The organism is Janthinobacterium sp. TND4EL3, from assembly GCF_900156175.1.
Lineage (GTDB): Bacteria > Pseudomonadota > Gammaproteobacteria > Burkholderiales > Burkholderiaceae_D > Janthinobacterium.
The window spans coordinates 626,613-739,693 of record NZ_FTMV01000001.1 but is presented as its reverse complement, the minus strand read 5'-3'; the positions used below and the strand labels follow the sequence as shown (position 1 = coordinate 739,693).

Annotated in this window: 103 protein-coding genes (2 of these 103 cut by a window edge); 32 read left to right on the top strand and 71 right to left on the bottom strand. The window is 64.4% G+C overall.

The window, feature by feature from the left end; all coding sequences use genetic code 11:
* The 5 genes in view from BXA07_RS03330 to BXA07_RS03310 are tightly spaced (at most 48 nt apart) and all read left to right on the top strand, a layout consistent with a single transcriptional unit that may run on beyond the window.
* A protein-coding gene (locus BXA07_RS03330) for a cytochrome P450 (protein WP_076565704.1) crosses the window boundary here: on the top strand, positions 1–573 show its end. The gene continues 861 nt to the left of window position 1, outside the view; the window shows 573 of its 1,434 coding nt (coding positions 862–1,434); its start codon lies beyond the left edge, outside the window; the stop codon is at positions 571–573.
* 4 nt (positions 574–577) lie between these two features.
* A complete protein-coding gene (locus BXA07_RS03325) occupies positions 578–1,072 on the top strand; it encodes a GNAT family N-acetyltransferase (RefSeq protein ID WP_244556155.1) in 495 nt (164 codons plus the stop codon).
* The gene (locus tag BXA07_RS03320; protein ID WP_076565505.1) at positions 1,069–1,428 is read left to right on the top strand and encodes a nucleotide pyrophosphohydrolase; all 360 of its coding nucleotides are present in this window, start codon (positions 1,069–1,071) and stop codon (positions 1,426–1,428) included. Before BXA07_RS03325 ends, BXA07_RS03320 begins: the two co-directional genes overlap by 4 nt.
* Positions 1,429–1,476: 48 nt before the next feature.
* Positions 1,477–2,277: a hypothetical protein gene (locus tag BXA07_RS03315; RefSeq protein WP_076565504.1), complete on the top strand. Its 801-nt coding sequence runs from the start codon at positions 1,477–1,479 to the stop codon at positions 2,275–2,277.
* Positions 2,274–2,582: a hypothetical protein gene (locus tag BXA07_RS03310; RefSeq protein ID WP_076565502.1), complete on the top strand. Its 309-nt coding sequence runs from the start codon at positions 2,274–2,276 to the stop codon at positions 2,580–2,582. Before BXA07_RS03315 ends, BXA07_RS03310 begins: the two co-directional genes overlap by 4 nt.
* Before the next feature lie 43 nt (positions 2,583–2,625).
* Here BXA07_RS03310 and BXA07_RS03305 read toward each other — a convergent pair whose 3' ends face one another.
* From BXA07_RS03305 to BXA07_RS03295, 3 genes are all read right to left on the bottom strand, one after another.
* Entirely contained in the window at positions 2,626–4,230 is a 1,605-nt protein-coding gene (locus tag BXA07_RS03305) for a methyl-accepting chemotaxis protein (protein WP_348532948.1), read from the bottom strand.
* Positions 4,231–4,723: 493 nt separating this feature from the next.
* Positions 4,724–6,859, bottom strand: a complete 2,136-nt coding sequence (locus BXA07_RS03300) for a DEAD/DEAH box helicase (RefSeq protein ID WP_076565702.1) — start codon at positions 6,857–6,859, stop codon at positions 4,724–4,726.
* A gap of 200 nt (positions 6,860–7,059) precedes the next feature.
* Complete coding sequence (locus BXA07_RS03295) at positions 7,060–7,941, bottom strand: alpha/beta fold hydrolase (RefSeq protein ID WP_076565499.1); 882 nt, start codon at positions 7,939–7,941, stop codon at positions 7,060–7,062.
* 134 nt (positions 7,942–8,075) lie between these two features.
* Between BXA07_RS03295 and BXA07_RS03290 the strand changes: the two genes are divergently transcribed.
* Positions 8,076–9,692 carry a M28 family peptidase gene (locus BXA07_RS03290; RefSeq protein WP_076565497.1) on the top strand — a complete coding sequence of 539 codons (1,617 nt, stop codon included), beginning with the start codon at positions 8,076–8,078 and terminating at the stop codon, positions 9,690–9,692.
* A 148-nt stretch (positions 9,693–9,840) separates the two neighbouring features.
* On the opposite strand, the gene BXA07_RS03285 is transcribed toward BXA07_RS03290, so the two are convergent.
* The 3 genes from BXA07_RS03285 to BXA07_RS03275 form a co-directional block, all read right to left on the bottom strand.
* Positions 9,841–10,257: an SRPBCC family protein gene (locus BXA07_RS03285; RefSeq protein WP_076565494.1), complete on the bottom strand. Its 417-nt coding sequence runs from the start codon at positions 10,255–10,257 to the stop codon at positions 9,841–9,843.
* A 140-nt stretch (positions 10,258–10,397) separates the two neighbouring features.
* Positions 10,398–11,096: a dienelactone hydrolase family protein gene (locus BXA07_RS03280; RefSeq protein ID WP_076565493.1), complete on the bottom strand. Its 699-nt coding sequence runs from the start codon at positions 11,094–11,096 to the stop codon at positions 10,398–10,400.
* 108 nt (positions 11,097–11,204) lie between these two features.
* The gene (locus BXA07_RS03275; protein WP_139335411.1) at positions 11,205–14,144 is read right to left on the bottom strand and encodes a polymer-forming cytoskeletal protein; all 2,940 of its coding nucleotides are present in this window, start codon (positions 14,142–14,144) and stop codon (positions 11,205–11,207) included.
* A gap of 115 nt (positions 14,145–14,259) precedes the next feature.
* On the opposite strand from BXA07_RS03275, the gene BXA07_RS03270 reads away from it, so the two are divergent.
* A complete protein-coding gene (locus BXA07_RS03270) occupies positions 14,260–15,264 on the top strand; it encodes a GlxA family transcriptional regulator (RefSeq protein ID WP_076565489.1) in 1,005 nt (334 codons plus the stop codon).
* A gap of 4 nt (positions 15,265–15,268) precedes the next feature.
* Here BXA07_RS03270 and BXA07_RS03265 read toward each other — a convergent pair whose 3' ends face one another.
* Both BXA07_RS03265 and BXA07_RS03260 read right to left on the bottom strand, forming a co-directional pair.
* On the bottom strand, positions 15,269–15,502 hold the full coding sequence (locus BXA07_RS03265; protein ID WP_076565488.1) for a hypothetical protein: 234 nt from the start codon (positions 15,500–15,502) through the stop codon (positions 15,269–15,271).
* A gap of 116 nt (positions 15,503–15,618) precedes the next feature.
* Positions 15,619–16,725 (bottom strand): S-(hydroxymethyl)glutathione dehydrogenase/class III alcohol dehydrogenase, encoded by a 1,107-nt coding sequence (locus BXA07_RS03260; RefSeq protein ID WP_076565486.1) that lies wholly within the window; start codon positions 16,723–16,725, stop codon positions 15,619–15,621.
* A 278-nt stretch (positions 16,726–17,003) separates the two neighbouring features.
* Here BXA07_RS03260 and BXA07_RS03255 point away from each other — a divergent pair, with 278 nt between their 5' ends.
* From BXA07_RS03255 to BXA07_RS03245, 3 genes are all read left to right on the top strand, one after another.
* The gene (locus BXA07_RS03255; protein WP_076565485.1) at positions 17,004–18,452 is read left to right on the top strand and encodes a PQQ-dependent sugar dehydrogenase; all 1,449 of its coding nucleotides are present in this window, start codon (positions 17,004–17,006) and stop codon (positions 18,450–18,452) included.
* Positions 18,453–18,580: 128 nt separating this feature from the next.
* Positions 18,581–19,024, top strand: a complete 444-nt coding sequence (locus BXA07_RS03250; RefSeq protein ID WP_076565483.1) for a thioesterase family protein — start codon at positions 18,581–18,583, stop codon at positions 19,022–19,024.
* 74 nt (positions 19,025–19,098) lie between these two features.
* Positions 19,099–19,887, top strand: coding sequence for a substrate-binding periplasmic protein (locus tag BXA07_RS03245; protein WP_083708006.1), 789 nt, complete (start codon positions 19,099–19,101; stop codon positions 19,885–19,887).
* Here the strand turns inward: BXA07_RS03245 and BXA07_RS03240 are convergent.
* Together BXA07_RS03240 and BXA07_RS03235 are read right to left on the bottom strand one after the other, a co-directional pair.
* On the bottom strand, positions 19,884–20,426 hold the full coding sequence (locus BXA07_RS03240; RefSeq protein WP_076565481.1) for a DUF3016 domain-containing protein: 543 nt from the start codon (positions 20,424–20,426) through the stop codon (positions 19,884–19,886). The two genes, BXA07_RS03245 and BXA07_RS03240, sit on opposite strands and share 4 nt — an antisense overlap.
* A gap of 182 nt (positions 20,427–20,608) precedes the next feature.
* On the bottom strand, positions 20,609–21,112 hold the full coding sequence (locus BXA07_RS03235; protein WP_076565480.1) for a DUF3016 domain-containing protein: 504 nt from the start codon (positions 21,110–21,112) through the stop codon (positions 20,609–20,611).
* A 436-nt stretch (positions 21,113–21,548) separates the two neighbouring features.
* Here BXA07_RS03235 and BXA07_RS03230 point away from each other — a divergent pair, with 436 nt between their 5' ends.
* Complete coding sequence (locus BXA07_RS03230) at positions 21,549–23,060, top strand: DUF3369 domain-containing protein (RefSeq protein WP_076565478.1); 1,512 nt, start codon at positions 21,549–21,551, stop codon at positions 23,058–23,060.
* Between the two features lie 245 nt (positions 23,061–23,305).
* On the opposite strand, the gene BXA07_RS03225 is transcribed toward BXA07_RS03230, so the two are convergent.
* A complete protein-coding gene (locus BXA07_RS03225) occupies positions 23,306–25,249 on the bottom strand; it encodes a GAF domain-containing sensor histidine kinase (protein WP_076565477.1) in 1,944 nt (647 codons plus the stop codon).
* Positions 25,250–25,434: 185 nt separating this feature from the next.
* On the opposite strand from BXA07_RS03225, the gene BXA07_RS03220 reads away from it, so the two are divergent.
* The 5 genes from BXA07_RS03220 to BXA07_RS03200 all read left to right on the top strand — a co-directional run bounded on the left by BXA07_RS03220 (position 25,435) and on the right by BXA07_RS03200 (position 33,137).
* Complete coding sequence (locus BXA07_RS03220; protein WP_076565475.1) at positions 25,435–27,006, top strand: C13 family peptidase; 1,572 nt, start codon at positions 25,435–25,437, stop codon at positions 27,004–27,006.
* Positions 27,007–27,014: 8 nt separating this feature from the next.
* A complete protein-coding gene (gene czcI, locus BXA07_RS03215) occupies positions 27,015–27,377 on the top strand; it encodes a cation efflux protein, CzcI family (protein ID WP_076565473.1) in 363 nt (120 codons plus the stop codon).
* 91 nt (positions 27,378–27,468) lie between these two features.
* On the top strand, positions 27,469–28,701 hold the full coding sequence (locus BXA07_RS03210; protein ID WP_076565472.1) for a TolC family protein: 1,233 nt from the start codon (positions 27,469–27,471) through the stop codon (positions 28,699–28,701).
* 10 nt (positions 28,702–28,711) lie between these two features.
* Positions 28,712–29,929, top strand: coding sequence for an efflux RND transporter periplasmic adaptor subunit (locus tag BXA07_RS03205; protein WP_076565470.1), 1,218 nt, complete (start codon positions 28,712–28,714; stop codon positions 29,927–29,929).
* A gap of 25 nt (positions 29,930–29,954) precedes the next feature.
* Positions 29,955–33,137 (top strand): efflux RND transporter permease subunit, encoded by a 3,183-nt coding sequence (locus BXA07_RS03200; RefSeq protein WP_076565468.1) that lies wholly within the window; start codon positions 29,955–29,957, stop codon positions 33,135–33,137.
* 38 nt (positions 33,138–33,175) lie between these two features.
* On the opposite strand, the gene BXA07_RS03195 is transcribed toward BXA07_RS03200, so the two are convergent.
* Both BXA07_RS03195 and BXA07_RS03190 read right to left on the bottom strand, forming a co-directional pair.
* Complete coding sequence (locus tag BXA07_RS03195) at positions 33,176–33,685, bottom strand: hypothetical protein (RefSeq protein WP_076565467.1); 510 nt, start codon at positions 33,683–33,685, stop codon at positions 33,176–33,178.
* A gap of 108 nt (positions 33,686–33,793) precedes the next feature.
* Positions 33,794–33,973 (bottom strand): hypothetical protein, encoded by a 180-nt coding sequence (locus BXA07_RS03190; protein WP_076565465.1) that lies wholly within the window; start codon positions 33,971–33,973, stop codon positions 33,794–33,796.
* Between the two features lie 268 nt (positions 33,974–34,241).
* Between BXA07_RS03190 and BXA07_RS03185 the strand changes: the two genes are divergently transcribed.
* A complete protein-coding gene (locus tag BXA07_RS03185) occupies positions 34,242–34,616 on the top strand; it encodes a hypothetical protein (protein ID WP_076565464.1) in 375 nt (124 codons plus the stop codon).
* Here the strand turns inward: BXA07_RS03185 and BXA07_RS03180 are convergent, their stop codons facing one another.
* The gene (locus BXA07_RS03180) at positions 34,617–37,661 is read right to left on the bottom strand and encodes a sensor domain-containing diguanylate cyclase (RefSeq protein ID WP_244556154.1); all 3,045 of its coding nucleotides are present in this window, start codon (positions 37,659–37,661) and stop codon (positions 34,617–34,619) included.
* Between the two features lie 242 nt (positions 37,662–37,903).
* On the opposite strand from BXA07_RS03180, the gene BXA07_RS03175 reads away from it, so the two are divergent.
* Entirely contained in the window at positions 37,904–38,587 is a 684-nt protein-coding gene (locus BXA07_RS03175; protein WP_076565462.1) for a helix-turn-helix domain-containing protein, read from the top strand.
* Positions 38,588–38,591: 4 nt separating this feature from the next.
* Here BXA07_RS03175 and BXA07_RS03170 read toward each other — a convergent pair whose 3' ends face one another.
* Positions 38,592–39,488 carry a sterol desaturase family protein gene (locus BXA07_RS03170; protein WP_076565461.1) on the bottom strand — a complete coding sequence of 299 codons (897 nt, stop codon included), beginning with the start codon at positions 39,486–39,488 and terminating at the stop codon, positions 38,592–38,594.
* A 79-nt stretch (positions 39,489–39,567) separates the two neighbouring features.
* Positions 39,568–40,281, bottom strand: coding sequence for a 7-cyano-7-deazaguanine synthase QueC (gene queC, locus BXA07_RS03165; protein WP_076565459.1), 714 nt, complete (start codon positions 40,279–40,281; stop codon positions 39,568–39,570).
* A gap of 223 nt (positions 40,282–40,504) precedes the next feature.
* On the opposite strand from queC, the gene BXA07_RS03160 reads away from it, so the two are divergent.
* Both BXA07_RS03160 and BXA07_RS03155 read left to right on the top strand, forming a co-directional pair.
* The gene (locus tag BXA07_RS03160) at positions 40,505–42,424 is read left to right on the top strand and encodes an autotransporter assembly complex protein TamA (protein ID WP_076565458.1); all 1,920 of its coding nucleotides are present in this window, start codon (positions 40,505–40,507) and stop codon (positions 42,422–42,424) included.
* Complete coding sequence (locus tag BXA07_RS03155; protein WP_076565456.1) at positions 42,424–46,848, top strand: translocation/assembly module TamB domain-containing protein; 4,425 nt, start codon at positions 42,424–42,426, stop codon at positions 46,846–46,848. Before BXA07_RS03160 ends, BXA07_RS03155 begins: the two co-directional genes overlap by 1 nt.
* A gap of 77 nt (positions 46,849–46,925) precedes the next feature.
* Here the strand turns inward: BXA07_RS03155 and BXA07_RS03150 are convergent, their stop codons facing one another.
* From BXA07_RS03150 to BXA07_RS03145, 3 genes are read right to left on the bottom strand one after another with little or no spacing between them, the layout of a single operon-like run.
* On the bottom strand, positions 46,926–47,165 hold the full coding sequence (locus tag BXA07_RS03150; RefSeq protein ID WP_076565454.1) for a hypothetical protein: 240 nt from the start codon (positions 47,163–47,165) through the stop codon (positions 46,926–46,928).
* Positions 47,162–47,338 carry a hypothetical protein gene (locus BXA07_RS30730; RefSeq protein WP_170909597.1) on the bottom strand — a complete coding sequence of 59 codons (177 nt, stop codon included), beginning with the start codon at positions 47,336–47,338 and terminating at the stop codon, positions 47,162–47,164. The genes BXA07_RS03150 and BXA07_RS30730 overlap by 4 nt, the downstream gene beginning before the upstream one ends.
* A 56-nt stretch (positions 47,339–47,394) precedes the next feature.
* Entirely contained in the window at positions 47,395–49,890 is a 2,496-nt protein-coding gene (locus BXA07_RS03145; RefSeq protein ID WP_076565453.1) for an alpha/beta hydrolase family protein, read from the bottom strand.
* A gap of 186 nt (positions 49,891–50,076) precedes the next feature.
* Between BXA07_RS03145 and BXA07_RS03140 the strand changes: the two genes are divergently transcribed.
* Positions 50,077–50,595 carry a CcdC protein domain-containing protein gene (locus tag BXA07_RS03140; protein ID WP_076565451.1) on the top strand — a complete coding sequence of 173 codons (519 nt, stop codon included), beginning with the start codon at positions 50,077–50,079 and terminating at the stop codon, positions 50,593–50,595.
* Positions 50,596–50,601: 6 nt separating this feature from the next.
* On the opposite strand, the gene BXA07_RS03135 is transcribed toward BXA07_RS03140, so the two are convergent.
* The 7 genes from BXA07_RS03135 to BXA07_RS03105 form a co-directional block, all read right to left on the bottom strand.
* Entirely contained in the window at positions 50,602–51,411 is an 810-nt protein-coding gene (locus tag BXA07_RS03135) for a hypothetical protein (protein ID WP_076565450.1), read from the bottom strand.
* A gap of 135 nt (positions 51,412–51,546) precedes the next feature.
* The gene (locus BXA07_RS03130) at positions 51,547–52,551 is read right to left on the bottom strand and encodes a DUF4424 family protein (RefSeq protein ID WP_076565448.1); all 1,005 of its coding nucleotides are present in this window, start codon (positions 52,549–52,551) and stop codon (positions 51,547–51,549) included.
* Positions 52,551–55,382, bottom strand: a complete 2,832-nt coding sequence (locus BXA07_RS03125; protein ID WP_076565447.1) for an ATP-binding protein — start codon at positions 55,380–55,382, stop codon at positions 52,551–52,553. Before BXA07_RS03125 ends, BXA07_RS03130 begins: the two co-directional genes overlap by 1 nt.
* An 8-nt stretch (positions 55,383–55,390) precedes the next feature.
* Positions 55,391–56,128, bottom strand: a complete 738-nt coding sequence (locus tag BXA07_RS03120; protein ID WP_076565445.1) for a hypothetical protein — start codon at positions 56,126–56,128, stop codon at positions 55,391–55,393.
* A complete protein-coding gene (locus BXA07_RS03115) occupies positions 56,121–57,491 on the bottom strand; it encodes a hypothetical protein (RefSeq protein ID WP_139335410.1) in 1,371 nt (456 codons plus the stop codon). The genes BXA07_RS03120 and BXA07_RS03115 overlap by 8 nt, the downstream gene beginning before the upstream one ends.
* Positions 57,492–57,715: 224 nt before the next feature.
* The gene (locus tag BXA07_RS03110) at positions 57,716–58,483 is read right to left on the bottom strand and encodes a DUF3108 domain-containing protein (RefSeq protein WP_076565442.1); all 768 of its coding nucleotides are present in this window, start codon (positions 58,481–58,483) and stop codon (positions 57,716–57,718) included.
* Positions 58,484–59,596: a DUF3108 domain-containing protein gene (locus BXA07_RS03105; protein WP_139335409.1), complete on the bottom strand. Its 1,113-nt coding sequence runs from the start codon at positions 59,594–59,596 to the stop codon at positions 58,484–58,486.
* A 149-nt stretch (positions 59,597–59,745) separates the two neighbouring features.
* Here BXA07_RS03105 and BXA07_RS03100 point away from each other — a divergent pair, with 149 nt between their 5' ends.
* The gene (locus tag BXA07_RS03100; RefSeq protein ID WP_076565440.1) at positions 59,746–60,450 is read left to right on the top strand and encodes a PhaM family polyhydroxyalkanoate granule multifunctional regulatory protein; all 705 of its coding nucleotides are present in this window, start codon (positions 59,746–59,748) and stop codon (positions 60,448–60,450) included.
* A 22-nt stretch (positions 60,451–60,472) separates the two neighbouring features.
* Here BXA07_RS03100 and BXA07_RS03095 read toward each other — a convergent pair whose 3' ends face one another.
* The 11 genes from BXA07_RS03095 to BXA07_RS03045 all read right to left on the bottom strand — a co-directional run bounded on the left by BXA07_RS03095 (position 60,473) and on the right by BXA07_RS03045 (position 71,858).
* Positions 60,473–60,688, bottom strand: coding sequence for a hypothetical protein (locus BXA07_RS03095; RefSeq protein ID WP_076565694.1), 216 nt, complete (start codon positions 60,686–60,688; stop codon positions 60,473–60,475).
* 64 nt (positions 60,689–60,752) lie between these two features.
* A complete protein-coding gene (locus BXA07_RS03090) occupies positions 60,753–62,480 on the bottom strand; it encodes a response regulator (RefSeq protein WP_076565439.1) in 1,728 nt (575 codons plus the stop codon).
* Positions 62,481–62,491: 11 nt separating this feature from the next.
* A complete protein-coding gene (locus BXA07_RS03085) occupies positions 62,492–63,211 on the bottom strand; it encodes a sensor histidine kinase (RefSeq protein ID WP_076565437.1) in 720 nt (239 codons plus the stop codon).
* A gap of 172 nt (positions 63,212–63,383) precedes the next feature.
* Positions 63,384–65,186 (bottom strand): family 2A encapsulin nanocompartment cargo protein cysteine desulfurase, encoded by a 1,803-nt coding sequence (locus BXA07_RS03080; RefSeq protein ID WP_076565436.1) that lies wholly within the window; start codon positions 65,184–65,186, stop codon positions 63,384–63,386.
* Positions 65,161–66,090, bottom strand: coding sequence for a family 2A encapsulin nanocompartment shell protein (locus BXA07_RS03075; RefSeq protein ID WP_076565434.1), 930 nt, complete (start codon positions 66,088–66,090; stop codon positions 65,161–65,163). The genes BXA07_RS03080 and BXA07_RS03075 overlap by 26 nt, the downstream gene beginning before the upstream one ends.
* A gap of 102 nt (positions 66,091–66,192) precedes the next feature.
* Positions 66,193–66,417, bottom strand: a complete 225-nt coding sequence (locus BXA07_RS03070; protein WP_051959649.1) for a helix-turn-helix domain-containing protein — start codon at positions 66,415–66,417, stop codon at positions 66,193–66,195.
* Positions 66,418–66,424: 7 nt separating this feature from the next.
* Entirely contained in the window at positions 66,425–67,411 is a 987-nt protein-coding gene (gene epsC, locus BXA07_RS03065; protein WP_076565433.1) for a serine O-acetyltransferase EpsC, read from the bottom strand.
* A 19-nt stretch (positions 67,412–67,430) separates the two neighbouring features.
* A complete protein-coding gene (locus BXA07_RS03060) occupies positions 67,431–67,928 on the bottom strand; it encodes a rhodanese-like domain-containing protein (protein WP_076565431.1) in 498 nt (165 codons plus the stop codon).
* Positions 67,929–68,131: 203 nt separating this feature from the next.
* On the bottom strand, positions 68,132–69,760 hold the full coding sequence (gene mnmC / locus BXA07_RS03055; protein ID WP_076565690.1) for an FAD-dependent 5-carboxymethylaminomethyl-2-thiouridine(34) oxidoreductase MnmC1: 1,629 nt from the start codon (positions 69,758–69,760) through the stop codon (positions 68,132–68,134).
* Positions 69,761–69,762: 2 nt separating this feature from the next.
* Positions 69,763–70,338 (bottom strand): DNA-3-methyladenine glycosylase I, encoded by a 576-nt coding sequence (locus BXA07_RS03050; protein ID WP_076565692.1) that lies wholly within the window; start codon positions 70,336–70,338, stop codon positions 69,763–69,765.
* Between the two features lie 38 nt (positions 70,339–70,376).
* Positions 70,377–71,858, bottom strand: a complete 1,482-nt coding sequence (locus BXA07_RS03045) for a MocR-like pyridoxine biosynthesis transcription factor PdxR (RefSeq protein WP_076565429.1) — start codon at positions 71,856–71,858, stop codon at positions 70,377–70,379.
* A 110-nt stretch (positions 71,859–71,968) separates the two neighbouring features.
* Here BXA07_RS03045 and BXA07_RS03040 point away from each other — a divergent pair, with 110 nt between their 5' ends.
* Both BXA07_RS03040 and BXA07_RS03035 read left to right on the top strand, forming a co-directional pair.
* Positions 71,969–72,430: an OsmC family protein gene (locus tag BXA07_RS03040; RefSeq protein WP_076565428.1), complete on the top strand. Its 462-nt coding sequence runs from the start codon at positions 71,969–71,971 to the stop codon at positions 72,428–72,430.
* A complete protein-coding gene (locus tag BXA07_RS03035) occupies positions 72,431–73,084 on the top strand; it encodes an FMN-binding negative transcriptional regulator (RefSeq protein ID WP_076565426.1) in 654 nt (217 codons plus the stop codon).
* Positions 73,085–73,199: 115 nt separating this feature from the next.
* Here the strand turns inward: BXA07_RS03035 and BXA07_RS03030 are convergent, their stop codons facing one another.
* Entirely contained in the window at positions 73,200–73,637 is a 438-nt protein-coding gene (locus BXA07_RS03030) for a CHRD domain-containing protein (protein WP_076565425.1), read from the bottom strand.
* Between the two features lie 166 nt (positions 73,638–73,803).
* Positions 73,804–74,361, bottom strand: coding sequence for a winged helix-turn-helix transcriptional regulator (locus BXA07_RS03025; RefSeq protein WP_076565423.1), 558 nt, complete (start codon positions 74,359–74,361; stop codon positions 73,804–73,806).
* A 274-nt stretch (positions 74,362–74,635) separates the two neighbouring features.
* Between BXA07_RS03025 and BXA07_RS03020 the strand changes: the two genes are divergently transcribed.
* Positions 74,636–74,839 carry a hypothetical protein gene (locus BXA07_RS03020; RefSeq protein ID WP_076565422.1) on the top strand — a complete coding sequence of 68 codons (204 nt, stop codon included), beginning with the start codon at positions 74,636–74,638 and terminating at the stop codon, positions 74,837–74,839.
* Here the strand turns inward: BXA07_RS03020 and BXA07_RS03015 are convergent.
* Genes BXA07_RS03015 through BXA07_RS03000 form a run of 4 tightly spaced genes read right to left on the bottom strand, consistent with a single transcriptional unit; the run spans position 74,836 to position 79,471 of the window.
* Positions 74,836–75,843: a Csu type fimbrial protein gene (locus tag BXA07_RS03015; RefSeq protein WP_076565420.1), complete on the bottom strand. Its 1,008-nt coding sequence runs from the start codon at positions 75,841–75,843 to the stop codon at positions 74,836–74,838. The genes BXA07_RS03020 and BXA07_RS03015 overlap by 4 nt on opposite strands.
* A complete protein-coding gene (locus BXA07_RS03010; protein WP_083708004.1) occupies positions 75,843–78,164 on the bottom strand; it encodes a fimbria/pilus outer membrane usher protein in 2,322 nt (773 codons plus the stop codon). Before BXA07_RS03010 ends, BXA07_RS03015 begins: the two co-directional genes overlap by 1 nt.
* Positions 78,165–78,200: 36 nt before the next feature.
* On the bottom strand, positions 78,201–78,929 hold the full coding sequence (locus BXA07_RS03005; RefSeq protein ID WP_244556153.1) for a fimbrial biogenesis chaperone: 729 nt from the start codon (positions 78,927–78,929) through the stop codon (positions 78,201–78,203).
* An 11-nt stretch (positions 78,930–78,940) separates the two neighbouring features.
* Entirely contained in the window at positions 78,941–79,471 is a 531-nt protein-coding gene (locus BXA07_RS03000; RefSeq protein ID WP_076565416.1) for a Csu type fimbrial protein, read from the bottom strand.
* Between the two features lie 208 nt (positions 79,472–79,679).
* On the opposite strand from BXA07_RS03000, the gene BXA07_RS31560 reads away from it, so the two are divergent.
* Positions 79,680–79,808 (top strand): hypothetical protein, encoded by a 129-nt coding sequence (locus tag BXA07_RS31560; RefSeq protein ID WP_264296508.1) that lies wholly within the window; start codon positions 79,680–79,682, stop codon positions 79,806–79,808.
* A 12-nt stretch (positions 79,809–79,820) separates the two neighbouring features.
* Positions 79,821–80,627 carry a response regulator transcription factor gene (locus BXA07_RS02995; protein WP_076565415.1) on the top strand — a complete coding sequence of 269 codons (807 nt, stop codon included), beginning with the start codon at positions 79,821–79,823 and terminating at the stop codon, positions 80,625–80,627.
* Between the two features lie 23 nt (positions 80,628–80,650).
* On the opposite strand, the gene BXA07_RS02990 is transcribed toward BXA07_RS02995, so the two are convergent.
* Entirely contained in the window at positions 80,651–83,209 is a 2,559-nt protein-coding gene (locus BXA07_RS02990) for a TonB-dependent receptor (RefSeq protein ID WP_076565413.1), read from the bottom strand.
* 332 nt (positions 83,210–83,541) lie between these two features.
* On the bottom strand, positions 83,542–84,153 hold the full coding sequence (pnuC, locus tag BXA07_RS02985; protein ID WP_076565412.1) for a nicotinamide riboside transporter PnuC: 612 nt from the start codon (positions 84,151–84,153) through the stop codon (positions 83,542–83,544).
* Positions 84,154–84,381: 228 nt separating this feature from the next.
* Here pnuC and BXA07_RS02980 point away from each other — a divergent pair, with 228 nt between their 5' ends.
* Complete coding sequence (locus tag BXA07_RS02980; RefSeq protein ID WP_076565410.1) at positions 84,382–85,143, top strand: substrate-binding periplasmic protein; 762 nt, start codon at positions 84,382–84,384, stop codon at positions 85,141–85,143.
* 6 nt (positions 85,144–85,149) lie between these two features.
* Here BXA07_RS02980 and BXA07_RS02975 read toward each other — a convergent pair whose 3' ends face one another.
* Both BXA07_RS02975 and BXA07_RS02970 read right to left on the bottom strand, forming a co-directional pair.
* Positions 85,150–85,851, bottom strand: a complete 702-nt coding sequence (locus BXA07_RS02975; protein ID WP_212592259.1) for an isochorismatase family protein — start codon at positions 85,849–85,851, stop codon at positions 85,150–85,152.
* Between the two features lie 57 nt (positions 85,852–85,908).
* Positions 85,909–86,775, bottom strand: a complete 867-nt coding sequence (locus BXA07_RS02970) for a pirin family protein (protein ID WP_076565409.1) — start codon at positions 86,773–86,775, stop codon at positions 85,909–85,911.
* A 119-nt stretch (positions 86,776–86,894) separates the two neighbouring features.
* Here BXA07_RS02970 and BXA07_RS02965 point away from each other — a divergent pair, with 119 nt between their 5' ends.
* Positions 86,895–87,800, top strand: coding sequence for a LysR family transcriptional regulator (locus BXA07_RS02965; protein ID WP_076565407.1), 906 nt, complete (start codon positions 86,895–86,897; stop codon positions 87,798–87,800).
* Positions 87,801–87,846: 46 nt separating this feature from the next.
* The gene (locus BXA07_RS02960) at positions 87,847–88,650 is read left to right on the top strand and encodes a metallophosphoesterase (protein WP_076565406.1); all 804 of its coding nucleotides are present in this window, start codon (positions 87,847–87,849) and stop codon (positions 88,648–88,650) included.
* Here BXA07_RS02960 and BXA07_RS30725 read toward each other — a convergent pair.
* The 3 genes from BXA07_RS30725 to bla all read right to left on the bottom strand — a co-directional run bounded on the left by BXA07_RS30725 (position 88,647) and on the right by bla (position 91,276).
* On the bottom strand, positions 88,647–88,820 hold the full coding sequence (locus BXA07_RS30725; protein ID WP_170909596.1) for a hypothetical protein: 174 nt from the start codon (positions 88,818–88,820) through the stop codon (positions 88,647–88,649). The genes BXA07_RS02960 and BXA07_RS30725 overlap by 4 nt on opposite strands.
* An 11-nt stretch (positions 88,821–88,831) precedes the next feature.
* On the bottom strand, positions 88,832–90,040 hold the full coding sequence (locus BXA07_RS02955) for an RtcB family protein (RefSeq protein ID WP_076565404.1): 1,209 nt from the start codon (positions 90,038–90,040) through the stop codon (positions 88,832–88,834).
* 279 nt (positions 90,041–90,319) lie between these two features.
* Positions 90,320–91,276: a subclass B3 metallo-beta-lactamase gene (gene bla, locus BXA07_RS02950; RefSeq protein ID WP_076565402.1), complete on the bottom strand. Its 957-nt coding sequence runs from the start codon at positions 91,274–91,276 to the stop codon at positions 90,320–90,322.
* A 130-nt stretch (positions 91,277–91,406) separates the two neighbouring features.
* Here bla and BXA07_RS02945 point away from each other — a divergent pair, with 130 nt between their 5' ends.
* Positions 91,407–92,210, top strand: a complete 804-nt coding sequence (locus tag BXA07_RS02945; RefSeq protein WP_076565399.1) for a metallophosphoesterase family protein — start codon at positions 91,407–91,409, stop codon at positions 92,208–92,210.
* Here the strand turns inward: BXA07_RS02945 and BXA07_RS02940 are convergent.
* Complete coding sequence (locus BXA07_RS02940) at positions 92,207–92,734, bottom strand: dihydrofolate reductase family protein (RefSeq protein ID WP_076565397.1); 528 nt, start codon at positions 92,732–92,734, stop codon at positions 92,207–92,209. The two genes, BXA07_RS02945 and BXA07_RS02940, sit on opposite strands and share 4 nt — an antisense overlap.
* Before the next feature lie 41 nt (positions 92,735–92,775).
* Between BXA07_RS02940 and BXA07_RS02935 the strand changes: the two genes are divergently transcribed.
* On the top strand, positions 92,776–93,363 hold the full coding sequence (locus tag BXA07_RS02935; protein WP_170909595.1) for a TetR/AcrR family transcriptional regulator: 588 nt from the start codon (positions 92,776–92,778) through the stop codon (positions 93,361–93,363).
* On the opposite strand, the gene BXA07_RS02930 is transcribed toward BXA07_RS02935, so the two are convergent.
* The 20 genes from BXA07_RS02930 to BXA07_RS02835 all read right to left on the bottom strand — a co-directional run.
* The gene (locus BXA07_RS02930; protein ID WP_076565394.1) at positions 93,360–94,139 is read right to left on the bottom strand and encodes an enoyl-CoA hydratase; all 780 of its coding nucleotides are present in this window, start codon (positions 94,137–94,139) and stop codon (positions 93,360–93,362) included. The genes BXA07_RS02935 and BXA07_RS02930 overlap by 4 nt on opposite strands.
* Before the next feature lie 73 nt (positions 94,140–94,212).
* Positions 94,213–95,409 carry an acetyl-CoA C-acyltransferase gene (locus BXA07_RS02925; protein ID WP_076565392.1) on the bottom strand — a complete coding sequence of 399 codons (1,197 nt, stop codon included), beginning with the start codon at positions 95,407–95,409 and terminating at the stop codon, positions 94,213–94,215.
* Positions 95,410–95,469: 60 nt separating this feature from the next.
* On the bottom strand, positions 95,470–95,967 hold the full coding sequence (locus BXA07_RS02920) for a PaaI family thioesterase (RefSeq protein ID WP_244556152.1): 498 nt from the start codon (positions 95,965–95,967) through the stop codon (positions 95,470–95,472).
* Between the two features lie 11 nt (positions 95,968–95,978).
* Positions 95,979–98,378 carry a 3-hydroxyacyl-CoA dehydrogenase/enoyl-CoA hydratase family protein gene (locus tag BXA07_RS02915; protein ID WP_076565389.1) on the bottom strand — a complete coding sequence of 800 codons (2,400 nt, stop codon included), beginning with the start codon at positions 98,376–98,378 and terminating at the stop codon, positions 95,979–95,981.
* 14 nt (positions 98,379–98,392) lie between these two features.
* Positions 98,393–100,183 carry an acyl-CoA dehydrogenase C-terminal domain-containing protein gene (locus BXA07_RS02910; protein ID WP_034753387.1) on the bottom strand — a complete coding sequence of 597 codons (1,791 nt, stop codon included), beginning with the start codon at positions 100,181–100,183 and terminating at the stop codon, positions 98,393–98,395.
* Positions 100,184–100,263: 80 nt separating this feature from the next.
* The gene (locus tag BXA07_RS02905) at positions 100,264–100,872 is read right to left on the bottom strand and encodes a TetR/AcrR family transcriptional regulator (protein WP_076565387.1); all 609 of its coding nucleotides are present in this window, start codon (positions 100,870–100,872) and stop codon (positions 100,264–100,266) included.
* A gap of 257 nt (positions 100,873–101,129) precedes the next feature.
* Entirely contained in the window at positions 101,130–101,519 is a 390-nt protein-coding gene (locus tag BXA07_RS02900; protein WP_076565385.1) for an RNA-binding S4 domain-containing protein, read from the bottom strand.
* Positions 101,516–102,679 carry a cardiolipin synthase ClsB gene (gene clsB / locus BXA07_RS02895; protein WP_076565384.1) on the bottom strand — a complete coding sequence of 388 codons (1,164 nt, stop codon included), beginning with the start codon at positions 102,677–102,679 and terminating at the stop codon, positions 101,516–101,518. Before clsB ends, BXA07_RS02900 begins: the two co-directional genes overlap by 4 nt.
* A gap of 9 nt (positions 102,680–102,688) precedes the next feature.
* A complete protein-coding gene (locus tag BXA07_RS02890) occupies positions 102,689–103,510 on the bottom strand; it encodes an endonuclease/exonuclease/phosphatase family protein (RefSeq protein WP_076565382.1) in 822 nt (273 codons plus the stop codon).
* Positions 103,511–103,583: 73 nt separating this feature from the next.
* The gene (locus BXA07_RS02885) at positions 103,584–103,877 is read right to left on the bottom strand and encodes a hypothetical protein (RefSeq protein WP_046682130.1); all 294 of its coding nucleotides are present in this window, start codon (positions 103,875–103,877) and stop codon (positions 103,584–103,586) included.
* A 19-nt stretch (positions 103,878–103,896) separates the two neighbouring features.
* Complete coding sequence (gene nudB, locus BXA07_RS02880; RefSeq protein ID WP_076565381.1) at positions 103,897–104,361, bottom strand: dihydroneopterin triphosphate diphosphatase; 465 nt, start codon at positions 104,359–104,361, stop codon at positions 103,897–103,899.
* Between the two features lie 86 nt (positions 104,362–104,447).
* The gene (aspS, locus tag BXA07_RS02875; RefSeq protein WP_076565379.1) at positions 104,448–106,244 is read right to left on the bottom strand and encodes an aspartate--tRNA ligase; all 1,797 of its coding nucleotides are present in this window, start codon (positions 106,242–106,244) and stop codon (positions 104,448–104,450) included.
* A gap of 69 nt (positions 106,245–106,313) precedes the next feature.
* Positions 106,314–106,955, bottom strand: a complete 642-nt coding sequence (locus BXA07_RS02870; protein ID WP_076565378.1) for a DUF502 domain-containing protein — start codon at positions 106,953–106,955, stop codon at positions 106,314–106,316.
* Positions 106,956–106,995: 40 nt separating this feature from the next.
* Positions 106,996–107,310 (bottom strand): FmdB family zinc ribbon protein, encoded by a 315-nt coding sequence (locus BXA07_RS02865; protein ID WP_076565376.1) that lies wholly within the window; start codon positions 107,308–107,310, stop codon positions 106,996–106,998.
* Positions 107,311–107,400: 90 nt separating this feature from the next.
* Positions 107,401–108,003, bottom strand: a complete 603-nt coding sequence (locus BXA07_RS02860; RefSeq protein ID WP_076565375.1) for a methyltransferase — start codon at positions 108,001–108,003, stop codon at positions 107,401–107,403.
* Between the two features lie 19 nt (positions 108,004–108,022).
* Entirely contained in the window at positions 108,023–109,594 is a 1,572-nt protein-coding gene (gene ubiB, locus BXA07_RS02855) for a ubiquinone biosynthesis regulatory protein kinase UbiB (protein WP_076565373.1), read from the bottom strand.
* The gene (locus BXA07_RS02850) at positions 109,591–110,229 is read right to left on the bottom strand and encodes a ubiquinone biosynthesis accessory factor UbiJ (RefSeq protein WP_076565685.1); all 639 of its coding nucleotides are present in this window, start codon (positions 110,227–110,229) and stop codon (positions 109,591–109,593) included. The genes ubiB and BXA07_RS02850 overlap by 4 nt, the downstream gene beginning before the upstream one ends.
* Before the next feature lie 149 nt (positions 110,230–110,378).
* Complete coding sequence (locus tag BXA07_RS02845; RefSeq protein WP_076565372.1) at positions 110,379–111,323, bottom strand: Tim44 domain-containing protein; 945 nt, start codon at positions 111,321–111,323, stop codon at positions 110,379–110,381.
* Positions 111,324–111,354: 31 nt separating this feature from the next.
* The gene (gene ubiE / locus BXA07_RS02840) at positions 111,355–112,089 is read right to left on the bottom strand and encodes a bifunctional demethylmenaquinone methyltransferase/2-methoxy-6-polyprenyl-1,4-benzoquinol methylase UbiE (RefSeq protein ID WP_034753359.1); all 735 of its coding nucleotides are present in this window, start codon (positions 112,087–112,089) and stop codon (positions 111,355–111,357) included.
* 29 nt (positions 112,090–112,118) lie between these two features.
* Positions 112,119–113,081: the 3' portion of an RNA polymerase sigma factor gene (locus BXA07_RS02835; RefSeq protein WP_076565370.1), read on the bottom strand. 279 nt of this gene lie beyond the right edge of the window; 963 of the gene's 1,242 nt are visible here — the last part of the coding sequence; the start codon falls outside the window, past its right edge; its stop codon occupies positions 112,119–112,121.

Sequence of the window (113,081 nt, the reverse complement as noted above, 5' to 3'; positions counted from 1 at the left end):
GACACGACGGCCAACACGATTTCCTGGATCATCTACCTGCTGCAGCGCCATCCGCACAGCCTGGCGAAGGCGCGCGAGGAAGTGCGGCGCCTGGCGCCCGACGTGGCGCAGTTCACCCTGGAGCAGATGGACAGCCTCGACTACCTGGGCGCCTGCGCCAGCGAAGCCATGCGCTTGAAACCGGTGGCGCCCTACCTCCCGCTCGAAGCGCTGCGCGACACGGTGGTGGGCGACGTGGCCGTGCCCGCCGGCAGCATGCTGTGGTGCGTGATGCGCCACGACAGCGTCTCCGACGCGCATTTTCCCGACGCGCAGGCGTTCCAGCCAGAGCGCTGGCTGGCCGAGAGCGGCGAGGCCAACGACAAGCGCGCTTCGATGCCGTTTGGCGCCGGCGTGCGCACGTGTCCGGGCCGCTACCTGGCCTTGTTGGAAATCAAGATCGCCATGGCCATGCTGCTGGGCAGCTTCGACATCGCCGGCGTCGATACGCCGGACGGCGGCGAGGCGCAGGAACTGATGGGTTTCGTGATGTCGCCCGTGGGCCTGAGCATGCGCCTGGCGCGGCCGCAGTGATACCATGGGGGCAATCTCAGTCAACGTGCTTTTCCCCATGCAAATTTTCCTGGAATCGCCGCAACAAGCGGACGTGCAAACCCTGATCGCCGAACTGGATGCATATCAACAAACGCTGTATCCGGCCGAGTGCGTCTACTCGCTGGACCTGGCCTCCGTGCCGCCCGACACGCTGCTGTTTGCCGTCGCCCGCGATGCGGCGGGCGCGGCGCGCGCCTGCGGCGCCATCGTCGTCACGCCCGATTTCGGCGAGGTCAAGCGCATGTACGTGCACCCGGACAGCCGCGGCCTGGGCCTGGCCAAGCGCCTGCTGGCCCTGCTGGAAGAACAGGCGCTGGCGCGCGGCTGCCGCCTGCTGACCCTGGAGACGGGCATCCACCAGCCGGAGGCCATCGCCCTGTACGCGCGCCACGGCTACCAGCGGCGCGGGCCGTACGGCGGCTATCGCGATGACCCGTTCAGTGTCTTCATGGAAAAACCGCTGCAGGCGGCCGCATGAGCGCCCCATCCGACAGCCTGCTCGACATCCGCGCGCGCCTGCGCGCCTTTGCCGACGAGCGCGACTGGGACCAGTTCCACACGCCGAAAAACCTGGCCATGGCCCTGTCCGTGGAAGTGGCGGAACTGGCCGAGCACTACCAGTGGCTGCCCACGGGCGCGGATAACGAACTGGACGAGGCGAAGCGCGCGGGCATCCGCCACGAACTGGCCGACGTGCTGATGTACCTGGTGCGCCTGGCCGACAAGAGCGGCGTCGACCTGCACGCGGCCGTGCTGGAAAAGATGGAACTGAACGCGCAGAAATACCCGGCGGCGCAGGTGCGCGGCGACGCGCGCAAATACAGCGAGTACTGATCCCCCACCCGTGCGTGACTGCTGCGCGAAAAAGCGTAGCATAAGGACATGCGCACTCCTCTCTCCCTGCTGCTCGCTGGCTTGCTCGCTGGTCCACTGTCCAGCGCTGTTGCGCTAGCGCAAACCACGCCCGTGCCGCAGGTGAAGGTGGATGCCACGCGCGACCCCGTGGATAAATCCTACCGCAAGATGCTGCAGGGCGTGGACCGCTTCGAGCGCGACCATGCGCTGGCGCCGCAGGCCGTGCTGCGCTTTCGCTTGCTGCCGCGCCAGCCCGGCGTGGACATGACGGGCGTGCAGCTGCGCATCGCGGGCGACACCGTCAGCATCCCCTTGCCGCTGGCCGAGGACAACAGCTTTGCCCCCGTGCGCAACGCGCAAGCGGCGCGCGAAGACGCCGTGCTGCTCGCCAACCGCAGGGCTTCCACCATGAGCTGGCGCGCGCAGGTGATCACGCCCGGCTTGCCGCCGGGCACGCGGCGCCTGGGCGACCTGCGCCTGGAATGCCGCGCCGGCATGGATTCGGGGCTGATCTCGAACGACCCGCAAATCATCGCCTGGCTGTCCAGCATGCTCTACAGCACTGATAAAGTGTGTTCCGAGCCGGACGGCAATTATCTGTTCTTCACGGAGCGGCCCCTGTTCGGCGTCACCCTCGTGCATGGCGAGCGCCGTCTGGCCCTGCCCTTCAAGATGCTGTACGCGGGCGGCGAGCAGACGCCCGCCTCGCTGCCGTATTGCGATTGCCAGGTCTTGCTCGACCGCACGTATTACGCGCCCCTGTGGGACAGCAGCTGGCCCGATGACACCCTGCTGGAATTTGACTATATGGACGAGGTGGCGCCATGAAGTGGCTGATGATCGCCTTGCTGACGCTGCTGGCCGCCTGCTCCGGCACGCGCGCCTTGCAGGCAAGCAAAAATGTACCTTACGCCACCCTGGAACAGACGGTGCACGTGGGCAGCAGCACGCGCGAACAGGTGCGCGCCGCGCTGGGCGACAGCACGGCCATCCGTTTCGACAGCGGCTATGAAGTGTGGATGTACACCTACCCGGCCGCCTCGGGCGCGCCAGGCGAATATGTGATCTTGTTTGGCGGGGATGGGGTGGTGAAGAAGGTGCGCAGCGGCGAGGTGTACCGGGTACAGAAGTAAGCGCGGGAAGTGAGCCCCGCCAGCAGCGCTGGCGGGGCAATGCTTATCGTGCCTTCAGCAAGGCCCGTGCCGCCAGGCCCGCGCCTACGCTGCGGCCCACGCCGGCAGCCTTGCGCCTGGGCGAAGCCTTCAGCTTGAAGATGCTGATCGACTGGGCCACGCTCTCGGTGCGCTGCGCCAGGTTGGTGGCGGCCGCGGCGGCCTGCTCCACGAGCGCCGCGTTCTGCTGCGTGATGCCATCCATGTGGATGACGGCCTGGTTGACCTGGCCGATACCCTGGTTCTGCTCGCGCGTGGTCGAGGAAATCTCGTCCATCATTTCCGTCACGCGGGCCACCGAGGCGATCACTTCCGTCATGGTGGCGCCCGCATTGCTGGTCAGCACGCTGCCCGCATTCACGGTGGCAATCGAATGGTCAATCAGGTTTTTCACCTCTTTCGCCGCCGTTGCCGAGCGCTGGGCCAGGCTGCGCACCTCGCCCGCCACGACGGCAAAACCGCGGCCGTGCTCGCCCGCGCGGGCCGCTTCCACGGCCGCGTTCAAGGCGAGGATATTCGTCTGGAAGGCGATGCCGTCGATTAGGCCAATAATGTCGAGAATCTTGCGCGACGAGCTGCTGATCTCGTCCATCGTGGTCACCACTTCGCTGACGATGGTGCCGCCCTTGGCGGCGACGGTCGACGCCTGCACCGCCAGGTCGTTGGCCGTGGACACGTGGTCGGCGCTGTTCTGCACGGTCGACGTCAGTTCTTCCATGCTGGCCGCCGTCTGCTCCAGGCTGGACGCCTGCGATTCCGTGCGGCTGGACAAGTCCATATTGCCCGTGGCGATTTCCGCCGTCGTGATGCGGATATCCTCGAAGTTGGCGCGCACGTCGCCGATGATGCTGTGCAAGTTGATATTGGTCTGGCGCAAGGCGGCCATCAATTGACCCATGTCATCATCGCGCACCTTGTCGATGACGCCCGTCAAATCGCCGCCGGCCATCTTGCGCGCCATCGTGATGGCGTCGCCCAGGGGCACGACGAGGGAATTGTGCAGATGGGCCCAGAAATACAGCATCAGCGCGACGGCCACGGCGGCAGCGCCGCTGAGCCAGCTGCGCGTGGCCGTGCTCGTGTCGCCGTCGATATTCCACACGGCGCAGCCGAGAATGGCCAGCACCACGCCAAAGACGATGGAATGCAGGGCCAGGTCTTGCGACAGGGTCAGCTTGCGCCACTCGGCCAGCCTGGCGGCCCAGCCCTGGCGCACGACGCGGCCATTGCGGATCGCCAGGTTCGCGCTATTGCCATCTTTAAAACTTTTATACAGGGCTGCCGCTTCATTGATCTGCTCGCGCGTGGGCTTGGTACGAACGGACATATAGCCGATCGGGCGGCCGTTTTCGATGACGGGCGTGATATTGGCGAAGACCCAGTAAAAATCGCCGTTCTTGCAGCGGTTCTTGACCATGCCCGTCCACGGCATGCCCGTCTTGATGGTGTCCCACAGGTCGGCAAACGCTTCGGCCGGCATATCGGGATGACGCAGGATATTCTGTGGTGCACCCAGCAATTCCATTTCTGAAAAGCCGCTGACCTCAATGAAATACTGATTGGCGTAATTGATGTTTCCCTGTAAATCCGTAGTGGAAACAATCGTCATGCCTTCATTTAATACGTATTCATTTTGCGTGATAGGCGTGTTGACCCGCATCGTCGCTCCTCTATTTTTTTCAACTAGCATAACAAAAAGATAAAAACAATATACCACATCAAGCACCCATGATATATCGCTCCCGCGACAGTGACACTGGTCAAACAATTTAATAAAAATCAATTCATTTATGTTTTAGAATTTACTTTGACTCAACTTGATTGATTTTATTGAAATGTAAAATTCAAATTGCGCCCATGCGCAATAATTAATAAAAAATTATGTATTAATGCAGCGCGCAATAAACACGGTGCATATGCCGATAAAAAGACCGCGCGCGGCCACGATTAAGCCCGGCGCATGGCCAGGCCTGCCGGCAACGATAACGCTGCAGCAATCTTCATTTCTTGAGGGAAAATAAAAACTGGCGCGAACGCGCCAGTGGGATATATGTCTCCAATCCGCGACACAGGCGCCGGGGAGGCGCCTGTGCAGGGAGGGCTTACTTGAATGATTTACGCGGCGGCGACTTCGGACGCGGTGGCGCGGGCTTGCGCTCCGTCGTGCCGTCATCGAGGCTGATGCGCAGTTTCTGGCCCGACACGACGACCGATTTCAGGTGGTCGAGGATTTCCGGCGGCATGCCTTCCGGCAAGTCCAGCACGCTGTAGTTGTCGAAGATATCGATGCGGCCGATATGCTTGGCTTCCAGGTTCGCTTCGTTGGCGATGGCGCCGACGATGTTGCTCGGCGTCACGGCGTGCTCGCGGCCCACTTCGATGCGGTAAGCCGTCACGCCCGGACGCGGACGTTCCTTCTTCGGCGCGCGTGGCGCCGGCGCGGCGTCGCCCGTGTCCGCTGGCGCGGACTTGGCGGCGAACGGCTTGCGCGGCGCGGCTGGCGGCGCCAGGTCCGGCGCGTCGCCGTCGCGGCTGATGCGCAGCTGCTGGCCCGCCACCCACACGGTTTTCAGCTGGTCCAGCAATTCTTTCGGCATGCTGTCCGGCAAGTCCAGGACGCTGTAGTCGTCATAGATTTCGATGCGGCCGATGTTTTTCGAATCGATGCCCGCTTCGTTGGCGATGGCGCCCACGATATTGCCCGGTTTTACGCCATGTTGATGACCTACCTCAATACGGAAGGTCTGCATGCCGGCGTCGGCAGGACGGGAGATGCGTTCCTTTTTCGGGAAGGCCGGGCGTTCGCTGCGTTCGAAGCGGTCGCCGCGCTCGAAACGCTCGTTGCGCTCGGGGCGGTCGAAGCGGTCCTGGCGTGCAGGACGGTCGTCCTGCCACGTGGCTTGCTCGCGCGCCTTGTTCTTGTCCAGCAACAAAGGCACATTGCCACGCGCCATCTTCGCCAGGGCGGCGGCGATTTCGATGGCGGGAATGTTCTGTTCGCGTTCGAAATCCTCGATCAGCGACTGGAACTGTTCCAGTTCGCCCAGGGCCAGGGTTTCGCTGATCTGTTCCTTGAACTTGGCGATACGCACGTCGTTGACGGCCTGGATCGTCGGCAGTTCCAGCATGCCGATCGGCTGGCGGGTCGAGCGTTCGATGGCTTTGAGCAAGTTCTTTTCACGCGGGGTGATGAACAGGATCGCTTCGCCGCTGCGGCCGGCGCGGCCCGTGCGGCCGATGCGGTGGGTATAGCTTTCCGGATCGTGCGGCACGTCGTAGTTGACGACGTGGCTGATGCGCTCGACGTCCAGGCCACGGGCGGCCACGTCGGTTGCCACGAGGATGTCGATCTTGCCGTCCTTTAATTGCTGGATGGTGCGCTCGCGCTGCGCCTGCTGGATGTCGCCATTGATGGCGGCGGCCGAGAAGCCGCGTGCCTGCAGCTTGCTGGCCAGCTCTTCCGTGCCCAGCTTGGTGCGGGCGAAGATGATCATGCCGTCAAACGCTTCCGCTTCCAGGATGCGGGTCAGCGCGTCGAGCTTGTGCATGCCCGACACGAGCCAGTAGCGCTGGCGGATGTTGTCGGCCGTGCCCGTCTTGGCGGCCACCGTCACTTCGGCCGGATTCACCAGGTAGGTGGTGGCGATGCGCTTGATGACGGAAGGCATGGTGGCCGAGAACAGGGCCGTTTGATGGCCGTCCGGGGTTTCTTTCAAGATGCGTTCGACGTCGTCGATAAAGCCCATGCGCAGCATTTCATCGGCTTCGTCCAGCACCAGCGTCTTCAGCTTGGACAGGTCGAGCGAACCCTTGTCCAGGTGGTCGATGACGCGGCCCGGGGTGCCGACGATGACGTGCACGCCGCGGCGCAGGGCCGACAGCTGCGGGCCGTAGCTTTGGCCGCCGTAGATCGGCAGCACATGGAAGCCGGGAATGTGGGCGGCGTACACCTGGAACGCTTCGGCGACCTGGATGGCCAGTTCGCGCGTCGGTGCCAGGACCAGGGCTTGGGGTGAGCTTTGTTTCAGATCAATGCGCGACAGGATAGGCAAGGCGAAGGCGGCGGTCTTACCCGTGCCCGTTTGCGCCTGGCCCAGCACGTCGCGGTTAGCGAGCAATAATGGAATCGTGGCCGCCTGGATAGGCGACGGTGTTTCGTAACCGACATCCTTGAGCGCGCGAACCAGCGGCTCGCTCAGGTTAAGGTCGGAAAATAAGGAAATTGGTGTATCAGACATGAAATCACTCACAAGTTCGCTCGAATCGCCCAATGCGAAAGAGTGTATCTGCTAGTTTACTCTTTACTGGACCATACCGGGTGGACACAGGCGGCAGAACGCCGTTTTTTGCCATCTACAACGCAGAAAAATCGGCGATCCGCACGCAATTGGCGCAAAAAACAAGCAATATTATATGTTTTGCAATAGATTCGACTGCTTTACAAATGCGCCTCGATATTGCTGGCCGCATCGACCGAGTGGCGCAAAAATTCCAGCAAGTCCTCGTTCAGGCGGTCCTTGTGCGTCGTCGCCAGGCCGTGCGGCGCGCCCGCATACACGAGCAGCTTGCTGCCGATGATGAGCTCGGCAGTGCGCCGCGCCGAGGCGGCGATCGGCACGATCTGGTCGTCGTCACCATGGATCACCAGGGTCGGCACGTCGAATTTGCCCAGGTCTTCCGTAAAATCCGTCTCGGAAAATTGCTTGATGCATAAATACGACGCCGGCATGCCGGCCTGCATGCCCTGCAGCCAGAAGCTGTCGCGCACGCCCTGCGACGGTGTCGCGCCGGGCCGGTTGTAGCCATAGAAGGCCACGCTCAAGTCGCGGAAGAAGGCGCTGCGGTCGGCCTGCACGCCGGCGCGGATGGCATCAAAAACGGAGAGCGGCAAGCCCAGCGGGTTCTCGGCCGTCTGCAGCATCAGCGGCGGCACGGCGCCCACCAGCACGGCGCCGGCCAGGCGCTCGGTGCCGTGGCGGCCGATGTAGCGCGCCACTTCGCCGCCGCCCGTCGAGTGGCCCACGAGCGTGGCGCCCGCCAGGTCCAGCGCGTCGATCAGGGCGGCCAGGTCGTCGGCATAGGTATCCATGTCGTTGCCCTGGAAAGGCTGGCTGGAGCGGCCATGGCCGCGCCGGTCGTGGGCAATGACGCGGTAGCCGCGCATAGCCAGGTAAAACATCTGGTCTTCCCAGGCGTCGGACGACAAGGGCCAGCCGTGGCTGAAGACGACGGGCGGGCCGCTGCCCCAGTCCTTGTAGTAGATCAAGGTGCCGTCGGCGGTACGCAGGGTATTGCTTGGATGCAAGTCGGTGACAGTCATGGAACGCTCCTGGTCGGTGGGCCAGCGGCCATTGTGGCCGCAATGGCGCGCGCACGCCGCGCGCTACGCCAGAGCATTGCGGTAGAGTAAGATTACCGCTGCTTTGCTTTCCCGTATTCACTTTTGGAGTTGTCATGCGCTTTCCCGTCGTCCTCGCCGCCAGCCTGTTCAGCACGGCTGCCCTCGCCCAACCGCTCGTTGCCGAAGCGCCCCTGCGCGCCCACCTGTCCTTCCTGGCCGACGATTTACTGGAAGGACGCGGCACGGGCCAGCGCGGCGGCGACCTGGCCGTGCGCTACCTGGAAACCCAGGCGGCCGTGGCCGGCTTGCAACCGTTGCAGGACGGCACGTACCGCCAGGCGCTGACCATCGTCGGCAGCAAGGCCTTGCCATCGAGCAGCGTCACCTTCAGCGCGGGCGGCAAGACCTTGTCCCCCGCCTTCGGCAAGGACATCGTCTTTGGCGCGGCCAACGGCAAGGAAACCGTGGCGTTCGACGCGCCCGTCGTGTTTGCCGGCTACGGCATCCGCGCCCCGGAAGAAAACTGGGACGATTTCAAGGGCATCGACTTGAAAGGCAAGCTCGTCGTCATGATGGTCAACGACCCGCAGCCGACCGCAGCCGAGCCAAACCGTTTTGCCGGCAAGTCGCTCACGTATTACGGCCGCTGGGTCTACAAGTACGAGGAAGCGTTGCGCCAGGGCGCGGCCGGGGTGCTGCTGATCCATACGACGGCATCGGCCTCCTACCCGTGGTCGGTACCGGCCAATGGTTTCGGCCACGAGCGCTTCAGCCTGGCCGGCGCGGGCAACGCGATGGAAGGCTGGCTGCAGGAAGACATGGCGCGCACGCTGTTCCAGCAAGCGGGGCAAGACCTCGATGCCCTGCGCGCGCAGGCCGAAACGCGTGAGTTCCGCCCCGTGGCCCTGAATGCCACCGTCAAGGTGAAACTCGACAGCCAGATCCGCAGCATCGAGCAATTCAACGTGGCCGGCATCGTGCCGGGCACGGACCCGAAACTCAAGGACGAAGCCGTCATTTACTCGGCCCACTGGGACCACCTGGGCAAGGATGACGAAGGCAGCGCCCGCTCAGGACAGAGCGACCACATCTACAACGGCGCGATCGACAACGCCTCGGGCGCGGCGGCCCTGCTGGCCATGGCGCAAGTGGCCGTGCAGCAGCCGGCACGCCGCACGCAGATCTTCCTGTGGCCGGCCGGCGAGGAAACGGGCATGCTGGGCAGCACGGCCTACACGCGCAAGCCCTTGTGGCCGCTGGCGAAGACGGCCGCCGACCTCAATCTCGACAGCATGAACTTCGTCGGCAAGACGCACGACATCGGCGTGGCCGGCGCCGAGCGCAGCAGCCTGTATGCGAGCGCCGCCAGGGTGGCCAAGCGCATGGGCCTGCGCCTGGCGCCCACCATTCCCGACCTGTCCGGCGCCTTTTACCGGGCCGACCATTTTGCCTTTGCCAAGGCGGGCGTGCCGGCCTTCAACGTGGGCTCGGCCGTGTTTTCCGGCGACGGCTCCTTCGACTTCGTCAAGGAGCCGAAAGCGTCCAGCGAGCGCCTGGTCGCCTTCAAGAAGGATTACCACCAGGTGACGGACGAATATCACCCGTCGTGGGACTTGTCGGGCATGGTGCAGCAGGCGCAATTCACCCTGAACCTCGGCTACGAAGTGGCAAACGACAAGAACTTGCCTACATGGAACAAGGGCGAGGCGTTCGGCAAGGTGAAACGCTAAAACTTTCCACACATAAAAAAACACCGGCCTCGGCCGGTGTTTTTTTATGCACGCTGGACAAAATGTTCAGGGCTAGGCGTGTTGCCGAAGACAGTACGCATGTACGGCTAGGCAACGCAACAACGCCATGGCCTTTTTGGCAGGCGCGCTAAATCGCCATGATGCGTTTCAGGTCGACGAATGCCGTCTCGTACAAATGCTGGAACGCGCCCACCATGACCTCTTCCACGCCTTCGGCCGCGTCGAACTCGCTCGACCATTCCGCCACGCAAGTAGTCGCGCCCGGCTCGCCCGTGACGCGCAGGGTGGAACGGTAGTTCTTGACGGGGATCGGACCCGAGACGATGGTGTAGCTATAGCTCTTGTCCGCTTCGCTGTAGCTTTGCAGGCGCTCGGCGATGACGGCGCCGTCCGTGGTTTTCAGGCGGCGCACGCGGCCGCCGTGTTCGGACAAACTGGTCTTGATCGAGCTCGACCATTCAGCCAGCGACTGGAAGCCGCCGATAAAATCCCACACGCGTTCGGCGCTTGCCGCCAATGTTACAGAAACAATTACTTGGGCCATCTTTAATTCGGTTCCTCATCCAGGTTTGCCGGGCGCCGCGCCCGGCCGGCCGGAGTTGCCCGGCACAGCCGCTATTTTAGCGCCCATGCGGCTTTGCTGCTGGGCGCGCAAGGCCGGCGATCCTGTTTTCGGCGCAAGTCTTACAGATTTTCCGCCAAGAAAATCAGGGAATTGCCATGCGCGTGGGCGGCCGCGCGCTGCTGGTAGCTGTCGCGGTGGGTGCAGTTGAAGCCGTGCTCGGCGCCCGGGTAGATATGGATTTCCACGTCTTGCCGGTCTTCGAAGCGCTCGGCGATCTTTTGCACGGCTTCCGGCGGGATATGGCTGTCCTGGCCGCCGAAATGCATGAGCAGCGGCACCTCGATCTTGTCGGCCAGGTCCAGCTTGTTCTGGATGCCGCCGCCGTAATAGGCGATGGCGGCGTCGACCAGGCCGGCCGCGGCCGTCTGGAACGACAGCCTGCCGCCGAAGCAGTAGCCGACCGAAGCGAGCTTGCCCGTCACTTCCGGACGCGCACGCAGGACGGCGACGGTGGCGGCGATATCGGCGTCCGCATGCGGATTGTCGGTGGCCTGCATCAGTTCCACGGCCCGCTTCCAGCCTTCCGCGTCATAGCCCAGCTCGATGTGCGCGCCGGCGCGCCAGAACAGGTCCGGCACCAGCACCACATAGCCGTCGGCCGCGTACTGGTCGGCCACGGCGCGGATGTGCTCATTGACGCCGAAAATTTCCTGCAACAGGATGATGGCGGGGCCCTTGCCCACGTGCGGCACGGCCAGGTAAGCCTGGAAAGTGCCGTCCGGGCCGGCGATATCGATCCACTGCGAAGTTGTGCTCATAGAAACTCCAGTCTGAGGTTGGGGGGAATGTCACAGCCAGGCATGTTACTGGTTTTTTTCCCCGTCTGCGCCGGCCCCACCGCGACAGCGCGCCACCTTGATAAATATCTAATACAGTTCGCGCAGGTAAATCACGGGGCCGGACTTGAACACGCCGAACACGGCGCGTCCCACGGTGCTGGGCAGGTAAGGCAAGCCGCTGACAGAGACATCGACGCTGCCCGCCACGCCGGGCGCCAGCAACGGCAATTGGCCATTGGGCGAGGGCAATACCCCGCCGGTAACGGTGTAGGTGCCGTTCTGCACTTTCACAAGGCCATTGCACGCGCCAGCGCCAGAGGTGAGCCCCTTGCTGCAGTTGGCTAGCGTGACCCCGGCACTCCCGAATTGGGTGACGCTGTCGGACACATTGCCCAGCCAGCTGCCATTCCAGTATTGCACCTGCACGGGCAAGCGGATCGGCAGGCGCTCGGAACCATAGCTGTTGGGCACCATGATGCGGCCCGTGAGCACGGTCAGCTTCGCTTCCGTGCCGGCGTCGGACGGCGCCGACGTCACGGTGGCGCCCGCATAGGGGGTGGTGGCGCGGAACAGCACGTCGGTCGGCGACGCCAGCGCGACCGTGCCGGCCGGCACGGCATACGCGCCGGGAAAGCGGTAGGCGATCTGGCTGCTGGCCACGCCATTCGTGAAGCTGGCCGGCGCGATGCCCGTCACGGTCGTTTGCGCGGCGCTCCCGTCGCTCAGCCGGCTGCCGGACGGCGCCGCCGGCGGAAAGGCCGTCAGGCCCGTGGCGGCATCGTAGGCGCGCAAGGCCACCTGGGCCGTCAAGGCCGTGTCGCGCCCGTCGAAATTGAGCGTCGTCCCGTTCGCGGCATTCTGCGCCGTGACGCGCAGCTTGAACGGCTGCTGCGCATAGATGAAACTGCCCGCCGCGCAGGACAATGGCGCCTTGCAAGGCATGGGTTCAGTGCCAGGCACCTCCGTGACGAAGTGGTGCGGGATGAATTGCACGCTGTTGCTGGCGCCCGTGGCAAAGGGCGGGACGACGCCATTGACGGCGGGCGGCGCGGCCCCGAGGTAGGTGTCCATCGTCGCCCTAAACTGGATGGTGCCCGCTTCCGCCCAGCTCAGGTTGCTGGCGATGCCGATGCCGTTGTTAAAAGCCAGGCTGCCCGCGACTGCGGGGTTGGCGGCGCCGGAAAAGGTGGGCGCGACGAGACTACTGCCCAGCAGCACCGTCTGCGCCGTCGTTTCCCTGCCAAAATTGGCCGTCACGGCGTTGGCCACGTTCACGGCCGACACGCTGATGCGGGTGGCGGGCGCCACGGGCAACGCGGCCAGGCCCGCCCGCTGCGGCGTGGCGATGGCGCTGAACACGAAACGCTGGGGCCCCACGATGACAGTGCCGCTGCCCGTCATGGTCAGGCCGCTGTCGCTGCCGCTGGTCGGGGCATACGTGGCCGTCAGGCCCAGCGCACCCGCATCGGCGTACAGCATGTTCGGCGTGGCCAGGCCGTCGGCATCGAAGGCCAGTTGCACGGGCGCACCGGTCGCGCTGCAGGCGCTGCCCGCGTTGGCGGCCAGGGGTTTATACGTGCCATCCTTGTCCTGTATGCGCGCGGGCAAGGTGCCCGTGCCGGGATTGGCGTAGTTGCAGCGCAGCTGCAAGGTCTTGTTCTGGTTGGCAAACAAGGGCACGCAGGCGCGCGGGTTCGACGGCGACGCCTGCAGCGCGCTGATGGCGATGGGCCCCTCGGCCTCGGCATAACGGGGGACGCCGCTCACCTGCAGCGCGCTGCTGACAAATGCTATCTGACAATTGGTCACGCTGCCGTCGACGCTGCTCTTGCAGACCAGCGCCCCCGTCGTCGCCGGCGTGCTGCTCAGGCCCAGGGGAACGTTGCTGGCCGGCGTGGTCTGCGCCACGCTGGACGCGGCCGTGCCTGTCGCCGGCTGGGTGGCGTTGAGTTGCGCCACGGCGCCGCCCGGCGTCAGCGTGACCTGGGCCGCGCCCGTGTAGACGGTGCTGCAGGCCGCGTCGGCGCAGGCCGTCACGGTCACGGGCGCGGGCGCGCAGCTGAGCGCCGAAGGCGGATGCGTGATCTGGAAGTGATGCGGCCCGGCCTGGGTGCTGGGGCCGCATTTCGGTCCCAGCGGATCGGTGTAGGGCCAGCCGCTGTTGTTCGTCACGCAACTGCACGGATTCGACGGCGTATACGCCTTGCAAGTGATCGTCTGCTGCACGCGGCCCTGCCAGCCCAGGGTGATGTGGTCGACCTTGGCGTTGCCCGTGATATAGGCGTTGGACGAGTCGAGCGTCACCTCGCCGGCGTCCACATTGCCCTTGATACCATTGCCGGAAGCGATCGACAAGGAATTGCTGGCGTCCACGTCGCCCGTGACGAGCAGGCCCGATGCCTTCAAGTCGATCGTCGGCGATTTCAGGTTGCCCGTCACCTGGCTGCCGGAACCGATGGTCAGCGAGGTGGTCGCCGTGATATCGCCCTGGATGCGGGTACTGGCGGGCAGGATATTGACGACGGTGCCGCTGATGGGCCCGTTGATGACGGAACCCGAGGCGATGTCCACCGGGCCCTTGGCGCTGATCTTGCCCGTCACCTTGACGTTGTTCGAGCCCATCTTGATGGTGGTGGCGGAAATATTCGCCGTAATGGTCTGTTCCTGCGCGCCCATGAGGAAAGTGCCGCCCTCGGCGCTCAAGCTGCCCCCCGTCACTTTCAGGTTCGACGGATTGATGTCCTTGATGTCGAGATTGCCCTTGACCGTCAGCGCGGCATTGCCGCTCATCGTCAAGCCCTGGTTGTAGCTCATCGCCAGGGAACTGTTGACCGTCACGCCATACGCGCTGCCGATGACGATGACGTCGGTGGAGCCCAGCGCCAGCGAGGCGCACGTGTATTGCAAGCCGTCCGTGCTCAGGCTGCAGCCGCTGACGGCGCCGCCATTGAAGTTGAGCGTGGCCGCGTGGGCAAGCGAAGTGCCCAGCAGCAATGTCAGGGCGGCAAAAAAGTGAAGTAAGCGCACGATATCGAGGAATCCGGTGGGTGGGAAGCCAGCGGGCGCGCGGATTATTCCATGCTAATCTACGCCATCGCTGTTATTGCATTATGGCAGTATTTATCTCCTTCACGCATATCGCATGATCAAGCAAAGTCCCAAAGAATTTCCCCTGCGCACCGTCGACATCATCGTCTACCCGGGCTTCAAGGCGCTCGAAGCCATCGGCGCCATGAAAGTATTTGATTACGTCAACACGCATTTGCGCCTGCGCAATCTGCCCGGCGGCTACGACATGCGCATCGCCTCGACGGCCATCGGCCCCGTCGAGTCGGATACCCTGATGTCGCTGCACGCGAGCAAGGCGCTCGATGCGCACCGCCTGCCCGACCTGGCCGTCATCGTCGGCTGCCACCACGTCGAGCAAGTCTTGCAGGACATTCCCGCCCTGGCCGCCTGGGTGGCCGAGGCGGCGCCCCGCATCGATACCCTGGCGGCCCTGTGCACGGGCTGCTTCTTCCTGGCCGAGGCGGGCGTACTCGATGGCAAGAGCGCCGCCACGCACTGGAGCGCCGTGGACAGCCTGCGCCAGCGCTACCCCTTGATACAGGTCAATGCCGATGCGATTTTCGTGCGGGAAGGCAAATTCTGGACGTCGGCGGGCGTCACGGCCGGCATCGACCTGGCGCTGGCCCTGGTGGAAGACGATTTCAGCCGCGATATCGCGCTCGAAGTGGCGCGCGACCTGGTCGTGTATCTGAAGCGGCCCGGCGGCCAGTCGCAGTTTTCCGTCCACCTGTCGAGCCAGATGACGACGCATCCCACCATCCGGCAATTGCAGGGCTGGATCATGGAGCACCTGGCCGACGCGCTCACGGTGCCGCTGCTGGCAGCCAGGCTGGCCATGAGCGAGCGCAATTTTACGCGCGTCTTCCAGCGCGAAACGGGGACCAGCCCCACGGAATTCATCGAGACGGCGCGCTTCGAAGTGGCGCGCCGTTTGCTGGAAGACAATGTCTCGTCGTTAAAACAGGTGGCCGTGCAGGCCGGCCTGCACAGCGAAGAAAGGCTGCGCCGCCTGTTTCAAAAGAAGCTCGCCATCACGCCGCGCGACTACCGCGAGCGCTTTTCCAGCACGGCGCGCTAGGACTTCAGCGCGGCTTGCTGCCGCGCGCGTGGCGCGTGGCCAGCTGCTGGCGGTGCCGGGCCAGCGGCGTAAACATCAGCGCACACAGCAAATACGTGGACAGCAGCCCCAGCCAGATGGCGGGCGTGGCCAGGATGGTGGCATTGCTCCACCACAAGGCCAGCAGGGAGGACAGGGCCCCGCCAAGAAACACGGGCAGCATGCGGCGCAAGGTCGCGAGGTAGGCAGTGGCAAACATGGACGGCTCCCAAAGCAAGGCGGTATGCCTTCACACTAGCAGGGGCTGGCGGCGAAGTACAGCCTGCCGCCCTGCCCCGTCCGTCAAGTGTTGCGCAATGAGGACATCCGGTACGATTAGTACAACACGACGGAACGGATCGATTCGCCGCTCTTCATCAGGTCGAAGCCCTCATTGATGCGTTCGAGCGGCAAGCGGTGCGTGATCAAATCATCAATATTGAGCTTGCCTTCCATATACCAGTCGACGATCTTCGGCACGTCCGTGCGTCCGCGCGCCCCGCCGAAGGCCGAGCCGCGCCATTCGCGTCCCGTCACCAGCTGGAAGGGACGGGTGGAAATTTCCTGGCCGGCCGCCGCCACGCCGATGATGAACGATTTGCCCCAGCCCTTGTGCGTGCACTCGAGCGCCTGGCGCATCAGGGTCGTATTGCCCACGCATTCAAAACTGTAGTCGGCGCCGCCGTCCGTCAGCTGCACGATGGCGTCGACGACGTTGTCCACCTCGTTCGGGTTGATGAAATGCGTCATGCCGAACTTGCGCGCGATGGCCTGGCGCGCCGGGTTGATGTCGATGCCGATGATCTTGTCGGCGCCGACCATCTTGGCCGCCTGGATCACGTTCAGGCCGATGCCGCCCAGGCCGAAGACGGCCACGTTGGCGCCCGCCTCGACCTTGGCGGAGAACAACACGGCGCCCACGCCCGTCGTCACGCCGCAGCCGATGTAGCAGACCTTGTCGAACGGCGCGTCCTCGCGGATCTTCGCCAGCGCGATTTCCGGCACGACGATGTAGTTCGAGAACGTGGACGTGCCCATGTAGTGGAACAGCGGCTGGCCATTCAGCGAAAAGCGGCTGGTCGCGTCCGGCATCAGGCCGCGGCCCTGCGTGGAGCGGATGGCCTGGCACAGGTTGGTCTTTTGCGACAGGCAGAACTTGCACTGGCGGCATTCCGGCGTGTACAGGGGGATGACGTGGTCATCCTTTTTCAGGGTCGTCACGCCCGGGCCCACGTCGACGACGACGCCGGCGCCTTCATGGCCGAGGATGGCGGGGAAAAGGCCTTCCGGGTCGGCGCCGGACAGGGTGTAGTAATCGGTATGGCAAATGCCCGTCGCTTTCAGTTCGACCAGCACTTCGCCGGCGCGCGGGCCGGCCAGGTCGACTTCTTCGATGGTCAGCGGGGCGCCCGCCTTCCAGGCAATCGCGGCTTTGGTTTTCATGGGGTGTCTTCCTGCTCGGTTTCAGATGCGCCATTATCTGGCGCTGGCGGGCGCGGCGGCGCAAGCGGCGCCGCGCTTGTCTGAAAACGCGGCGCATTTGTCCGATGCCGCCGCACGGTGCAGCTGCGCACGGAAAAACGGCAGGCGCGAGGCGTATGCTGGCGCCAGTGCGATGTCCGTTTGCGCCAGCTCAAACTTGCCTGCACACAGACACGCATTCTTGGCATAAGCTGATTACTTGTTGAGCCGCCGTTGCGTCGTTCCCGCAGGAGACTGACATGCGCCCTTTCCTTCACCGCTCTGCCCGCCCCTGGCTGGCCCTGCTGCTGGCAAGCTGCCTGGCCCTGCTTGCCGCCTGTGGCGGCGGCCACGGACACCCGGCGCCCGGGGTCACCACGGGCAGCCTGACGGTCGCCATCGGCGGCTTGCCGACCGGCGTGGCGGCCGCCGTCATGGTCACGGGGCCCGCGTCGTACAGCAAGACGCTGACGGCCAGCACTACGCTGACGGACCTGGCGCCCGGCGCCTACGCCATCAATGCCGCCAGCGTGGCGCAGGGCACGGGCACGCTGGCGCCCACGCCCGTCACGCAGCAGGTGCAGGTGAGTGCGGGGGCCACGGCCAGCGCCAGCGTCAGCTATGCGGCGGCCGCGTCGCTGGCCCTGGCCCTGCAGGAAGTGGCCGGCGGACTGGATGCCCCCATCTTCCTCACGGCGCCGCCCGGCGACAGCCGTCTTTTCATAGTCGAGCGCCCCGGCCGCATCCGCGTGCTGCAGAACGGCAGCCTGCTGGCCACGCCCTTCCTCGACATCAGTGCGCTCACGACCACCAGCGGCGAACGGGGCTTGCTGTCGATGGCCTTCCATCCGCAGTACGCGAGCAACGGCTATTTCTTCATCTATTACACCAACCTGGCCGGCGATATCGTCATCGAGCGGCGGCAAGTGTCGGCCGGCAACGCCAACGTGGCCGATCCCCTGTCCGCGCTGACCATCATGACCATTCCCCACCCCACGTTCAGCAATCACTATGGCGGCTTGCTCAGCTTTGGCCCGGACGGCTACCTGTATGCGGGCACGGGCGACGGCGGCAGCGCGGGCGACCCGCCCCGCAATGCGCAAAACACGAACGTGCTGCTGGGCAAGCTGCTGCGCCTGGACGTCAGCAACAGCAGCGTGGCCCAGCCGTATGCCATTCCACCCGGCAATCCATTTGCCACGGCAGGGGGGCGCCCTGAAATCTGGGCCTACGGCCTGCGCAACCCGTGGCGCTACGCCTTCGACGTGCCGGCCCAGCTGCTGTACATCGCCGACGTGGGCCAGGCCAACTGGGAAGAAGTCGACGTGCGCCCCGCGGGCCAGGCGGGCAACAACTATGGCTGGAACATCATGGAAGGATTGCACTGCTACAACAGCGCCAGCTGCAACCAGGCGGGACTGGTGCTGCCCGTCATCGAGTATGGCCACGATGCGGCCGGCGGCTGCTCGATCACGGGCGGCTATGTGTACCGGGGCACGGCCCTGCCGGAACTGGCGGGACAGTACCTGTATTCCGACTACTGCAGCGGCTGGCTCAAAAGTTTCATTTACAGCAACGGTGCAGCGTCCGCCGTGACGGACTGGGGCATCAGTAACGTGGGCAATATCCTGTCGTTTGGCCAGGATGCGCAAAACGAGCTGTACATGCTGAGCGGCACGGGCAAGGTGTACCGGATTGTCCGCAAATAAGGTATGCAAAAGAACATGCGCAAGCAGGCATGGCGGCGCACGGCTGGGAGCGTTTTTCGACGGGGCGCGGAGAACCGGCTAGAATTAAATTTTCCGCCGCGCCCTGCGCACCAGCCCAAGAGAACACCATGGCCCGTTTGAAACTTGAATTTCCTGAAGACCAGTACTGCTATTCCTCGCAACTGACGGTACGCACGACGGACATCAATGCCGGCAATCATCTCGGCAACGACTCCATGATTTCCATGATTTCCGAGGCGCGCGCCCGCTTCCTGTTTGAGTTCGGCGTGCGCGACATCGAGGCCGACGGCACTGGCATCATCGTCACCGACCTGGCGACCACCTACCGCGCCGAAGCCCATGCGCGCGACCAGTTGCTGTTCGAAGTGGGCGTCATGGATTTCAACAAGTATGGCGGCGACATCACCTTCCGCATCACGCGTCCGCGCGACAACACGCTGATCGCCATGGCCAAGTCCGGTTTTGTGTTTTTCAACTACAAGCGCAGCCAGGTCGTGCCCATGCCGGAAGATTTCGGCAGCAAGTTTCCACAGGTAAACTGGATCGATTGACCAAGGCGCGATGAAACGGCCCCTCATGCCGCCATGCTGTATGCTTGCCAGGAAGACATTGAACCTGGAGCGGCATGCAATCAGCAATCACGGCAAGACTGTGGCTTACCCTGGCGCTGCTGGGCATATTGCCGCCCGCCCAGGCCGCGCCGCAAACCGTCATCCTGTACGGCGACGACGATTACGCCCCGTACAGCTATGTGGAAAATGGCGTGTTCAAGGGCATGTACGTCGATATCCTGCGCCTGGCGGCCAGCTCGATGCCCGATTACCGGCTGGAATTGCAGCCGCGTCCCTGGAAGCGGGGCCTCGACGCGCTGGAAAAAGGCCAGGTATTCGGCCTGTTCCCGCCCGGGCGCAAGACGGAGCGGCCGTACGTACAACCGTACTCCGCCATGCTGTACCGCGAATCGGTGGTGCTGTTCTGCCATGACGCCGTCATGCGCACGCCGCGCACGCACTTCCCGACCGACTTTGCCGGCCTGACCATCGGCGTCAACTCGGGTTTTCTGCTGTCGGAAAAACTGATGGCGCCCGCGCGCCAGGGCGTGCTGCGCCTGGAAGCGGCCAAGGGGAACGAGGCAAACCTGAAAAAGCTGGCCTTGCGGCGCATCGATTGCTACGCCAGCGACCGCGGCGCGGCACGCCACACGGCGCGCCGGCTGCAAGGCAAGCTGGCCAGCGATGGCTTTGAACTGCGCGAAGTACTGGAACTGTCATCCGAAACCACGCATATCGCCTACAGCGCGCGCAATACGCCCGCCTACAAGGCCGATTTCATCGGCAAGATGAATGCGGCCCTGCTTGCCATGCGGCACAATGGCCAGCTGGCGCGCATCACAGAGGCTTATTTGCTTGATTAGCCGGGCGGGGCTTTGCGCTGCTGCAAGGTCATGACGGGCTTGCTGCGGCCCTGCGGCTTGACGCCAAAGGTGTTCCTGAACCATTCGTCGATCATGCGCTTTTCATAGCGCAGGGCATCGCTATTGGAATAGCGATTGATATGTTGCAAATAAGACATATCCGACAGATACGCGTTACCGCTTGCAATGACTTTGCCATGTTGCTCCAGCGTATAGCGCAGGCGCATGCGCGGCCAGTCAGCCCGGCCCGTCATCACGCGCACGTCAAAGGCGCCCCGGCGCGCCGGGTCTTCGCGTCCCGCCAGGTCGATATCGGTAATCTCTATCCTCAGTTCCTGGCCGTGGGGCAAGCTCTTGCCCAGCAAGGTGAAATGATCGGCCAGGCCAGCCAGCACCTGCTCCCGGTCGCGCGAGCTGAACGGCACATCGGAATAATCGTCGGGTTTGTCGAACGTCACCTGGACGCCCGCCCAGGCGCTGCTGCCAGCGGCCAGCGCCAGTGCGGCCACGCAGATTTTTATCGCCTTGGAAATACGCATAACGATTCCTTTCAGAAAGTTACGGCAGGCATAAGCCAGGATGCCGGCATCGCCTGGATGCCGTTTGACTATAGCTTGAAGCGGAAATTTCTGGAGCGCAATACGTCGTGCCCGGCGGAGCAGCACCCGGGCCTGCGGCCCGGATGCTGCGTGACGGAGCGCCCTCGCGCCCCTGCTTGCCCTTACTTACGCGCCTGGCGCTTCGTCTTGATACCAAAGGTATTGGCATACCAGTCATCGATCATCAGTTTTTCATAGCGCAGTTTCTCATTGCTGAAATAATGATTGATGCGGGTCATGTACGACATGTCCGACAGGGCAGCATCGCCGCTGCTGATGACCTTGCCATCCTGTTCCAGCACATAGTGCAGGCGCATGCGCGGCCAGTCGGCCCGGCCATTCATGACGCGGATATCCCGGCCGGCACGCATGGAAGGATTGTCGCGCCCCGCCAGGTCCACATCCGTAACGTCGATCTTCAAGGTCTGGCCAGGCGGCAGCGATGCGCCCAGCTTCTCGAAATGCCGGGTCAATTCATTCAAGACATCCTCCCGTTCGCGCGGGTCGAACGGCACATCCGTGAATTGATCCGGTTTGGTGAAATGCACTTCGGTTCCTGCCCAGGCCGCGCTGCTGGCCAGCAAGGCCAGACCGGCGATCAGGGCGCGCGTCGTTTGCTTTTGCATGATGTACCCTTTCAGGAAATGTAGGTGGCAATAGCCACTTCTTTTGCCTGTCCAATATAACGCCATCCGTCCGATTCCGAAGCGGAATTCATACCTTGTTACTTTTCTTGCTGTCCGCCCGGAAAGGCAAGGAAGCACGTTTTTTTTTGCGGATTCATTGGCAATATTAATAAAAACAAAGTATTGTCTTGAAAATATAGTTGCCTAAGCAATAAAGCATAGATAGTGTTGCCAGCACGGATTTAAAGTATCTTTTAGGCATTTATGTTGCATGATTTTAGTCAATTGTTCTTGCTTATTGTTAATACTTAGCTGTCGGTCTACAATCGACAAAATGCGCCCGAAAAACGCGCAACGCCGGTAATGGCGCACAGGAATTCCTGGCGCGGGCGTTTCAGCATTGCGTCAGTTATGCCTTTTAGCGGAACTCGTCCTTATGTCATTTTTGTCTTCAGCATCGCCCAAGTTGCCTCCCTGGAAAGTCCTGCTCGTCGATGATGAACCTGACATCCACGACATCACCAAACTGACACTGAGCCGCTTCCGCCTGGAAGGCCGCGCCCTGAGTTTCGTGCACGCCTACAGCGGCGCCGAGGCCAAGCAGGTACTCGCGCGCGAGGAGGGCATCGCGCTGGTGTTTCTCGACGTGGTGATGGAACGCGAAGACAGCGGCCTGGAAGTGGCGCGCTGGATGCGCGAAGACCTGGGCAACCAGTTTACGCGCATCGTGCTGCGCACGGGGCAGCCGGGACAGGCGCCGGAAGAGCGGGTGATCGTCAACTACGACATCAACGACTACAAGGAAAAGACGGAACTCGACCGCACCAAGCTGTTCACCACCACCTTTGCCGCCCTGCGCGCCTACCGCGACATCATGAAGGTGGAAGAGGCGCGCCAGGCCCAGCTCCATTACCGCGAAGGCCTGGAGCGCGTCATCGCCGCTTCGGCGCACATCTTCAAGCAGCGCAACCTGCGCGACTTCGCCAGCGGCCTGCTGCAGCAAGTCGTCGCCCTGCTGCGCCTGGAAACGAGCATGCTGCTGCGCCTGCGCGGCGCCAGCGCCATCACGGGCGAGCAGGACTATGAAATCCTCGCGCAGATCGGCGACCTGGACGCCGACGGCGGCATGCTCAGCCCTTCCCTGCTGTCGCAGCTGGATCACGCCAAGAGCAACAAGATTTCGCGCCTGCACGGCGACACCTATGTCGGCTATTTCCCGAACAGCAGCGGCAAGGCATCCTTGCTGGTATTGAAGGGCGTGGAAGAGATTTCCGACCTCGACGCGCAGTTGCTGGAAGTATTTTGTTCCGGCGTGGCGATTGCCTTCGACAACATCCTGCTGACGCAGGAAATCACCGATACCCAGGCCGAGCTGATCCTGCGCCTGGGCGACGTCGTCGAATCGCGCTCGCATGAAGGCGGCAACCACGTGCGCCGCATGGCCGAAGTGTGCCAGCTGCTGGCGCAGGCGTCCGGCATGTCGGAAGAGGAAACCATGGTGCTGCGCCACGCGGCGCCCATGCACGACATCGGCAAGATTTCCACGCCCGACGCCGTGCTGCTCAAACCCGGCAAGCTCGACGCGGCCGAATGGGAAATCATGAAGCAGCATCCGACGGTGGGCATGTCCATCCTCGACGGCTCGCAGCGCCCGCTCTTGAAGGCAGCGGCCGTGATCGCCCACCAGCACCATGAAAAATACGACGGCAGCGGCTACCCGCAAGGCCTGGTCGGCGAAAACATCCACAAATACGCGCGCATCGCCGCCGTCGCCGACGTCTTCGACGCCCTCATGCACAAGCGCTGCTACAAGGACGCCTGGCCTTTGGCCCGCGTGGTCAGCTACCTGCGCGAAGTGAGCGGCAGCCACCTCGATCCGCAATATGTGGAGTTGCTGATTGCGAACCTCGATGCAGCGCTTGCGCTGAATCAACGTTTCCCGGATTAAAAGCTGGCGGTGGTGTCGGATTACGCGGCTGCGCCGCTAATCCGACCTACGCGATACGCACACCGGCAAACCACGCTGCGGCCCAAGACCCCAACTTGGGCGTTCCGGGCCAAGCGGGCCTGAAAAATGTCGAGGGCAAGGCGCGGCGACGCAGACAGTACGCATGTACGGCAAGGAGCCGCAACGCCGCCATCGGCATTTTCTCAGGCCCGCGTCTCCGGCCCGCCGTTTTCAAGCTTCAAATTTCAAGCACTCTTCGGCTCCAGCGGAAAGCGTATCTTGTAATGCAAGCCCATCCCCGGCGCACTGACCACCTTCACCGTCCCACCCAGCGGCCCCGTCACCAGGTTGTACAGGATATGCGCCCCGAGGCCGCTGCCGCCCGAACCGCGCTTGGTCGTGAAGAAGGGGTCGAACAGCTGGCCCAGGGTGGCGCTGTCCATGCCCATGCCGTCGTCGCTGTAGTCGAGTTCCAGCATCTCGCCGGCCGTCCGCGCACTGATCTTGATCTTGCCCGGCTCGCCTTCGGCAAAGCCGTGCACGAGCGAATTGACCACCATATTGGTGACAATCTGCGAGACGGCGCCCGGATAGCTGCGCAGCTGCACCTCGGGCGCGCAATCGATCTCCACCTTGACGGGCTTGCCCTTGAGCTTGGGCTGCAAGGACAGCAGGATTTCATCGAGGTATTTGCGCAAGTTAAAGCTGCGCAGTTCGTCCGATGACTGGTCCACGGCCACCTGCTTGAAGCTGCGCACGAGCGCCGCGGCGCGCTGCGTGTTCGTCGTCATGATGCGCAGGGTCTGGTCGACGATGTCGAAAAATTGCCGCAAGCCGTCTTCGTCGAGCTGGCCGCCTTCCAGGTCTTCGCGCGTGAGCTTCAATTCCTGCACCAGGTGGCTGGTGGCCGTCACGCAGATGCCCAGCGGCGTATTGATTTCATGCGCCACGCCCGCCACCAGGCGTCCCAGGGACGCCAGCTTTTCCTGGCGCACCAGTTCCGACTGCGCTTCCTGCAAGGCGCTCAGGGCGCTGTTCAGGGCCGCGTTCTGCTCTTCCAGCGCTTCCTTGGCGCGGCGCATGGCGCTGTCGGCCTGGATGCGGGCCATGGCCACGGCCACGTGGCTGGCCATGAAGGCCAGCACGTCCAGTTCCGCCTGGCCATACACGACGGATTCGTCGTAGCTTTGCACGATGATCACGCCATATTTTCGGTCGCCCAGCAGCATCGGCGCGCCCATCCAGCTGGCGATGCCTACATTGCCCAGCGGCTCGTCCATCTCGCCACTGGCCACCAGCGCCGCATAGCTGGCGGCATCGAGCAGGCACGCCTGGCGGCGTGACAGCACATAGGAACTCATGCCGATGCCGTAATGAAAGCGCTTCACGGGCGCCTGGGCATCCTTTTCATCGACGAAGTACGGGATCGTGATGTCCTTGTTGTCCGGGTGATACAGGGCGATGAGGAAATTTTTCGCCGTCACCAGCCCGCTGATGATGGCGTGCAGGCGCGTGTACAGCGTCGTCGCGTCGGCCGCCTGCGCCGACAGGTTGGCGATTTCATACAGCGCGTGCTGCAGGTTTTCCGCGCGCCGGCGCTCGGCCACCTCATGCGCCAGCAGGGCCGTGCGCTCCTGCACCGCCTTTTCCAGCCGATCCATGCTTTGCATGCCCTGCAGGGCGCTCGACACGTGCGTGGCGATCAGCGCGAACAGGGCCTGGTCTTCCAGGCTGAAGCGGTGCTGGGCGTCGTAGCTCTGGATGACGATGGCGCCCAGCACCTGGTGCTGCTGGTCCAGCAGCGGACAGCCTATCCAGTGCTCGGCCGCCGTGCCGCCGCCCCAGGCGCCGCCGCCGATGGCGCGCATGGCGTCGTCGGCGGCCGTCATCACCAGCTGCTTGCGGTTGACGATGACCCAGGCCGTGGGTGACTGCGCGGCGCTGGCCAGGCGCACGCCCGCGTCGGGGTCGGGCGCGGCGTCGAATTCGTCGACAAAATACGGAAAGCGCACGAGACCGTCGTCGTGGTCGCTGAGCGCCACGTAAAAGTTCGCCGCATACATGATGCGCCCCAGCGCCGCATGTACCGCCTGCAGGAATTCGCTGATATCGCTGCAGGTGCTCGAGCGCTGCCCGATTTCCAGCAACACGGTCTGGACGGCTTCCAGGCGGCTGAGACGGCTTTCCATGGGTGACTATGTACCTTGTGCAAGTATATGTTCTGAAAATCAATATTATCAGTTCAGTCCCGCCTTGGCACGGCATAAAACGCACAATCTTGCCTTGAGGCAGAGCAACACACGCCACGCGCGCATTTGCCACCTTGGCGATACGGTGGCAGACTAGGCCCCTTCCTACAGACCAGATCGTCCCCATGACCGCCACGCTACGCGCCGCCCTTCGCCCCTACACCATTGCCGGCCTGCTGGCCTTTGCCGCGCTGGGCATGCCGCCCCTGTGCGCCGCGCCAGCCAGGGCGCCGGCGGCGGAAACGGCCGATGGCGGACGCTATTTCGGCCCCCTCGTCGCGGGCAAGATGCACGGCCAGGGCCGGCTCGAATACGCGAGCGGCGCCTTTTACGAAGGGGGCTTCGCGCGCGGCGTGTTTTCCGGCCAGGGCAAGCTGCGCCAGGCCTCGGGCGTGGAATACACGGGCGCGTTCCGCCAGGGCGCCTTCGACGGCCTCGGCCGCTACACCTCGCCCAAGGGCGAAATCTATGAAGGCAGCTTCGTCAAGGGCAGCTTCGAGGGAACGGGCCGCTTCCAGGGCGCCGACGGCGCCACCTTCGAAGGCCAGTTCAAGCACTGGCGCCCGCACGGCGCGGGCAAGCTGACCGACACGGACGGCACCGTCTTCGAGGGCGAATTCGTCCAGGGCCAGGTGCTGGGCAAGGCGAAAGTCAGCACCAGCGACGGCATCCACTATGAAGGCGCGCTGAAAGACTGGAAATTCGAGGGCGAGGGCGTGCTGCACACGGCCGACGGCGACGAATACCGGGGCGGCTTCAAGAATGGCCAGTTCGACGGCAAGGGCGTGCTGCGCTACGCCGTGGCGCAGGCGGACGGCCGGCGCGAAGACAGCGGCAACTGGACGGAAGGCCAGCTGGACGACCCGGCCGCAGACAAGCTCACGCGCGACAATATCGAGCTGGCCCTGTACAACCAGCGCAGCCTGCTCGACGGCGCCCTGGCACGGATCGCGCCGCGCGATGCGGCGAAAAAGATCAATCTCTATCTGCTGGGCGTGGCGGGCGATGGCGCGCAGGAAGTATTTCACCGCGAAACGGCCTTCGTGCAGCGCCAGTTCGACCGCGATTACGGCACCGTGGGCCGCTCCCTGATGCTGGTCAATAGCCGCAACACGGTGGCGCAGCAGCCGATGGCCACGCGCACCAGCATCGCCGCCAGCCTCGACGCCCTGGGCGCGAAGATGGACAAGGCCAACGACATCCTGTTTTTATTCCTCACCAGCCACGGCTCGCCCGAGCACGAACTGGCGCTGGCGCAAAACGGCATGGATTTGCACGGCCTGCCCGCGCAGGAACTGGCGTCCATGCTCAAGCACAGCGGCATCCGCTGGAAAGTCATCGTGATCTCGGCCTGCTATGCGGGCGGCTTCATTGCGCCATTGAAAGATGACAACACCCTCATCATCACGGCCGCGCGCAGCGACCGCACCTCGTTCGGCTGCGACGACCAGAACGATTTTACTTACTTCAGCGAAGCGTATTTCAAGGAAGCGCTGCCCAAGAGCGCCGGTTTTGCCGAGGCCTTCGACAAGGCGAAGGTGCTGGTGCAGGCGCGCGAGGCGGCCGATTTCCTCGAAGGCGGCATGGAGGCGGAAGAACATTCGGAGCCGCAGCTGTTCCAGGGCAAGGCGATTGCCGCGCAGCTGAAGGCGTGGCGCGCCCAGCCAGGCATGCGGGACCGCCTTTCTGTACAATAGGCGCAGACATGAAAAAATTCTTCCTCATTTTGCTGCTGTTCGTGCTTCCGCTCCAGATGTCCTGGGCAGCGGCGAGCGCGTATTGCCTGCACGAGGAAGGCAAGGCGGCGCAGCACCTGGGCCACCACAACCACCAGCACAAGGCCGATGCGGACAAAAAACCCGTCGCCGACAAAGCTGACAAGCAAGCCAAGGGCCAGCCGCACAGCGACTGCAACGTCTGCCACGGCATCGGCCACGCGTGGCTGCCGGCCGGCTCCAGCCTGCCCGTCGGCGACACGGCGTCCGTCAACGCGGACAGCTCTCCCTTCTTTTACGCTTCCCACATCCCGGACGTGCCCAAGCGCCCCGACTGGACGTCGGCCATCTAGGCCGACGGGACGTTTCTTTCACTGATCGCAACGAGCCAGGCGCCAGCCTGCGCGTCCCGTCGAATTCTTTTCCATGCTTTTGGAGAATTCGATGTACCGAATCATCTTGTTATTTTCTGCCGGCCTGCTGGCCGGCAACTTTGCGCACGCGCAAATACCTGAAGAACCCGCCGCTCCGCTGACCCTGCCCGCCGCGCTGGCCCTGGCCGAAGGCGGCAACGCCACTTTGTCCGCCGCCCGCCATGAACTGGCGGCCCAGGGCGGCGCCCTGCAGCAGGCGCGCGCCCTGCCCAATCCGGAACTGCAAACCGTGCTGGAAGACACGCGGCGCGCCACGCGCAGCACCACCGTGCAGCTGAACCAGTTGATCGAACTGGGCGGCAAACGGGGGGCGCGGGCCGCCGTCGCGCAGCGCGGGGAAGACCTGGCGCAGGCCGGCCTTGCGCTACAGCAAGCCGACACGCGCGCGGCCGTCACGTCCGCCTTCGTCGACGTGCTGGCGGCGCAGGAAGGCTTGCGCCTGGCCGACAGCGCGCAGGCGCTGGCCGCGCGCGCCAGCGACATCACGGCGCGCCGGGTAACGGCCGGCAAGGCTTCCCCCGTCGAGGAAACCCGCGCCAGGGTCGCCGAAGCGAGCGTCAAGCTGGAACTGAACCTGGCCCGCAGCAGCCTGGCCGGCGCCCGCAAGCGCCTGGCCGCCCTGTGGGGCAATGCCGCGCCCCGCTTCACCCAGGCCGTAGGCCGCCTGGAAACCCTGCCGGAATTGCCGCCAGGCGCCGAACTGGCGGCACGCCTGGAGCAGGCCCCGGCCGTGCGCCAGGCGCGCAGCGCGCTGGCCCAGCGGCAAGCCATGCTGGACGTGGAACAGCGGCGCGCCACGCCCGACGTCACGGTCAGCATCGGCATGAAGCGCTCGGAAGAACTGGGCCGCAACCAGGCCATCATCGGCCTGGCCCTGCCGCTGCCGTTGTTCGACCGCAATGCGGGCAACAAACTGGACGCCTTGCGCCGCAACGACAAGGCCAGCGACGAGCTGGCCGCCGCCCGCATCGCCGTGCAGACGGCCGTGGCCGTGGCCAGCGAACGCCTGGCCACGGCCCGGCTCGACGTGGAAAGCTTGCGCCAGGATATCTTGCCCGGCGCCCAGAGCGCCTACGACGCGGCCAGCAAGGGCTTTGAATTCGGCAAGTTCGCCTTCCTCGACGTGCTCGATGCCCAGCGCACCTTGCTGCAAGCCAAGAACCAATACCTGCGCGCGCTGACGGAAGCGCAGCACGCCGCCGCCGAGATCGAGCGCCTGCTGGGCGCCCCTGCTTCCCTCTAAGGAATCCCTGATGAATATCAAACTCGACAAGAAACAAGCGATCGCCATCGGCGCCATCGCGGCCGCCGGCATCGTGCTGGCCATCCTCATCCTGGGCACGGGCAATTCCAGGACCGCGCCGCCCGCCGCCGCCAAGGTGGAAGCCCACGCCGAAAAGAAAGACGAACACGGCCACGAGGAAGTGGAAGGCAGGCTGGAATTGACGGCGGCGCAAGGCAAGGCGGCCGGCGTCGTCATCGCCACGGCCGCGCCCGGCCGCATCAAGACGACGGTCGCCCTGCCCGGCGAAATCCGTTTCAACGAAGACCGCACGGCCCACGTCGTGCCCCGCCTGGCCGGCGTGGTGGAAGCCGTGCAGGCGGACCTGGGGCAGCTGGTAAAAAAGGGGCAGGTGCTGGCCGTCATCGCCAGCACGGAACTGTCGGAACAGCGCAGCGCGCTGCTGTCGGCGCAGCGGCGGCTCTCCCTGGCCCGCTCCACGTATGAGCGCGAAGAAAAACTGTGGCGCGAGAAGATTTCGGCCGAACAGGATTACCTGCAGGCGCAGCAGGCGTGGCGCGAGGCGGAAATCGCCGTGCAGAACGCGCAGCAAAAACTCAGCGCGCTGGGCGCCAGCGGCGCCGGGACCGGGGCCAGCAAAGGGCCGCTGAACCGCTACGAGATCCGCGCGCCGTTCGACGGCATGGTGCTGGAAAAACACATCACCCTGGGCGAAGCCGTGAAGGAAGACGCGAACATCTTCGTCATTTCCGACCTGTCGACCGTGTGGGCGGAAATCGCCGTGCCGGCGAAGGATCTGGCCACCGTGCGCATGGGAGGCAAGGCCGAAGTCAAGGCCAGCGCTTTTGATGCCAGCGCGCAAGGCACGATCACCTACGTGGGCGCACTGCTGGGCGAGCAGACGCGCACGGCCAAGGCACGCATCAGCTTGCAAAATCCCGACATGGCCTGGCGCCCGGGCCTGTTCGTCAGCGTGGAAGTGGTGTCCGGCGAAGCGGACGCGCCCGTCACCGTGCAGAGCACGGCCATCCAGACGGTGGAAGACAAGCCCGTCGTCTTCGTGCAGGTCAAGGAAGGCTACCAGGCCACGCCCGTGGTGCTGGGGCGCAGCGATGGCAATCTGACGCACATCAAGCAGGGCCTGGCCGCCGGCACGCCGTACGCGGCGCAAGGCAGTTTTGTCCTGAAGTCCGAGCTGGGCAAGGACTCCGCCGGCCACGAACATTGATCACGTCAAAGCTAAGGAAACCATCATGTTTGAACGCTTGATCCGCTTTGCCATCGAGCAGCGCTGGCTGGTGATGCTGGCCGTGGCCGCGATGGCCGGCCTGGGCATCTACAGCTACCAGAAGCTGCCCATCGACGCCGTGCCCGACATCACCAATGTGCAGGTGCAAATCAATACCCAGTCCGCCGGCTATTCGCCGCTGGAAACCGAACAGCGCGTGACGTTCCCCATCGAGACGGCCATGGCCGGCTTGCCCAACCTGGAGCAGACGCGCTCGCTGTCGCGCTATGGTTTGTCGCAAGTGACCGTGATCTTCAAGGATGGCACGGACATCTATTTTGCCCGCCAGATGATCAACGAGCGCCTGCAGGAAGCCAGGGAAAGCTTGCCGGCCGGCATCACGCCCAAGATGGGTCCCGTCTCCACGGGTCTCGGTGAAATCTACCTGTGGACGGTGGAAACGCAGGAGGGCGCGAAAAAGCCGGACGGCACGCCCTACACGCCGACGGACTTGCGCGAAATCCAGGACTGGATCATCAAGCCGCAGTTGCGCAATGTCACGGGCGTCACGGAAATCAATGCCATCGGCGGCTACGCCAAGCAGTACCAGGTGGCGCCCTACCCGGAAAAACTGGCCGCCTACGGCATCAGCCTGCAGGACGTGGTGACGGCGCTCGATCGCAACAACAGCAACGTGGGCGCCGGCTACATCGAAAAGCAGGGCGAGCAGCTGCTGATACGCGCGCCGGGACAGGTGGCCTCAAAAAGCGACATCGGCAACATCGTCGTTGCCAATGTGCAAGGCGTGGCCATCCGCATCCGCGACGTGGCCGACGTGGTGCTGGGGCGCGAGCTGCGCACGGGCGCGGCCACGGAAAACGGCCGCGAAGTGGTGCTCGGCACCGTCTTCATGCTGATCGGGCAGAACAGCCGCGCCGTCTCGCAAGCCGTCGACAAGAAGATGATCGAGATCAACCGCAGCCTGCCGAAAGGCGTGCACGCCGTCACCGTGTATGACCGCACGGTGCTCGTCGACAAGGCCATCAATACGGTGAAGAAAAACCTGCTCGAAGGCGCCGTGCTGGTGATCGCCATCCTGTTCCTGTTCCTCGGCAATATCCGCGCGGCCGTCATCACGGCCATGGTGATACCGCTGGCCATGCTGTTCACGTTTACGGGCATGGTGCAATACCATGTGAGCGCCAACCTGATGAGCCTGGGGGCGCTGGACTTTGGCATCATCATCGATGGCGCCGTGGTCATCGTGGAAAACTGCGTGCGCCGCCTGGCCCATGCGCAGCAGAAACTGGGACGGCCGCTGACCTTGCAGGAGCGTTTTCATGAAGTGTTTGCGGCATCGCAAGAGGCGCGCCGCCCCTTGCTGTATGGTCAGCTGATCATCATGGTCGTGTACCTGCCCATCTTCGCGCTGACGGGCGTGGAAGGGCGCATGTTCACGCCGATGGCCCTGACGGTCGTCATCGCCCTGCTCGGCGCCATGCTGCTGTCGATTACCTTCATTCCGGCCGCCGTGGCGCTGTTTATCGGCGACAAGGTGGCGGAAAAGGAAAACGCCATCATGCGCGCCGCCAAGCGCTGGTACGCGCCGCTGCTTGGTAAAGTGATGCGCAACACGCCCGTCGTGCTGGTTGGCGCGGCGGTAGCCGTCGTGCTGTCGGGCTTGCTGGCCACGCGCATGGGCAGCGAATTCGTGCCCAGCCTGAACGAGGGCGACATCGCCATCCAGGCCCTGCGCATCCCCGGCACCAGCCTCACGCAATCGCTGGCCATGCAGCAGCAGCTGGAAAGCAAGCTGATGGCAAACCACCCGGAAATCGCCCGCGTGTTCGCCCGCACGGGAACGGCCGAGATCGCGTCCGACCCCATGCCGCCGAATATTTCCGACGGCTACATCATGCTCAAGCCCCGCGACGCATGGCCGGAACCGACAAAGTCGCGCGAGCAATTGCTGGCAGAAATCGAAGCGACGGCCACCAGCTTGCCGGGCAACAATTACGAGTTTTCGCAGCCGATCCAGCTGCGCTTCAATGAACTGATTTCCGGCGTGCGCAGCGACGTGGCCGTCAAACTGTTCGGCGACGATATGGGCGTGCTCGACAGCACGGCGGCGAAGATCGCGGGCGTGCTGGGCAAGATACCGGGCGCAACAGAGGTAAAAGTCGAGCAGACGACGGGCCTGCCCATGCTGACGGTGCAGATCGACCGCGAGCAGACGGCCCGCTACGGCTTGAATATTGCCGACGTGCAAGCGGCGATCGCCACGGCCATCGGCGGGCAAGAGGCGGGCACGCTGTTCCAGGGCGACCGCCGCTTCGACATCGTCGTGCGCCTGCCCGACAGCCTGCGCAGCGACCTGGAGCAGTTGAAACGCCTGCCCATCGCCCTGCCCCAGGGCGCGGCGGCGGAAGGCCGCGCCCGCTTCATCCCGCTCGGTGAAGTGGCCAGCCTGCAGGTGGCGCCGGGGCCGAACCAGATCAGCCGCGAAGACGGCAAACGCCGCATCGTCATCAGCGCCAACGTGCGCGGGCGCGATATCGGCTCGTTCGTGGCCGACGCCACCCAGCAGCTGCAATCGCAGGTGGCCATTCCGGCCGGCTACTGGACCAGCTGGGGCGGCCAGTTCGAGCAATTGCAGTCGGCCACGAAACGCCTGGAACTGGTCGTGCCCGTGGCGCTGGCCCTCGTCTTCGTGTTGCTGTTTGCCATGTTCGGCAACGTGAAGGATGGGCTACTGGTCTTCAGCGGCATCCCGTTCGCCTTGACGGGCGGCATCGTCGCCCTGTGGCTGCGCGACATCCCCATGTCGATCTCGGCCGCCGTCGGCTTCATCGCCCTGTCCGGCGTGGCCGTGCTCAACGGCCTGGTGATGATCGCCTACATCCGCCAGCTGCGCGAACAGGGCATGCCCCTGCAGGAAGCGATACGCGAGGGAGCGATCACGCGCTTGCGGCCCGTCTTGATGACGGCGCTGGTGGCCTCGCTGGGCTTCGTGCCGATGGCCATTGCCACGGGCACGGGCGCCGAAGTGCAGCGCCCGCTGGCCACCGTGGTCATCGGCGGCATCCTGTCGTCGACGGCATTGACGCTGCTGGTGCTGCCGCTGCTGTACCGGCTGGCTTACCGCAGGGAAGACGAGCTGGAAATGCAAGCCGCGCCCGAAGGCGCGGCGGTACAGCTGAGTAAATAGGGAGAGGCTAGGGAGAGGCGCGCTACCGCAATCGCCTTTCAAGGCCTGCAGTAGCCGCCTTCGATCCAGTTCGCGGCGGCAGTGGCGTTGAACTTGAACGCGGCCGAGGTGCGTACCTTGGCGATCTGTTCGCCGTCGGCGTCGTAGGCGCTCAGTTCCGCGTACGGGTGGTCTTCGTCGGGCACGATGTCGAACATCACCTTGATCTGCCCCTCGTCGGTGGCGACGAAGACATTCTTGTGCAGTTGCGCATGCAGCTGCTGTTCGTGGCGGCGCAGCACCTCGGACGCCGTCTTGACCAGGGTGTTGAAGGCGTTGACGTCGAGCGGCTTCGGGTTTTTCTTGTCGCGGCCCATGGTCCACGGGCCCACGAGGGCCGGTTCCGGCTCGCCATCCTTGATCATGGCCACGGCCCAGCCTTCATCTTCCTCATTCTTGATCACGCGCGCCGTCCAGCCATTGCCTACCCACAGGCGCGGCTCCTGGATCGGGGCGTCATTGTCCTGCTCGGCGGATTCGTCGGAAAAATCGGGAAAATCGGTACTCATGGCGGTGCTCGTGATGGAAGGTCGGGGCTAGCATGATAGACGAAATCAGCCCGCCGTGCCGCCTTGCCGCAGGCGCGGCGGCACGTCCGACATTTCCCTCCGGCGCAGTCAGCACATGGACATGGCAGGCCGGCTGGGCCAGGTCAGCGGCGGACCGGGCGGCACCCAGCGCGGGTCGATGGCCGGCAGTGGCGCATGGTAGTTAAACGGGGTGATGATGATCGGCGGAATCGCCGATGGCGCGCCGACGGGTTCGGCACAAGACTGCGTGGCGCTACGCTGGCGCATGGTTCGATGCTGGGAAAGGGATAGCGATTGATCCCCGGTATCTGCAAACAAAAGCATGTTGCCCTCCTTGCGAGACTGAGGTATTCAGTATAGGACGGCTTGCGCGTATTACAAGAAAAGAAATCTTGTTATAGATCAGTGTTTTCTGCCTTTACAGACCTTCCATACCGTAAAAATGACCGCCTGTCGCACGCCGCTGGCCGCGCCTGCCGCGCGCCGCTACAGTGTGAGCATGCAGTACCCAGTCACCCATCCACAGAGGCCCATCATGAAAAAATTGCTCACCTTCGCCCTCGTCGTCATGCTTGCCTGCCTGTTCCTCGACAAGATAGGCGGCAGCGACATGCACATGCAGTTCAACGGCGACGACCTCGACGGTCCGCTGGAGTGGCTGTTCGGTCTCGTGTTTGCCGGGGGCGGCCTGCTGATCGCGGCCATCGCGGTGGTGTGCGCCGCCGTCGTCACGGGCGTCGTGCTGGCCGGCGTGGGCGTGGTGCTGGTGGCCGTCGTGGCCTTCTGCATGGTGCTGGCCCTGGCGCTGAGCACGCCCGTGCTGCTGCCGCTGCTGATTCCCGTCGCCATCGTCTGGTGGTTCGTCAGCCGCAACCGCAAGCAGGCGCAGGCGCGCCAGCACAGCCTGTAGTCACTGGGCCATGAACTTGCTGAGCACGCCGTCGCCGCCGCCGTCATTCTGTTCGATGCGGTTGCGCCCGCCCCGCTTGGCCCGGTACAGCGCCTCGTCGGCGCGCGCCAGCACGGCGTCGCAATCGGCATCGGTGCCGGCCATGGCGGCCATGCCGATGCTCACCGTGATGGTGATCACAATGCCGCCATCGATGGTCAGCGAGCTTTCCGCCACGCGCCGGCGCAGCCGCTCGGCAAACACGGCCGCCGCCGACAGATCGGTGCCCGGCAGCAAAATGGCAAATTCCTCGCCACCCACGCGGCCCGGCACGTCGACCTTGCGCAGTGCCTGGCACATCAGCGCGCCCAGGTGACGCAGCACGGCATCGCCCACGGCGTGGCCATGTTCATCGTTGACGCGCTTGAAATGATCGATATCAAGCATCAGCACGCTGGCGCAGCTGGCCAGCTCGCGCTGCAGCCGCGCATGCTCGTTTTCCAGCGCCGCCATGAACTGGCGCCGGTTCGGCAAGCCGGTCAGGAAATCCGTCGTCGCCAGCTGCAGCAGTTCCGCATTCATGCGCTTGCGCTCGGTGATGTCGAGCGAGGACACCATGATGAAGTCCAGGCTGTCCGCATGGCCGGGCATGACCAGCAGGCTCAGCTCATTTTGCCGCGCCGCGCCGTCCAGGCGCACGAAGCTGCTCTCGCATTCGTACAGGTGGGCGCCGCCGGCCAGCGCCAGCAGGGCGTCGCCAAAACGGGGCAAGGCGCTGTCGTCGAAATTCTGCGCCAGGCCCAGGGCGCCGCGGCGCTGGTCTTCCTCGTTGGCGCGCACTTGCGCCAGCGCCGCCCCGTTCGCGTCGATGATGCGTACCAGCCCCGCCAGCCGTTTCAGTTCTTCCGGATGGGCCTGGAAATACGCACCGAGGTCGCCCGTCTCCGCTTGCTCCAGGGCATCGAGCGCGGCGCGCACGGCCGACCAGTCCTGTTCCCACAGGGCAACGGGCGCATGGTCGTACAGGCTGCGGAAGCGCGCTTCGCCGGCGCGCAGCGCCAGCGCCACCTGCGCCTGCTCGATGGCCATGCCGGCCAGATGCGCCGCCTCGCCCAGGCGCGCCAGGTGCGCGGCGCTGGGCAGCGCAGGCTGGCGGTGATACGCCATCAGCACGCCCAGCAGCTTGCCCGAGCCGCCGCGCACGGGTTCGGCCCAGCACGATTGCAGCTGGGCCCGCCACGCCAGCTCCATCGTCTGTTGCGCATCCGCATCGCCGTGCAGGTCGGCCACGATCACGCGCTGGCCGCCGCGCACGGCTTGCGCCGCAATGCCATGCACGCCCTGCAGGGTGTCGAGGTCATGGCCGTGGCTGGACAGGTTGAAGAACGCGGGCAAGCCCGGCGCCGCCCCCAGCACCAGCCGGTGGCGGCTTTCGTCAAGCAGCAGGATGCTGCACAGCATGGCCGGATGGTCGGCCTGCACGCTGAGCACCACGCTTTCCAGCACCCGTTCCAGCGGCGCGCCCGTGGCCAGCATTTCCAGCACTTGCCGCCGCGTGTGCTCGCGCCGCTCCATCTGGCTGCGCTCGCTGATGTCGCGGAAAGTCCACAGCCGTGCCTGCTCATTGCCCAGCTGCATGCTGCGCACGTATTGCTCGATCACCCGGCCATCGCGCAAATGCAGCACGTCGCGCCGTTCGCGATGGCCTTGCGGCGCATGCGCGCGCGCCGCCAGGAACGGCGCCGCCTGCTCCAGCTGGCTTCCGACGTGGTGCACGAGCGCATCACCGTCCGCTTGCCAGTCGAGCGCGTCAGGCACCTGCCACAGGTCGCGGAAGCGCCGGTTCGAGGTGAAGATGCGGCCGTTGACGTTATCGACCAGGATGCCGTCGATGGTGGAATCGAGGATATTGCGCAGCATGGCCTGGCTGCGCTGCGCCGCCTCGGCCATTGCCAGCACGCTGGCCTGGCCCTGCTCGAGCTGGGCGGCCAGCTCGCTGGCGCGCGCCAATGCCGCCTGCGCGCGCGCGCGGCCCGCCGCCAGCAGCCAGGCCGCCAGCGCCAGCACCAGGCTGGCCAGCACGCCGGTCCAGGCCACCACGCGGGGCCGTGCCATCATCTCGCCATCGAAGCCGGGCATGGCGCGCACGCGCAGGGTCCAGGCATGGCCGGCGATGGTGATCGCCTGCCGCGCCGACAGGATGCCGGAAGCGCCCGCCGACTGCGCGCCCGGCAGGCTGTCGTACATCAGGGCCGCCTCGGCCAGCTGTGCGCCGTCATAGATTTCCAGGTCCAGCTGGCGCGAGCCCTCGCCGCCCACGCCCGCCATCAGGTCGCCCATGCGAAATGGCGCAAACACCCAGGCGCGCAGGGCGGCGCGCCGCTGTTCCACAGTGCCATGCGGCAAGCTGTTGTCATACACGGGCAGCACGATCAGGAAACCATACGCTTCGGCATTGCCGCCATCCTGCACCAGGCGGATCTTGCCCGTCATGGCCGCCTGGCCCGAGTCGCGCGCCTGCTCCAGCGCGGCGCGGCGCACGGGTTCGGACAGGATGTCGTAGCCAAACGCCAGCAGATTGCTGTCGCTCAAGGGTTCCAGATAGGTGATGGGCGCGTGCCATGGCCGCTGGCCAGGCGGGCGCACGGCATAGCCGGGATAGCCTTCCGCGCGCACCTGCGCCTCGTGCCGCGCCAGATTGCCGCCCGCCAGCAGCGGCAGGTAGCCGATGCCGTGGATGCCGGGAAAATGCCGGTCCACCTGCTGCACCGCCAGGTAGGCGTGGAATTCGCTGCGCGTGACTTCCTGCGAACTCGCATACAGGCCCTGTACCCCATGCAATACCTGGATATAGGTCTGCATGCGGCTCACGATGCTGCCCACCAGTTCGCGCACGCGGAAATCGAAATCGGCCTGCACCTGCTGCTCGCTGGCATCGTCGGCATTGTGCCAGGCGCCGAAGGTCAGTCCCAGGCACAGGGCCAGCACCAGCCCGGCAAACAGGCGCGGCCCTATCCAGTGCGACACTGGCCTGGAAAACCACGACGGAAACACGCGTGTATGCATGACGGGCTCATCAAACCACCTCGGGGCCGCAGGCTGGCAGCGGGCTGCACGACTACCATCGGTAGTCGATGAGAATGATAGTACGTTACAGCGGGCGCCCTTGCAATGCTGTATTTTGTGTTAAAAAGACCACACATTTCACATGTGCAATTATGCATGCACTGGGAAAATTCGACGCCATGGGAACCATTACGCGACCGCTGTTATGATCGCCCCGCCAACCCATCACGAAGGAGTTTCGTTTGCAACAAGCCAGCTGGCAGGGAAGCTTATGGCTGGCGCCGGACTTTGCCATCCTGCATGGCGCAGCGGGCGCCACGGACAGCCACGCGCATTATGCGCACCAGTTGATGCTGAGCACGGGTGCGCCTTTCACGGCGCAGCTCGACGGCGTCAACCATACGGCGCGGCACTTGCTGATCGACAGCCTGCGCCCGCACGCCATCGTGGACGCGCCGGCGCCCACGCTGACCATCTATGCGGAACCGCAGCGCCTGGGCGGCGCGGCCCTGCTGGCGGCCGCCGGCGGCGCAGACGCGCCCACGCCGGATGGCATCGCCGCCGCATTGCAGGCGCAGCCGCGCCAGGTCCTGGCCGATGCGCGCCTGCAGCGGGCGCTGGACCAGGTCGATGCGCTGCTGTCGGGCAAGGTCAGCGCGGCCGCCGTGGCCGGGGCGGCGCATCTGTCGCTGAGCCAGCTGGAACGCCTGTTCAGCGCCCAGCTGGGCTTGCCCGTGCGCCGGCTGGTGCTGTGGCGCCGCTTGCGCCTGGCCATCCGTTTCATCTTGCTCGGCAGCACCTTGACGGACGCGGCGCACGGCGCCGGCTTTGCCGATGCCGCGCATTTTTCGCGCACCATGCGCAGCCTGTTCGGCGTGCGCGCCGACCGCAGCTTGCGCCAGCTCAAGGTCACGCTGCTCGATTGAGTGTTCATTTCAGCGCATGCTTCAAACCGGCCGGCAGTTCGGGCGCGCGCACGCCCTCTTCCGCGCGGAACGGTTCCAGCAATTGGGGCAGGTAGGCCACGGGATAGTCGGGACGGCTGCCGATGCCCAGGTCCTCGCCCCGCATGCGGTAGCCCGGTGCGTCGAAACGGGTGCCCAGCATCCGGTCCCAGCACGTCAGGAACAGGCCGAAATTCACGTCGCCGGCCGTGCCGTATTTCAAGTGGTGAAAGCGGTGCACGGGCGCCCAGGCGAATACATGGCGCAGCGGCCCCATGCGCATATCGACATTCGCGTGCTGCAGCAACAGCTGGATCGCCACGGCAAACGCCAGCACGGCCATGACACGCTCCGGTATGCCCAGCAGCAACAGAGGCAGCATGCCGCCCGTCGCTTCCAGCAGCAAATGCAGCGGGTGTTTCATCCAGCCATTGAAACCGTACAGGCGCTGCACGCTGTGGTGCACGGCATGCAGTTTCCACAGAAAATAATAGCGGTGGCTCAGGTAATGCACGAGCGTGATGCCGCAGTCGGCGATGACGATGGCCAGCAGCAGCTGCCCCCAGAACGGCCAGGCGCCGGGCCAGAACGGCCCCAGCGGCAGGTGCCCCGCCAGCAGGGGAAAAGCAGCCAGGCCCAACAGGTACAGCGCCTCGTTGACGAGCGCGTGCACGGCGTCGCGCCAGCCGTCGCCTTGGGCGTGGTTCCACGCGCCATCGTAGGGAAGATAACGTTCCGCAAGAAACGAGGTGAGCAGGGCCAGCAGCAGCAAGGGCGGCAAGACCCAGAGAGAATATTGACGAAACGCAATTAACCAGCTGGCGGCGCCGAGGAAGCCGGCCCAGAACACGGGGCCGTACAGCGCGGCAAAGACGGATGTCATGGCAAGATGCTCCTGTGGCAAAAACCACAGCATGGCTTGTTCCCCTGCCACGCCGCTTGAAGAAACGGCGCAAAATTCCTTACTTGGCGGCCTTGCGCGCAGCGTATTGCTGGTAGCCATTCGCGCGCAGGGCACAGGCGGGGCAAGTGCCGCAGCCATAGCCCCAGTCGTGCAATTGCCCCCGTTCGCCCAGGTAGCAGGTGTGCGTGCCGCTGCGGATCAGGTCGACCAGCGGCTGGCCGCCCAGGTCTTCCGCCAGGTCCCAACTTTGCGCCTTGTCCAGCCACATCAGCGGCGTTTCCAGCTTCAATCGCGTGTTCATGCCCAGGTTCAGGGCCACTTGCAGGGCCTTCATCGTGTCGTCGCGGCAATCCGGGTAGCCGGAGAAATCCGTCTCGCACATGCCGCCGACGAGCACCGTCAAGCCGCGGCGGTAGGCCACGGTGGCGGCCACCGTCATGAACAGCAAGTTGCGTCCAGGCACGAACGTGTTCGGCAAGCCGTTTTCCTGCATGACGATCTCGACGTTCTGCGTCATGGCCGTCTCGGAAATGGCGGAAATCAATGACAGGTCGATCATGTGGTCCTGGCCCAGGCGGCGGTCCCATTCGGGCGACTGCTGGCGCATCTGTTCGAGCACGCCGGGACGCACGGTCAGCTCGATCGCATGGCGCTGTCCATAGTCAAAGCCGATGGTTTCCACACGGTTATAGTGCTTCAAGGCCCAGGCCAGGCAGGTGGTGGAATCTTGCCCACCGCTAAAGAGCACCAGTGCGGAGTCAGTTGCTAGCATAATTTCTTTCTTTTCAATTTTATTCTGTTGCAATCGTGCGCGGGGAAACGGGATTCCCGGAGCAAAAAATACTTATTCGTCCGCCATCAATTTACCTATTCCGGTAACATGCAGTCAGCATTTACTCATCTGGAGCACCATGTTTTCTGCACGACCCATACGGCATACCGTTGCCGGCAAGGCGATACGACCACGAATTTTGGCACAAGTGGTGACAAAAGTAATGGGTCAACTGACACTGGCGGCTGCCGGCAGTGCCATCCTGCTGTTTCCCATCGCCCATGCGGCCGCGCAGGAGGGTACGCAGGAACGCACGCAAGACGCCGCTGCGGACAGCGCCGCCACGGAGGCGGCGCCCGCCCCCCTGCAGTACGAGGTCAAGGTGAACGCGCCCGGCGACCTCGATGAATTGCTCGAAAAAAACCTGGACCTGGAACGCTTCCGCGGCAACCCGCGCATGGACCGCGAACAATTGCAGCGCCTCGTGCGCGACACGCCCGAGCAAGCCAAAAACCTCGTCGCCACGGCCGGCTATTACACGCCCGTCGTCACGGTGCGCGTCGATACGACGGGCGCCAAACCCGTCGTCATCGTCGACGTCGACCCGGGCCAGCCCGTGACCGTCGACAAGGTCGAGCTGGAATTGCGCGGCTTCGACCCCACGCCGCCGCTGGCCGCTTCCGAGCCCTACGATACGGAAGGCCTGAAACGCAGCTGGGCCCTGAAGACGGGCAGCGTGTTCCGCCAGGCGGAATGGGAATCCGCCAAGCGAGCGCTGCTGCGCGAAGTGGTGCAGACGCGCTATCCGCGCGCCCAGTTGGTCGATACGCAAGCCGTGGTCGACCCGGAAACGCACAAGGTCTCCTTGCTGGTGGTGCTCGACAGCGGCCCCGAGCTGCGCTTCGGCGAGCTGCGCATCGAAGGCCTGAAGCGCTACGATGCCAGCATCATCCGCAACCTCGACAAGATACGCCCGGGCGACTACTACAGCGAATCGGCGCTGCAATCGTTCCAGGCGCGCCTGCAGGACACGGGCTACTTTGCCAGCGTGGAAGTGAGCGCCGACATGAGCAGCATCCTGGGCGAACAGATCGAGGCGGGCCAGGAAAGCCAGCAAGCCGAGGCCGAGGGTGCCAGCGCCGGGGCCGCCGCCGAAACCAGGCCCGCCAACCGCGGCCCCGCCCCGCTGCTGCCGCTGGTGGTGCGCGTGACGGAAAACAAGCAGCAGAACGTCAGCGCCGGTCTCGGTTTCAGTACGAACACGGGTAACCGCGCCCAGCTCAACTATGACAACCTGAACGTGTGGGGCACGCGCTTCAAGAGCGCGATCACCATGGAAACGAAGAAACAGGCGGCGCACGCCAATTTTTACTTTCCGACGACCGCGCGCGGCTACAACGACAGCGCGGGCGCCTCGTTCGAGCGCAGCGACATTTCCAATGAAATCACGGCCGTCACCACCATCTCGGCCAAGCGCAACTGGGGCGGCACCAACCTCGAACGCAGCCTGACGTTCGAGTTCCTCAGCGAAGACAAGACCGTCGTGGGCCTGGAACAGACGCGCAGCAAGAGCTTGCCGCTGACCTATGCCATCACCAAGCGCAGCCTCGACAGCCTGCTGTTTCCCACCAGGGGCTATGTCATCAATGCCCAGGTGGGCGGCGCCCTGCTGCCCGTGCTGACGGACGAGCGCTTCGTGCGCGTGGCCGGCAAGGCCGTGTATTACCGTCCGCTCGGCGAAAAGGGCGAGCTGATCGTGCGCGGCGAAATGGGAGCGCTGGGCTCGAAGGAAAAACGCGGCGTGCCGGCCGTCTACCTGTTCCGCGCGGGCGGCGACCAGTCGGTGCGCGGTTATGGCTACCAGGAACTGGGCGTGAAGGAAGGCGACGCCACCATCGGCGGGCGCTACATGCTCACCGGCAGCGCCGAATACCAGTACTGGTTCAAGCCGAAGTGGGCCATTGCCGCCTTCTATGACGCCGGCAACGCGGCCGACACGGTCAAAACGGCCATGACGCCGAAATCGGGCTACGGCCTGGGCGGGCGCTACAAGAGTCCCGTCGGCCCCATCAATGTCGACGTGGCGTATGGCCACGCCGTCCACAAATACCGTTTGCACTTTTCTCTGGGATTCACTTTCTGATGTCCGATATTTCTACCGAGTCCCCCACCGCCGCGCCGCCACCGCCGGCGAAAAAACCGCGCCGCTGGGTGCGCTACGTGCTGATCGCCGTCGCCAGCCTGGCCGTGCTGCTGGGCGGCGCCTTCTGGTTCCTGGGCCGCGAATCGACCTTGCAGATGCTGGTGCAAAAAGTGGCCAGCGCCAGCGGCGGCGACATCGCGGTGTCGGGCGTGTCCGGCTCGCTCTACAACCGCATGCACCTGGGCCACGTCAGCTACCGCAGCAAGACGCAGCACATCACGGCCGACAACATCGACATCAACTGGTCGCCGTTCCAGTTCTTCTCGGAAGGCATCGCCATCAGCGAACTGCACGTGGCCAGCCTGTCCGTGGAAAGCACGGCGCCGTCCGAGGAACCATCGACCATGCCCGCCAGCCTGGCCGCGCCTTTTAAAATCGGCATTGCCGACGCGCGCCTGGACAAGGTGACCCTCGTCAGCGCGGGCGGCAACACGGTGTTTGAAAAGATCCACTTCACCTTGTCGGGCGACAAGTCGCAATGGCAGCTGGAAGACGCCTCGGCCCTGACGCCGTTCGGCCAGGCCACGGCCAGCGCCACCATTGCCGCCACGCAGCCGTTCAAGCTGGCGGGCAAGGCGGGCTTGACGCAGCTCAATGCCGCCGCCGGTGAAAAACCGGCCGCCCTGGCGCTGCAGCTGGGCGGCGACCTGAACCTGCTCAACGTGACGGCCAAGGGCAGCGCGGGCGCGGCCACGGCAGACGCCCGGCTGGCGCTGGCGCCGTTCGACCCCGTCATCATCCTGCGCTCGGCCAGCATTCAGGGCCGCAACATCAATCCGGGCAAGTTCGACGCGACCATGCCGCAGGCGGACCTGAGCCTGGAACTCGACGCCGCCATCGATACGCGGCCGGCCAAGCAAACCGTGTCGGGCAAGCTGGCCATCCTCAACCACGCCACGCCCGGCCCCATCGACCAGCACAAGCTGCCGCTGCGCCAGTTCGAGGCGCGCCTGGGCGGCACCCTGACGGCCACGACCTTGGAATCGGCCATCATCGATTTCGGCAACGCGGGCAAGTTCACGGGTGGCGGCAAGCTCAACCGCGACGCCGTCGATGGCCCCATCGGCAATGCGCAATTGACCTTGCATACGGACAAGATCGACTTGCAGCACATTTACAGCAGCATCAACAGCACGAAGATCGTCGGCGATATCGTGCTCGACAGCGACGGCAAGACGCAAACCCTGCGCGCCAAGCTCGGCGAAGCCAAGCTGCGCCTGGACATGGAAGCCACCTTGGCCGACTCGCTGGTGCAACTGCGCAAGGCCACCTTGCAGGCAGGCAAGAGCAGCGTCAACGCGACGGGCCAGATCAGCCTGAAGGATGAGCAACCGTTCAAGGCCGTGGCCAGCGCCAGCCGCCTCAATCCCGCCGACTTCGGCGCCTTCCCCGTGGCCGACCTGAACCTCGACGTGCGCGCCCATGGCCACGTGGCGCCCCAGTGGCTGGCGAATGCGGACTTCACCGTGCGCCCCAGCAAGCTGCTCGACCAGCCGTTGTCCGGCAAGGGCAAGCTGACGGCCGACGCAGCCCATTTCAGCGGCATCGACGTGCAATTGGCGCTGGGCAAGAACAACGTGACGGCCAAGGGCAACTTTGGCGGCGCCGGCGAAAAACTCAACTGGAACGTCGATGCGCGCCAGCTGTCCGCCCTGAAAAGCGACTTGCTGGGCGCCGTGCAGGCCAGCGGCGTGGTGCAGGGCACCCTGCAGCAGCCACGCACGAGCTTCGTGGCCGACGCGAAAGGACTGGGTTTGACGAGCGGCAAGCGCCCCTCACCCGACAGCGCCATCCACGCCAGCGGCGAAGTGGGCTTGACGGGGCCGAAGCAGCAGGCGGAACTGAAAATGACGGGTTCCTTGCAAAAGATCAACCCGGCCGCGTTTGGCGCATCCCTGCCCAACGGCAACGTGAATGCGGATTTCAACGGCAACGGCCGCCTCACGAGCGACTGGCAAGTGGCCCTCAACCTGGCCTTGCGCGAATCGACCCTGCAAAACGCCCCGCTGGCCGGCTACGCCAAGCTATCGGCCAATGCGAAACGCATCGACAGCGTGGATACGGAACTGCGCCTGGGGCCGAACAGCCTGCTGGCCAAGGGCGCGCTGGGCGGCGCCACGGACAAGCTCACATGGAAGCTTGACGCGCCGCAACTGTCGACCCTCGGTCCCCGCTTTGCGGGCGTGCTGCATGCGGCCGGTTCCGTCTCGGGCAAGATGGACGCGCCCGCCGCGCAACTGACGCTCGATGGCAAGGAGTTGACCTTCTTTGGCGACCAGCAATTGAAAGCCGTCAAAGGCAGCGCCAGCGTGGGTGCCGGCCAGGGCGCGCTCGACCCCATGGTCAGCAGCCTGGAGATCACGGGCTACAGCACGCCCACCTTCAAGCTGGCCAGCGCCCGCCTGGGCACGACGGGCACGCGCGGCAGCCATACGGTCAGTTTGACGGCGCGCAATGACGATTTCGATGCCACCGTGCAAATCCGCGGCAGCCAGAGCGGCGCCGCCTGGACGGGCACGATCGACAGCCTGCAAAACAAGGGCCGCTACGCGCTCGTGCTGCAAGCGCCCGTGCCCGTGAAAGTGGCGGGACCGGCCGGCAGCGGCGTGGCGGGCCTGGGCCAGCCGGAACAGATCAGCGTGGGCAACACCGTCATCAAATTGCCGGCAGGCAGCATCACCATGCAAAACCTCGTCAAGAACGGTCCCCGCTGGACCAGTTCCGGCCAGGCGGCCGGCGTGGCCCTGACCTATCTGGCGCAAGTCATTCCTTCGCTGCAAGCCAATGCGCGCAGCGACCTGACACTGGGCGCGCAATGGTCGCTCGACATGCAGGTGCCGACGGCGAAACAGAAAGATCCCGCGCTGGCCGGCATGCTGCACGTCTACCGCGAAAAAGGCGACGTGACGGTGGGCGTGGAACAGCCGCTGGCGCTGGGCTTGCGCACCTTCGATGCCCGCGTGGATGTCGCCAACCAGCAGCTGCGCCTGGCCGTGAAACTCGACGGCGCACGCGCGGGCCAGAGCGATATCAATGCCACCGTGCAAATGCTGAGCGGGCGCATCAGTAACGACAGCGCCCTCTCCCTGACGGGCACCACCAGCATCGATTCGCTGGCCTGGCTGGCGCCGCTGACGGGCCAGCCGGGCCTGGAACTGGGCGGCGCCCTCAAAGTGGCCCTGTCCGGCAGCGGCACCATCGGCGCGCCGCAACTGAATGGCGACATCAACGGCAGCAAGCTGCTGGTGAACTGGGCCGACCAGGGCTTGAAATTGCGCAATGGCGTGCTGCAAGCCAAGCTGGCCGGCGATCAATTGCAATTGCAGCGTTTGAGCTTTGACGGCGGCGACGGCAAGGTGCAGGCCGATGGCTGGGTGCGCTTTGCGAATGGCGAAGCGAGCCTGGAACTGAAACTGATGGCCGACCGCCTGCAGGCGCTGTCGCGTCCCGACCGCACCCTGGTGCTGTCGGGCAACAGCACCCTGGTGCGCAACGACAAGCGCTTCAGCTTCGAGGGCAAGTTCAAGGCCAACCGCGCGCTGATCGAACTGGCGCCGCAGGATACCCCGACGCAAAGCAATGACGTGGTGGTGCTGGGCAAGGAAGCCAGGGGCGGCAAGGAAGCGCCGTCGCTGCCCCTGAATATCGACCTGGAATTTGACCTCGGCAACAACTTCCACCTGCGCGGCATGGGGCTCGATGCGGATCTGGCCGGCAATGTGCGCGCCAGGGTCATCAACCGCGCCGCGCCGCGCGTGACGGGCAGCATCAAGGTCACCAACGGCCAGTATGCCGCGTATGGACAGAAGCTGTCGATCGAACGGGGCCTGATCGCCTTCACGGGCGCCTACGACAACCCGTCGCTGAACATCCTGGCCGTGCGCAAGCGCCCCGAAGGCGAGGCGCTGTCGGAAACGAACGTGGAAGCGGGCGTGGAAGTGCGCGGCACGGCGCAGGCGCCGACGGCCAAGCTGGTGTCCACGCCGAGCGTGTCGGACAGCGACAAGCTGGCCTGGCTGATCCTCGGCCACGGTGCGGAAACGGCGGCCGGCGATGAAATGGCCCTCTTGACGACGGCCGCAGGCGCCCTCTTCGGCGGCTCCGGCGGCGGCTTGCAGGGCAAGCTGGCCAATTCGCTGGGCCTCGATGAAGTGGGCCTGTCGCAGGCGCAGGGGTTGGAAAGCACGGTCGTCACCGTCGGCAAGCGGCTGTCGTCGCGCGCCTACCTGACGTTCGAGCAGGGCACGAGCACGGCGACGAGCCTGGTCAAGCTGCGTTACAAGCTGAACCGCCGCATCACCCTGCAATTCCAGACCGGCACGAACAATGCGCTGGACGTCCTTTACACCTGGGCGTTTGATTGATGCATTGATTGATTCAACGCAAGCGAAAAACACAAAGGGCGCCGCGGCGCCCTTTTCTTTGCTCTACCGCAAACAGCTTACTCGGCCACGTCGAGGCCCCGCTCGATCATGCCTTCGACATACGCGCGCAGGTATTGCTCCAGCGCGGGGCCGGACAGCACGTTGGCCGTCAGCGCGCCGTGCGGCGAGCCTTTCAGCACGCCGTCGTGGTACACGCGCGCAATCCAGGCCACATCCGCGCCCTGGGTGTAATCGAGTTCATAGTCGAACGATTCTCCGCTGACTTTGCGTGTGTAGACTTCCTTGACAATTGTCATCTAAAACAGCCTTTCTTGACGAGATTGGGATGCGGGTGCGGCACGGGGTCTTCCTGCGGCACCGGGTGCACGGGCCCCGGGTGGCGCCCGGGCGCTTCTTGCGGCTCCGGCGCCGGCATGGGTTCATCGACGGGCGCCGGGTCGGGCGCGCGGTGGGCATGGATGACGGTCATGGCTGGCCTCCCTGCAGACAAAAGAAGACCATACCACGAGTTGCGCGCCGCCGCCCTTATTTGCCTGCCGGCGCGACGTCGGCGGCTGGCGGCACCGCGTTCTTCACATATTTCTCCAGCCAGTTGTTGCTTTCATACAGCATCTGCATGATCGATTCGCGCGCGCGGTAGCCATGGCTCTCGTTCGGCAGCATCACCAGGCGCGCCGTGCCGCCCAGGCCCTTGACGGCCTGGAACATGCGCTCGCTCTGGATGGGGAAAGTGCCCGAGTTGTTGTCCTGTTCGCCATGGATCATCAGCAGCGCATCCTTGATCTTGTCCGCATAGTTAAACGGCGACATGGCCTGGTAGACGGCCGGCGCCTGCCAGAACGAGCGCTCTTCCGCCTGGAAGCCGAACGGCGTCAGGGTGCGGTTGTAGGCGCCGCTGCGGGCGATGCCGGCGCGGAACAGCCGCGTGTGCGCGAGCAGATTGCCCGTCATGAAGGCGCCATACGAGTGGCCGCCGATGGCGATGCGGTTGCGGTCGGACACGCCACGGCGCACCACCTCGTCGACGGCCGCCTCGGCGTCCGCCACCAGCTGCGGCAGATACGTGTCGTTCGGCTCCTGCTCGCCATTGCCGACGATGGGGAACGATGGATTGTCGAGCACGGCGTAGCCCATGGACAGGAAGGCGGCCGGGCCCCAGTAGCTGACGGCGTTGAATTTATACGGCGAGCCCTTGGTCTGGCTGGCGGCGCTGGCCGTCTTGAATTCCTGCGGGTAGGCCCACATCAGGGTCGGCAGCGGGCCGTCGCGTTTCACGTCGTAGTTTGGCGGCAGCATCAATGTGGCCGTCAAGTCCACGCCGTCGGCGCGCTTGTAGCGGATCAGCTCTTTCTGCACGTCCTTCAATTGCGGCAGAGGATGGGGGAAATGCGTGAGGGCCGTCAGCTGCGCGGCGCCCTGCTGTTTCAGGTTGCGCACATAATAATTCGGCTGCTCGGTCGGCGATTCGCGCGTCGACAGCAAGCGGCTGCCCTCCTCGTCCAGCACGGCCACCACGTTTTCATAGTAGGGCGCGGCGCTCTGGAACAGCCGCTGCTTCTGTTTCGTCGCCAGGTTCAGGCGATCGATGAACGGACGGTCGCCATCCTTCGAAGCGCCCTGGCCGTCGAGCAGGATGGAACCGTCAGCGGCGATCAGCAAACGCGGCAAGCCGGCAGCGTCCGCGCGCATGACGGGTGTGCCCGGATCGTTGTAGCGGTCTTCGAAGGAGCCGGCATACACGAGGTCGGCCGGTGTGGACGGTTGATCTGGCGCAATCTTCCACTGCTTGACGGCACGCGTCTTGTACCACGCCTCGCTGAGCAGGGCCAGGTCGCCGCGGCCCCAGGCCACGCCCGCGTAGCGCGAAGCCAGCCTGGCCAGCACGGCCGGCTTGTCCGTGAACGGCGCCGCCTGCGTGTAGACGATGTCGCGGATCTCCGCCGCCCTGGCCGGGTCGCCGCCGTCCTGCGCTTCGGCCCATACCAGGGTCGCTGGCGCATCGACGCGCCAGCTGACGGAACGCACGCCGGCGGACACGGCATCATTACCCGGCGGCAAGCCTTCTTCCAGCGGCAGGGTCGCCACCGTATGCACCACCTTGCCCGTCAGGTCGCGCACGTCAATCCTGTGGCCGAAGTCGTGCGCGGGCACGATGTAGGAATAGGGACGCAGGATGCTGGTCGTCAGCACGTATTTGCCGCCCGGCGCGATGGAAGCGCGCGAGAACTGGCCCGGCTGGCCCAGCAGGCGCTGCTTGCCCGTCACGTCCAGCAAGGCCAGCTGCACGGTCGTGTAGTGTTCGAACAGCTGCGCATCCTGCTCGTTTTTCAGCAGGTCGGGGTAGGTGCGCAATTGCTTGACGCCGCCGCCAGGCACGCTGTCCTGGATGGACGGTCCTGTCGGGATGCCGGTCGGCACGGGCGCCGCGCCCAGCCTGGCCGGCTTCAGCTGCACCAGCAAGGTTTTGCTATCAGGCATCCAGGAAAAGCCGCGGCCATATACGGCCGACAAGGGGGTAGCGGCCAGCTTGCGCGCCACTTTCGTCTGCACGTCGAGCAGCCACAGTTCCACGCCGGACTCCTTCACGCCCCTGGCCGCATCGGCAAAGGCGACGTGGGTGAATGCCAGGTAGCGCTGGTCGGGCGACCAGGCCAGATCGGCGATGCGGGGGGCGGCGGGCAGGCCGCTGACCTTGATTTCCTTCTGCGTGTCGATGTCGAGCAAGCCCAGTCCCGTGTGGAAACTGAAGCGGCTGGCCGAATACGTGCGCGGATTGATGCGCAAGCCGGCCAGCTTCAGCTCCGGCTGCGCCACTTCGCCAATGCTGGGCAAGGATGGCGTGGGCAGCACGGCGGCCAGGTTGCGTTTCGGGCTCAGGCTCAGGGTCGGCGCACGCGGCGCATCAACGATGGCTTGCAGCGGCGCGGGCGGCATTTGATAACCGGTATCTTGCGCCATGGCCAGGGGAGACGAGGCCAGCAAGCCTACGGTGATGGGCAACAGGGGGAAACGAGCAGACATGGCACTCCAGGAGGTGGATGAAAACAGTGACCGATGGCACCGCGCCGCTCGTGGCGGCACGGTGAGACAGGGCATAGTGCTTTCATGCCATGTAAATGTCAATAAGCAACTTTTGCCATCTGACAATTTTCGCCCGCGCCGCCATCTGGCTTACAATCGCTGTTTTACCCGTACCCGAATGCCTACATGGAAACCACTACCCTCGCCCTGCTGTTCCTGGTCCCGCTGCTGGTCTGGCGTATCTATTCGCGCCTGAAAAAACTGGTGGCGCGCCAGAAGTCGCAGCTGTGGCGGCACTGGCTGGTCGCCGCCGGCTTTCCAGCACTGCTGCTGTTCCTGGCGACGACGACAAAATTCGACGTGCTGCCCCTGTCGAGCCTGGGCGGGGCCGCGCTGGCCGGCGGCTGGCTGGGCGTGCTGGGCCTGAAGCTGACGCGCTTCGAGCAGGTGGGCAAGGATTTCTTCTTTACCCAGCACCGCTACCTGGGCCTGGCCATCACGATGCTGTTCATCGCCCGCCTGCTGTACCGCGGCATGGAAATCTACCTGAACACGCGCCTGGACGTGCCGGTGCCGCCGCCGCCCTTCGGCCAGAGCCCGCTGACCATGGCCGCCTACGGCCTCGTCATCGGCTACTATGCCGTGTATGCGTGGGGCCTCGTGCGCTGGCGCCAGCGCAACAAGCCCCTGCAAAGCGCAGAGTAAGCCGGGTCAGTAGTACTGGCACAGGCCAGTACACGTCGTCACGGCCAGCGCTGCGCGTATCGTCGCCAGCGCCGGCGCCAGGGCCGGATCGAGGTCCTTGTCCGCATCGGCCAGGCTGGCCAGCAAACGTTCGCGCTGGGGCGGCGCCATCAGGCCCGCATTCGCCGTGGCATGCTGTGCCGCCGCTGCCAGCATGACTTTCTTTTGTGTCACGCTCCAGAACGGCACTTGCACGAACTGCACCACGCCAGCATAGGCAACGGCGGCATTCTTGCTGAACGCCCGCGCGCGCAGACGCTCGGGTCCGCTCACGGCATCCGCCGGCCCGGCGCTGAATTCCCGCGCCATCAAGCCGATCAAGTGCCCGTGGCAATGCATGCTGAAAGCAAACAAGGCGCTCATTTCATCGCCATAATTGGCCAGGTTTTGCATCATCTGGTCCCTGCGCGCCTGCTGCAGCTCGGCGCCGGACAGCGGCAACGGCCATGCGAGGCCGAACGCAGAGTATGTCTTGCCCAGCCGCATGGCCTGCTCGCACACGGCCACGCTCTGGTTCACATCCTGCAGCGCCGCGACGGGCGCCTGGAACAGGCGCGGGCCATCGGCGATCTGCGCAAACAGCTGCGCCACCTCGGGGTCGCCCAGGCGCGGCAAGCCGCTGTGCGGCGTCGCCTTGGCCTGCATCGCTTGCAGGCGCGCGCTGGCTTGCTGGAAATCGCTGTAGTTGTCGCCCCGGGCGGCGGGCGCCACGAGGACGGCAGTAAGGCAAAACAAACGGCCGAGGCGGCGCAGCGGCGTGGAATTCGGTAGGGACATGGGATCAGGAAAATACTATTGGATAATTGATAATTATAGGCAATATGTATCCACAGTGCATTTAATTACCTTTCAGCCATCATTATCCTGGGCCAGGATGGTGACGCGCGACCAGCGCTTCCTGCGCGCCCGTTGCTATGGCCGGATCTGCGGCGCCACGCCGTCGTTGCTCACCGTGCCTTCGACATTGCCGAAGTACACGTCCAAATCCTGCTTCGGGCGGAAGTTGCGCAGCTTGACTTGCAAGGTCGTGGGGTTGATCTTGGTGAACGTGCCGGGGAAGCACAGGCTGATGAGCTCGTCCGGTTTGCCCTTGATCAAGTTCAAGGTGAAATCCTCGATGCCATTCTTCCAGGTGTTGCCCGTTGTCAAAATGTATGACACCCAGACGGCGTTGACGAAGCCGCTTTCGCCCTGCCGGGCCGCCAGGCGGTTCCACGTCTTGTAGAAGGCCTTGTCGCCGCAATATTTCTTTTCGAACTCGTTGCCATCGCCCAGGTAGGAAGCGCCGGGGCCGGCCGCGACGAAGGGCGCATATTGATGGCGCACGCGCACGACTTTGCCAGCCGGGAACTTCTGCTGCCACAGGTAGACGACCTTGACGGTCCAGGCCGGCACCCATTCCTCGTCGTACAGCTGGGCCAGCAAGCCCTCCTTGATCATGATCTTGCTCTGCGCTGCCGTCAGCGGCGCCACTTTCTTGTCGAACGGCGTGTGCGACGGGAAATACGCGATCTGCGCATCCGACAGGCCCAGCTGGCGCAGCCTGGCCGTCACGTCGGCGCTATCGAGCTTGGCGACAAACGTGGTGGCATAGTCCTTGCGCTTGCCGTCCACGTCGACGGTAAACTGCTGCGGCTGGCCGTAATACGTGGGCGAACCGTGGTAGCCGGCCGCGTATTCGGGCAGGGGGAAGAAGATCGTCTCTTCCACATCCTTCGCCGATTCATTGAGGAATTCGTACTCGACCTTGATCAAGTCCGTGCTCACGCTGAGCACTTCCTTTTTCATGGCCACGGCATCCGTCTTGCCGAACAGGATACCGCCCGCGCTGACGGAACCGATGCCGTCGTTGGCCATGGCTGGCGCCGAACACGCCAGCGCCAGTGCGGTGGAGGCCAGCAAGGTGCGTACAAGCATCACGCCGCCTTGCCCGGCACGGGATCGACCCTGCGCTGCAGCACGAAAATCGGTTGCGCCCATTGCGTATCCTTCTTTTTCTTGCTCGTGATCAAAGTGAGCTCCGATGGATCGTAGACATCCGTGTTGTGCGTCAACGGCGTCGTCATCAGGTATTGCGCTTCCGTGTTTTTCAGGAATTCGCCGACCAGCTGAATATTGCGGATATCGAGGTGGGCAAACGGTTCGTCGATGAAGACGAAGCCGCCGGAACCGTCTTCCGACTTCAGCAAGCCGATCAAGAGCACCAGCGACTTCATGACCTGCTGGCCGCCCGACGCTTCGCCATCGTTCATGCCGATGACGCCCTTGCCATCGAACTTGAAGCGCACGTGCAGGCCCGCCTGCGACAGTTGCACGTCGTCGTTTTCCAGGCGCACGGGGTCGGCATGCACTTCGATGCCGGCCAGTTCGCCCAGCTCCTTGATGTTCTTGCTGTAGGTCTTGATGGTGTAGCGCAAGCGCTCCATGTAGGCGCCACGGGCATTGCCCGTCGCTTCGATGGCGCGGTTGTTCTGGTAGCGGCGCTCGTCCGTTTCCGACTGGCGGCCATGCAATTGGTCCGACAGGCGGTGGTGCTGGTCGATGACGGTGGCGTCCAGTTCCCAGTCGTCGCGCGCCAGGCTGTTTTGCAGGCTGGCCACGCGCAGGTCGACCTGGTGCGCATTCTGGTGTTCGGCCACGAGGGCGGCGCGGCGGCTGGGGCGCTTCCAGCTTTTCGGCAAGTGGCGCCAGGCGCGGCGCAGGGCCAGCAAGGCGCGCGCATGCTCGGCGCGCTGTTCAATCTGCTTCTTGTAGCCCAGGCGCGCGCCCGCTTCCGCTTCGGACAGGGCCAGGCGCGCGTTTTGCCACACGGTATCGGCACGCGTGCGCGCCACGGTGGCGTTCTTCGTCAGGTTTTGCAGCTCGCCCAGGCGGCCGCCCACTTCCAGGCGCTCTTCCTTGAGCGGCTTCGAATTGCGCAGCGCTTCGGCAAATTCTTCCTGGCGGGCACTGAGTTCCTTGGCCGCGTCGACGCCGGCGATGCGCGCTTTCAGGGCGCCCACTTCCGCCGCCAGTTTCGAGATCGCCAGGGTCAAGGTGTCTTCCTGGCCTTCCAGGCCCGGCAAGGAGCGCAGCAGCGCTTCCAGGCGGCCGCTGCGGCCAGCCTGGCCGAAGCGGTAGCGCGACGCTTCCACGAACAGCGAGCGCCCGCCGCGGCGTTCGCGGTGGTAGGCCTCGGGCGTGATCCATTCCTCATGGTTGCCCAATTTAAAACCTGCTTCGACGGAATCGACGCGTGCAATGCGCGACAGCTGTTCGATCAGCCAGCTGGGCACGGGTGCGGAAAATTTCACCACCGCCAGCAGGCTCTCGTCCTTGGCGACGGGCGCCGTGACGAGGTCGGGCACGATGAAGTGGCGGTAGCGTTCCTTCTCGGCCAGGCGGTAGGCGGCAGCCGCATCCTTGGCCTTGTCGAGCAGCACCACCGAAGCGTAGCCGCCCAGTACGCCTTCGACGGCGCCCTGCCAGCGGCTGTCCGTCACTTCGACGATGTCCGACAGCATCGCGTGCGAAATCCCCGCGTCGCGCAGCGCGCGGCGCATGCCGCGTACATTGTCCGGCTCCGGCATGGCCGTCTTGCCTTGCAACGCAGCAATCGTTGCCTGCTCAGCCGCGATGCGCGCCGACAGGGCGTCGCGCTGCTGGCGCTGGCGCAGCAGTTCCGCTTCCTTCTGTTCCAGCTGCGCCGCCACTTCGGCGATATCGCTGCCCGAATCGGCCGCCAGCTTGTGCAAACGGTCCTTCTGCTCCAGCAGGCTGTCCAGCGGTTTCAGCTTGGCATTGATCAAGGACAAACGGCTCTGCAAGCCGATCGATTCCTGCTCCAGCAGGGTTTCGTTCATCTGCGCGTCGGACAGGGCCTTGGCTTGCGCGGCCAGCGCGTTGCGTTTATCGGTCAGCTGCTGGTCGGCCTGCGCCATCGGTTTGCGCGCATCGCGCAATTGCCGGCTGGCAATGGCCGCCTTTTCGCGCGCTTCGTGGTACTGCAGGCTGGGCAGCACTTCTTCCAGCAGGTTGCGGCGTTCCTTATGTAAACCTTCCCACTGGTGGTAATTGGCCACGCGCAGGCGCAAGCCCTCCAGGTTGGTCTTCGACGCTTCCAGTTCCGTTTCGAAGCGTTTCAGCTCCACTTCCGTGTCGCGCTGATGGCGCTTGGCCTCGTCGTAGGCGTCCAGCACTTCCTTGTCGCCGAACACCTGGAATACCAGGTCGAGCAGCTGGCGCGGCGCGTATTCGCACAGTTTGTCCGTCTCGCCCTGCTCCAGCGCCAGCACTTTCGACATGGCTGGCGACAGACCCGCATTGGCCAGGCGCTTGCGGTAGTTTTCCACGCCGAGCCAGTCGTTGGCGTCCGTGATGTCCTCGATCTGCACATTGCCCGGACGCATCAGATACTGGCGCTTCCAGTCGCCGCCATTCTTCTGGATCTGGCAAAACAGCGTCACTTCATCGTCGCTGAAGAAGCCGGAACTGCGGAACGGGCGGTTCGACAGCTGCTTGCCCACGTTCTTGTTGTCGACCACGGCGCGCAGCCAGGCCGTCTGCTGGCCCGAGTGGCGCGCATAGTGTTTATACGTGCGCCCCATCGAGCAATCGAGGCCGAACAGCGTGCGCAAGGCATCGAGCAAGGTGGTCTTGCCCGAACCGTTCTGCCCCGCGATGGTGATGATCTTTGCGTCGAGCGGGATGTTCTTGATGCGCTGCCAGTAATCCCAGTGCACCAGTTCAAGTGATTTGATATGAAACATGGGCGCTTTCAGTGAGGGAGGTCGGACGCAGGCTCGTCGCCCGCGTCAGGTACATCGGCGGACAGGTCGGCTTCCACTTCCGCGTCGAGCAGCGGGTCGCCGCCGACGACGACCAGGCGTGCCGGCGCGCGCTTGAAGACATCGGCCAGGGCGCCGTTGATGATGCGCTCCTTGAGCACGTCGGTATCCATCATCAGGTCGAGCAGCGGGCCTTCCAGCAGCACGTCGCCGCGCCGCTCGATGAAGCCCAGCTTGGCCAGGGTGCCCAGGTTCATGTCCATGCGCGTCTTCTTGCCCAGCTTGTCGCCGAAATCGGACAGCAGCGCCTTGTAGGAAATGCCCATCGACGCGTCTTCCGCGCGCGGCAGCGGCTTTTCCGTGCCGAACATATCATTTTGATCGTCGTCCGCATGCTGGTGCGTTTCCTGGCGTTCGCGCTTGGGCAGGATGATCTGCGCCCACAGCACCACCAGCAGGGCCACGCCATCGCGGGCCAGGCCGAAGTTGTTGTTTTGCCACACGTCGCGTGCGCCGAAGATCTTCGGCTCGATGGTGCGCGTCAGGGCCAGCGTGACATGGTCGGCGTAGACGTTGTCGAGCAGCTTCAGGCCGCAGGCCAGCAGGCGCGCATCGATCTCGGCGCGGAACAGCTCGTCGGACAGCACGCGCTTGACGAGCTTGTCGTCGCGGCGCAGGGTTTGATGCGTGAGCAGGCGCGCAATCAGGATTTGGGAATCGTCATTCATCGGCTGTGCCGCTATCTAAATCAAGTGAAACATTCAGTGAAAGCGAGGCGATCGACATGGCCGCCACGTGGGGGTCGGTCAGCTGGACCATCTCATCGGTCGGTGTAAAGGTGATGGGCAAACGGGCCAGTTCGGCCGTCGAGCCTTGCAGGCTCGCTTCGGATACGTCGCCCAGCAGCGGCAGCATCGAGGCGCGGTAGGACGCCACGGCAAAGCTGGCCGGCAGCAGCGAATCCTGCACGGGTACCGATTTCGGTCCTTCTTCGCCGATGCTGGGGAAATTGCCCAGGCTGGCAAAGTTCGACAGGCGTTCGAGCAAGTCATCAAGTTCAAGCTGCATGGCGGGACCGTCGCTGATGGTGGTGGGCGCATCCTCGCCGCTGGGCAGGCCCGTGTTGATGACGCCTGCCGCCCGTTCGGACAGCAGTTCCGTTTCCGCCACGTCGATCATCTCGGCCGGCGTGGAGAACAGGGGCACGACGGGCTGGTCGATGGCGCCTTCGGCCAGGCTGGCCAGGTCGTCGTGCAGCAGCAGCCAGCGCTTGATGTCGGTGGTCGACAGGCCCGACTGGCCCAGGTGCACGCGCTGGCGCTCGATCTGGTTCAGGGCGCGCGAAAACATGCCTTGCATGTTCAACAATTTACTTTGCGCGCGGCCGATCGCCTGCGCCGCCTTGTGCGTGGCGCTGTCCGCGTTTTCATCGGACGTGATGGCCACGAGGATCTCGGAACCCTTTTCCACCCAGTCGCAAGCCATGTTCCACTTCGCCTGCGCCGTGCGCAGCCGGAATTCGGAACCGGAAGCGATCGCGTCGGAAAATTCTTCCGTCAAGTCCACCAGGCGGCCCAGCAGATGTTGCAATTGTTCTACGGATACGCCGCCGACGGCTTGCGCGCCCGCCACCTGCGACAGCAAAAAGCCCATTTCGGCCTCGTCTTCCGTCTGGCCCAGGCCCAGCAGGCTGTCGATGGCGGACAGCACATTGCGCGCCATGGGCGTGACGCGGTACACGCCCTGCTGCGCATCCCAGGCCAGCAGCTGGTTCGAACGCAGGCGCAGCAAGACCGTTTCCAGGCTTTCCGGTAACAAATAAGCGAGCTTGGTGTTGATGTCGGCGCGCGTGTAGGCGGACGTGGCCGCATCGGACGCCAGTTCGCGCAACACCAGCAGACGCACCAGCACGCCGTCGAAACCGCCGTGGAACAGGGCCGTGAACACTTGCAGCAAGGGCTGCGCCCGCTTCAAATGGAAAACCTGCTCGATCTCGTCGGCCGAAATATTCGGCTGGAAATGCGCCTGCAAGGAATCGTGATGCTCTTGCTCTGTCTGATTTGCATCCGCAGCCACGGCTGCACTTGCCATTATATCAATCATTCTTTTCCGGATGAGTGTTCAGCGGGCGGCGCAGCGGGCCAAAGCGGCGCTGCGGGACGGGGGCGTCAGTATATCAGTTCTGACATGCAATTTAGCGCGTGGGAGGGGGCGGTGCGGACACGGCGCAACACGACCGGCGCACGGTAGCGGACCAGGATGATGAAATGGGGGGCCAAACATGGCATGCCTGGCCCTGAACCATCAGTGAACACTTACTTCTTGACGATCTTCTGCAAGGTTTGCTCGACGTAATCGCCACCGTCCGCATCGGCGAATGTCACCTTGACGGGATACCATTCCAGCGACGGCGCCAGCCACAGGTCCACTTGCTGGCCCTTCTTGTCCGGCGGCGGCGCCTTGACCAGGTGGATGGCGGCCACGTCGCCCAGGCCCGTGGACACGGTCTCTTCCTTGACGACCTTGAAGGTCCACGGTTCGGCATCATGCGCGCCGGCGACAAAAAACGCCCATTCCGAGCCGGGGACGAATTTCCCGGGCGCGGCGCGCGCCACGCTGGCCAGTTGCCAGACGGCGCTGTTGCGGTCCTGTTCGCCGCCTTTCAGCGGATAGCTTTCATCGCCTTCGCCAAAGACGATGGTCTTGCTGTCGCGCTTGAAGGTGGTCGTCACGGCATCCTTGCGGAAGCGCTTTTCCACGAACTGCGCCGGCGCCAGGCCGTAGTCGTCGACCGTGCCTTCGCTGCGCTGCTCGAGGATCTTGCCGAACAGGGCCGCCCTGGTTTCGGCCAGCAGCGAATACTTGCCGTCGCCCACGCGCCAGTTGCTGACGGATTCGCCGGACAGGCCGATGCCGCGCTGCCTGGCCTTGATCGAGTAGACAAGGTCGGCCGATGGCACCAGCTTGTACGGGCGCTTGATGGCGGGATGCTCGACCGGCTCGTTGGCCGCCATGGCGGGACCGAGGGTGGCGGCCAGCAGGCTGGCAGCCAGTACGCGTTTAATCAAAATCAAAGTCGTCATTTATTTTCCTGTAGCGTCATTGACGCGAATATTGGTCACGGTTTGCGTGGTCAATGCCCCGCTCGCCTCGGTATTGCGTATTTGTACCGGATACCACTGCATGGACGGCGCCAGCCAGATATCGAGCTGCGAGGAATACGTGCCGGGCTTCGGCGGCCGGCGCAGATGCCAGGTCACCAGCCGGCCCATCTTGGTGTCCAGTTCTTCCTCGCCCACCAGCTGGAAGCGGAACACGGTCGCTTCCTTTTCCTCGCCGACGAGGATGTCGATATTGCCCGCCAGCTGGTTGACGTCGGCGCGGCCGATGGCGGCCAGCTGGAACGGCACCGTGGCCTTGTCCTGCGCCCCCTCCTGCCATGGCGCCGTCGCCGTCGTGGCCGAAAACGTGATGGCCCTGGCATCGCGGTTGAAATGCGTGGCCGTTTGCGCGCGGCCCTTGCGTTTTTCCGTGGCCGTGACGGGCACGATGCCCGTGCCGTCGATCTGGCCTTCGCTGGTCAGCACCAGCAGGTTGATGCGCGTGATCAGCATGCTCAAGCCCACTTCCAGCGTCAGACGGTAGCTCTCGCCCCGGTTTTCCCACGCCATAGCGGCCACGCCCTGCCATTTGGTGCCGTCCGCGTCGCGCCGGTCCACGTGCAGGTCGAACTGGGCCGACGCGGGCACGTTGGTCTTGTAGTGCCGCGCCTGCTCAGGCGCCGGTGGCGGCAGGCTGGGCGGCGCCGGCACCTCCACCACGGCCGCTGCGGGCGCCGTGATGACCGGCGCGTCGGATGCCGGCGCCGCAGGCGTGACCGGCCCTTCCGCCACGTCGCTGGCGGGCGCCGTCAGCTGGGCCGTCACGCTCGATGGCAGCGGCGGCGGCGGTGGCGGCAAGCGGGGCTCGGGCAAGGGCCGCAGCTTGGGCGGCGGCGGTGGCGGCACCACCGGCACCGGCTTCGGTGGCTCGGCGATCAGGGCCATGCTGACCACCTGCGAGCGGTCCTGCCGCAGCGGCGCCATGTCCGCATGCGAGGTGAGCCATTCCAGCGCCATGTAATGCAGCGCGCCTATCACCGCGACAATGACAACGGTGCGGCGGCGCGGTGGCGAAAGGAAGGAAGCGGGCATCATGGCCGCTAGTGTACCGCTTTCGCCCGTATTTCCGCTTCTTGCCCGCGCTCAACTCTTGATGTTTTATGTAAGAAAATGTTGGCGACTTTGCGTCAGTTGCAAGCTGATATCTGCTACGCTAGGAACATCCACCTATCAGGAGATTTCGCATGGCAAATCCGCAAATGTCCCACATTCCGGGCGCAGCAGTCGTGACCGATACGCTCGACTTCGTCAAAAACCTGTGGGGCAGCATGAGCGTGCCCGGCATGGGCGTGCCCGGCATCACGGCGCCCACCATGTCGGTGGAAGAGCTGGACAAGAAAATCAGCGACTTGAAAGCCGTCGAAGCGTGGCTGAACCTCAATACGAGCATGCTGCGCGGCAGTATCCAGGCGCTGGAAGTGCAGCGCGGCACCATCGCCACCCTGAAATCGATGGGCGCCTCGCTGGCGGCGGCCATCACCCAGCCGGGCGCCAGCGACAAGCCGCTGTTCGAATCCGTGCCTTACGCTTCCGCATTTTTCCAACAAGCAACACCAGCGCCGGCAGCCCCTGAACCGGCGCCCGCTCCGGCTCCTGCAGCGGAGCCTGCGGCAGCGGCGCCCGGCGACGCGGCCAGCCATGCGGCGGCCCAGCTGGCCAATCCAAGTGCTTGGTGGAATTTGTTACAAGATCAGTTCAAACAGGCAGTGTCGACGGCAATGTCGCCCGATGCGGCGGCGGTCAGTTTCGGCGGCGTCAACGCCAGGCCAGCGACCGGCAAGCCGGCCAAACCTGCCGAAGCAGGCACGGCAGCCAAGGCCAAGGCCCCGGTGCGCAAGGCGCCCGCGAAACGCGCGGCGCCCAAAGCCAGGACGGCAGGCAAGGCCTGACGTTCCCGTGGCAGCGATATGATCAGGCGATACGATGAATGCGGATCGCCTCGATCATGTTGTCGGCCTGGCGTTTAACGTCACCGATCGTGATCAAGCCTTCGTCGGCCAGCGCCTTGGCGTGCTCGTACGAAGTCTGGAATGTTTCCAGCGTGTCTCCCTTGGCGGCGACCGGGCGTACCCATGCAACGGCGCCGACTTTCATTTTTTTGTACACTTCATTGACCACATCACGCATATTTTCTTCCTTATTGTTGTAAAGCAACTCAAGCGCAGGCGCGCCCACGCTGACCCCTAGTTTATCATCCGCCGCGTTCGCGCACCGGTTTTGCGGGTTTTTCAGGCTCGGCCCCCGCCTTTTCCACGGCCACGGCCGCCCCTTCGGGCACAGGCGGCGGCGTCAATTGCAGCAGTTGCTCCATCAACTGGGCGAAGCGCTGCTGCCCTGGTGCAATTTTGTCTACATACAACAACACTTCCATGGCTTCGGCCGCCAGGTCCGCCTGGTAGCCGCGCTGTTCCAGGAAGGAAACGATGATTTGCGCGGAATTGAACAGGATGCGCAGGTTGTTCGGCAGCTTTTCGCGCGCCGTGCGCATCCAGGCCACCGCTTCGTTGAGCTTGTCCGTCTTCCACAGCAGCACGCCCTTGTTCATCAGGTCCGACGCTTCCTTGCGCGAGGCGATGATCAGGCTCGTGCCCTCGTCGCCCATCTTGGCCTTGTCGAAAATCTTTTGCACCTCGTCCTGCACCACCTGGTTGTCGTGGTTGTTCTTCACCACGTAGCACAGCAGGCCGGCCGGCGCATCCTTGACGCCGACGGCGAACAGCAGGGTCGCCAGCTCCATGCAGATGGCCTTCTCGGGCCGCGCCGGGTCTTCCAGCAGCATGGCTTCCAGTTCGTCGCCGCACTTGCGCGCGCGCCGGTAGTCGCCCGTTTCGTGGTGCACCATGCCTTCCGTGATCTTCGCCCGCAAGCCGATCTGCTCGGGCGAGAATTCGCGCTGCGCCAGCAGCAGCCATTGCAAGGCTTCCTTGGCATCCTTTTTCAGGCCGCACACGCGCGCCAGGCCCAGGTAGGCGTCCGGCGTCTTCATGACGGAAAACTCGCCGATGGACACGCATTTGCGGAAGGCCTTTTCCGCCATGCTGATATTGCCTATTTTTAAGGCGGCGAGGCCCAGGTTGCGCTGGCGCGGCACGGAATTGGGCGACAGCCGCGCCGCCTTTTCCAGCACGCCGCACGCTTCCTCGTGCTGGCCCATCAGCTGGTAGGCGACGGCCATCTGGTCGTAGGCGTCGATGTAATACTTGTTTTCGACGATGACGCCCTGGAAGATCTGCCGCGCCGCCTCGTGCTCGCCGTTATTCATGCGGATCTTGCCCAGGCCCGCCCTGGCCCAGCTGTAATCGCGCTCGGCCAGCACTTTTTCGTACACGGCGCGGGCTTTTTCCGGCTCGCCGCTCTTCAGCAGCAAACTGGCTTTCATGCGCAGCAGTTCCAGCTCGTGCAGCTTGTTGAGCTCGATCTGCGCATCGCACAATTTGGCCGCGCGCAGATAATCCTTTTCCATGCAGGCCTGGTCGATTTCGCGGAATACCTGCTTCTTGTGCCACACGCGGTTCAGGCGCGTCAGCAGCACGCCTTCCGTGATGGGCTTGATCAGGTAGGCGTCGGGTTGGTGTTCGGCCGCGCCCATCACCGATTCCACGCTTTTTTCGGCCGACACCATCAGCCACACGCTCGACGGCGCCGTCAGGTTGCGCACGCGCGTCTCTTCCAGCACCTGCTGGCCGTTCTTGCCTTCACCCAGGTTGTAGTCGCACAGCACCACGTCGTAGCGCGTCTTGGCCAGCAGCTTCATGGCTTCGCCGCCGCTGGCCGCCTGGTCGATATGGCGCGCGCCCAGGTTGCGCAGCGATTCGCGCAGCAGGATGCGGATGCCGATGAAGTCGTCGACCAGCAGGTAATGCTTGTCGGCCCAGTCGGTGCTGCCCGCTTCGGCGGCAGTGGCGTGGCTGTCGGTCATGGCGTTCTCGCTCAGGGCAGGCGCAGGATGAAACAGCCGCCGCCCAGGGCGCCGCCGTTGGCCAGGGCGATGCTGCCGCTGCTGCCCCGGTGCTTGTGCATCTTTGCCACTTCGCTGGAAAAATACAGGCCCAGGCCCGTGCTGTTGGTGGAAAAATTCACGCCGGCCGCCATGCCGTCCATGGCCGCGCTGCCCGCGTCGAGCAAGGCCTGCGTATAGCCGTCGCCATTGTCTTCCACGCGCAGCTCCAGCATGCCCTCTACCTCCCGCACGGACAGGCGTATCGTGTCTTTCGTGTAGCGGATGGCGTTGTTGATGGCATGCGCGAGCACGCCGATGACGAGGTCTTCATCGAGGGTCCAGATCAGCTCCGGCGGGCAGGCCGTTTCCAGGCGAATACCCTTCGAGGCGAGCAGGATCTTTTCCTGGTCCACCACCTGGTCGATCACCTGGCTCATCAGCTGCGGCTGCACGTCGAAGGGGTAGCCGGGCTTGCCCACTTCCTTGTACAGGGCCAGCAGCTGGATCAGGTTATCGTTCAGGCGCTTGGTCTGGTACAGCATCTGCGCCATCTGCAGGTAGGCGGGGTCGGCCGGCCGGGCGTCCTTCGTCTGCTCGGCCGCCAGCAGCGATTCCAGGGTGCCGCTGACGACGCTGATCGAGTTTTTCATGTCGTGCACGGTCGACGCCAGGAAAAGGAAAAGCTCGGGCGAGTTGTGTTGATCTTCCACCGGATATCTCCTCGGGCGCCGGCGGCACGGCGCCGCGGCTTGAATATTGCCAAGGATAAATTATACCGCCAGCCCGCGACCGCCTGCCAGCCGCGCGCAAAGTCCGTGATATGACGCAACAATGCCGCCCCCGCTGGCGCCGGGACGGCATCAACATAACAAAGCGACAACGTCAGCGGCGCGCGCCCGCCAGGCGGCGCACCACGGCGATCATGCGGTCGATTTCCTCATACGTGTTGTAGAAGGCGAACGATGGCCGCACGGTCGCTTCCACGCCGAAGCGGCGCAAGATCGGCTGGGCGCAGTGGTGGCCCGAGCGCACGGCGATGCCCTCGTCGTTCAGCGCGCGCCCCACTTCCGCCGGCGCGTAGCCGGCCAGCACGAACGAGGCCACGCTGGCCTTGTCCGGCGCCGTGCCGATCAGGCGCACGCCGGCAATCGCTTGCAGCTGGTGCGTGGCGTAGTCGAGCAGCGCATGCTCGTAGGCGGCGATGTTTTCCAGGCCGATGCTTGCTACGTAATCGATGGCCGCGCCCAGGCCCACGGCATCGGCGATATTGCCCGTGCCGGCCTCGAAACGGTTCGGCACGCCCTGGTAGACGGTGCGCTCGAACGTGACGTCGGCGATCATGTTGCCGCCGCCCTGCCATGGCGGCAATTGTTCCAGCAAGTCCGCCTTGCCATACACGGCGCCGATGCCCGTCGGGCCGAACACCTTGTGCCCCGAGAACACGTAGAAGTCCGCACCGAGCGCCTGCACGTCCACGCGCAGGTGCGACACGGCTTGCGCACCGTCGACCAGCACGCGCACGCCGGCCGCATGCGCCAGCGCGATGATCTGCGCCACGGGCGTCACCGTGCCCAGCGCATTCGATACCTGCGTCACCGATACCAGTTTCGTGCGTCCGTTGAGCAGCTTGCGGAACTCGTCGAGGAGGATCTGGCCGCTGTCGTCGACGGGAATCACGCGCAGGGTCGCGCCCTTTTCCGCCGCCAGCTGCTGCCACGGCACGATATTGGCGTGGTGTTCGAGCTGCGAGACGATGATCTCGTCGCCGCTGCCGATGTACTTGCGCCCGAACGTGTTGGCGACCAGGTTGATGCCTTCCGTGGCGCCGCGCACGAAGATGATCTCATTGGCCGAGGCGGCGCCCAGGAACTGCGCCACCTTGGCGCGTGCCGCTTCATAGGCGTCGCTGGCGCGCGCCGCCAGCGCGTGCGCGGCGCGGTGGATGTTCGAATTCTCGTGCGCATAAAAATATGCGATGCGGTCGATCACCGCCTGCGGCTTGTGCGTGGTGGCCGCATTGTCGAACCAGGCCAGCGGCTTGCCGTTGACGCGTTCTGCCAGCACGGGAAAGTCGCGCCGCACGGCGTGCACGTCGAACGGCGCCGGCGCCTGATGTTGGCCCGGCTGCGTCGCCGAGGGCAGCCCGGTCTGGAAATAGAACGCGGGCTGGCCGGTTGACGGCGTCACGGGCAGCTGGCGCGCGGGCGCCTGCCGCGGCGTGGCAAACAGCCCTCTTGAATCATCGGGGGCCGCCTGCCCCAGCCCCTGCTGCGCCAGGCCATCGAGCTTGCCGTTCGACGCGGGATAGCCATGCGCGCCACCGATAAAATAATACGGCGATGGCGCAGCGGGCGCATTGATCGCCGACAAGCGCGGCGTCGGCACGGAGGCGGGCGCCGGCGCAACCGGTGCTTCCAGTGGCGCCGTCAGGGGCGGTACTTGCGCCGTCGCCACGCCGGGGGCGATGGCGGCGAACGAGGGGCCGGGCTGCGGCGGCGCACGGTTCGCGTAGCGGGGCGCCGCATCGAGCACGCTGCCGGAGCCGCCGAGGCTGGGGGATTTATCCAAGCCCGGCAAACGGGCAAAGAATTCGCCGGCCAAACGGTTCAGGGTCGCTTCGTCAGGCAGAAACGGGACGGCGGGCAAGGCCGCCGCGCCATCACTTGTAGGTGTCTGGGTAGTCATGGTATTTACCGATCTCCACGTCTTCCAGTACGGCCAGCGCATCGTCGGTCAGCACGGCCAGCGAGCAATACAGCGAAATCAGGTAGGACGAAATCGCGTGGCGGTTGATGCCCATGAAGCGCACGGACAGGCCCGGGCTTTGCTCGCCCGCCAGGCCAGGCTGGAACAGGCCGATCACGCCCTGCCGCTGCTCGCCCGCGCGCAGCAAAATGATCTTCGTCTTGCCGTCCTCGATAGGCAGCTTATCGGACGGCACCAGCGGCACGCCGCGCCACGTCAAAAACTGGGAGCCGAACAGGCTGACGGTGGGCGGCGGCACGCCGCGGCGCGTGCATTCGCGGCCAAAGGCGGCAATGGCCAGCGGATGGGCGAGGAAGAAGCCCGGTTCCTTCCACACTTTCGTCAGCAGCTCGTCGAGGTCGTCCGGCGTAGGCGCGCCCGTCAGGGTAAAGATGCGCTGGTCGTCGTGCACGCTGGCCAGCAGGCCGTAGTCGGGATTGTTGATCAATTCACTTTCCTGGCGCTCCTTGATCGTCTCGATGGTCAGGCGCAGCTGCTCCTTGATCTGGTCGTGCGGGCTGCTGTACAGGTCCGACACGCGCGTGTGCACGTCGAGCACCGTGCTGACGGCGTTGAGGAAATACTCGCGCGGCTGCTCGTCGTAGTCGACGAAGGTTTGTGGCAGTTCCGATTCGTCGCGCTGCGAGCAGGCCACGCGCACGTCCTTCGGATTTTTCACCCGGTTCAGGCGGTAGATACCCGCTTCCACGGGCAGCCACTGCAGCAGGTGCACCAGCCAGCGCGGCGTGATCGTGGACAGCTGGGGGACGCTCTTGCTTGCATTGGCCAGCTGGCGCGCGGCATTGTCGCCCAGCGCGAACTGGCTCTCTGTTACTTCTGCCATGACTACTCCTGATGAGAAAAGTGAATATGCTTATCTGAAAAACAAATAAAGTATCGGGCGCCCCTCTCATTTGCTCAACATGCTATCGCCACCAGGCCGGCATTAATCCACCAGCTCCGGCTCGCAGCGGGCCATCAATCCCGCCAGGCCGACACCCAGGGCGATGGCCAGTTTTTCCACCGTCAGCAGCGACGGCGTGGCGGCGCCCCGTTCGATTTCGCCGATGAACGAGCGGTTCAAGTCGGCCGCTTCGGCCAGCCGTTCCTGCGACCAGCCACGCCCTTCGCGCAACTGGCGCACGGCCAGTCCAAACTGTTTGATCAACATGCTGTCCTCATCGGTGGTGGGCAAAGGCGGGGTGGGATGGGGCCGGCAACTCCGGCGCTTCCTGCTGGTTGTGCGCTTGCGTGATATGGCTGCCGGGCGCCACGTTACGGGTCAGCCAGACGTTGCCGCCGATGACGGAACCCTGGCCGATAGTCACCCGTCCCAGGATCGTCGCACCCGCATAGATGACCACGTCGTCCTGCACGATGGGGTGGCGCGCCAGTCCCTTTTTCAGCACGCCATCAAAGCCGGCGGGAAAGCGCTTGGCGCCCAGGGTGACGGCTTGATAAATGCGCACGCGCTCGCCGAGGATGGCCGTCTCGCCGATCACCACGCCCGTGCCATGGTCGATGAAAAAGCTGCTGCCGATGACGGCGCCCGGGTGGATGTCGACGCCCGTCTGCGAATGGGCCACTTCGGCGATGATGCGCGCCACCAGCGGCGCGCCCAGCGCATACAGCGCGTGCGCCAGGCGGTAATGGATGATGGCCAGGATGCCCGGATAGCACAGCAGCACTTCATCGACGCTGTGCGCGGCCGGGTCGCCATGGAAGGCGGCCGCCACGTCCGTGTCGAGCTGGGCGCGGATGCGCGGCAGCGCACGGGCAAAGCGCTGCACGATGGCCAGCGCCTGCTGTTCCACGGGCACCGTCTGCTGCAAGCCGTGCTGGCGCGCATGGTAACTGAGTTCGCGCCGCACCTGTTCGTGCAGGCTTGTCAAGGTCGTGTCGAGCGTGTGGCCGACAAAAAAATCCTCGCTCTCCTGCTGCAGGTCGAGCGGTCCCAGGCGCATGGGAAACAGGGCCGCGCACAGGGCGTCGACGATGTCGCGCAAGTGCTGGCGCGACGGAAATTCGCGCGCGCCGCACTCCCGGCTGCTCATCAAACCTTCGCGCCAGCGCTCGCGCACGGCGCGCAATTCATCGACGATCTGGCGCAGTTCCCACTGCGGCTGGGCGCCATGGGAGATGGGAGGCAAGGCTCGCTGGTTCATGGTGGTCCTGAAGGGTGGATTAGTCTTGCAGCCAGGGCAGCGCATGCCAGCGCCAGCCGCCGCTGTGGCCACGCTGCTGATGTGCGTCAAGGTCGCCCTCGAAGCCCTGTGCGATATTGAAGACGCTGGAAAAACCTGCCTTGGCCGCCGCTTCGGCGGCCAGCGCCGAGCGCTTGCCGCTGCGGCACAGCAGCACCACGACGGCCTCCTTGCCGCCCGCCTTCGCTTCCAGTTCGCGGGTAAAACGGGGGTTGCGGTGCATGGCCGTGCCGGTGGCCCAGGCCACGTGCAGCGAGTGCGGCACGTAGCCGACGAAGGTGCGTTCCTCGTTGGTGCGCACGTCGACCAGCACGGCTTTGCCGGCCTGCACCAGCTGCCACGCATCCTGCGCGCTGACGACGCCCGCATACGGCAAGCCCTGCGCCTGCGCCTGGGCGCGCGCGAGATGGAGTACTTCGTCAAAGGCCGCCTCGCCATGCGCGGCGCGGGGGTCGAAAATCAGTTCTGCAGCAGCCATCCGTCCACCTCTTTATTTCGTCGTCAAGAACCAGCACGCGTCCACTGTAGCGAACTTATGTTGTTCGGAAAACAAATTAAAAAGAGTTTGGAAAGCTGAAAAACGTATATGGGGAAATCGAGGTGTGGAGCGTCTGAAAATGCCCAGGGCCAGGCGCAGTGCCGAATGTACGGCGAGGCACGGCAACAACGCCAAGGACTTTTTCAGGCGTTCCGGCGGCGCTCGCGCAGCAGGAAACGCGCCGGGTCGAGCGCAGCAGCCAGCTGTGCCTCGACAGGAAGCGGCTCTCCCTCCAATTGGCAAGCCAGCAGCTCGGCCGCCAGCGGCGCCCAGATCAGGCCGCGCGAGGCGTAGCCGAGCAAGCCATGCAGCCCGGGCCAGCGCGGCACGTCGCGCAGGCGCTCGCAGCGGCCCGGTACGCCCGGGTCGGGCAAGGCGCCCGCCAGCGGCAGGCGGTCCGGCGCCACGCAGCGAAAGCCCGTGCGCCCGGCCAGCGGCGCGTCGAACGGGACCACGCCGAGGATGTCGGCGATCTTCCCGATATTGTCGTGCTGGCTCGCTGCGCGCACGCTGGCATCCGCGTCCGCGTCATAGCTGGCGCCCACGCAGACGATGCCCTGGTGTGCCGGCGTCATGTAGGCTTCGCGGCAGACGACGAACGGCAGCGATGGCAGGCTGCCTTCGGCCAGGTGCGTGACCTGCCCGCGCACGGCGTCGAGCGGCAGGCCGGCAGCCTGCTCGAAATCGACGGCGCCCGTGCCGGCCGCCAGGATGACGGTGGGCGCGGCGGCGATCAGGGCGCCTTGCGCATCGCGCAGCAGCCACTCGCCGTCGCCACGTTCCAGGCGCAGGGCGCTGCTGGAAAAGCGCCGCGTGAGCAAGGCGCCGCAGGCGTCGAGCATGGCCGCGCAAACGGAGGATGGGCGCGCCCAGCCGCCCTGTGCGAACCACCAGGCGCCATCGGGCGCCGGCGCGCCCAGCATGGCGGCCGCTTCCGGCGCATCCAGCCAGCGGGCGAAGCCGGGCGGATACTGGCCGCCGGCGGCAATTTGCCGCTGCACCTGCGCATGCGCGCCATCGCGCGCCAGTTGCAGCACGCCGCATTGCGCGCCGTCAAAGGCGGCACCGATGCCGCCCAGGCTCTCCCAATAGCGCAGCGAATACAGGTAAGCGGCGCGCACCAGGCGCGTGGCGATATTGTCGTCCTTCGACAGCTGCGGCATGAAGATGCCGGCCAGGTTGCCCGACGCTTCGCTGGCCGGCTGCGCGTGGCGCTCGACCAGGGTCACCTTCCAGCCGCGCGCGGCCAGCCGTTCGCAGGCGGCCGCGCCGGCCACGCCCGCGCCGATGACGATGGCGCGCCGCTCCGGCGCGGCCGTGGCCACGCCCTCGCCGCGCCGGGCATAAAACACGGCGCGCAAGCGGCTCTCGTCGAAGACAAAACCGTTCTTTTGCAGCGCCACGCGCTGCGCCTCGTCCAGATGCACGGCATGCAGGCGCGCGCCGTCAACCATCAGGCGCGCCAGCACCGTGGCCGCTGGTGGCACCCAGGCCAGATGCACTTCATCGACGCTTGCCGACAATTGCGCCAGGCAGGCATCGGGCTCGCCGATCAGCACGTCGAGGATGACGAGGCCGTCGCGCGAGGCCATGCGGTGCAGGCCCGGCACGCAGGGCGGCCATAGGCTGCGCCACGGCTCGGGCAACTGGCTGGCGTCGACGGGACGGGGTGCCAGCGCGATGTAATGCAGCCTGCGCCCGCCATGCCGGGTGCAGGCCGCGTGAAAGCGCGCGCCGTCGAAATCCGTGTCGAGCGTGACGAGCGGTTTCATCGTCAGTGGCCCGCGCGGCAAAAACAGGCGGGCGCGTGGTCGTTGATCATGCCGATGCCCTGCATGTAGGCGTAGATGATGGTCGAGCCGACGAACTTGAAGCCCCGCTTGAGCAAGTCTTTCGACAGTGTGTCGGACAGGGCCGTCCTGGCGGGGAACTCGCCCGGCTGCCAGCTGTTGACGATGGGCTGGCCATCGACATACGCCCACAAAAAGCTGTCGAGCGTGTGGCCCTCGGCGCGCAGGCGCAGATAGGCTTGCGCATTCGTGATGGCCGCCGCCACCTTCAGGCGGTTGCGCACGATGCCAGGGTCCGCCAGCAGCTGCGCCACCTTGTCCGGGCCGTATTCGGCGATTTTTTCCGCATCCCAGTCGTCAAAAGCGGCGCGGTAGGTGTCGCGCTTGTTGAGGATGGTTTCCCAGCTCAGGCCAGCCTGCGCGCCTTCCAGGTTCAGCATCTCGAACAGCCGGCGCTCGTCGTGGCAGGGCACGCCCCACTCCGTGTCGTGATACGCAAGGTAGCGGGGATTGGCCGGATTGGCCCAGGCGCAGCGGGTAATGGTCGCGGTGATCGTCATGGTCATGGTCTTCGTGTGCGGGCAACCGCCAGTATAGTTTATCGGCCGCGCAGGATGCGCCCCAGTTCCTGCAAGCCGTGCGCCATCTCGGCCGGGGGAATGGCCGCAAAGCCCAGCAGCAGACCGGGCGGCGTGGCGCATTCGGGACCCGCCGCCGGGTCGGCGTAGTGACCCAGCGGACGCAGTTCGATGCCGCGCGCCAGACCCGCGCGCGCCACCGCCTCTTCATCGTGGCCGCCGCGAAAATACGCGCACAGTTCCAGGCCGCTGTCGGCCGGGCCGCATGCGAGCTGGTCGTCCAGCTCGCGCGAGATGCCGCGCACCAGCAGGTCGCGCCGTTCGGCATTGCTGTCGCGCGTGCGGCGGATATGCCGGCCAAAGTGGCCCTCGGCGATGAAGTCGGCCAGCGCCATCTGCGGCACGATGGCCGTGTGGCGGTCCATCACGGCCTTGGCGTGCACCAGCGCCTCGGCCAGCGCGGGCGGCGCCACCATGTAACCGAGGCGCAGGCCGGGAAACAGCACTTTCGACAGGGTGCCCACGTACACCACGCAGCCGGCCCGGTCCAGGCTTTGCAGCGAGGCCAGCGGCGCGCCCGAGTAGCGGTATTCGCTGTCGTAATCGTCTTCCACCACCCACGCTTTGTTGTGCGCGGCCCAGGCCAGCAGGGCCAGGCGGCGCGGTAAACTCATGCTCACGCCCAGCGGCATCTGGTGCGACGGCGTCACGTAGGCAAGCTTCGCCTGCGGGCAGTGCGCCACGCCGTAGGCCACGTCCAGCCCCTGCGCATCGACGGGGACGGGAAAGACGCGCGCGCCGGCCGCGCGCAAGGGGCCGCTGGCGCCCCGGTAGCCGGGCGACTCCATCCAGGCAGACTCGCCGGGCGCCAGCAGGATAGTCGACAGCAAAAACAGCGCCTGCTGCGAGCCGGACGTAATGACGATCTGCTGCGGCGTGCACTGGACGCCGCGCGAGGCCTTCAGGTACACGCACAGCAGCTCGCGCAGCGGCAGATAGCCGGCCGGATCGCTGTAGCCGAAGTGGTGGTCGGGCCGGCGCCAGCGCCGCGCTTCCAGGCGGTTCCACACGTCGAACGGGAAATGGTCGATGCGCGGCATGCCGACGCGGAAAGCGCGCAGCGGCCCCCGGTGGAACGCCACTTGGCGCATGGCCGCCACCACGCCCTGCCCGCGCGCCGACAGGGGCCGCAGCAGGCCGGGCGCCGTTGCCGGAACAGGTGCCGACAGCGGTACGTCGACGCTGACAAAGGTGCCGCGTCCCACGGCGCCATCGAGGTAGCCTTCGGTCGTCAGCAGCGCATACGCATTGAGCACCGTCTGGCGCGACACGGCCAGTAGGCGGCAGAAATCGCGCGTGGGCGGCAGCTGCATGCCGGGACTCATGCGGCCATCGAGGATGGCTGCCTTGATGGCCGCATACAACTGGCGGAACAGCGGTACGCTGGCGCCGCGCTGCAGCGGCAAGGTGGCGATGAGCCGGTTCGGGTGGGAAGCTGGCATAGTGGGGCAGGCTCTCAAATTGGTAGCTTCAAGATAGCACTTATTGGCTGTTTTAAATAGCCAAAACTGGCGCTAAGATGGCGCATCCCCTTTATTCTTGCGGAGCACCCATGCATCAGTTTTTCGCCACCGTGGCCTGGCAGCGCGACGGCCAGGATTTCGCCGGCCAGCGCTACAGCCGCGGCCATGAATGGCGGTTCGACGGCGGCCTGACGGTAGCCGCCTCGTCGTCGCCCCTGTCCGTGCCGCTGCCCATGTCCGTGGCGGAAAATGTCGACCCGGAAGAGGCGCTGGTGGCCGCCACGTCGAGCTGCCACATGCTGTTCTTCCTGTCGCTGGCAGCGCAGCGCGGCTATGTCATCGACGACTACCGCGACGACGCCGTCGGCGAGCTGGGCAAGAATGCCGCCGGACGCCTGGCCATGACGCGCATCGTGCTGCGTCCGCGCATCGCCTTCGCGGGAATATCGCCCACGCCCGAGGCCTTGGCCGCCCTGCACCACGATGCGCACGAACACTGCTACATCGCCAATTCGCTGACGGCCGACGTGGTCGTGCAAGGAACCCACTGAATGTACACGCCCGCCACCTTCCGCGAAGAGCGCCTCGACGTGCTGCATGGCCTGATCGACAGTCACCCGCTGGGCGCGCTGGTGCGCCACGGCGCCGACGGCCTGTGCGCCGACCACCTGCCGTTCGAGATCGCCGCGCCCACGCTTGACGCCCCGTTCGGCATCCTGCGCGCCCACGTGGCGCGCGCCAATCCCGTGTGGCGCGCCGCCGGCGGCAGCGATGAGTGCATGGTGATCTTCCAGGGGCCGCACGCCTACATCACGCCCGCCTGGTATGCGGAAAAGCAGCGCAGCGGCAAGGAAGTCCCCACCTTCAACTATGCGGTGGTGCACGCGCACGGCGCCCTGCGCGCCATCGATGATGCGGCATGGCTGCTGGGACTGGTGGAGCGGCTGACGGCGCGCCATGAGGCGGGGCTAGCCGCGCCGTGGCAGGTGGGCGACGCGCCGGCCGGCTATATCGACAAGCTGCTGAAAGCCATCGTCGGCATCGAAATCCCCCTCACCCGCCTGGAAGGCAAATGGAAGCTGGGACAGAACCGCAGCATGCAGGACCAGGCCAGCATGGCGCAGGGACTGGCGCTCGATGCCCGGCCGGGCGCCGCCCGGGCGCTGGGCGCGCTGATCGCCGCCAACGTCACGCCAGCCAACTGACGGCCGCCGCAAACGTCAGGAACGACAGCGCCATCGACACGAGGATGATGCGGGCGAGGCGCGCAGCGCCGTGCTCCAGACGACAGGAGCTTGCCGGGAAAACGCTGGCGTCCGGCTACGGCTTGAGCTGGGCGCGGATCTCGCCGGCCGGGTAGGCGGCGCTGTGCACGTTCACGTACAGGTTGCCGGCCTGGTAGCTCGCATACTGGGACGGCGTGAGCATGGCGCCGGCCGGCACGACGAACATGTCGCCGCTGGTCTTCACCAGGGACACGATGACGGGGCCGTTGGCGCCGACGGGCGCTTCGTGGATATGCGCGACGGTGGCCACCATGCCCGTGTAGCGCACGCCGCCGCTGACGCTGCGGTCGTGCGCCACGCGGATATCGCTGTGGCCGCTGGCCGTGCTGGTATTGGCCGGCACTTCCTGCGCGCCCGTCAAGGTGACGTCATGGCCGCCCGGGTGATGCGGACCATGGGAACAGGCGCCCAGCAGGGCGGCCAGCGCCAGTACGGTGGCGGCGCGGCGTAGGTGGTTTGGCAATGTGCTCATCGCAGTTCTCCTTCAACGGACATCGGCTTACGGATGGCGCCGTCCCGCACCAGCGGGCCTGCGCCATGTATTGCGCAAAAAATCTTGCTGTAATACGACAGTAACACCATGCCGCCGCGTCCGCTTTGCTCTGCGCCAAACTTGCTGCGCGCCCGCCGCGCCCCGTTCAGGCCAGATGGCCTTCGGCCACCCAGCCACGGTTGGCGGGCGGCGCCTTCGGCTTGGGCGCGATGCCGCTGCTTTTTTCCGCATCGAGGATGATGCTGCGCATGCTGTCGCTGGCGGCCGGCCCTGGCGCGAACGCGTAGTATTCGTCATTGATGGGCAGGCCCGTCATGGCGTCGACCAGCACCGGATCGGCAGCCAGGCCCGTGTCGCGGCTGGCGATGACGAGGCTGGCGCCTTCCGGGGCGAAGTTCTCATTGCCCCAGGCAATGAAGGCCAGCAGTACGGGCTTGAATGCGCGGCCCGGCTTGGTCAGCACATAGTCATAGCGGGGCGGCTTGGCGCAATACAGGCGGCGCGTCATCAGGCCCCCTTCCACCAGGTCCGCCAGGCGGCGCGTCAGGATGGTGGGGGCGATCTTGAGGCTTTTTTCAAATTCGTCGAAGCGCGTCTTGCCGTAGAACGCTTCGCGCAGGATGAGGATGCTCCACCATTCGCCCACCTTGCCCAGGCTGCGGGCAATCGGGCATGGCAAATTATTAAAGTTGGTATGTTTCATGACCATCTCCTCACGTTAAGCCAACACTACAATCAAGAAAAAATCTTACGGTTGCCACACAGAAACTTAGTTACTATCGCCTTGCAAGCCGCCTCCCGCCCCGGCGAGGGCTTGAAAACACGCGAAAACTCACACCTTTCTTACTCCAGTACAATCATGCCCAGTCCAGCTTCTTCCGTCCCGGTGTCCTAAACGGCGTCAGAGAATGTTGCTTACCGCCCGTTTTTCACCTGAGACGCCTACGATGACTCCTTTGAAATTTGCTGTCCTGCCAATGTTGCTCGCACTCTCCCTCTGCCAGACCACCGCCGCCGCCGTCTCCTCCGCCTCGTTCCAGGCCACCTTCGTCATCAGCGAGGCCTGCACGATACGCTCGCACCGCGCGCAGGCCCAGGTGCAATGCCAGCATGGGACCCCTTACCAGCTGCTGCCTGGCCAGAGCCCGGCAGGCGCGGACATGCTCACCGTCAATTTCTAAAAATAAATCGTCGCCGTCACCGTGTCCTTGTAGTCGCCGGGGCGCGGCGACACCTGCGCCGGAACCCGGCCGTAAATCGTCACCGGCGTGCTCGCACCCGTGCCCGTCCCCGTCACCATGGCGGTGCCGCCCGTGCCGTCGCCCCATGGCGGGCCATCGAGGGTGGACGACAGCAGATAGCTGACCTTGTCGGTGGTCACGGTGTTCTTCATTTGCCGGTTGGCCACATTGAGCGCCACGCTGCCGCCGTTCAGGGCAATCTGATACGCATTGTTGTTCACGCAGCGCACCGACAGGGTGCTGGTGCTGCGCAAGTTGCCCGTCAGGATAGAGGCGTTGGCAAACGCCATCGGCGTGGCCGTGATCGTGCAATCGTTGACGGCCGTCGCATTTACCGTAAAGCCGAAGCTGCCGCTGCTGGCGCTACAGCCCTGCAAGTTGACGAGGCCATACGTCGTGTAGGTGTAGGTGCCGACGCCGGCAAAGCTCGACGTGTACGCGGTATTGGCGTTGGCGACCGTGGGCACGGCAGCCAGGGCCGTGCCGGCCGGTATCTTCGCGTACACGGTAAAGGTCATCGAATACGTGCCGGGCGGGGCCAGCAATCCGGCCGACAGGACCATGCCGAACGTCGATGGCGCACCGGCCACGCCGGCGCCGCCCCAGATCTTCGCCGTCGCATACGAACTGTCCACGTACACGTTGTACTCCATGCGGTTGGCGCCGTTGCCCAGGTTACGCGGCAAGGCCGAGGTGGAATTCGTGCCCAGCCCCAGCGAGATGCACACTTGCGCATTGGGCGTGAGCAACTGCCCCAGGTTCAGCGATGAAAACAGGCAACTGAAGGTGCCCGTTGCCTGCGCCACAAAGTCGGTGCCGGAAATCGGACTGATCTGGCCGAAATCGATATTCGTCACGCTGACCGTGCAGGTATCGGCCGCCCGCGCCGCACTGCCCCAGGCACAGCCCAGCAGCAAGACGAGACATGGCAGCAGGCGGCGCATCAGCGGCCTCCGCCGGCACTGCAGTGCAGCGGGCCGATCACGGGCAAGCCCCCGGCCGGCGGGCGCGCATAGGCAAAGTGCACCGTGCAGGCGCTGTCGCCCTCGCCAATCTGTAATTGATTTTGCTCAAGCAAGTCGTCGATGAAGGCGATGCCGTCAAATCCCACCACCGTGCGCTTGCCGCTTTGTACGTGCAGCACGGGCGAACCCATGGCCAGTGGCTTGCCGTCCGCGTCCTGCACGATGACGGTGGCCGCGCTGTAGCGCCCGATGGGAAAGGCGGCCAGCACGCCGGCCAGTTGCCGCGGCACGACATTGATATTTGTCACAGGCACGCGCACATCAACGCCCAGTTCATCCGTTGCAATGCTGATCTGGTTGCTGCCATACGGATTCAGATTCGGCACCAGCAGGTAGCCGCTGCCGCCCGTCACGCCGATCTGGCGGTTTTCATGCAACACGGGAATGTTCGCCACGCCGCCCGTTGACACCAATGCGTAGCCGTTGCCTACCTGGCGCGCCGCCTCCAGGTGGCCATCCATCAGCACCAGCGCGCCGGCCGCGCCCAGTGAAGAGACATTGCCGCTGCGGCTGTTTTGCGTGCGCGCGCTCACGCGGCCGTCATTGCCCAGGTATTCCACCTGCGCCTGGCGGTAGGCGTTGCCGCCCGCCGTGCCGGCCTGCATGCTCCAGCCGAAGCCGCCGCCGAAGTCCGCCGCGCGCTGTGCGCTGGCGCTGCGGCCGCTCTCGCCATTTTGCCGGCTGCTGTTCACGCTGATGGCCAGATTGTTGTCGAAGGCCATGCTCAGGCCGAAGTAAAAACCCCGTTTTTCGCGCTGCCGCAAGTCCTGGAACAGGCTGGCGCTGAAGAACAGGCCGTGAAACAAGGTGGCCGCATAGCCCACGGTGGCAATCTTCGACGACGGCGCGCCCGGCGTGCGGTAGCGGATGTAGCTGCCGCTGATACTGCTGCCTGCCGGCAATGGCAGGCTGAGCGTCAGGCGGTCCGCCGCGCGCACCACGGGGCTGCCGTCGCGCGAGGCCAGGTCGCCAAAGCCGGCGCTGGCGCGCACGCCCTGCACGTCGACGCTGAAGCGCGGCCCCAGGTACTGATAGCCGGCGCCCAGCTGCGCGCCGCGGCTGCGGCCGGCGCTCGCCGACAGCGAACCGTTGAGCACGCCCGCCTGGCCCAGCCGCCACAGTGCGCCCGCCCCCGCCTGGTACAGGCCGGCCGCCAGTTCCGCATGGCCTTCGATGGTGACGCTATCGCTGACGCCATGGCGGCCGGAAGCGCTGGCGACCAGCTGGCGCTCATAGCCGAACAGGCGGCGGCCGTAATCGCGCCGCACGGCACCCGCCTCGACCGAATAATCGCTCAAGCCGCCGGCCAGCATGCGCGTATCGACGTACAGGGGCAGCACGGCCGTCACGCTGCGCCCCAGCGCATCGCGGGTAATGATGGTGGCCTGCCCCGCGCCATTGATGCCCGCCACCTGGTTCAGGATGAATGGACCGCTGGGCACGCTGGCCGAATATTGCTGCACGCCATTGACGTACAGGCTCAGCGACGACGGCACCAGCGCCGTGCCGTCGACGGAGGCGACGGGAAAGGTCAGCAGGTCGGGCCGCAGCTGGAAATTCTTGCGCCACTGCAAGCCACCGACGCGCACGGCGCGGCTCCAGCTCAGCGACGAGGAAATCAGGTCACCCACCTGCCACGTTTGCAGGGTAGCGGGGTCGGCATGGCTCCAGAACGTATCGAACCGCATGTATTTGCGCTGGCCCGCACCCAGGTTCAGGGTGCCGGTATTGCTGAAGACGCCGCTGTCATTGAAGTAGCGCACATCGTTGAACAGGGCGGCCCGCCGCGTCTGCCCCAGTTCCGCATAGGCCTCGTAATTGAGGACGGCGCCTGGCGTGACTTGCGAGGGCGGCGTCCGCGCCGCCGGGCGCGCGCTGATGCGGTAAGGCGCGCGCAAGTCGTCCGCCACCTGCAGCGACACGCTCTGGCGCGCCGCATCATAGTCATAGCTGAGTCCGGGAATGGCGTCGAGCGCCACCTCGGCCTGACCGGGCGCGCCCAGGCGAGCCGGGTCCAGCCCCAGCTGCTGCAAGGTCGCCACGCTGCTGCGCAAGCCTTTGCCCACCTGGGTAAAGCGCAAGATCAGCCCGGTTGATTCAGCATTCAATGTTACCTCCAGATACAGTTCATTCGGCGCCGCCGGGTCGCTGGGCAAGCTGGCCGGCCCCGGATCGGCGCCATCGGCCCGGGCCAGCGGCGCCATGGCCAGCAGCAACAACGCTGTCAGCGCGCGTCGCATGCTTCACGCCAGTTGCGCCCGCCATGGCGGCCAGGTTCAAGGTGTCGAAGTCTTGGCAATGAGCGCCTTCGCATTCACATTCACCGCGATGCTCAGCGGTCCATCCAGTTCAGCTTCGCCGCCGACGGGCAAACGCCATACGCGCATGCGCGCCGCCAGGACATAGCCGAACAACCCCTTGCTGATGACAAACTCCTTGCCCGCCTGGTTAGTGAACGTCATCGCCCCGATCTGCGCATGGAAGTTGCCGCTGTTACGGATGCGCAACATCCATTCGCCCTTGTTGCGAAACACTTGCCAGTCGAGCACTTCCTTGCCGGGCGCGCCGGCCGGCAGCACGAACACGGGCACGGAATAGCGCAGGCGGATATCGACGCCGCTGCGGCCCGTGTCATCGTCGCGGCTCACTTCGTCGATGAGCACGCGATACGTCTTTTCCTGCGCCACCGGGCCGGCCTGGGCACGCACGAGGCGGATGGTCTGGCGGCTGTTGGCCGCGATCTCGACAATGGGCGGACTGGCCACCAGTTCCTGGGTCGGCGCCAGCGTTTCCTCGCCGTCGCGCTGGTCCCAGGCGAACACGCGCACCTGGCCATACATGGCCTGGTCGCCGAGGTTTTGCAGGTTGATGCCGGCCGCGCCCTGCTCCGCGCGAAAATTGAGCGTCACTGGCGAAATCTGCAGATTGGCGCCCTGCACGCCTGCAGCACAGCACGCCAGCAGCGCCAGCGAGGGCCAGATCCGGGCGGCGGCAGCGGCCTTCACGCGTCACCCCGCTAAAAGTAAACAGTGGCCGTGATGGTCGACTTGTAGGTATCGGGCGCCGGCGTCGCCTGCGGCGGAATGTTGCCGTACACGGTGATCGGCTGGGCACTTCCGTTGCCGGTGCCCCCGACGGTATTGGTGCCCTGCGTATCGCCCCACAAGGTGCTGCCCGCCGTCTGGAACAGATTGAATTGCACCGTCCCCAGGTTGCCGCCCGTGCCGCTCAGATAGCGCGTGGTGCCGGTCGAGCCCGTACCCGAGCCCGCCGTCAGCCCGACGTTGTAAGGCGTGGTATTGGTGCAAGTGACATCCACGGTCGTATTGACGTTAACGGCAGTAGCCAGTACACCCTGACTTTGGCCAAAGTCGAGATTGGCAGCCGCAATGGTGCAGTTGGCGATGATTTTCAGGGTGACGTCAAAGGTCGTCGTGTTGCTGCCGTTCAGATACACGGCGGCATCGGCGTAGCCAGGCAGGAAGGCCGTAGCGGCAATGGCGACGCTGGCGGCAGCGATCGAGCGGGGTGATATGACTCGCAACATGATACCTCCTGATGATGGGACATCATTAACGGGCCCATCGGCATGAAGGGCTTCGAGGATAGTCACGGTATTGCCGGCGTTTTCTGGGGCACGCAAACCAGGACGACAAAATACTTGCGCCGAGAGTCGGGAAGCGAGGGACTCCGGCATTTTTTGCAGCATTTGCAAAACAGATTTTTTGGCAAGCGACATTGCTTAAAATCAATGCATGAGCGAATTATTAGCGATCTGGGAAATCCGCGCTTCTTCTCGCGGAGAAACCTCTTTTGAAACACGAGAAAAGCAGAAAAAAAAGAAAAAGCAGGGCATAATAAGCCACAACTTGCTATTTGGTTAAGTCATCCATGCCATGCCATTGACCAGCGAACCCATCAAAAAAAACATCCTGATCGTGGATGATTCCGCGTTCGAGCAGCGCATGCTGATGGAGCTGCTCAGCGAGCAACCCTACCGTTTCAGCATCGCCTTCAATGGCTACCAGGGCTACCAGCTGGCGCTGGCCACGCATCCCGACCTGATCCTGCTCGACGTGCGCATGCCCGAAATGGATGGCTACACGGCGTGCCGCCTGCTCAAGGCGAATCCCGAAACGGAACAGATCCCCGTGATTTTTCTCAGCGGCGCCGATGCCGCCAAAGAACGCCTCATGGGCTTGCAGGTGGGCGGCGTCGATTACATCTCGAAGCCGTTTACGCCGGAAGAACTGGCCGCGCGCATCCATATCCACCTGGGCTTGATGCGTAAAAGCAACAGCACCTTGCCCGCCGCGTCGCCGGCCAGCGAGCGCCAGCAGCATCCCGACCTGGTGTTCGTCAATGCCGTCAAACAACTTATTCTCGATAACCTGGGCAGCCTGCCCAACCTGTCCGAAATCGCCCGCAGCGTGGGCACCTACCGCGAAAAGCTGACCCTGATGTTCCGCGAACAGACAGGCATGACGGTCTTCGCTTTCATCCGCGAGGCGCGCATCGCCCGCGGCGTGGAATTGCTGCAGCAGACCGAGATCGACGTGCAGGATATCGCCCTGCTGATCGGCTTTCACAATGCGGGCAACTTCGCCACGGCCTTCCGCGAACGCATGGGCATCACACCCAGCGCCTACCGCCAGCGCCTGCAGGAGCAGACGGGCCAGCGGCAGGTGTCAAACGGGCACTGAGGGGCACGCATGCCCCCCGCGCCTTAGAACTTGTAGTTCAGCTTGAGCGAGGCGAAGCGTCCGCGCGGGTCGGCTTGCGTATAGTCAAAGCCCGAGGCCGAGTAATCCCACGGCGCGCGCTTGTTGGCCAGGTTCTGCACGATGAAGGTGACGTTCGCCGCCGGCGTGACTTGCCAGCTGGTGGTCACGTCAAACGTGCTGAAGGCGGCCACCGATTCGTCGAGGTGCGTGTTTTGCGCATAGCTGCCGACATAGTTCCAGGTCAGCGTGGACGACCATTTTCCCTGTTCCCAGGTGGCCGAGCTGACGCCGCGCCATTTCGGGATGGAGCCGAAATAGTTGGTGCCGGCGCCGTCCGTCAGCGGCGCGCCGTCGGACAGCGGCTCGGCAAAGCGCAGCACGCGGCTCAGCTGGCCGGCCAGGGTCAGCTTGCCCCAGTCCTTGTCGGTGAAGCGCTGGCGCAGGTCCAGGTCGATGCCCGACACTTCGCGCTGGCCCTGGTTGCGGTACTGGCGATACAGGGTCGTGATGCGCCCGTCGGCGTCGCGCGTGATCTTTTGCGGCGCCGTCGCCTCGTTGGCGATGGTGGTGGTAGCGCTTTCCGTGCCGATCACGCCATCTTGCCTGATGCGGTAGTAATCGAGGCCGATGCTCGAACTGCTGGTGGGCGACACCACCACGCCCAGGTTCAGGTTATTCGACCGTTCAGGACGCAGCGCCGTGTTGGCGATGGTAATGGCCGTCACGCCGCGCGTCTGCGTCGGCGTGATCGGATCGCGCGGATCGAGCACGCTGACATAGCTGACGGCCGTGCTTTGCGTGATTTCCGGCAGCGACGGCGCGCGGAAGCCGCGCGACACGGTGCCGCGCACCAGCAGCCACGGCGCCGCCTGGTAGCGCGCGCTGGCCTTCGGCGAAAACGCATTGCCGAAATCGCTGTAATGGTCGGCGCGGCCCGCCAGGTTGACGGACAGGTCTTTGACCACCGGCACGTTAAATTCGGCAAACAGGGCCGACACGCTGCGCGAGCCGTTGATGATGTTAATCGCCGGGCGCAGCTCGGTGCCCGACAGCACGGCCGTCGAGGTCTGCGAATCCATCTTTTCGCGGCGCCATTGCGCGCCGGCGGCAAAACCCAGCGGGCCGGCAGGCAGTTGCCACAAATCCTTCGCGGCCGAAAAGTCGACGGTGTCGAGCGTCGACTCGGCCGGACGCAGGGTCGACAGGCGCAGGCGGTTGCGCACGGCTTCGCTGTTTTGCGACTGGTCAAAGAAGTTATAGCTGCCGTCGGCCAGCACCTTCTGGAATTCGTAGCGGTTGACGAAGTTCTGCACGGTTTCCTCCAGCTTGCTGCTCGAGTGGCCCACGGCCGCATCCCAGTCCCAGCCCGCCAGGGTGCCCTTGACGCCCGCCAGCGCGCGGTAGAACGTCACCTTGTCCTGCTTCAGGCGCGGTCCCAGGTCGAACAGGGTGGCCGTGAACGGCAGGGGCGTGGCGCCCGGATTGTTCGGATGGCCCACGGGCAGCACGACGGGTATCGTGTCGAGCGCTTGCGTCGCGTTGTTCCACACGCGCGTGGCATTGTTCACCGTCAAGGGCGCGCTGAAGGTCTGGTCGGCGCGCGAATAGCTGTGCAGCAAGTCGACATACGCTTCCGTGTCCGCATTCAGCTTCAGGGTGCCGCGCGCGGCCGAGTGGATGCGCTGGATGCCGGGAATCAGGGTTTTGTATGGCGAGGGGTTGTACGCCAGCACTTGCCCCGTCTTGCCGGGCGTGATGTCGCCATAATTGACCAGTTGCAATGGCCCGCGCACGCCGCCCAGAGTCTTCGTCGGGTCCGTGCCCGCATAGTTGGTGATGGCCCAGCCCAGGCTGCCCCGCTGCTGCTTGCGGAAGTCGGCATCGCGCATCCACGCCACGTCGCTTTGCTGCAACTTGTCGCGCTGCTGCGCATCGACCGAGAAGACCAGGCTGTAGCCGTCTTCTTCCAGCTTGCCGAACCCCGTCTGCAGCGCCGCGCTCTTTTCATGCTGGCCCGTGCCTTCGGTCGAGCCGCCCCACTGCGCCGTGATGTCCGTGCCCGTGAATTCCTTGTACAGGATGATGTTGACGACGCCGGCCACGGCATCGGAACCATAGACGGACGAAGCACCGTCCTTGAGTACCTCGATGCGCTGCACGGCCGCCATCGGCAGGCTGTTCAGGTCGACAAAGGTTTCCTGCAGGTTTTGCGCCGTCGCATAGCTGGCCACGCGCTTGCCATTGACCAGGATCAAGGTATTTTTCTGGCCGATGCCGCGCAAGGACAGGCCCGAGGTGCCGGCCGAGAAGCTGCCCGTATATTGCTCGTTGTAGCTATTGCCGCTGTTGGCGGAAATCGCGCGCAGCACGTCCGACACGCTGGTCTTGCCGCTGGCTTTCAATTCCTTGGCGGTGATGACCTGCACGGCGCTGGCGCCCTCCTTTTCGCTGACACGGATATTCGATCCGGTGACGTTGACGCGCAGCATTTCCTCCTCGGCATGGGCGAAGGCAGGAAAGGCGGCGGCGATGGCAAGACTGATGGCGAGTGGTTTGAACATGGTTTCCTCTTATTGGGATTGCGGCCTTCTTCAGATAAAAAAGGCCGAGCAGGGGCACGCGGGCCGGATGGGCCTGCGGGAATTACGACAACGGGGGGAATGCAGGAATTACGGGATGCGTGGACGCGCACGCATCGGCATCCACTGCGCCATGGATTGCATGGTCAGCTGGTGCCGGGTGGCGGAAAAAATGGCAGAAAGAGTAAAGCGCAACATAAAAGACACCGGTAAGCGGGGAAATGCCACTATATCGCGGCGTCTTTATGGCGTGAACGAATTAAAAATTGAATGTATATACGATTTGGATCTAAAGACTTGGCATTTGACAATATTCACGCATCGGCGATGGGCGCGCTAGTGGCGGGCACAGGCAGTGGTGCGGCTGCCGCGCGGCGCGCCTGTACGCCCCACCAGTACCAGGAAACGAGTGCATTGATCCAGTAGGCGGCGTACAGCACGGCCGTCAGGTGCAGGCCGCGACTGTAGTACAGCGGCACGGCCACCGTGTTGACCAGCAGCCAGAAGCCCCAGGTTTCGATGCGCCGGCTCATCAGCAGGAATTGCGCGATGATGCTGAACACCAGCACGGCGGAATCGATGAAGGGCGCGTAGGCATTCGTGAAACGGTGCAGCAGCATGCCGTAGATGAACACGGCGGCAAAACCGGCAGGCACGATCCAGGCCAGGCTGCGCCAGCCCGTGCGCGTGATCGGCAAGGGCTGGCCGCCCGCGCCGCGCCGCCATTGCAGCCAGCCGATGACGCAGGTGACGATGAAGAACAGCTGCAGCAGCACGTCGGCGTACAGGTTGACCTGGTAAAACAGCACGGCGAACAGCACGCAGCCGACGATGCCGATCCACCAGGAATGAATATTGTTGCGTCCGGCCAGGACGATGGAAACGGTCATCAGCACGTTGGCGGCGATCTCGAGCGGGGGAGTCAAGCGGTCTTCCTTTGCGGGGCAGTGGTTGGGTGCACGGCGCCACTATAGCCGAATACACTGCCCGGTGTCCTGCGCGCCAGAGGCAATTGCAAGGGGGGGCAGGCGGCGAAAACCGCGCAAAAGTCCAGGAAAAACACGCCAGGCAGGCCTTCAGCAGCAGCAACCCTTGACTTCCCTGGCCATTCTGGCAAATTGAATATCAAGTTGAAACTCTATGGAAGCACCCGTATGCGCATGCGCCATCTCCTGTTTGCGGCAGTGCTCGGCGTATCGGCCCTGCCCGCCCTGGCCTGCCGCATGACGATGGCGCTGGAGCAATGGCCGCCGTACGTCTACCGCGATGCCGAGGGCCGCTATACGGGCCTGGACCTGGAATTGCTGAAAGCCATATTCAAGGAAGCCCAGTGCACCCTGGTCACCTTGCCCGAACTGCCCACGGCGCGGCGCCAGTTGCTGTTCCAGAAAGGGGGACTGGACCTGATGCTGGCCGCGTCCGAGACGCCGGAGCGCCAGACATATGCGCGCTTTTCCATCTCGTATCGGGACGAAGCCGTGGGCGTCTTCAGCAAATCCGGCGCGCCTGGGAGCCACCGCCAGATCGCCAGCTTCGCGCAGCTCGCGCGCGGCAAGGCCACCCTGCTGGCGCCCAAAGTCGGCTGGTATGGGGCGCAATACGCCGCGGCGCGGCCGGCGCTGGAAAAGGCCGGCCGCCTGAATGCCTTCGGCACCTTCCAGCAAGGCGTGCGCATGCTCGACGCGGGCCGTGCCGACCTGCTGATGGGCGACGTGCTGGCCGTGCGCCACGAAGCGCGCCTGCAGGGCGTCGCCTTGAGCGCCCTGCCCTTTCTCGCCCTGCGCGCGCCCGTGCACCTGATGCTCAATGCGCACAGCACCAGCACGGCCGACCTGGCGCGCCTGAACGCCGCCATCACCCGCCTGGAACAGCGCGGCGCGCTGGCGGCGATACGCAGCAGCTACGAAGCGCCATAGCGGCGATCAGCCCTTGCCAGCCGCTTCGAGGATCTCCAGCTTCGTTTCGCGGCCATTCTTTTGCACGCCCTGCGCCTTGTCGTAGCTTTCGATCAGGGCGCGGTACGGCGGCACGATGTGGTCCGTCATGATGGCGGCGAATTCCATCGCATCGGCGCGGTTCCAGGTGCTCATCACTTCAGCCAGCACGGCATACGTGTCGATCGGCACGGCGCCGGCCTGCGTCACGCGCGCCACGGTGATATCGGTGGCCATCTTCGACCAATTGCCCGAGGCGTCGATGATGGCAAACACCTTGTAGCCGGCCGCCAGCGCGCTGATGGTGGGGAAGGCCATGCACACGCTGGTAAGCGTGCCGGCGATCAGCAGGGTCTTGCGGCCCGTCTTTTCGATGGCCTCGACCCAGGCCGGGTTGTCCCAGGCGTTGATCTGGCCCGTGCGCGGGATGTAGACGGCGTCCGGGTTGAAGTGGTGGATTTCCGGGATCAGGGGGCCGTTCGGGCCGTCGGGCACGGAAGCGGTGGTAAAGGTCGGCAGGTTGGCCAGGCGCGACAGCTTGGCCAGCGCCGTGACGTGGCCGCGCAGCACGTGCTGCTCGATGTCGCGCACCAGCTGGAACAAGCCGCTCTGGTGGTCGATCAGCAGCATGACGGCGTCGTCGGGATCGATCATCGGTGGCAAACCTTGGAAGTTGGCGGGGGTGCTCATGGTGGTCTCCTGAAAAAACCATGCCGCGGGATGCGGCATGGGTACTGCATAAAATGACTACGGCGCGATGCGGGCGAAGCGGCCGCTGTTGAAATCGTCGAACGCCTGCGCGATTTCCGCCTCGGTATTCATGACGAAGGGGCCATGGCCGACGATGGGTTCATCGATCGGCTCGCCGCTCAGCAGCAGCACCACGGCGTCGTTGTTCGCCTCGACGGTGATGCTGTCGCCGTCGCGCCCGAACAGCGCCATCTGCGCTTCGCGCACCACGCTCTCGCCATTGACCAGCACCGTGCCGTGCAGGACGATCAGCGCCGTGCTCCAGCCGGCGTGCACCGGCAGCTCCGTCAGCTTGCCTTGGGCCAGGCGCACATCCCACACCTGCATCGGCGAGAACGTGCGGGCCGGGCCATGCTGGCCGGCGAATTCGCCGGCGATCACGCGCACGGAGCCTGCGTCGTCCGGCAGCGCCACCGTGGGAATCGTGTCGCTGGTGATGGCCTGGTAGCCGGGCGCCGTCATCTTGTTCTTGGCCGGCAGGTTCACCCACAGCTGCACCATTTCCAGCGTACCGCCCGACTGCGTGAAGGCCGGCGAGTGAAACTCTTCATGCAGGATGCCGGCGCCGGCCGTCATCCACTGCACGTCGCCGGGGCCGATCACGCCGCCCTGGCCCGTCGAATCGCGGTGCGCCACTTCGCCCTTGTAGACGATGGTCACCGTCTCGAAGCCGCGGTGCGGATGCGAGCCGACGCCGGGCGGACGCGTTCCGGGCGCAAATTCGGCGGGGCCGGCATAGTCGAGCAGCAGGAATGGGCTCAGCTGCTTGCCATGGCCGTTGTACGAAAACATCGAGCGCACGGGAAAACCGTCGCCAACCCAGTGCTGGCGCGGTGCGCTGTAGATACCTGTGACTGTGTTCATCTCGATCTCCTGTTGGGGTTTGCATTACGATGGAGACAGGTTACCCTTGCAACGATCAACGCGGTAGACGGTAAAATAGGCCATCAGCGTTCCAAAAATAGAACGATCAAGGAGGCGGCATGCAGGACCTGAATGACTTGTATTATTTTGTGCAGGTGGTCGACCATGGCGGCTTCGCGCCGGCCGGGCGCGCGCTGGGCATGCCGAAATCCAAACTGAGCCGGCGCATCGCGCTGCTCGAAGAGCGCCTGGGCGCGCGCCTGCTGCAGCGCACGACGCGGCATTTCTCCGTCACCGACGTGGGGCAGACGTTTTACGAGCATTGCAAGGCGATGCTGGTGGAAGCGGAGGCGGCGCAGGAAGCGATCGACCTGACGCGCGCCGCGCCGCGCGGCACGGTGCGCCTGTCCTGCCCCATCGCCCTGCTGCACTCCCTGGTCGCGCCCATGCTGGCCGGTTTCATGCGCGAGCATCCGCAGGTGACCCTGCTGCTCGAAGCGAGCAACCGCCGCGTCGACCTGGTGGCCGAGGGCATCGACGTGGCCATCCGCGTGCGCCCGCCGCCGCTGCCCGACAGCGACCTGGTGCTGCGCGTGCTGGCCGAGCGCAGCCAGTGCATGGTGGGCAGCCCGCTGCTGTTCGGCGACGCCCCGCTGCCGAAGGCCCCGGCCGACCTGGCCGACTGGCCCAGCCTGGCCCTGGGCATGCCGCAGCAGCACTACCAGTGGGATTTATATGGCCCGGACGGCGCGCGCGCCCAGCTGCGCCACGCGCCGCGCTTCGTCACGGGCGACATGCTGACCCTGCGCGACGCGGCCGTGGCCGGCGTGGGCGTGGTGCAGCTGCCGACCATGATGATCACCGAACAGGTGGCCGATGGCAGCCTGCTGCCGCTGATGGAGCAGTGGCGGCCGCAGCGCGAAATCATCCACGCCGTCTTCCCGTCGCGGCGCGGCCTGCTGCCGGCCGTGCGCGCGCTGATCGACTACCTGGCGCACAGCTTCGCCGCGCTGGAGGAAGAGTGAGGGTTTTCAGGTACGATGGCGTACTCCCGAATCGCCTGGATACCGCATGCGTTTATTGATTCTGTCGGACCTGCACCATGAGCTATGGCGCGAGCAAGCGCCGCAGGGCGATCTCGCGCTCAGCCGTCCCGACGCCGTGGTCCTGGCCGGCGACATCGATACAGGTTCACGCGCCGTCGCCTGGGCCGCCACCGCGTTTGCGGGCCTGCCCGTGCTGTACGTACACGGCAACCACGAAGGTTATGGCCACCACCTCGACAAGGTGCGCCAGGAACTGCGCGCGGTCTGCGCCGCCACGCCGAACGTGCATTTTCTCGACGCCGATACCCACGTCATCACCGACCCGGCAGGCAACGCCGTGCGCTTCCTGGGCGCCACGCTGTGGACGGATTTCCGCCTGCTGGGCGACGACACGCGGCAAGCGGCCATGCGCGACGCGGAAGCCGTCATGAACGACTACAAGCGCATCCGCCTGGCCAACATGGGCTTTCGCAAGCTGCGCGCGGCCGACACGGCCATGTTCCACGCGCAGCAAAAAGCCTGGCTGGCGCGCGAACTGGCGCAGCCATTCGAGGGCCGCACCGTTGTCATCAGCCACATGGCGCCGTCGCTGCTGTCGGTCGATGATGCCTACGGCAGCGAGGGCTGCTCGCCCGCCTACGCTTCGCGCCTGGACGACCTGGCCGCGCAGGCGGACCTGTGGGTGCACGGCCACCTCCACGTCTCGCGCGATTACCGCATCGGCCCGTGCCGCGTCGTAGCCAACCCCTGCGGCTACAAGACGCGCAGCGGCACGCCGCAAAATCCCCAGTTCAACCCGAACTTCATCGTCGAACTGCCCCCGCGCTAATCCTCGGGCTTCAAGCGTCCCGCCAGCAGTTGCTGCAGCCGGTGCTTGCCGGCCCGGCGCGCGGCCCGTGGCGACGCCTCCGACTGGTGCGCGCCGGCGCCGCCGCGCAGCCTGGCGGCCGCCACCAGCGGATTGCGCGGCTTGGACCGGGCTTTCACTTTGATCTTCATGGTTTCTCCTTTCAGCCCTTGATGCAGACGACCTGGCGCAAGGTATGCACCACTTCCACCAGGTCGCTCTGATGCGCCATGACGGCGTCGATATTTTTATAGGCGGCGGGGATTTCGTCGATCACGCCGCCATCCTTGCGGCACTCGATGCCGGCCGTCTGCTCGGCCAGGTCGAAGCGGTTGAAGCGGCGCTTCGCCTCGCTGCGGCTCATGCTGCGCCCCGCCCCGTGCGAGCAGGAGCAGAACGATTCCGGATTGCCCTTGCCACGCACGATGAAGCTGCGCGCGCCCATGCTGCCGGGAATGATGCCCAGCTCGCCCTGCCGCGCCGAAATGGCGCCCTTGCGCGTCACATATAAATCCTCGTTGCCATGCATTTCGCGCGCGATGTAGTTGTGGTGGCAGTTGATGGCTTCCCCGTCGAGCCGGAACGGCGGAGCAAACGTCGCCAGCACGTCGAGCATGCGGCGCATCATTTCGCTGCGGTTGAGCAGCGCGTAATCCTGCGCCCAATCCACCGCGTCCACGTAGTCGTCGAACAGCGTGGAACCTTCGCTCAGGTACGCCAGGTCCGCGTCCGGCAGCTGCAGCTGGTGACGCCGCATGTCCTTCTGCGCGGCGGAGATAAAGTAACGGCCGATCACGTTGCCAATGCCGCGCGAACCCGAATGCAGCATGACCCACACCCGCTGCTCCTCGTCGAGGCAGAGTTCAATGAAGTGGTTGCCGCCACCCAGGGTGCCGGCCTGGCAAATCCACGTGCGCTCGAACTGGCGCAGCATCTTGGCAATGCCCCGGTGGCGCTCGACGATGCGCGCCAGGCGGTCGCCGAGCGGCCGCACGGCGCGCGCCTGGCGCGAGCCTTGCACGCGGCTCCATTCGTGCTGCTCGAAGCCGACCGGCACTTCCGCTTCGATGGCGCTGCGCAGGCGCGCCAGGTTATCGGGCAGGTCGCTGGCCGTCAGGGTCGTGCGCACGGCGTTCATGCCGCAGCCGATGTCGACGCCAACGGCTGCCGGGATGATGGCGGCGCGCGTGGGAATCACGCTGCCGACGGTAGCGCCGATGCCGGCATGCACGTCGGGCATGGCCGCCACATGCGGATGGACGATGGGCAGGCTGGCAATATTGTGCAGCTGGCGCAGCGCCTGCGCGTCGATATCGTCGGTAAAGATATGCACGGGCACATGGGCGCCGCGCAGTGTCTGATGAATGGGCATAACGTCTTCCTTGGTATTGTCGTTATGCCGGGGTCGTCTAAAACAAAAAACCCCGGCGAGTTTCCTCACCGGGGTTTTGAAGGACACCGGCTCGGGATCGGCAATGCGCCGATGGCCCCGAGCGTCATGCACGGGGCTAGTGGTCGTACAACTTGCTGCCAGCCTGCTCGAACATGGGGTTTCCTTTCTTTTGTCTGGTTAATCTGAACTGCGGACGATGATTCTGCACCTTATGCTGCAGTGCGTCAACCGCTTTTCATGGCAAAGACGCCAACGTTGCTATTTTGTCGCAGCCTCGCCGGCCGCAGCTTTTTCCTTCGCGATGCGCGCATCGAGTTTCGCTTCATTCCTGGCCGCGTAGTTGCGGCACGCCTGCGCATCGATGAAGGGGTTCGGCGTGACGCCTTCCAGCAACTGCGTCAGCTTCTGGTCGCCGCCAGAGTGGTCGGGGTGGGCCGAGATAAGGATGTCGCACGGCAGTCTGGCAAAGTCCTGCATCACGCGGCGGAAGGCCGGCGTCAGGTCCGCATGGCGTTCATCGCCCAGGTAGTGAAAATCGTCGGCCGCCACCGGCGTCAGGCTGGCGCCGAATACCACGTTCAGGCATTGCTCGCGCTCGGCATCCTCGCACGAGACCCAGGTCCAGCTGGTGCTGCCCGGCGTGTGGCCGGGCGTGTAGCGCGCCGTGATGGTCACCTCGCCCAGTTGCAGGGTTTCGCCATCGGCGATCTCGCGCACGTTTTCCACGGCCGGCATGGGGTCGATTTCGCCCGCCTGCGGGTCCATGGCAAGCACCGATCCGGCGCGCAGCGCCTGCGCCCCGAGCGGACTGGCGACCACTTGCGCGCCGCTGTCGCGGGCCAGGGCGGCAATGCCGCCCGAATGGTCGAAATGCGCTTCCGTACTCAGGATGAACTTGATGTCCTCCACACGAAAACCCAGTTCGAGGAGATGCTCCTTGATGGCGGCCACCGACTGCGGCAGCGCGCCGTCGATCAGGATCAGGCCGTCGCGCGTGTGGATCAGCGCCACGCTCAAGCCGCCCACGCCCACGTAATACGTGTCGCCGTGGATGCGTGCCGGCTGCTGCGGGCGGTTCCACTGCGCCGCATACGGCGAGGCGATCGGCTGCGTCAAGGGATCGATGGCGGGCGTAGCGGCATACGCCGTCAGCGGCAGCGCCATGACGGCCAGCGCGATGCTGAGCAGGGACTTGGGAAGGCAGAAAGGCGGCATGCGGCTCCAGTAATGAGTATGCGGTTATCGATACCACAGGGTAACGTCGTCAGCGCCACGCGGTCAAGCGGCCGCCGGCAGCAGTTCTTTTGCGCTACGATAGAGGCCCATATACTGCTCTCCTATTGCCATGCGCCTCCTGATCCTGTCCGACCTGCACCTGGAAGTCTGGGGTGCCGACACGCCCTCCATCGACCTTGCCGCCAGCCGCCCCGACGTGGTGATCCTGGCCGGCGACATCGACACGGGCAGCAATGCCATCGCCTGGGCAGCGCGCACTTTCGGCGCCCTGCCCGTGCTGTACGTGCACGGCAATCACGAGGGCTATGGGCACCAGCTCGAACACATGCAGGACGCGGTGCGCGACGCCTGTGCCAGCGCCCATGCCCACGGCGCCAATATCGGCCTGCTCGACGGCGACGCCGTGGTACTCGACGGCGTGCGTTTCCTCGGTATTACGCTATGGACGGATTTTTTGCTCTTCGGTGCGGAGCGCCAGGAAGAAGCGCTCAACGCGGCGCAAGCGTACATGCCCGACTACAAGCGCATCAGCACGGGCGGCGACGCGCCGCGCCTCTTGTGTGCCAGCGACACGGCGCAGCTGCACGCGCAGCATCGCTCGTGGCTGGAGCGGCAGCTGGCGCAACCGTTCGATGGCAAGACGGTCGTCATCACGCACATGGCACCGTCGATGCTGTCGGTGGACGCGCAATATGCGACGAACCTCGGTTCACCCGCCTTCGCCTCGCAGCTCGACGAGCTGGTAGCCCAGGCCGACCTGTGGGTGCATGGCCACATGCATGCCTCGCTCGACTACCGCGTCCAGGACTGCCGCGTCGTCTGCAACCCCTGCGGCTACAAGCGTCCCGACGGCACGCCGGAAAACGATCGCTACGATTCCGGCTTTATCGTCGAACTGGCCAACGCGGTTTAACGCTTTCCATAGCGCAGCTGCGCCACGCCGCTGGGCAGCTGGCGCGTTGCTTCCAGACGCCAGTGGCTGCGCGGCAAGCCGTCCTCGAACAGGCGCACGCCGCGCCCCAGCACCACGGGCAGCACGGACAGGGTCAGGCCGTCGATGACGCCCTCGCGCAAGGCCGCGCGGATGACGGCGCCGCCGTCGAGATACACGTGGCGGCAGCCTTCCCCGGCCAGTACCTCCAGCACGTCCCGCACGCCGCCCGCGCGGCGCTGCTCGCCATGGCGCGGCGCGAAGTCGCGGTGGCTCAATACCACCACGCGCTTGCCCGCATACGGCCATGGCTCGAACCCCAGCACGGCGTCATACGTGGTGCGGCCGATCAGCAAGGTATCGACCTGCGCCATCAAGGCCGTGTAGCCGGTGGCCTCGGGCGAGTCGGGCGCCAGCTCGGCCAGCCAGGACAGGTCGCCGTTTTCCCCTGCGATGCAGCCGTCGATGCTGATGCCGAGAAAAACGCTGACGAACGGTTTTTGCATGATGTGCCTTCCAATTAATTCTACAGTGTAGAATTATGCCCATGAACTCCACAAAACTTCAAGCCATTGCAAATCCCGTGCGCCGCGCGGGCCGCCCCCGCCGCGCCGCGCCCGCGCTGGACAGCGCCAGCATCCTGCCGGCGGCCCTGGCCCTGCTGGAAGAACAAGGCGACGCGTTTTCCATGCGCGCGCTGGCGCAAAGCCTGGGCGTCGACGCCATGGCCGTGTATCACTATTACGCGGGAAAAGAGGAATTATTGCTGGCCTTGATGGCGCAGCGTTTTGCCGCGCTCGATCCGTGCCAGCCGCCGTTTACGCGGCGCCAAACGCCGCAGCGGCGCCTGCTCGCGCTGTGCGCGCTGTACCTGGAACTGGTCAGCGCCACGCCGTATTTCGTGCGCCTGATGGCGCGCGGGCTGGTGACGCAAGCCGACGTGGCGGAGCGCTTTACGGCGCTGTTCGAGTTGGCCCTGGACGGCCTTGATCTGCCGCAAAATATCCAGCTGCGTGGCCGCGATGCACTCGTCGATTTTTTGCACGGCTATGCGCTGGCGGGCAGGCCGGCCGGCGAGACGCGGTGGCACGCCTCGATTTCTCTGATCCTGGCCGGCATGCGCGCAAGCGCTTAATTGAACTTCTTGAAATCCGGCTTGCGCTTCTCAAAGAAGGCCGTAAACGCTTCCTTCGCCTCGGCGCCGCCCAGCATGGCGCTAAAGAGCTTGTTTTCGTCGGCGATGGCTGCCTTCATCGGTTCCATGCGGCTTTGCTTCATCAGGCGCTTGGTGGCGCGGATGGATGCGGCTGGCAATGCCACCAGCTTGGCGGCCTGGCCTTGCGCGAACGTCATCAGCTCGTACAGGGGCACGACTTTCGACACGAGGCCCATTTCCAGCGCTTCGCTGGCGGGGAAGGACTCGCCGAGCATCAGTTTTTCCGCCGCGCGCGGGTAGCCGGCCAGTTGCGTGAGCAGCAGGCTGGAGCCGAATTCCGGGCACAGGCCCAGCTGCGTGAATGGCATCGAGAAGCTGGCGTTGTCGGCCGCGTAGACGAGGTCGCAGTGCATCAGCAAGGTCGTGCCGATGCCGATGGCGGGGCCGGAAACGGCCGCCACCACGGGCTTGCTGCTGCCGTACAGCGCGCGCATGAACTGGAACACGGGACGGTCATGGTCGAGCGAGCCATCCTTCGGGCGCGCCGTCTTCATGAAATCATCGAGGTCATTGCCGGCCGTGAAAATCTCGCGCTTGCCGCAGATCAGGATGGCACGGACGTCATCGTCCGTCTCGGCCGCCACCAGCGCGTCGGCCAGGGTCTGGTACATGGCGCCCGTGATCGCATTCTTGCGTTCCAGGCGGTTGAATTCCAGGGTCAGAATGCCCTCGCTCTTGCTGCACACAATATCCATGTCGTCTCCAAAAAGATAAAGGGCGCCGGAGTCATCCCTCAGCGCCCTGTTTTATAGCCTTAGTCCGTCGAACTTAGACGCGTTCAAAAATTCCGGCGGCGCCCATGCCGGCGCCCACGCACATCGTGACCATGCCGTACTTCTGCTTGGTGCGCTGCAGCGCGTGGATCACGGTCGCGGCGCGGATGGCACCGGTGGCGCCCAGCGGGTGGCCCAGGGCGATCGCGCCGCCCATCGGGTTGACCTTCGATGGATCCAGGCCCAGGTCGCCGATCACGGCCAGGGCTTGCGCCGCAAACGCTTCGTTCAGCTCGATCCAGTCCAACTGGTCTTGCGTGATGCCGGCGGCGGCGCACGCTGCCGGAATGGCGAATTTCGGACCGATGCCCATGATTTCCGGCGGCACGCCGCGCACGGCGAACGAGGAGAATTTCGCCAGCGGGGTCAGGTTGTGCTCGCGCAAAATCTTCTCGCTGACGATCAAGAGCGCACCGGCGCCGTCGGACATCTGCGAGCTGTTGGCGGCCGTGACGGTACCCTTGGCGGCAAATACGGGTTTGAGTTTTGCCAGCGACTCCATCGACGAATCGGCGCGCGCGCCTTCGTCGGTATCGACGGTGCGGCGGCTCACATCAACCTGGCCGGTGGCCAGGTTCGGCGTGCGCGTGATGATTTCCACGGGCGTCGTTTCCGCCTTGAAGAAACCGGCTTGCTGCGCGGCGATGGCGCGGCGGTGCGATTCGACGGAGAACGCGTCCTGCTGTTCGCGCGACACTTTCCATTGCTGCGCCACTTTCTCGGCCGTCAGGCCCATGCCGTAGGCCATGCCGATGTTTTCATCGCTGAACATGTCCAAGTTCATCGACGGGTGGTGGCCCATCATCGGCACCATCGACATCGATTCGATGCCGCCGGCGATCATCACGTCGGCTTCGCCCACGCGGATGCGGTCGGCCGCCATGGCAATCGCCGTGATGCCCGACGCGCAGTAACGGTTGACGGTAACGCCGCCGACGGTTTTCGGCAAGCCGGCCAGCAGCACCGAGTTACGCGCAATGTTGAAGCCCTGCTCCGCTTCCGGGAACGAGCAGCCGATGATCGCGTCGGTGATCAGGGCCGGATCCAGGCCAGGCGCCTGTGCCAGGGCCGATTGCAGCACGCGCACCAGCAGGTCGTCCGGGCGTGTGTTCTTGAACATGCCGCGCGGCGCCTTGCCGATCGGGGTGCGGGTTGCAGAGACGATGTACGCGTCTTGAAGTTGTTTGCTCATTTTGTTCTTTCAAAGATGTTGAACGAGGTTCGTGTTCTGTCGAATGTCCGGGGTGGCGGTCTATCGCTTCTGCGACAGATACCAGTCCACCGTCACCTGTGCCGCCAGCGTGCCTTCGGCATCGAAAATATCGACTGCCACGGGAAACGCCACCTTGCCATCCTGCGCCAGCTGCGCCTTCAAGGCCGCCAGGTCGCCAGGTACCCGGCCTTCGGCGCGCGTCGCGCCCCGGGCCAGCTTCTGGTACTGGATGCGCGACTCCTTGGCCACCGGGCGCAAGCCCAGTATCAGCTCGGCGAAGCCGCCAGCCATGGCCGCGCCGGAAGCCGTTTCGGCCAGGGTGAACAAGGCGCCCGCATGCTGCGTGCCCAGGTGATTATGCAGTTTGGGATCGTCCGGCAGCGACACCTTCGAGGTGCCGGCGCCGATGTCGTCGATGCTGATCCCCAGCAGCCGCACGAAGGGCAAGGTGTCCATCATCTGTTGTTTGATACGGTCATACACCATGCTTGGCCTCACGCGCAGCAATACTTTAAAAACAAGGGACAGGATCGTCATCGACGTTGTGCTTAGTTGCGTACCGGCTTACCGGTCTGCATCATGCCCATGATCCGTTCCTGGGTTTTCGGATGGTTCAACAGCTCCAGGAATGCCTTGCGTTCCATATCCAGCAGCCACTGTTCGCTGACGAAACTGCCCTGGTCCACGTCGCCGCCCGATACGATCTCGGCGATCATCTCGCCCAGCTTGAAATCGTGCGCCGAAATGAAGCCGCCGTCGCGCATGTTGACCAGCTGCGCCTTGATGGTGCCCCAGCCGTAGCGGCCCGTCACCTGGATCAGCGACGGCAGCTGCGGACGGAAGCCCGCGTCGAACATGGCGCGCGCTTCAACCTTGGCCACGTGCAGCAGCTCGTAGGCGTTGAACACGATCACGTCGTCTTCCTTCAGGTAGCCCATCTTCTTCGCTTCCAGCGCCGATTTCGACACGTTGGCGGTGGCCGCATTGGTGAAGCCCGTTTTCAGGAATTGCAGGATATCGTTACCCTTGGCTTCCTTGTAGGCGCGCTGCGCCGCTTCCTTCAAGCCGCCGCCGGCAGGAATCAGGCCCACGCCCACTTCCACCAGGCCGATATACGACTCGATCGAGGCCACGCGCTTCGATGCATGCAGCGCCAGCTCGCAACCGCCGCCCAGTGCCAGGCCGGCGACCGCGGCGATCACCGGCACGTTCGCGTATTTCAGCGACATGAAGGTGTTCTGCAGTTCGGCGATGATAGGATCGACGGCTTTCACGCCGCCTTGCATGAAGGCCGGCAGGGCCGATTGCAGGTCGGCGCCGGCCGAGAAGGCGCCGCCTTCGGCTGCGTCGGCGTGCCAGATCACCAGGCCCTTGAAGTTCTTTTCCGCTTCGGCCAGGGCCAGTTTCAGGCCATTGATGACGCCTTCGCCGATCACGTGCATCTTGGTCTTGAACGAGATGATCAGGACGTCGTCGCCCGTATGCCAGACGCGCACGGATTCGTCTTCGAAGACGGTGGTGCCGGCGGTCTTGCCGTCGATGGCGCCGCTGCCCAAGACCGGCGCGCGGAACGGCTGGCGGTCGTAGACGGCCAGGCTGGAACGTGGCACGAAGCTGTTCGACACGGCGGAGTACGAACCTTCCGGCGTGTGCACGCCGCCTTTTTCAGCGACCGGACCTTCGAATACCCAGGCAGGCAACGGTGCGTTGCACAGCGCATGGCCGGCGTCGATGTCTTCCTTGACCCAGTTGGCCACTTGCAGCCAGTTCGATGCCTGCCACGTTTCAAACGGGCCCACGTTCCAGCCGAAGCCCCAGCGCATGGCGAAGTCAATGTCGCGCGCGTTGTCGGCGACGGTATCGAGGTGAATGGCGATGTAATGGAAAGCGTCGCGGAAGATCGCCCACAGGAACTGGCCTTGCGGATTCGTCGATTCGCGCAGCGCCTTCATCTTCTTGACCGGATCCTTTTCCTTCAGGATGCGGGCGATGATGTCGGCCGCCTTGGCGCCGCCGGCCACGTATTCACCGGTGGCGAAATCGAGGCGTTGGATTTCCTTGCCAACCTTCTTGTAGAAGCCCGCGCCGCTTTTCTGGCCCAGCGCGCCTTTTTCCACCAGCTGCGCCAGCACGGCCGGCGTCTTGTAGACGGCGGCGAACGGATCGTTCGGCAGGTAGTCCTGCATGGTCTTGATCACATGGCCCATGGTGTCCAGGCCGACCACGTCCGCCGTGCGGAAGGTGCCCGACTTGGCGCGGCCCAGCTTGGAACCCGTCAGGTCATCGACGACGTCCACGGACAGGCCGAATTTTTCCGCTTCGTGCACGATGGCCAGGATGCCGAACACGCCCACGCGGTTGGCGATGAAGTTCGGCGTGTCCTTGGCGCGGACCACGCCCTTGCCCAGGGTGGTGGTCAAAAAGCCTTCCAGCTGGTCGGCGATTTCAGGCTTGGTGAACGCGGTCGGGATGATCTCGACCAGGTGCATATAGCGCGGCGGATTGAAGAAATGCACGCCGCAGTAGCGCGACTTCAGGTCGGCGTCGAAGCCTTCGGCCAGCTTGGTGATCGACAGGCCCGAGGTGTTCGAGGCGAAGATCGCGTTCGGGCCGATGTGCGGCGCGACCTTCTGGTACAGGTCGTGTTTCCAGTCCATGCGCTCGGCGATGGCTTCGATGATCAGGTCGCAACCGGCCAGCAGGTCCAGGTTGTCTTCGTAGTTGGCTACCTGGATCAGCGCGGCGTCATCCTTGTTGCCCAGCGGCGCAGGCGACAGCTTTTTCAGGTTCTCGATGGCACGCAGCACGATGCCATTCTTCGGGCCTTCCTTGGCCGGCAGGTCGAACAGCACGACCGGCACTTTCGCGTTGATGCAATGGGCGGCGATCTGCGCGCCCATCACGCCGGCGCCGAGGACGGCTACTTTTTTAACGATGAAATTGGTCATATTTTCCTCAAGTCTTAGAACAGGTCTGCGTCGAGTGCCATCAGGTTGGCCGAACCGGAACGCGCCTGACGGATCAGGGTTGCCGTCTCAGGCTGCAAGCGGGCGAAGTAGAAACGTGCGGTAGCCAGTTTGGCGGTGTAGAACTTGTCGCCGCTGGACTCTTTTTCGAGGGCGATCTTGGCCATCTGCGCGAACAGGTAGCTGTAGATCATGTGGCCGACGACGCGCAGGTAAGGCACGCAGGCCGCGCCCACTTCGTCAGGATTCTGGAATGCCTTCATGCCGATTTCCATGGTCAGCTTGGTGACTTTGTCGCCCAGGTCGCCCAGTGGGGTGACGAATTCGCTCATCGCTTCATCGGTGCCGTTGTCTTCGACGAAAGCCTTGATCTTTTCGCCGAACTTGCGCAGCTTGGCGCCGTTGTCGCCGAGGATCTTGCGGCCCAGCAAGTCCAGCGACTGGATCGTGTTCGTGCCTTCGTAGATCATGTTGATGCGCGCATCGCGCACATACTGTTCCATGCCCCATTCCGAGATGTAGCCGTGGCCGCCGAACACTTGCATCGCGTCCGAGGTGGCGATCCAGGCGTTATCGGTAATAAAAGCCTTGATGACGGGCGTCAGCAGCGCCACTTCGTCGGCCGCTTCCTTGCGCACGTCGGCGTCCGGGTGGTGCAGTTCGCGGTCGATCTGCAGCGCCACGTACGAGGTGAACGCGCGCGCGCCTTCGGCGTAGGCTTTGCCCGTCAACAGCATGCGGCGCACGTCAGGGTGCACGATGATGCGGTCGGCCGGCAGTTCCGGGTTCTTGATGCCGGACAGCGAACGCATTTGCGTGCGGTCCTTGGCGTAGATCAGCGCGTTCTGGTAAGCGATTTCCGTCAGGCCCAGCGACTGCATGCCCACGCCCAGGCGGGCCGCGTTCATGAAGACGAACATGGCGTTGAGGCCCTTGTTCGGCTGGCCGATGATCCAGCCTTTCGCGCCGTCCAGGTTCATCTGGCAGGTCGAATTGCCGTGGATGCCCATCTTTTCTTCGATGGCGCCGCAGGTGATCGGGTTGCGCTCGCCGACCGTGCCGTCCGCGTTCGGCAGGAATTTCGGCACCAGGAACAGCGAGATGCCTTTCGAGCCTTCCGGCGCGTCCGGCACGCGGGCCAGCACCAGGTGCAGGATGTTTTCCGCCATGTCGTGCTCGCCGGCCGAGATGAAGATCTTGTTGCCGGTGATGGTCCAGGAACCGTCCGCCTCAGGCAGTGCCTTCGAGCGCAGCAGGCCCAGGTCGGTGCCGCAGTGCGGTTCGGTCAGGCACATGGTGCCCGTCCATTCGCCCGACACCAGCTTCGGCAGGTAGACTTCCTTCTGGTGGTCGGTGCCGTGTTCCTTCAGGCACTCGTAGGCGCCGTGCGACAGGCCAGGGTACATGGACCAGGCCTGGTTCGACGAGTTCAGCATTTCATAGAAGGAATTGTTCAGCACGACAGGCAAGCCCTGGCCGCCGTATTCCGGATCGCAAGCCAGTGCCGCCCAGCCGCCTTCGACGTACTGCTTGTAGGCTTCCTTGAAACCTTTGGGCGTGGTCACGCTTTTCGTGACGGGGTCGTGGTGGCAGCCTTCGCGGTCGCCGGAGTGGTTCAGCGGGAACAATACTTCGGAGGTAAATTTGCCGCCCTCTTCCAGCACCTGGTTGATGATGTCGGCGTCGACGTCGGCGTACGACGGCATTTGCTTCAGTTCTTCTTCCACTTGCAGGAACTCGTGCAGGACGAATTGCATATCCCGGATTGGCGCGACGTATTGACCCATAATTTTCTCCTGAAGGCGTTTAGCTAAAGTGTTTTACTTGTGAACTGCTTGTTCGTTGCTGCGGATAATTCCTGGACTGCTTATTCCTTGCTGACTGCGGCCGGATTCTGGTACGAGGCCAGCAGGCGCACAAAGCCTGCCTGCGCCCGTTCGATGCTGCCCGGCACGCGCAGGAAGCGCGCGTCGTGATGCAGGGCCAGGATCAGGCCATACATCTCGTACACCAGCTGCTGGGCGTCGGTGTCCGCCTTCAGGTCGCCCGTGGCGATCGATTGCTCGACACAGCGCAGCAGCGCGCCCTGCCAGGCCCGCACCATGGCCACCAGGGCCTCGCGGATGGGACCGGGCCGGTCGTCATACTCGACGGCGCCGCTGATATAGATGCAGCCGGAAGCGATTTCCACGCTGACCCGCTTGACCCAGCGTGCATACATCGATTGCAGACGGGCGATGCCGCGCGGTTCTTTCATGCTGGGGAAAAAGACTTCTTGCTCGAAACGATAGTGGTAGAGCTTCAGCACTTCCATCTGCAAGTCTTCGCGCGAGCCAAAGTGGGCAAACACGCCCGACTTGCTCATGTTCATTTTGTCCGCAAGCAGCCCAATGGTCAGGCCTTCCAGGCCGTCGCGGCTGGACAGGTCCAGCGCCACGTCGAGGATGGCGGCACGGGTCAGTTCGCCCTTGCGCATGAATTTGACTGAAGTATTCAAGATGTCCGTTCTAAAAATGATGTTGCCGATCTGGCGGACTGGAACGCGGGGTAAAAAAAGCACGCTCCGAAAAAATCCGAACGCTCGTACTATTATCCACTAGCACGTAAAAGTCAAACGGGAACTTTAGAGCCGGCGTTCTATTGGTGCAGCGCAGCATTTCAGGGCCGCGTGTTTATATCGGTTTCAGGCGGCAAAAGTGGCACGCACTCTTGCCGTGCAGCAATAAGCGCGCCTCAGTCCAGGCCGCCTGCCTTGCTCAGTTGACGGCGATCACGCTTGGTCGGCCGCCCCTTGATGGTGCTGCCCGGCTCACGGAACAGCTTGCGTTGCTCGGCCAGCTGCTCGCGGCGGGCGACGCTGGCCGGCGTTTCCGCATACAGCAGGCGCGCCACGGGAGCCGCGCCGCGCTTGTCGGACAGGCCCAGCACGGCCACTTCCCACGTCTCCGCGCCATTGTCGATGGCCAGCTCGTCACCCACGCGCAGACTGCGCGCCGGTTTGACGCGCTCGCCGCCCACTTTGACCTTGCCCGTGTCGACGGCTTCGCTGGCCAGCGAGCGCGTCTTGAAGAAGCGCGCGGCCCACAGCCACTTGTCCAGCCTTACCGTTGTCATATCACTCATGCGTACTTGCCTACTGAAAAAATGCGCATCACCAGCCGGTACACGAGAAACGCTGCCTCGTAGCCGATACGCCGAAAACGGCCGACGTGCTTGAAATCATCCTGGTGGATCACGATGCCGTCGGCGATGCCCTGTTCTATATGCTGGCGCAAGCTTTGCGCAAACGCAACATCCTTGATCACCACGTTGGCTTCCTGGTTCAGGAACAGGCTCAGCGCGTCAATATTGCTCGACCCCACCGTGGCCCAGTCATCGTCGACGACGGCCACCTTGGCGTGCAGCTGCGTCTTGCGGTATTCGACGATTTTCACGCCGGCGGCCAGCAGTTTCGGATAAAACGAGTGCGCCACGGCATCCTGCATGCGGAACTCACCCACGCCAATCAAGAGCACCACGTCGACGCCGCGCTGGGCGGCCTGGGCCAGCGCCTGGCGCAGCTTGTGCCCGGGCGCGAAATATGGGTTGGCCAGCATCACGCTCTTGCGCGCCTGGCCCAGCGCCTGCAGGTAGGCGCGCTGGATGGTGCGGCGGTTGCGCAGATTGTCGCGCACGACAAAGCCGGCCACGACGGGGTTCTTCGCCAGCTCCTTGCTGACGACGCGCATCTTGCGGTACAGCTTGATACGCCGCACCAGGTTCATCTTGCCCAGCCGCGCCCACTGCGCCTGTGCTTCCTCATGGATGGCGTCCACCAGCGGGCCCCGCACCTGCACGGCGAAGTCCCAGCGCGGCGCTTCCAGGCTGATGCTGTGGTCGTAGTCGCAAAACATGTCGTCGTTGATATTGATGCCGCCCACCAGGGCCACTTCGAAGTCGACGACGCAGATCTTGCGGTGCGTGCGCGTGATGCCGCGCCGGAACCACGGGTTGAAGATGCGATGGTGCACGCCGGCCGCTTCCAGTTGCGCATGCATGGCATTGACGCGGCGGTTGCCCGTGCCGAACCAGTCCGTGATCATGCACACCAGCACGCCGCGCGCGGCCGCCCGCTTGAGCGCGTCGAGCACCAGGGTGCCCGTGGCGTCGTCGGCGAAGATATAGGTTTCGAAATAGACTTCCGTGTGGGCGCCGTCGATGGCACGGACCAGCGCTGGAAAGTAATCGGTGCCGCAATACAGCAGCTGGATGTCGTTGTGGGCGGTGAAATTGACGGATCGCATGCCGGCAGTCTACGCGAGTTTCAAAGCAGCAACTATCGGTGCGTGATCCGACAGTTTCGCCCACAGGGTACCGTGCATCACTTGTGCGCCTTCCACATGGAAGCCGCGCACATAGATGCGGTCGAGGCGGAACCAGGGCAAGGCGGCGGGAAAGGTGCGTGCCGGCACGGGGACCGGTGTTTTCGTCTGGCGCCGCGCCAGGGTGCGCACGAGGTCGCCCAGGGCCGAGTTCGACGCGCGCTGGTCGAATACTTCCACCACGCCGAGCGCATTGCGCAGCTTGTCGCTGAGCGTGTTGCGCCAGTCGTTGAAATCGCCGGCGATGATGACGGGTTCGCCGTTCGGCGCCGATTCCAGGACGGCGTCGATCAGCGCCTGCGTCTGGCGGCCCCGTCCGGACTCGAACAGGCCCAGGTGCACGACATAGCAGTGCACGTCCGCCTGCGGCGTATTGAGCACGCAATGCAGGATGCCGCGCTGTTCATAGGCGTGGTCGGAGACGTCGTGGTTGGTTTGCGAGGCGATGGGAAACTTGCTGAGCAAGGCGTTGCCATGATGACCATGGTCATACACGGCATTCATGCCGTAGGCGGAATGGTGTTCGGCGCCGGCAAAGAATTCATGCTGCGACGCTTCCGGCCAATGCTTGTGGCCGTTTTTCTCGGCGCCATAGCGGGCCGCATTGCGGTCATGCTTGCCCTGCACCTCTTGCAGGAAGACCACATCGGCATGGAACAGGGCGATCGCCTGTTTTAAAGCGTGGACGCGGGGCAAGCCCCGCACGGAGGAGACGCCCTTGTGTATATTATAAGTTGCTACGCGGATTTTCATGCATTGATTCTACTCCCAGACGGCCCCCGCGCGGCGCCAGCGTAGGTGCGCGTGCGCACCTACACGCGCACAATCAGGCCAGCATGCGTCCCACGCCCGCCGTTACGCTGACGATCAGCGCGGTAATGCCTGCCGCCCAGACGATCTTGACCAGCAATGGTGCGCCGCGCCAGGCCACCGTGCGTTTGCCCTTGGCAAAGGCGCCCGGATGCAGCAGCCAGCCGATCGCCATCAACGGCATGCCGATGGGCGGCGTGCGGCCGGGCACGGTGGAGCTGAACAACAGGAAAATAAAGCACAGGCAAAAAACGATGCCCAGGGTGCCCAGCAGTTTTTGCTGCGCAGTCAGATGTAACCAGTTCAACATGGAATGCTTTCTAGGGAAATCAGGTGGGGCGCGCCAGGCCCGTCATGGCCGGCAATTGCAGGATCGCTTCCGCATTGGAAGAGGAAAAACACCGGTCGGCCGCCGCCAGGTAGGGCAGCCATGCGTACTGCAGGTGCTCGCGGGGACTCAGCGTAATGACCGTGTCACGCGGCACTTGCACGCTGAACACGTGCTCCGTGTTGCGCGTGACGCCGGGCGCATAGCGGTGGCGCCAGATCGGGTAGATCTCGTACACATTCGACAAGTTCCAGTCGCGCAGCACAAGGCGCTCGCCATCGGCGACGATGCCCGTCTCTTCGCATAACTCGCGCGCGGCCGTCTGCAGCAGCGGTTCGTCGACGGCGTCGACGGAACCGGTCACCGATTGCCAGAAACCGGGCTGGCCCGCCCGCTCGATCAGCAGGACCTCAAGGTCAGCCGTATGAATGACGACCAGCACGGAAACAGGAATTTTATGAGTCATATCAACAATGAAAAAGGCGCCACGACAGCGCCTTTTTTTTTGCATAGCGGATCAAACAGCGGCCGCCGGGGCAGCCGCATGCTTCATTACACTACTTTAGGCTCGGCGCCGCGCAAACGGATGTGCAGTTCACGCAATTGCTTCTCGTCCACTTCCGACGGCGCATGGGTCAGCAAATCTTGCGCGCGCTGGGTTTTCGGGAAGGCGATCACGTCGCGGATCGATTCGGAACCCGTCATCATGGTCACGATACGGTCCAGGCCGAATGCCAGGCCGCCATGCGGTGGCGCGCCGTATTGCAGGGCGTCGAGCAGGAAGCCGAACTTCAGTTGCGCTTCTTCCGCGTCGATTTTCAACGCGCGGAACACTTTCGACTGCACTTCTTCGCGGTGGATACGGATCGAACCGCCGCCCAGCTCCCAGCCGTTCAAGACCATGTCGTAAGCCTTGGCGATGCAGGCGCCCGGATCGCTTTCCAGCATGTCTTCATGGCCGTCTTTCGGCGCCGTGAAGGGATGGTGGGTCGCCGTCCAGCGGTCCGCTTCTTCGTCGTGCTCGAACATCGGAAAGTCGACCACCCACAATGGCTTCCACACGTCTTCGAACAGGCCGGCTTTCTTGCCGAACTCGCTGTGACCGATCTTCACGCGCAGCGCGCCGATGGCGTCGTTGACGACCTTGGCCTTGTCGGCGCCGAAGAAGATCAGGTCGCCGTCTTGCGCGCCCGTCTGCTCGAGGATCGTGGCCAGCACGTCGGCAGGCAGGAACTTGACGATCGGCGACTGCAAGCCTTCAGGACCCTTGGCTTTCTCGTTGACCTTGATGTAGGCCAAGCCCTTGGCGCCGTAGATGGCAACAAATTGCGTGTAGGCATCGATTTCCGAACGGGGCATGCTGCCGCCTTGCGGTACGCGCAGGGCGACCACGCGGCCGCCTTTCATGTTGGCGGCGCCGTTGAAGACCTTGAATTCGACCGACTTCATGACTTCGGTCAAGTCCGTGAAGGCCAGCTTGACGCGCATGTCCGGCTTGTCGGAACCGTACAGCCCCATCGCTTCGGCGAAATCCATCACCGGGAACGGGTTCGGCAAGTCGATGTTCAGGGTGTTCTTGAAGACGACGCGGATCATGTCTTCGAACAGGTCGCGGATTTCCTGTTCCGTCAGGAACGAGGTTTCGCAGTCGATCTGCGTGAATTCAGGCTGGCGGTCGGCGCGCAAGTCTTCGTCGCGGAAGCACTTGGTGATCTGGTAGTAACGGTCGAAGTTGGCGACCATCAACAGTTGCTTGAACAACTGTGGCGATTGCGGCAAGGCGAAGAAGCTGCCCGCGTTCACGCGCGACGGTACCAGATAGTCGCGCGCGCCTTCTGGCGTGGACTTGGTCAGCATCGGCGTTTCGATGTCGATGAAGCCCAGCGCGTCGAGGTACTTGCGCACTTCCATCGTCACCCTGTAGCGCAGGCGCAGGTTGTTCTGCATTTGCGGGCGGCGCAGGTCCAGCACGCGGTGCGTCAGACGCGTCGTTTCCGACAAGTTGTCGTCGTCCAGCTGGAACGGCACGGGCACGGAAGGGTTCAGCACTTCCAGCTCCGAGCAGACCACTTCGATCTTGCCGGACTTCAGGTTGTTGTTGATCGTGCCTTCGATACGGTTGGTCACGACGCCCGTCACGCGCAGGCAGAATTCGTTGCGCACGGCTTCGGCGACCTTGAACATCTCCGCTTGTTCCGGGTTGCAGACGATTTGCACCAGGCCTTCACGGTCGCGCAAGTCGATGAAAATCAGGCTGCCGTGGTCGCGGCGGCGATGTACCCAGCCGCACAGGCTGACGGTTTGTCCCAGCATGGCTTCGGTAACGAGGCCGCAGTATTCAGTACGCATAGACATAAAATTCTCAGTTCAGGTTAGTGAGTGTTCAATCCGGCCACGTCCCGCGTGGGACGCCTGCCTTTATTCTTTGGCTGCCGGGGCCGGTACAGCAACAACTTCCGCAGGCGCCACCACGCCCATCGAGACGATATATTTGAGCGCCGCATCGACGCTCATGTCGAGTTCGACGACATCGCTGCGCTTCATCATCAGGAAAAAGCCTGACGTCGGGTTGGGCGTCGTCGGCACGTACACGCTGACAAAGTCGCCCACCAGGTGGTTCGCCGCATCGCCGCCCGGCACGCCCGTCAGGAAAGCGATGGTCCAGGAGTTCTGGTGCGGATACGGCACCAGCACGGCCTTGCGGAAGGCATTGCCCGACGGGGAAAACAGGGTGTCCGATACTTGCTTGACACTCGAATACAGGGAATTGACGATGGGTATGCGTTGCAGCAATTTTTCCCACAGTTTCACCACGTAATTGCCGACCAGGTTATTCGTCAACAAGCCCGTGAAGAACACGATCAGCACCGTCAATACCGTGCCCAGGCCGGGAATGGTGCTCAGCGGGGGAATCTTGTGGCCAAACCAGACGCTGGGCTGCGTACTGCCGGGCACCAGCAACAGCGACTGGTCCATCGTGCTGATGACCAGATTCAGGACCCAGGCCGTAATGGCCAGCGGTACCAAAATCAGTAATCCGGTAATAAAGTATTTACGCATCGGTTTCTCGGTAAGGGATCGTCTCGGCGCGGCGCGCTTTTCAGTCCGCTTTCGGCGCAGCGGCAGCCGGGGCGGTCGCAGGCGCAGGTGCTGCGGCAGGCGCGCTCTCGGCGGCCGGGGCCGGCTTGGCGCTGTCGGCCGGGCCCGTCGGGATGGCCGTGGTGGGCGCCGTGCCGCCGCGGAAATCGGTCGCGTACCAGCCAGTGCCCTTCAATTGGAAACCGGCGGCCGTCAATTGTTTCTTGAAACTTGGCTTGCCGCACGACAGGCACACCGTCAGTACTGGATCGGAGATCTTTTGCAAGACATCCTTGGCAAAACCACACTCGTCACAACGGTAAGCGTAAATCGGCATCTCTACTCCGAGAAAATCATCAAAAACCCTGAATTATAAAGCTTTTCCGCCGCTCTCTGCGGAAAATGCCCGGCCGCGGCCATTGCCGCCTCAGTCCGCCCTGCGGCGCCAGCTCATCCAGCGTTCCCTGCCCGCGAAGACGGCGATGGAATCGCTGACGGCTTCATCGGCCAGGCAGTCGAAATGCGGCGCCAGCAAGGCGTTTAGTTGCTCACGCGAAATACCAAACGGCGGCCCCTTGGCATTGTCGTCAAAGAAAAAGTAGCCGGCCAGCATGGCGCCCGGCGCCAGCAGCTGCGCCCAGCGGGCCGCCACTTGCGGCCACATGGCGCGCGGCATGGCGCACAAAAAGGCCCGCTCATAGATCAGGTCCAGCGGCGCCTCCGGCTGCCAGGCAAAGAAATCGGCTTCCACCACCCGCCCTGCCCGCTCGCCCAGCTGCCCGCGCGCGGCGGCCACGGCGGCCGGCGAAAAGTCGATGGCCGTGGCGTCCCAGCCGTGATCGAGCATGAAGACCAGCTCATGCGCGGAGCCGCAGCCGGGAATCAGGCAGCGCAGCGGCGCCGGGCTGCCGGCCACGAAGCTGCGCAGGCGCGCCGGCACGCCGCCGTGGTCCCACGGCGTAAATTGCTTCTCGAAACGCTCGTCCCAGAAGGCGGGCGAGAGCGGATCGCGGTTATGGAAGTCAGCCATCACTTACGTCCTTAGCTTGTTAAAACGGCAGTTGATGCCAGCGCATGAACACTTGCAAGCCCAGCGCGCCGAGCGCGAAGGCGCCCACGAAGTACACGATAAAGCTCAGCAAGCGGTTCGTCTGGCGTTGCTCCGCGAGCAAGGTTTTCATCAGTTCCACATCGTTTTCACGCGGTTCGCCATGCACGGTCAAGGCCTGGTGCAGCAAGCGCGGCAGTTGCGGGAAGATGTGCGCATAGCGGGGCGCCTCGGCGCGCAGGCGCTCCATGAAGCCTTGCGGCCCCACCTGGTTGCTCATCCATTTTTCCAGGTAGGGCTTGGCCGTCTGCCACAGGTCCAGCTCCGGGTCCAGCTGGCGCCCCAGCCCTTCGATATTGAGCAGGGTCTTTTGCAGCAGCACCAGTTGCGGCTGCACTTCCACATTGAAGCGGCGCGAGGTCTGGAACAGCCGGAGCAACACTTGCCCGAAAGAAATATCTTTCAGCGGACGGTCGAAGATCGGCTCGCAGCAGGCGCGCACGGCCGCTTCCAGCTCGTCGACGCGCGTGTCTTTCGGCGCCCAGCCCGATTCGATATGCGCCTCGGCCACGCGCTTGTAGTCGCGGCGGAAGAAGGCGAGGAAGTTTTGCGACAGATAATCCTTGTCGTAGTCGTTCAACGTTCCCACGATGCCGAAGTCGAGCGCGATGTAGCGGCCGAACGAGTCGGGCGCGATCGACACGAGAATATTCCCCGGATGCATATCCGCGTGGAAAAAGCCGTCGCGGAACACTTGCGTGAAGAAAATCTCCACGCCATCGCTGGACAGTTTGCGCAAATCCACGCCGGCCGCCACCAGGCGGTCCGTCTGCGACACGGGAATGCCATACATGCGTTCCATCACGATAACGCTGCTGGAACAGTAATCCCAGTGCATTTCCGGCACCAGCAGCAAGTCCGAGTTGGCGAAATTGCGGCGCAGCTGGCTGGCGTTGGCCGCCTCGCGCATCAGGTCCAGTTCGTCGTGCAGGTATTTGTCGAACTCGCCCACGACTTCCTTCGGTTTCAAACGCTTGCTGTCGGCCCACAGGCGGCTGATCCAGCCGGCCGCGATGTGCATCAGCGCCACGTCTTCGTCGATCAGCTTTTTCATGCCAGGACGCAACACCTTCACGGCCACTTCGCGGCCATCTTTCAGGGTGGCGAAGTGCACTTGGGCAATCGAGGCGGACGCCACCGGCTCGCGCTCGAAGCGGGCGAACAGCTGGTCGGGATGCGCGCCGAGGGACTTGGTGATCTGTGCGATGGCCAGGTCGGAATCGAAGGGCGGCACGCGGTCTTGCAGGCGCGCCAGTTCCTCGGCGATATCGGGCGGCATCAGGTCGCGCCGCGTCGACAGCACCTGGCCGAACTTGACGAAAATTGGGCCCAGCTCTTCCAGCGCCAGGCGCAGGCGCAAGCCCCGCGGCGACGACAGGTCGCGCCAGAAAATCAGGGTATCGATCAGCTTGGCGGTGCGGGGAACTTGCAGACCAGAAATCGCTATCTCATCCAGACCGTACTTGATGGAAACACGGATGATTTTAAACAGGCGCAGGAATTTCAATATCATGTAGACAAATCCGGTGAGGAGGACTGCGGCTGGACGGCGGCGGCCGCCTTTTCCAGCCGGGCAAGGCGCTTGGCCAGGCGTTCGACGTCATCGCGCACGCGCGTCACGCCGGCGGAATACTCTTGCAGGGTAGAGGGACGGATCAGCATGGGCTGTTCGTCGAGAAAATATTCGGCCACGTTTTCCGCCAGCTTTTGCTGGCCCGTGCGCACAAAAGCGGCAGCATCTTTCGCACCAGAAACGAGGCGCGTGGCCAGCATGGGACCGACGACCTTTTCCAGGTCGTGCTCGGCTTCCCAGCGCAAACCCTGGCTCAATTGCGAAATCGCATTGGCGAACTCCGCATCGCCTTCGATTTTCACGTAGGAAAACGCCCGTTCGCGGTTTTGCAGGATCAGCGGCACATCGGACAATTTCACGCGGATGGTGACATTGGCCGGCAGGTCGGCCGGTGCCGCCACCAGCAGGCCTGCGCTGTCGACGCGCAGGCGCAAGGCCACGGCGCCCGTATCGATGCAGGCCAGCTTGCCGGCGTGCACGGCCAGTTGCTGACGCGCCCACGGCTCCTGCGCCAGCAAATGGTTGATGGTCGCGATGACGGGAGTCATCAGGGAGATGTCGGAAAGTGGTGCCATCATGTGCTGCGCTTTGCGCGCCCTTAAAAAGAAAAAACCGCCCGTATGACAACGCGGGCGGTTTCGATCTTACCAGTTCAGCAGGAAATATCCCTCAAGCACCACGAATTGACCGTGGGCTTAAGCTGCCACTCAGGAAACTATTATCATCAACCCAACTGTTGAATACCTGCCAAGACCCAGCCGCTGTTGCCGCTGACGGGTTTCGACATATTCCACACTTCCGCGAACGGTTCCGCTGCCGCGCCTGGCGCGGAACGGATCATGCCCGTAAACTTCACGCTGGCCAGGTAATCGTTGACGCTGGTCTCGATGCCCAGCAATTCGGCGTCGATGGTGACCACGTCCGTGAAATCGGCCTGCGCGCCCCGTTCCTGGATCTGCATGCGCAATTCCGCATACACTTCCGGCGACGTGAATTCGCGGATGTCGTTGATGTCCGCCTTGTCCCAGGCCGCTTGCAGGCGAATGAAATTGCTTTTCGCGTGGCGCAGGAAGGCATCCTTGTCGAAGTCGGCAGGCACGCCCCATGGCGCGGCCGCAGGCGCCGGTTTGTCCAGACCGACGCCGGACGACACGGGCTGCAGCGGCGGCAGCGGCGGGATGGCCGAACCGATGTCGGGCACGTTGCCGGCCGGTGCCGGCTGGTTGCCGAAGCCGGCGAACGGCGCATTGCCGGCGTTGCCATTGCTGGCGCGCTTGCCGCGCACCATGCGGTAGATGAAGAAGGCCGCGCCAGCGAGCAAGGCCACCATCAGCAAGGTGCTGATCATGCTGGCCAGGGCGCCGCCCAGGCCGAAATGCGACAGCAGCGCGCCCAGACCCAGGCCCAGCAGGGCGCCGCCCAGCAAGCCCTTCCAGCGGCTAGGGGCCTTGGCGGCGGGTGCCGGTGCGGGCGCCGGCGCAGGCTGCGCCTGGCGTGGCGCAGCGGCAGGCGCCGGTGCTGGCGCAGGCGCGGGAGCCTGGCGGCCCACATTCTGCGACTGGCGGCCGATCGAACGGCCACCGCCCATGGGACGGGCCAGCGCCTCGCCCAGCATGGATACCGTGGTCGCGGCCAGCATCATGCCGACCATAAATTTCTTCAATTTCATTCCATCTCCTAAAATCACCGGCAAGGGTGAATTACATCTTGATGCCGGTATGCAAAGCGGCAATGCCTGCCGTCAAATTGTAGTACTGCACGCGCTCCAGGCCCGCCGTTTCCATCATGGTTTTGAGGGTTTCCTGGTCCGGGTGCATGCGGATCGATTCTGCCAGGTAGCGGTAACTTTCCGCGTCGCCGGCGATTTTCTGTCCGAACCACGGCAAGACCGAGAACGAATACAGGTCGTACGGCTTTTGCAGCGGTGCCGCCACCTTGGAAAACTCCAGCACCAGCAGCTTGCCGCCCGGTTTCAGCACGCGGCGCATTTCCGCCAGCGCCACATCCTTGTGCGTCATGTTGCGCAGGCCAAAGGCCACGCTGACGCGGTCAAAATAGTTATCGGGGAATGGCAGTTTCTCTGCGTCACACAACAAGGTGGGGGTGAGCAAGCCGCGATTCAAGAGGCGGTCGCGGCCCACGCGCAACATCGATTCATTGATATCGGTCAACCAGACTTCGCCCGTAGGGCCCGCCTGCTTGGCAAACGCCTTCGACAGGTCGCCCGTGCCGCCGGCGATGTCGAGCACCTTGAAGCCGGGGCGCACGCCCGCGTTGGCAATGGTAAACGTCTTCCACAGACGGTGCAGCCCGCCCGACATCAAGTCGTTCATCACGTCGTATTTGGCAGCGACGGAATGGAACACCTTGGCGACTTCGCGCACTTTGTCGTCTTCTGCAACTGTTTTGTATCCGAAATGGGTCGTATTGGTCATGGTAGGCAGTCTGTTTGAACTTGCGAGCATTATACAAGCGGCAGACGCATTTCCCCGTGACGCCGGAGAAGGTATTGCCTTTCCACTGCATTCACGGCAAGCAGTGCGGCCTGCGCATACGCCGCCAGCGCCCCCGGCCGGTCGCCCTGGCGGCGCAGCAGGTCGGCACGGGCCGCGTGCAGATAATGCGAGTTGGCAAGGCTGGGCACCGTTTCCAGCCGCTTCAGCCACGCCAGCCCGTGTTCGGCGCCGTGCGCCATGGCGCAAGCAATCACGGCATTGAGCAAGATCAACGGTTCCGGCTTGTGCCGCAGCAAGGCGCCGTACAGGGCGCTGATCTGGCGCCAGTCCGTCTCGCTGGCTGTGGGAGCTTTGGCGTGCAAGGCGGCAATGGCGGCCTGCAATTGGTAAGGCCCTGGCGTCCGGACGGCCATCGCCTGCTCCAGCAACGCCAGCCCTTCCGCGATCAGCTCGCCATGCCACAGGCTGCGGTCCTGCTCTTCCAGCGTCAGCAACTGGCCTTCCGGCGACAGGCGGGCCGCGCCGCGCGACGCCTGCAGCAGCATCAGGGCCAAGAGGCCCCGCACTTCCGGCTGGCCAGGCTGCAGGCTGTCGAGCAGCCGTCCCAGGCGCAGCGCTTCCGCGCACAGGTCCGGGCGCAGCAGGCTATCACCGCCGCTGGCGCAATAGCCCTCGCTGAACACCAGGTAGATGACATGCAGCACTTGCACCAGGCGTGGCTGCAATTCTTGTTCCGCTGGCAACTCGAACGGGATGCGCGCTGCGGCGATCTTGCGTTTGGCGCGCAACAAGCGCTGCGACAGGGCCGTTTCCGCCACGCCGAAGGCGCGCGCGACCTCGCCCGTGGACAGGCCACACAGGGTGCGCAAGGCCAGCGCCACCTGCGCCTCGGGCGCCAGCGCAGGATGGCAGCAGATGAACAGCAGGCGCAGGCGGTCGTCGTCGATGGGCTGCGTTTCTTCCATCACGGC

Excerpts from the sequence above, each read along its gene's own strand:
- BXA07_RS31560 (WP_264296508.1), top strand. The coding sequence starts at position 79,680 with ATGAGCGAATTATTAGCGATCTGGGAAATCCGCGCTTCTTCTCGCGGA.
- ubiB (WP_076565373.1), bottom strand. The coding sequence starts at position 109,594 with ATGATATTGAAATTCCTGCGCCTGTTTAAAATCATCCGTGTTTCCATC.
- BXA07_RS02920 (WP_244556152.1), bottom strand. The coding sequence starts at position 95,967 with ATGACGATCCTGTCCCTTGTTTTTAAAGTATTGCTGCGCGTGAGGCCA.
- BXA07_RS03320 (WP_076565505.1), top strand. The coding sequence starts at position 1,069 with ATGAGCGCCCCATCCGACAGCCTGCTCGACATCCGCGCGCGCCTGCGC.
- BXA07_RS03125 (WP_076565447.1), bottom strand. The coding sequence starts at position 55,382 with ATGTTTCATATCAAATCACTTGAACTGGTGCACTGGGATTACTGGCAG.
- BXA07_RS03095 (WP_076565694.1), bottom strand. The coding sequence starts at position 60,688 with ATGCGTGATGTGGTCAATGAAGTGTACAAAAAAATGAAAGTCGGCGCC.
- BXA07_RS03255 (WP_076565485.1), top strand. The coding sequence starts at position 17,004 with ATGCGCCCTTTCCTTCACCGCTCTGCCCGCCCCTGGCTGGCCCTGCTG.
- BXA07_RS02945 (WP_076565399.1), top strand. The coding sequence starts at position 91,407 with ATGCGCCTCCTGATCCTGTCCGACCTGCACCTGGAAGTCTGGGGTGCC.
- BXA07_RS03150 (WP_076565454.1), bottom strand. The coding sequence starts at position 47,165 with ATGACAATTGTCAAGGAAGTCTACACACGCAAAGTCAGCGGAGAATCG.
- BXA07_RS02955 (WP_076565404.1), bottom strand. The coding sequence starts at position 90,040 with ATGCCCATTCATCAGACACTGCGCGGCGCCCATGTGCCCGTGCATATC.
- BXA07_RS03070 (WP_051959649.1), bottom strand. The coding sequence starts at position 66,417 with ATGTTGATCAAACAGTTTGGACTGGCCGTGCGCCAGTTGCGCGAAGGG.
- BXA07_RS03015 (WP_076565420.1), bottom strand. The coding sequence starts at position 75,843 with ATGCGCCGCCTGCTGCCATGTCTCGTCTTGCTGCTGGGCTGTGCCTGG.
- BXA07_RS03305 (WP_348532948.1), bottom strand. The coding sequence starts at position 4,230 with ATGACGATTGTTTCCACTACGGATTTACAGGGAAACATCAATTACGCC.
- BXA07_RS30725 (WP_170909596.1), bottom strand. The coding sequence starts at position 88,820 with ATGAAGATCAAAGTGAAAGCCCGGTCCAAGCCGCGCAATCCGCTGGTG.
- ubiE (WP_034753359.1), bottom strand. The coding sequence starts at position 112,089 with ATGACCAATACGACCCATTTCGGATACAAAACAGTTGCAGAAGACGAC.
- BXA07_RS03030 (WP_076565425.1), bottom strand. The coding sequence starts at position 73,637 with ATGAGCACATTGCCAAACCACCTACGCCGCGCCGCCACCGTACTGGCG.
- BXA07_RS03250 (WP_076565483.1), top strand. The coding sequence starts at position 18,581 with ATGGCCCGTTTGAAACTTGAATTTCCTGAAGACCAGTACTGCTATTCC.
- nudB (WP_076565381.1), bottom strand. The coding sequence starts at position 104,361 with ATGACTCATAAAATTCCTGTTTCCGTGCTGGTCGTCATTCATACGGCT.
- BXA07_RS02860 (WP_076565375.1), bottom strand. The coding sequence starts at position 108,003 with ATGGCTGACTTCCATAACCGCGATCCGCTCTCGCCCGCCTTCTGGGAC.
- BXA07_RS02975 (WP_212592259.1), bottom strand. The coding sequence starts at position 85,851 with ATGAGCACCCCCGCCAACTTCCAAGGTTTGCCACCGATGATCGATCCC.
- BXA07_RS03230 (WP_076565478.1), top strand. The coding sequence starts at position 21,549 with ATGTCATTTTTGTCTTCAGCATCGCCCAAGTTGCCTCCCTGGAAAGTC.
- BXA07_RS03135 (WP_076565450.1), bottom strand. The coding sequence starts at position 51,411 with ATGTCCCTACCGAATTCCACGCCGCTGCGCCGCCTCGGCCGTTTGTTT.
- BXA07_RS03205 (WP_076565470.1), top strand. The coding sequence starts at position 28,712 with ATGAATATCAAACTCGACAAGAAACAAGCGATCGCCATCGGCGCCATC.
- BXA07_RS02960 (WP_076565406.1), top strand. The coding sequence starts at position 87,847 with ATGCGTTTATTGATTCTGTCGGACCTGCACCATGAGCTATGGCGCGAG.
- BXA07_RS02915 (WP_076565389.1), bottom strand. The coding sequence starts at position 98,378 with ATGACCAATTTCATCGTTAAAAAAGTAGCCGTCCTCGGCGCCGGCGTG.
- BXA07_RS02870 (WP_076565378.1), bottom strand. The coding sequence starts at position 106,955 with ATGCGTAAATACTTTATTACCGGATTACTGATTTTGGTACCGCTGGCC.
- BXA07_RS03270 (WP_076565489.1), top strand. The coding sequence starts at position 14,260 with ATGATCAAGCAAAGTCCCAAAGAATTTCCCCTGCGCACCGTCGACATC.
- BXA07_RS03000 (WP_076565416.1), bottom strand. The coding sequence starts at position 79,471 with ATGTTGCGAGTCATATCACCCCGCTCGATCGCTGCCGCCAGCGTCGCC.
- aspS (WP_076565379.1), bottom strand. The coding sequence starts at position 106,244 with ATGCGTACTGAATACTGCGGCCTCGTTACCGAAGCCATGCTGGGACAA.
- BXA07_RS03155 (WP_076565456.1), top strand. The coding sequence starts at position 42,424 with ATGTCCGATATTTCTACCGAGTCCCCCACCGCCGCGCCGCCACCGCCG.
- BXA07_RS03080 (WP_076565436.1), bottom strand. The coding sequence starts at position 65,186 with ATGACTACCCAGACACCTACAAGTGATGGCGCGGCGGCCTTGCCCGCC.
- BXA07_RS03170 (WP_076565461.1), bottom strand. The coding sequence starts at position 39,488 with ATGACATCCGTCTTTGCCGCGCTGTACGGCCCCGTGTTCTGGGCCGGC.
- BXA07_RS03290 (WP_076565497.1), top strand. The coding sequence starts at position 8,076 with ATGCGCTTTCCCGTCGTCCTCGCCGCCAGCCTGTTCAGCACGGCTGCC.
- BXA07_RS03195 (WP_076565467.1), bottom strand. The coding sequence starts at position 33,685 with ATGAGTACCGATTTTCCCGATTTTTCCGACGAATCCGCCGAGCAGGAC.
- BXA07_RS03220 (WP_076565475.1), top strand. The coding sequence starts at position 25,435 with ATGACCGCCACGCTACGCGCCGCCCTTCGCCCCTACACCATTGCCGGC.
- BXA07_RS03310 (WP_076565502.1), top strand. The coding sequence starts at position 2,274 with ATGAAGTGGCTGATGATCGCCTTGCTGACGCTGCTGGCCGCCTGCTCC.
- BXA07_RS03120 (WP_076565445.1), bottom strand. The coding sequence starts at position 56,128 with ATGAATGACGATTCCCAAATCCTGATTGCGCGCCTGCTCACGCATCAA.
- BXA07_RS03265 (WP_076565488.1), bottom strand. The coding sequence starts at position 15,502 with ATGTTTGCCACTGCCTACCTCGCGACCTTGCGCCGCATGCTGCCCGTG.
- epsC (WP_076565433.1), bottom strand. The coding sequence starts at position 67,411 with ATGAACCAGCGAGCCTTGCCTCCCATCTCCCATGGCGCCCAGCCGCAG.
- BXA07_RS03105 (WP_139335409.1), bottom strand. The coding sequence starts at position 59,596 with ATGATGCCCGCTTCCTTCCTTTCGCCACCGCGCCGCCGCACCGTTGTC.
- BXA07_RS03100 (WP_076565440.1), top strand. The coding sequence starts at position 59,746 with ATGGCAAATCCGCAAATGTCCCACATTCCGGGCGCAGCAGTCGTGACC.
- BXA07_RS02965 (WP_076565407.1), top strand. The coding sequence starts at position 86,895 with ATGCAGGACCTGAATGACTTGTATTATTTTGTGCAGGTGGTCGACCAT.
- BXA07_RS03235 (WP_076565480.1), bottom strand. The coding sequence starts at position 21,112 with ATGCAAAAGCAAACGACGCGCGCCCTGATCGCCGGTCTGGCCTTGCTG.
- BXA07_RS02935 (WP_170909595.1), top strand. The coding sequence starts at position 92,776 with ATGAACTCCACAAAACTTCAAGCCATTGCAAATCCCGTGCGCCGCGCG.
- BXA07_RS02940 (WP_076565397.1), bottom strand. The coding sequence starts at position 92,734 with ATGCAAAAACCGTTCGTCAGCGTTTTTCTCGGCATCAGCATCGACGGC.
- BXA07_RS02925 (WP_076565392.1), bottom strand. The coding sequence starts at position 95,409 with ATGAGCAAACAACTTCAAGACGCGTACATCGTCTCTGCAACCCGCACC.
- BXA07_RS03295 (WP_076565499.1), bottom strand. The coding sequence starts at position 7,941 with ATGACTGTCACCGACTTGCATCCAAGCAATACCCTGCGTACCGCCGAC.
- BXA07_RS03260 (WP_076565486.1), bottom strand. The coding sequence starts at position 16,725 with ATGAAAACCAAAGCCGCGATTGCCTGGAAGGCGGGCGCCCCGCTGACC.
- BXA07_RS02850 (WP_076565685.1), bottom strand. The coding sequence starts at position 110,229 with ATGGCACCACTTTCCGACATCTCCCTGATGACTCCCGTCATCGCGACC.
- BXA07_RS02890 (WP_076565382.1), bottom strand. The coding sequence starts at position 103,510 with ATGAAAATCCGCGTAGCAACTTATAATATACACAAGGGCGTCTCCTCC.
- BXA07_RS03040 (WP_076565428.1), top strand. The coding sequence starts at position 71,969 with ATGCATCAGTTTTTCGCCACCGTGGCCTGGCAGCGCGACGGCCAGGAT.
- mnmC (WP_076565690.1), bottom strand. The coding sequence starts at position 69,760 with ATGAAACCGCTCGTCACGCTCGACACGGATTTCGACGGCGCGCGCTTT.
- BXA07_RS02845 (WP_076565372.1), bottom strand. The coding sequence starts at position 111,323 with ATGAAATTGAAGAAATTTATGGTCGGCATGATGCTGGCCGCGACCACG.
- clsB (WP_076565384.1), bottom strand. The coding sequence starts at position 102,679 with ATGCGATCCGTCAATTTCACCGCCCACAACGACATCCAGCTGCTGTAT.
- czcI (WP_076565473.1), top strand. The coding sequence starts at position 27,015 with ATGAAAAAATTCTTCCTCATTTTGCTGCTGTTCGTGCTTCCGCTCCAG.
- BXA07_RS03245 (WP_083708006.1), top strand. The coding sequence starts at position 19,099 with ATGCAATCAGCAATCACGGCAAGACTGTGGCTTACCCTGGCGCTGCTG.
- BXA07_RS03240 (WP_076565481.1), bottom strand. The coding sequence starts at position 20,426 with ATGCGTATTTCCAAGGCGATAAAAATCTGCGTGGCCGCACTGGCGCTG.
- BXA07_RS02865 (WP_076565376.1), bottom strand. The coding sequence starts at position 107,310 with ATGCCGATTTACGCTTACCGTTGTGACGAGTGTGGTTTTGCCAAGGAT.
- queC (WP_076565459.1), bottom strand. The coding sequence starts at position 40,281 with ATGCTAGCAACTGACTCCGCACTGGTGCTCTTTAGCGGTGGGCAAGAT.
- BXA07_RS03210 (WP_076565472.1), top strand. The coding sequence starts at position 27,469 with ATGTACCGAATCATCTTGTTATTTTCTGCCGGCCTGCTGGCCGGCAAC.
- BXA07_RS03145 (WP_076565453.1), bottom strand. The coding sequence starts at position 49,890 with ATGTCTGCTCGTTTCCCCCTGTTGCCCATCACCGTAGGCTTGCTGGCC.
- BXA07_RS03325 (WP_244556155.1), top strand. The coding sequence starts at position 578 with ATGGGGGCAATCTCAGTCAACGTGCTTTTCCCCATGCAAATTTTCCTG.
- bla (WP_076565402.1), bottom strand. The coding sequence starts at position 91,276 with ATGCCGCCTTTCTGCCTTCCCAAGTCCCTGCTCAGCATCGCGCTGGCC.
- BXA07_RS03090 (WP_076565439.1), bottom strand. The coding sequence starts at position 62,480 with ATGACCGACAGCCACGCCACTGCCGCCGAAGCGGGCAGCACCGACTGG.
- BXA07_RS03300 (WP_076565702.1), bottom strand. The coding sequence starts at position 6,859 with ATGTCTGATACACCAATTTCCTTATTTTCCGACCTTAACCTGAGCGAG.
- BXA07_RS03160 (WP_076565458.1), top strand. The coding sequence starts at position 40,505 with ATGGGTCAACTGACACTGGCGGCTGCCGGCAGTGCCATCCTGCTGTTT.
- BXA07_RS30730 (WP_170909597.1), bottom strand. The coding sequence starts at position 47,338 with ATGACCGTCATCCATGCCCACCGCGCGCCCGACCCGGCGCCCGTCGAT.
- BXA07_RS03315 (WP_076565504.1), top strand. The coding sequence starts at position 1,477 with ATGCGCACTCCTCTCTCCCTGCTGCTCGCTGGCTTGCTCGCTGGTCCA.
- BXA07_RS03200 (WP_076565468.1), top strand. The coding sequence starts at position 29,955 with ATGTTTGAACGCTTGATCCGCTTTGCCATCGAGCAGCGCTGGCTGGTG.
- BXA07_RS02900 (WP_076565385.1), bottom strand. The coding sequence starts at position 101,519 with ATGAGTGATATGACAACGGTAAGGCTGGACAAGTGGCTGTGGGCCGCG.
- BXA07_RS03050 (WP_076565692.1), bottom strand. The coding sequence starts at position 70,338 with ATGACGATCACCGCGACCATTACCCGCTGCGCCTGGGCCAATCCGGCC.
- BXA07_RS03180 (WP_244556154.1), bottom strand. The coding sequence starts at position 37,661 with ATGCATACACGCGTGTTTCCGTCGTGGTTTTCCAGGCCAGTGTCGCAC.
- BXA07_RS02885 (WP_046682130.1), bottom strand. The coding sequence starts at position 103,877 with ATGTTGAACTGGTTACATCTGACTGCGCAGCAAAAACTGCTGGGCACC.
- BXA07_RS03035 (WP_076565426.1), top strand. The coding sequence starts at position 72,431 with ATGTACACGCCCGCCACCTTCCGCGAAGAGCGCCTCGACGTGCTGCAT.
- BXA07_RS03190 (WP_076565465.1), bottom strand. The coding sequence starts at position 33,973 with ATGCGCCAGCGTAGCGCCACGCAGTCTTGTGCCGAACCCGTCGGCGCG.
- BXA07_RS03285 (WP_076565494.1), bottom strand. The coding sequence starts at position 10,257 with ATGGCCCAAGTAATTGTTTCTGTAACATTGGCGGCAAGCGCCGAACGC.
- BXA07_RS03020 (WP_076565422.1), top strand. The coding sequence starts at position 74,636 with ATGTTGCTCGCACTCTCCCTCTGCCAGACCACCGCCGCCGCCGTCTCC.
- BXA07_RS03115 (WP_139335410.1), bottom strand. The coding sequence starts at position 57,491 with ATGGCAAGTGCAGCCGTGGCTGCGGATGCAAATCAGACAGAGCAAGAG.
- BXA07_RS03025 (WP_076565423.1), bottom strand. The coding sequence starts at position 74,361 with ATGAAACATACCAACTTTAATAATTTGCCATGCCCGATTGCCCGCAGC.
- BXA07_RS03010 (WP_083708004.1), bottom strand. The coding sequence starts at position 78,164 with ATGCGACGCGCGCTGACAGCGTTGTTGCTGCTGGCCATGGCGCCGCTG.
- BXA07_RS02980 (WP_076565410.1), top strand. The coding sequence starts at position 84,382 with ATGCGCATGCGCCATCTCCTGTTTGCGGCAGTGCTCGGCGTATCGGCC.
- BXA07_RS03060 (WP_076565431.1), bottom strand. The coding sequence starts at position 67,928 with ATGGCTGCTGCAGAACTGATTTTCGACCCCCGCGCCGCGCATGGCGAG.
- BXA07_RS03225 (WP_076565477.1), bottom strand. The coding sequence starts at position 25,249 with ATGGAAAGCCGTCTCAGCCGCCTGGAAGCCGTCCAGACCGTGTTGCTG.
- BXA07_RS02905 (WP_076565387.1), bottom strand. The coding sequence starts at position 100,872 with ATGCGCAAGGGCGAACTGACCCGTGCCGCCATCCTCGACGTGGCGCTG.
- BXA07_RS03045 (WP_076565429.1), bottom strand. The coding sequence starts at position 71,858 with ATGCCAGCTTCCCACCCGAACCGGCTCATCGCCACCTTGCCGCTGCAG.
- BXA07_RS02910 (WP_034753387.1), bottom strand. The coding sequence starts at position 100,183 with ATGGGTCAATACGTCGCGCCAATCCGGGATATGCAATTCGTCCTGCAC.
- BXA07_RS02930 (WP_076565394.1), bottom strand. The coding sequence starts at position 94,139 with ATGGATATTGTGTGCAGCAAGAGCGAGGGCATTCTGACCCTGGAATTC.
- BXA07_RS02970 (WP_076565409.1), bottom strand. The coding sequence starts at position 86,775 with ATGAACACAGTCACAGGTATCTACAGCGCACCGCGCCAGCACTGGGTT.
- BXA07_RS03140 (WP_076565451.1), top strand. The coding sequence starts at position 50,077 with ATGGAAACCACTACCCTCGCCCTGCTGTTCCTGGTCCCGCTGCTGGTC.
- BXA07_RS03185 (WP_076565464.1), top strand. The coding sequence starts at position 34,242 with ATGAAAAAATTGCTCACCTTCGCCCTCGTCGTCATGCTTGCCTGCCTG.
- BXA07_RS02990 (WP_076565413.1), bottom strand. The coding sequence starts at position 83,209 with ATGTTCAAACCACTCGCCATCAGTCTTGCCATCGCCGCCGCCTTTCCT.
- BXA07_RS03075 (WP_076565434.1), bottom strand. The coding sequence starts at position 66,090 with ATGGCAGAAGTAACAGAGAGCCAGTTCGCGCTGGGCGACAATGCCGCG.
- BXA07_RS02995 (WP_076565415.1), top strand. The coding sequence starts at position 79,821 with ATGCCATTGACCAGCGAACCCATCAAAAAAAACATCCTGATCGTGGAT.
- BXA07_RS03110 (WP_076565442.1), bottom strand. The coding sequence starts at position 58,483 with ATGACGACTTTGATTTTGATTAAACGCGTACTGGCTGCCAGCCTGCTG.
- BXA07_RS03280 (WP_076565493.1), bottom strand. The coding sequence starts at position 11,096 with ATGAGCACAACTTCGCAGTGGATCGATATCGCCGGCCCGGACGGCACT.
- BXA07_RS03130 (WP_076565448.1), bottom strand. The coding sequence starts at position 52,551 with ATGCTTGTACGCACCTTGCTGGCCTCCACCGCACTGGCGCTGGCGTGT.